The organism is Shewanella sp. SM55 (assembly GCF_025654025.1).
Taxonomy (GTDB): Bacteria; Pseudomonadota; Gammaproteobacteria; order Enterobacterales; family Shewanellaceae; genus Shewanella; species Shewanella oncorhynchi.
In genome coordinates this window covers 57,672-173,014 of record NZ_JAKKRS010000019.1, presented here as the reverse complement: position 1 = coordinate 173,014, position 115,343 = coordinate 57,672, and the positions used below count along the sequence as shown (strand labels likewise).

General features: G+C 46.0%; 109 protein-coding genes and 1 pseudogene (2 of these 110 cut by a window edge). 44 read left to right on the top strand and 66 right to left on the bottom strand.

The features are described 5' to 3' along the window. Positions 1-451 carry the 3' portion of a molybdate ABC transporter permease subunit gene (gene modB / locus L5L91_RS20545; RefSeq protein ID WP_106648406.1) on the top strand. The gene continues 230 nt to the left of window position 1, outside the view, so 451 of the gene's 681 nt are visible here — the last part of the coding sequence; the start codon falls outside the window, past its left edge; it ends in the stop codon at positions 449-451. Further along, positions 432-1,535 (top strand): ABC transporter ATP-binding protein, encoded by a 1,104-nt coding sequence (locus L5L91_RS20540; protein ID WP_263237582.1) that lies wholly within the window; start codon positions 432-434, stop codon positions 1,533-1,535. Before modB ends, L5L91_RS20540 begins: the two co-directional genes overlap by 20 nt. Before the next feature lie 48 nt (positions 1,536-1,583). Here L5L91_RS20540 and L5L91_RS20535 read toward each other — a convergent pair whose 3' ends face one another. Next, the gene (locus tag L5L91_RS20535) at positions 1,584-5,009 is read right to left on the bottom strand and encodes a response regulator (RefSeq protein WP_263237580.1); all 3,426 of its coding nucleotides are present in this window, start codon (positions 5,007-5,009) and stop codon (positions 1,584-1,586) included. Between the two features lie 96 nt (positions 5,010-5,105). Here L5L91_RS20535 and L5L91_RS20530 point away from each other — a divergent pair, with 96 nt between their 5' ends. Beyond that, positions 5,106-5,744: a response regulator transcription factor gene (locus L5L91_RS20530; RefSeq protein WP_263237579.1), complete on the top strand. Its 639-nt coding sequence runs from the start codon at positions 5,106-5,108 to the stop codon at positions 5,742-5,744. A gap of 2 nt (positions 5,745-5,746) precedes the next feature. Here L5L91_RS20530 and L5L91_RS20525 read toward each other — a convergent pair whose 3' ends face one another. From L5L91_RS20525 to L5L91_RS20510, 4 genes are all read right to left on the bottom strand, one after another. Beyond that, entirely contained in the window at positions 5,747-6,988 is a 1,242-nt protein-coding gene (locus L5L91_RS20525; protein ID WP_263237578.1) for a hypothetical protein, read from the bottom strand. Further along, the gene (locus L5L91_RS20520) at positions 6,949-9,417 is read right to left on the bottom strand and encodes a fimbrial biogenesis outer membrane usher protein (protein WP_263237577.1); all 2,469 of its coding nucleotides are present in this window, start codon (positions 9,415-9,417) and stop codon (positions 6,949-6,951) included. Before L5L91_RS20520 ends, L5L91_RS20525 begins: the two co-directional genes overlap by 40 nt. A 104-nt stretch (positions 9,418-9,521) precedes the next feature. Continuing rightward, a complete protein-coding gene (locus L5L91_RS20515; protein ID WP_263237575.1) occupies positions 9,522-10,010 on the bottom strand; it encodes a fimbrial protein in 489 nt (162 codons plus the stop codon). A gap of 97 nt (positions 10,011-10,107) precedes the next feature. Further along, positions 10,108-10,617, bottom strand: a complete 510-nt coding sequence (locus L5L91_RS20510; RefSeq protein ID WP_263237573.1) for a hypothetical protein — start codon at positions 10,615-10,617, stop codon at positions 10,108-10,110. Positions 10,618-10,987: 370 nt separating this feature from the next. On the opposite strand from L5L91_RS20510, the gene L5L91_RS20505 reads away from it, so the two are divergent. Beyond that, the gene (locus L5L91_RS20505; protein WP_263237572.1) at positions 10,988-11,728 is read left to right on the top strand and encodes an EAL domain-containing protein; all 741 of its coding nucleotides are present in this window, start codon (positions 10,988-10,990) and stop codon (positions 11,726-11,728) included. Positions 11,729-11,766: 38 nt separating this feature from the next. Here L5L91_RS20505 and L5L91_RS20500 read toward each other — a convergent pair whose 3' ends face one another. Further along, positions 11,767-11,931: a hypothetical protein gene (locus L5L91_RS20500; RefSeq protein ID WP_105251095.1), complete on the bottom strand. Its 165-nt coding sequence runs from the start codon at positions 11,929-11,931 to the stop codon at positions 11,767-11,769. A 483-nt stretch (positions 11,932-12,414) separates the two neighbouring features. Between L5L91_RS20500 and L5L91_RS20495 the strand changes: the two genes are divergently transcribed. The 4 genes from L5L91_RS20495 to L5L91_RS20480 are packed head-to-tail and all read left to right on the top strand — an operon-like array spanning position 12,415 to position 15,706. Next, entirely contained in the window at positions 12,415-12,936 is a 522-nt protein-coding gene (locus tag L5L91_RS20495; protein WP_113941345.1) for a hypothetical protein, read from the top strand. A gap of 60 nt (positions 12,937-12,996) precedes the next feature. Beyond that, entirely contained in the window at positions 12,997-13,674 is a 678-nt protein-coding gene (locus L5L91_RS20490; protein ID WP_006079763.1) for a response regulator transcription factor, read from the top strand. 49 nt (positions 13,675-13,723) lie between these two features. Further along, positions 13,724-14,980 (top strand): sensor histidine kinase, encoded by a 1,257-nt coding sequence (locus tag L5L91_RS20485; RefSeq protein WP_105251097.1) that lies wholly within the window; start codon positions 13,724-13,726, stop codon positions 14,978-14,980. A 33-nt stretch (positions 14,981-15,013) separates the two neighbouring features. After that, a complete protein-coding gene (locus tag L5L91_RS20480) occupies positions 15,014-15,706 on the top strand; it encodes a TIGR01621 family pseudouridine synthase (RefSeq protein WP_263237570.1) in 693 nt (230 codons plus the stop codon). 26 nt (positions 15,707-15,732) lie between these two features. On the opposite strand, the gene L5L91_RS20475 is transcribed toward L5L91_RS20480, so the two are convergent. Then, a complete protein-coding gene (locus L5L91_RS20475) occupies positions 15,733-16,902 on the bottom strand; it encodes a GGDEF domain-containing protein (RefSeq protein WP_263237568.1) in 1,170 nt (389 codons plus the stop codon). Positions 16,903-17,161: 259 nt separating this feature from the next. Between L5L91_RS20475 and L5L91_RS20470 the strand changes: the two genes are divergently transcribed. Then, positions 17,162-17,329, top strand: coding sequence for a YqaE/Pmp3 family membrane protein (locus L5L91_RS20470; RefSeq protein WP_006079767.1), 168 nt, complete (start codon positions 17,162-17,164; stop codon positions 17,327-17,329). A gap of 72 nt (positions 17,330-17,401) precedes the next feature. On the opposite strand, the gene L5L91_RS20465 is transcribed toward L5L91_RS20470, so the two are convergent. Beyond that, positions 17,402-19,579 carry a TonB-dependent receptor gene (locus L5L91_RS20465; protein ID WP_263237565.1) on the bottom strand — a complete coding sequence of 726 codons (2,178 nt, stop codon included), beginning with the start codon at positions 19,577-19,579 and terminating at the stop codon, positions 17,402-17,404. A gap of 423 nt (positions 19,580-20,002) precedes the next feature. Here L5L91_RS20465 and L5L91_RS20460 point away from each other — a divergent pair, with 423 nt between their 5' ends. Next, a complete protein-coding gene (locus L5L91_RS20460; RefSeq protein ID WP_219234725.1) occupies positions 20,003-20,194 on the top strand; it encodes a DUF2986 domain-containing protein in 192 nt (63 codons plus the stop codon). A 19-nt stretch (positions 20,195-20,213) separates the two neighbouring features. Here L5L91_RS20460 and L5L91_RS20455 read toward each other — a convergent pair whose 3' ends face one another. From L5L91_RS20455 to L5L91_RS20440, 4 genes are all read right to left on the bottom strand, one after another. Next, positions 20,214-20,726: a M23 family metallopeptidase gene (locus L5L91_RS20455; RefSeq protein ID WP_168826445.1), complete on the bottom strand. Its 513-nt coding sequence runs from the start codon at positions 20,724-20,726 to the stop codon at positions 20,214-20,216. Positions 20,727-20,763: 37 nt separating this feature from the next. Continuing rightward, positions 20,764-21,354, bottom strand: a complete 591-nt coding sequence (locus tag L5L91_RS20450; protein WP_263237563.1) for a hypothetical protein — start codon at positions 21,352-21,354, stop codon at positions 20,764-20,766. Between the two features lie 12 nt (positions 21,355-21,366). Beyond that, positions 21,367-21,987, bottom strand: a complete 621-nt coding sequence (locus tag L5L91_RS20445) for a CHAP domain-containing protein (protein WP_411568907.1) — start codon at positions 21,985-21,987, stop codon at positions 21,367-21,369. Positions 21,988-22,222: 235 nt separating this feature from the next. Continuing rightward, entirely contained in the window at positions 22,223-23,566 is a 1,344-nt protein-coding gene (locus tag L5L91_RS20440; protein WP_105251110.1) for an anaerobic C4-dicarboxylate transporter, read from the bottom strand. Between the two features lie 264 nt (positions 23,567-23,830). On the opposite strand from L5L91_RS20440, the gene L5L91_RS20435 reads away from it, so the two are divergent. After that, positions 23,831-25,009: a PrnB family protein gene (locus L5L91_RS20435; protein WP_263237559.1), complete on the top strand. Its 1,179-nt coding sequence runs from the start codon at positions 23,831-23,833 to the stop codon at positions 25,007-25,009. A 4-nt stretch (positions 25,010-25,013) separates the two neighbouring features. After that, positions 25,014-26,135: an aminotransferase class V-fold PLP-dependent enzyme gene (locus L5L91_RS20430; protein WP_263237558.1), complete on the top strand. Its 1,122-nt coding sequence runs from the start codon at positions 25,014-25,016 to the stop codon at positions 26,133-26,135. 165 nt (positions 26,136-26,300) lie between these two features. On the opposite strand, the gene L5L91_RS20425 is transcribed toward L5L91_RS20430, so the two are convergent. Continuing rightward, positions 26,301-26,558, bottom strand: a complete 258-nt coding sequence (locus L5L91_RS20425; RefSeq protein WP_251068942.1) for a YceK/YidQ family lipoprotein — start codon at positions 26,556-26,558, stop codon at positions 26,301-26,303. A 557-nt stretch (positions 26,559-27,115) separates the two neighbouring features. Between L5L91_RS20425 and L5L91_RS20420 the strand changes: the two genes are divergently transcribed. The 3 genes from L5L91_RS20420 (at position 27,116) to L5L91_RS20410 (ending at position 30,092) form a co-directional block, all read left to right on the top strand. Continuing rightward, positions 27,116-27,988 (top strand): hypothetical protein, encoded by an 873-nt coding sequence (locus tag L5L91_RS20420; RefSeq protein ID WP_263237556.1) that lies wholly within the window; start codon positions 27,116-27,118, stop codon positions 27,986-27,988. A 181-nt stretch (positions 27,989-28,169) separates the two neighbouring features. Next, entirely contained in the window at positions 28,170-29,039 is an 870-nt protein-coding gene (locus L5L91_RS20415; protein ID WP_263237555.1) for a hypothetical protein, read from the top strand. Positions 29,040-29,222: 183 nt separating this feature from the next. Next, entirely contained in the window at positions 29,223-30,092 is an 870-nt protein-coding gene (locus tag L5L91_RS20410; protein WP_263237554.1) for a hypothetical protein, read from the top strand. Positions 30,093-30,418: 326 nt separating this feature from the next. Here the strand turns inward: L5L91_RS20410 and glnA are convergent, their stop codons facing one another. Next, positions 30,419-31,828: a glutamate--ammonia ligase gene (glnA, locus tag L5L91_RS20405; RefSeq protein WP_113941334.1), complete on the bottom strand. Its 1,410-nt coding sequence runs from the start codon at positions 31,826-31,828 to the stop codon at positions 30,419-30,421. Positions 31,829-32,826: 998 nt separating this feature from the next. Here glnA and typA point away from each other — a divergent pair. Further along, positions 32,827-34,638, top strand: coding sequence for a translational GTPase TypA (gene typA, locus L5L91_RS20400; RefSeq protein ID WP_105251119.1), 1,812 nt, complete (start codon positions 32,827-32,829; stop codon positions 34,636-34,638). 115 nt (positions 34,639-34,753) lie between these two features. Here the strand turns inward: typA and L5L91_RS20395 are convergent, their stop codons facing one another. From L5L91_RS20395 to L5L91_RS20375, 5 genes are all read right to left on the bottom strand, one after another. Next, entirely contained in the window at positions 34,754-35,776 is a 1,023-nt protein-coding gene (locus tag L5L91_RS20395; RefSeq protein ID WP_263237553.1) for a GGDEF domain-containing protein, read from the bottom strand. Between the two features lie 457 nt (positions 35,777-36,233). Continuing rightward, entirely contained in the window at positions 36,234-36,650 is a 417-nt protein-coding gene (locus L5L91_RS20390) for a hypothetical protein (RefSeq protein WP_263164368.1), read from the bottom strand. 282 nt (positions 36,651-36,932) lie between these two features. Continuing rightward, positions 36,933-38,147, bottom strand: coding sequence for a 4Fe-4S binding protein (locus L5L91_RS20385; RefSeq protein ID WP_105251123.1), 1,215 nt, complete (start codon positions 38,145-38,147; stop codon positions 36,933-36,935). 265 nt (positions 38,148-38,412) lie between these two features. Next, entirely contained in the window at positions 38,413-39,066 is a 654-nt protein-coding gene (locus L5L91_RS20380) for a DUF2959 domain-containing protein (protein WP_263237551.1), read from the bottom strand. 28 nt (positions 39,067-39,094) lie between these two features. Continuing rightward, entirely contained in the window at positions 39,095-39,316 is a 222-nt protein-coding gene (locus L5L91_RS20375) for a hypothetical protein (protein WP_006079786.1), read from the bottom strand. A gap of 81 nt (positions 39,317-39,397) precedes the next feature. On the opposite strand from L5L91_RS20375, the gene L5L91_RS20370 reads away from it, so the two are divergent. From L5L91_RS20370 to azoR, 6 genes are all read left to right on the top strand, one after another. Continuing rightward, on the top strand, positions 39,398-40,369 hold the full coding sequence (locus L5L91_RS20370; protein ID WP_263185240.1) for a virulence factor BrkB family protein: 972 nt from the start codon (positions 39,398-39,400) through the stop codon (positions 40,367-40,369). 35 nt (positions 40,370-40,404) lie between these two features. Further along, a complete protein-coding gene (locus tag L5L91_RS20365) occupies positions 40,405-41,358 on the top strand; it encodes an alpha/beta fold hydrolase (RefSeq protein ID WP_168826472.1) in 954 nt (317 codons plus the stop codon). Next, positions 41,355-41,960 carry a hypothetical protein gene (locus tag L5L91_RS20360; RefSeq protein WP_263185239.1) on the top strand — a complete coding sequence of 202 codons (606 nt, stop codon included), beginning with the start codon at positions 41,355-41,357 and terminating at the stop codon, positions 41,958-41,960. The genes L5L91_RS20365 and L5L91_RS20360 overlap by 4 nt, the downstream gene beginning before the upstream one ends. A gap of 16 nt (positions 41,961-41,976) precedes the next feature. After that, complete coding sequence (gene dtd, locus L5L91_RS20355) at positions 41,977-42,414, top strand: D-aminoacyl-tRNA deacylase (protein ID WP_263174584.1); 438 nt, start codon at positions 41,977-41,979, stop codon at positions 42,412-42,414. Between the two features lie 93 nt (positions 42,415-42,507). Further along, positions 42,508-42,945, top strand: coding sequence for a thioesterase domain-containing protein (locus tag L5L91_RS20350; RefSeq protein ID WP_212600267.1), 438 nt, complete (start codon positions 42,508-42,510; stop codon positions 42,943-42,945). Positions 42,946-43,126: 181 nt separating this feature from the next. Further along, positions 43,127-43,723 (top strand): FMN-dependent NADH-azoreductase, encoded by a 597-nt coding sequence (gene azoR / locus L5L91_RS20345; RefSeq protein ID WP_212600268.1) that lies wholly within the window; start codon positions 43,127-43,129, stop codon positions 43,721-43,723. A 166-nt stretch (positions 43,724-43,889) separates the two neighbouring features. Here azoR and L5L91_RS20340 read toward each other — a convergent pair whose 3' ends face one another. From L5L91_RS20340 to L5L91_RS20330, 3 genes are all read right to left on the bottom strand, one after another. Beyond that, positions 43,890-44,075 (bottom strand): hypothetical protein, encoded by a 186-nt coding sequence (locus L5L91_RS20340; protein ID WP_105251131.1) that lies wholly within the window; start codon positions 44,073-44,075, stop codon positions 43,890-43,892. Between the two features lie 75 nt (positions 44,076-44,150). Next, on the bottom strand, positions 44,151-44,474 hold the full coding sequence (locus L5L91_RS20335; protein WP_105251132.1) for a rhodanese-like domain-containing protein: 324 nt from the start codon (positions 44,472-44,474) through the stop codon (positions 44,151-44,153). 119 nt (positions 44,475-44,593) lie between these two features. Then, the gene (locus L5L91_RS20330; protein WP_263185238.1) at positions 44,594-45,169 is read right to left on the bottom strand and encodes a helix-turn-helix domain-containing protein; all 576 of its coding nucleotides are present in this window, start codon (positions 45,167-45,169) and stop codon (positions 44,594-44,596) included. A gap of 164 nt (positions 45,170-45,333) precedes the next feature. Between L5L91_RS20330 and L5L91_RS20325 the strand changes: the two genes are divergently transcribed. Beyond that, a complete protein-coding gene (locus tag L5L91_RS20325) occupies positions 45,334-46,521 on the top strand; it encodes a benzoate/H(+) symporter BenE family transporter (RefSeq protein WP_263237549.1) in 1,188 nt (395 codons plus the stop codon). Positions 46,522-46,572: 51 nt separating this feature from the next. Here L5L91_RS20325 and L5L91_RS20320 read toward each other — a convergent pair whose 3' ends face one another. Continuing rightward, positions 46,573-47,064, bottom strand: a complete 492-nt coding sequence (locus L5L91_RS20320; protein ID WP_263237547.1) for a GNAT family N-acetyltransferase — start codon at positions 47,062-47,064, stop codon at positions 46,573-46,575. Between the two features lie 456 nt (positions 47,065-47,520). On the opposite strand from L5L91_RS20320, the pseudogene L5L91_RS22705 reads away from it, so the two are divergent. Further along, positions 47,521-47,841, top strand: a pseudogene (locus tag L5L91_RS22705) (group II intron reverse transcriptase/maturase); the annotation flags it as partial. An 81-nt stretch (positions 47,842-47,922) separates the two neighbouring features. Here the strand turns inward: L5L91_RS22705 and L5L91_RS20315 are convergent. The 32 genes from L5L91_RS20315 to gmk form a co-directional block, all read right to left on the bottom strand. Next, complete coding sequence (locus L5L91_RS20315) at positions 47,923-49,353, bottom strand: hypothetical protein (RefSeq protein ID WP_263237545.1); 1,431 nt, start codon at positions 49,351-49,353, stop codon at positions 47,923-47,925. A 708-nt stretch (positions 49,354-50,061) separates the two neighbouring features. Further along, positions 50,062-50,304: a type II toxin-antitoxin system Phd/YefM family antitoxin gene (locus tag L5L91_RS20310; RefSeq protein ID WP_263237543.1), complete on the bottom strand. Its 243-nt coding sequence runs from the start codon at positions 50,302-50,304 to the stop codon at positions 50,062-50,064. 278 nt (positions 50,305-50,582) lie between these two features. Beyond that, positions 50,583-51,326, bottom strand: coding sequence for a hypothetical protein (locus L5L91_RS20305; RefSeq protein WP_263147787.1), 744 nt, complete (start codon positions 51,324-51,326; stop codon positions 50,583-50,585). Positions 51,327-51,347: 21 nt separating this feature from the next. Continuing rightward, positions 51,348-52,616 carry a beta-ketoacyl-ACP synthase gene (locus tag L5L91_RS20300; protein ID WP_263147785.1) on the bottom strand — a complete coding sequence of 423 codons (1,269 nt, stop codon included), beginning with the start codon at positions 52,614-52,616 and terminating at the stop codon, positions 51,348-51,350. Then, positions 52,617-53,342, bottom strand: coding sequence for a 3-ketoacyl-ACP reductase FabG2 (locus L5L91_RS20295; RefSeq protein ID WP_263237541.1), 726 nt, complete (start codon positions 53,340-53,342; stop codon positions 52,617-52,619). It lies immediately after the preceding gene. 112 nt (positions 53,343-53,454) lie between these two features. Next, positions 53,455-53,988, bottom strand: coding sequence for a hotdog family protein (locus L5L91_RS20290; RefSeq protein ID WP_219251353.1), 534 nt, complete (start codon positions 53,986-53,988; stop codon positions 53,455-53,457). Between the two features lie 4 nt (positions 53,989-53,992). Beyond that, a complete protein-coding gene (locus L5L91_RS20285) occupies positions 53,993-55,192 on the bottom strand; it encodes a beta-ketoacyl-[acyl-carrier-protein] synthase family protein (RefSeq protein ID WP_219251354.1) in 1,200 nt (399 codons plus the stop codon). A 46-nt stretch (positions 55,193-55,238) separates the two neighbouring features. Next, entirely contained in the window at positions 55,239-56,003 is a 765-nt protein-coding gene (locus tag L5L91_RS20280; protein ID WP_263237540.1) for a DUF3261 domain-containing protein, read from the bottom strand. 4 nt (positions 56,004-56,007) lie between these two features. After that, the gene (locus L5L91_RS20275; protein WP_263164387.1) at positions 56,008-57,297 is read right to left on the bottom strand and encodes an NAD(P)/FAD-dependent oxidoreductase; all 1,290 of its coding nucleotides are present in this window, start codon (positions 57,295-57,297) and stop codon (positions 56,008-56,010) included. Between the two features lie 23 nt (positions 57,298-57,320). After that, positions 57,321-59,759, bottom strand: coding sequence for an MMPL family transporter (locus L5L91_RS20270; RefSeq protein WP_263237538.1), 2,439 nt, complete (start codon positions 59,757-59,759; stop codon positions 57,321-57,323). Between the two features lie 2 nt (positions 59,760-59,761). After that, positions 59,762-60,514 carry an outer membrane lipoprotein carrier protein LolA gene (locus L5L91_RS20265; protein WP_263237537.1) on the bottom strand — a complete coding sequence of 251 codons (753 nt, stop codon included), beginning with the start codon at positions 60,512-60,514 and terminating at the stop codon, positions 59,762-59,764. Continuing rightward, positions 60,514-60,945 carry an acyl-CoA thioesterase gene (locus L5L91_RS20260; RefSeq protein ID WP_263237535.1) on the bottom strand — a complete coding sequence of 144 codons (432 nt, stop codon included), beginning with the start codon at positions 60,943-60,945 and terminating at the stop codon, positions 60,514-60,516. Before L5L91_RS20260 ends, L5L91_RS20265 begins: the two co-directional genes overlap by 1 nt. Next, positions 60,942-62,516, bottom strand: a complete 1,575-nt coding sequence (gene hutH, locus L5L91_RS20255) for a histidine ammonia-lyase (RefSeq protein WP_263237534.1) — start codon at positions 62,514-62,516, stop codon at positions 60,942-60,944. The genes L5L91_RS20260 and hutH overlap by 4 nt, the downstream gene beginning before the upstream one ends. Then, positions 62,513-64,372 (bottom strand): glycosyltransferase family 2 protein, encoded by a 1,860-nt coding sequence (locus L5L91_RS20250; RefSeq protein ID WP_263237532.1) that lies wholly within the window; start codon positions 64,370-64,372, stop codon positions 62,513-62,515. The genes hutH and L5L91_RS20250 overlap by 4 nt, the downstream gene beginning before the upstream one ends. Further along, complete coding sequence (locus L5L91_RS20245; protein ID WP_263237531.1) at positions 64,366-64,752, bottom strand: thioester dehydrase; 387 nt, start codon at positions 64,750-64,752, stop codon at positions 64,366-64,368. The genes L5L91_RS20250 and L5L91_RS20245 overlap by 7 nt, the downstream gene beginning before the upstream one ends. Beyond that, positions 64,745-66,109 (bottom strand): AMP-binding protein, encoded by a 1,365-nt coding sequence (locus L5L91_RS20240; RefSeq protein WP_263237529.1) that lies wholly within the window; start codon positions 66,107-66,109, stop codon positions 64,745-64,747. The genes L5L91_RS20245 and L5L91_RS20240 overlap by 8 nt, the downstream gene beginning before the upstream one ends. Next, positions 66,106-66,654, bottom strand: coding sequence for a hypothetical protein (locus L5L91_RS20235; protein ID WP_263168721.1), 549 nt, complete (start codon positions 66,652-66,654; stop codon positions 66,106-66,108). Before L5L91_RS20235 ends, L5L91_RS20240 begins: the two co-directional genes overlap by 4 nt. Next, a complete protein-coding gene (locus L5L91_RS20230) occupies positions 66,654-66,902 on the bottom strand; it encodes an acyl carrier protein (protein ID WP_011787696.1) in 249 nt (82 codons plus the stop codon). Before L5L91_RS20230 ends, L5L91_RS20235 begins: the two co-directional genes overlap by 1 nt. 9 nt (positions 66,903-66,911) lie before the next feature. Beyond that, the gene (locus L5L91_RS20225; protein WP_011787697.1) at positions 66,912-67,166 is read right to left on the bottom strand and encodes a phosphopantetheine-binding protein; all 255 of its coding nucleotides are present in this window, start codon (positions 67,164-67,166) and stop codon (positions 66,912-66,914) included. After that, the gene (locus L5L91_RS20220) at positions 67,150-68,025 is read right to left on the bottom strand and encodes a lysophospholipid acyltransferase family protein (protein WP_263164394.1); all 876 of its coding nucleotides are present in this window, start codon (positions 68,023-68,025) and stop codon (positions 67,150-67,152) included. Before L5L91_RS20220 ends, L5L91_RS20225 begins: the two co-directional genes overlap by 17 nt. Beyond that, positions 68,018-68,755 (bottom strand): beta-ketoacyl synthase chain length factor, encoded by a 738-nt coding sequence (locus L5L91_RS20215; RefSeq protein WP_113941113.1) that lies wholly within the window; start codon positions 68,753-68,755, stop codon positions 68,018-68,020. The genes L5L91_RS20220 and L5L91_RS20215 overlap by 8 nt, the downstream gene beginning before the upstream one ends. Before the next feature lie 337 nt (positions 68,756-69,092). Continuing rightward, positions 69,093-69,989 (bottom strand): DUF3014 domain-containing protein, encoded by an 897-nt coding sequence (locus L5L91_RS20210; RefSeq protein WP_219255063.1) that lies wholly within the window; start codon positions 69,987-69,989, stop codon positions 69,093-69,095. Between the two features lie 203 nt (positions 69,990-70,192). After that, a complete protein-coding gene (recG, locus tag L5L91_RS20205; protein WP_263164396.1) occupies positions 70,193-72,268 on the bottom strand; it encodes an ATP-dependent DNA helicase RecG in 2,076 nt (691 codons plus the stop codon). Between the two features lie 191 nt (positions 72,269-72,459). Then, positions 72,460-73,056 (bottom strand): response regulator transcription factor, encoded by a 597-nt coding sequence (locus L5L91_RS20200; RefSeq protein WP_198572537.1) that lies wholly within the window; start codon positions 73,054-73,056, stop codon positions 72,460-72,462. Next, positions 73,056-74,135 carry a sensor histidine kinase gene (locus tag L5L91_RS20195; protein WP_263140726.1) on the bottom strand — a complete coding sequence of 360 codons (1,080 nt, stop codon included), beginning with the start codon at positions 74,133-74,135 and terminating at the stop codon, positions 73,056-73,058. The genes L5L91_RS20200 and L5L91_RS20195 overlap by 1 nt, the downstream gene beginning before the upstream one ends. A gap of 118 nt (positions 74,136-74,253) precedes the next feature. Next, positions 74,254-74,958: a tetratricopeptide repeat protein gene (locus L5L91_RS20190; protein WP_263237527.1), complete on the bottom strand. Its 705-nt coding sequence runs from the start codon at positions 74,956-74,958 to the stop codon at positions 74,254-74,256. Between the two features lie 248 nt (positions 74,959-75,206). Further along, on the bottom strand, positions 75,207-76,151 hold the full coding sequence (locus L5L91_RS20185; protein WP_105251158.1) for a calcium/sodium antiporter: 945 nt from the start codon (positions 76,149-76,151) through the stop codon (positions 75,207-75,209). Between the two features lie 181 nt (positions 76,152-76,332). Beyond that, positions 76,333-77,997 carry an AMP-binding protein gene (locus L5L91_RS20180; RefSeq protein WP_212600293.1) on the bottom strand — a complete coding sequence of 555 codons (1,665 nt, stop codon included), beginning with the start codon at positions 77,995-77,997 and terminating at the stop codon, positions 76,333-76,335. Positions 77,998-78,504: 507 nt separating this feature from the next. Further along, positions 78,505-78,888, bottom strand: a complete 384-nt coding sequence (locus tag L5L91_RS20175; RefSeq protein WP_006079838.1) for a RidA family protein — start codon at positions 78,886-78,888, stop codon at positions 78,505-78,507. Positions 78,889-78,913: 25 nt separating this feature from the next. Further along, positions 78,914-81,019 (bottom strand): bifunctional GTP diphosphokinase/guanosine-3',5'-bis pyrophosphate 3'-pyrophosphohydrolase, encoded by a 2,106-nt coding sequence (gene spoT, locus L5L91_RS20170; protein ID WP_105251161.1) that lies wholly within the window; start codon positions 81,017-81,019, stop codon positions 78,914-78,916. Positions 81,020-81,061: 42 nt separating this feature from the next. After that, positions 81,062-81,340, bottom strand: a complete 279-nt coding sequence (gene rpoZ / locus L5L91_RS20165; protein ID WP_007651394.1) for a DNA-directed RNA polymerase subunit omega — start codon at positions 81,338-81,340, stop codon at positions 81,062-81,064. Between the two features lie 58 nt (positions 81,341-81,398). Next, positions 81,399-82,022, bottom strand: a complete 624-nt coding sequence (gene gmk / locus L5L91_RS20160) for a guanylate kinase (protein ID WP_105251162.1) — start codon at positions 82,020-82,022, stop codon at positions 81,399-81,401. Between the two features lie 252 nt (positions 82,023-82,274). Here gmk and L5L91_RS20155 point away from each other — a divergent pair, with 252 nt between their 5' ends. The 3 genes from L5L91_RS20155 (at position 82,275) to L5L91_RS20145 (ending at position 86,040) form a co-directional block, all read left to right on the top strand. Further along, the gene (locus L5L91_RS20155) at positions 82,275-83,945 is read left to right on the top strand and encodes a hypothetical protein (RefSeq protein WP_263237526.1); all 1,671 of its coding nucleotides are present in this window, start codon (positions 82,275-82,277) and stop codon (positions 83,943-83,945) included. Positions 83,946-84,110: 165 nt separating this feature from the next. Then, positions 84,111-84,983, top strand: a complete 873-nt coding sequence (locus L5L91_RS20150) for an NDP-sugar synthase (protein ID WP_263237524.1) — start codon at positions 84,111-84,113, stop codon at positions 84,981-84,983. Next, positions 84,976-86,040 carry a phosphotransferase enzyme family protein gene (locus L5L91_RS20145; RefSeq protein WP_168826533.1) on the top strand — a complete coding sequence of 355 codons (1,065 nt, stop codon included), beginning with the start codon at positions 84,976-84,978 and terminating at the stop codon, positions 86,038-86,040. The genes L5L91_RS20150 and L5L91_RS20145 overlap by 8 nt, the downstream gene beginning before the upstream one ends. 53 nt (positions 86,041-86,093) lie before the next feature. On the opposite strand, the gene L5L91_RS20140 is transcribed toward L5L91_RS20145, so the two are convergent. After that, positions 86,094-86,927, bottom strand: coding sequence for a sulfotransferase (locus L5L91_RS20140; RefSeq protein ID WP_263237523.1), 834 nt, complete (start codon positions 86,925-86,927; stop codon positions 86,094-86,096). A gap of 670 nt (positions 86,928-87,597) precedes the next feature. Between L5L91_RS20140 and L5L91_RS20135 the strand changes: the two genes are divergently transcribed. The 4 genes from L5L91_RS20135 to L5L91_RS20120 all read left to right on the top strand — a co-directional run bounded on the left by L5L91_RS20135 (position 87,598) and on the right by L5L91_RS20120 (position 91,274). Continuing rightward, the gene (locus L5L91_RS20135) at positions 87,598-88,719 is read left to right on the top strand and encodes a Fic family protein (RefSeq protein ID WP_263237521.1); all 1,122 of its coding nucleotides are present in this window, start codon (positions 87,598-87,600) and stop codon (positions 88,717-88,719) included. Positions 88,720-89,216: 497 nt separating this feature from the next. Beyond that, complete coding sequence (locus tag L5L91_RS20130) at positions 89,217-89,447, top strand: helix-turn-helix domain-containing protein (protein ID WP_263237520.1); 231 nt, start codon at positions 89,217-89,219, stop codon at positions 89,445-89,447. Further along, positions 89,444-89,923: a hypothetical protein gene (locus L5L91_RS20125; protein WP_263237519.1), complete on the top strand. Its 480-nt coding sequence runs from the start codon at positions 89,444-89,446 to the stop codon at positions 89,921-89,923. The genes L5L91_RS20130 and L5L91_RS20125 overlap by 4 nt, the downstream gene beginning before the upstream one ends. Further along, a complete protein-coding gene (locus tag L5L91_RS20120) occupies positions 89,829-91,274 on the top strand; it encodes a DUF2075 domain-containing protein (protein ID WP_263237518.1) in 1,446 nt (481 codons plus the stop codon). The genes L5L91_RS20125 and L5L91_RS20120 overlap by 95 nt, the downstream gene beginning before the upstream one ends. Positions 91,275-91,415: 141 nt before the next feature. On the opposite strand, the gene L5L91_RS20115 is transcribed toward L5L91_RS20120, so the two are convergent. After that, positions 91,416-92,327 (bottom strand): LysR family transcriptional regulator, encoded by a 912-nt coding sequence (locus tag L5L91_RS20115; RefSeq protein ID WP_263237516.1) that lies wholly within the window; start codon positions 92,325-92,327, stop codon positions 91,416-91,418. 296 nt (positions 92,328-92,623) lie between these two features. On the opposite strand from L5L91_RS20115, the gene yjjG reads away from it, so the two are divergent. Then, positions 92,624-93,304 (top strand): pyrimidine 5'-nucleotidase, encoded by a 681-nt coding sequence (gene yjjG, locus L5L91_RS20110; protein WP_263237515.1) that lies wholly within the window; start codon positions 92,624-92,626, stop codon positions 93,302-93,304. 305 nt (positions 93,305-93,609) lie between these two features. Here yjjG and L5L91_RS20105 read toward each other — a convergent pair whose 3' ends face one another. Continuing rightward, the gene (locus tag L5L91_RS20105; RefSeq protein WP_115016353.1) at positions 93,610-94,287 is read right to left on the bottom strand and encodes a hypothetical protein; all 678 of its coding nucleotides are present in this window, start codon (positions 94,285-94,287) and stop codon (positions 93,610-93,612) included. 143 nt (positions 94,288-94,430) lie between these two features. Between L5L91_RS20105 and L5L91_RS20100 the strand changes: the two genes are divergently transcribed. Next, positions 94,431-95,864 carry a hypothetical protein gene (locus L5L91_RS20100; RefSeq protein WP_263237513.1) on the top strand — a complete coding sequence of 478 codons (1,434 nt, stop codon included), beginning with the start codon at positions 94,431-94,433 and terminating at the stop codon, positions 95,862-95,864. 315 nt (positions 95,865-96,179) lie between these two features. Further along, positions 96,180-96,848: an inovirus Gp2 family protein gene (locus L5L91_RS20095; protein ID WP_263237512.1), complete on the top strand. Its 669-nt coding sequence runs from the start codon at positions 96,180-96,182 to the stop codon at positions 96,846-96,848. An 84-nt stretch (positions 96,849-96,932) separates the two neighbouring features. Here the strand turns inward: L5L91_RS20095 and L5L91_RS20090 are convergent, their stop codons facing one another. Beyond that, entirely contained in the window at positions 96,933-98,273 is a 1,341-nt protein-coding gene (locus tag L5L91_RS20090) for a sigma-54-dependent transcriptional regulator (RefSeq protein ID WP_115016359.1), read from the bottom strand. Further along, entirely contained in the window at positions 98,263-100,218 is a 1,956-nt protein-coding gene (locus L5L91_RS20085) for an ATP-binding protein (protein ID WP_263237511.1), read from the bottom strand. The genes L5L91_RS20090 and L5L91_RS20085 overlap by 11 nt, the downstream gene beginning before the upstream one ends. Before the next feature lie 372 nt (positions 100,219-100,590). Between L5L91_RS20085 and L5L91_RS20080 the strand changes: the two genes are divergently transcribed. From L5L91_RS20080 to L5L91_RS20070, 3 genes are all read left to right on the top strand, one after another. Next, a complete protein-coding gene (locus L5L91_RS20080; protein WP_263237510.1) occupies positions 100,591-101,856 on the top strand; it encodes an alpha-hydroxy-acid oxidizing protein in 1,266 nt (421 codons plus the stop codon). After that, positions 101,856-102,179, top strand: a complete 324-nt coding sequence (locus L5L91_RS20075) for a c(7)-type cytochrome triheme domain-containing protein (RefSeq protein WP_115016365.1) — start codon at positions 101,856-101,858, stop codon at positions 102,177-102,179. Before L5L91_RS20080 ends, L5L91_RS20075 begins: the two co-directional genes overlap by 1 nt. Before the next feature lie 69 nt (positions 102,180-102,248). Next, positions 102,249-102,863, top strand: coding sequence for a DUF1080 domain-containing protein (locus tag L5L91_RS20070; RefSeq protein ID WP_115016367.1), 615 nt, complete (start codon positions 102,249-102,251; stop codon positions 102,861-102,863). Between the two features lie 187 nt (positions 102,864-103,050). Here the strand turns inward: L5L91_RS20070 and L5L91_RS20065 are convergent, their stop codons facing one another. From L5L91_RS20065 to radC, 6 genes are all read right to left on the bottom strand, one after another. After that, positions 103,051-103,773 carry a lecithin retinol acyltransferase family protein gene (locus L5L91_RS20065; RefSeq protein ID WP_263237508.1) on the bottom strand — a complete coding sequence of 241 codons (723 nt, stop codon included), beginning with the start codon at positions 103,771-103,773 and terminating at the stop codon, positions 103,051-103,053. Between the two features lie 146 nt (positions 103,774-103,919). Beyond that, positions 103,920-104,480: a tyrosine-type recombinase/integrase gene (locus tag L5L91_RS20060; RefSeq protein ID WP_259523143.1), complete on the bottom strand. Its 561-nt coding sequence runs from the start codon at positions 104,478-104,480 to the stop codon at positions 103,920-103,922. A gap of 122 nt (positions 104,481-104,602) precedes the next feature. Then, the gene (locus L5L91_RS20055) at positions 104,603-105,016 is read right to left on the bottom strand and encodes a DUF2787 domain-containing protein (RefSeq protein WP_198572555.1); all 414 of its coding nucleotides are present in this window, start codon (positions 105,014-105,016) and stop codon (positions 104,603-104,605) included. A 145-nt stretch (positions 105,017-105,161) separates the two neighbouring features. Beyond that, positions 105,162-105,542, bottom strand: a complete 381-nt coding sequence (locus L5L91_RS20050; protein WP_259523142.1) for a type IV toxin-antitoxin system YeeU family antitoxin — start codon at positions 105,540-105,542, stop codon at positions 105,162-105,164. A 124-nt stretch (positions 105,543-105,666) separates the two neighbouring features. Continuing rightward, positions 105,667-106,029 (bottom strand): hypothetical protein, encoded by a 363-nt coding sequence (locus L5L91_RS20045; RefSeq protein WP_259523141.1) that lies wholly within the window; start codon positions 106,027-106,029, stop codon positions 105,667-105,669. Between the two features lie 41 nt (positions 106,030-106,070). Next, on the bottom strand, positions 106,071-106,562 hold the full coding sequence (gene radC / locus L5L91_RS20040; RefSeq protein ID WP_259523216.1) for a RadC family protein: 492 nt from the start codon (positions 106,560-106,562) through the stop codon (positions 106,071-106,073). 147 nt (positions 106,563-106,709) lie between these two features. Here radC and L5L91_RS20035 point away from each other — a divergent pair, with 147 nt between their 5' ends. The 7 genes from L5L91_RS20035 to L5L91_RS20005 all read left to right on the top strand — a co-directional run. Then, positions 106,710-106,907 carry a helix-turn-helix transcriptional regulator gene (locus L5L91_RS20035; protein WP_037459496.1) on the top strand — a complete coding sequence of 66 codons (198 nt, stop codon included), beginning with the start codon at positions 106,710-106,712 and terminating at the stop codon, positions 106,905-106,907. 598 nt (positions 106,908-107,505) lie between these two features. Then, a complete protein-coding gene (locus tag L5L91_RS20030; protein ID WP_263237506.1) occupies positions 107,506-110,619 on the top strand; it encodes a type I restriction endonuclease subunit R in 3,114 nt (1,037 codons plus the stop codon). Positions 110,620-110,667: 48 nt separating this feature from the next. Continuing rightward, positions 110,668-112,302, top strand: coding sequence for a class I SAM-dependent DNA methyltransferase (locus L5L91_RS20025; protein ID WP_263237505.1), 1,635 nt, complete (start codon positions 110,668-110,670; stop codon positions 112,300-112,302). Further along, entirely contained in the window at positions 112,295-113,500 is a 1,206-nt protein-coding gene (locus L5L91_RS20020; RefSeq protein WP_263237502.1) for a restriction endonuclease subunit S, read from the top strand. Before L5L91_RS20025 ends, L5L91_RS20020 begins: the two co-directional genes overlap by 8 nt. Then, positions 113,497-113,829: a hypothetical protein gene (locus L5L91_RS20015; RefSeq protein WP_263237500.1), complete on the top strand. Its 333-nt coding sequence runs from the start codon at positions 113,497-113,499 to the stop codon at positions 113,827-113,829. Before L5L91_RS20020 ends, L5L91_RS20015 begins: the two co-directional genes overlap by 4 nt. Positions 113,830-113,832: 3 nt before the next feature. Next, the gene (locus tag L5L91_RS20010; RefSeq protein ID WP_263237499.1) at positions 113,833-114,471 is read left to right on the top strand and encodes a DUF4433 domain-containing protein; all 639 of its coding nucleotides are present in this window, start codon (positions 113,833-113,835) and stop codon (positions 114,469-114,471) included. Positions 114,472-114,484: 13 nt separating this feature from the next. Then, on the top strand, positions 114,485-115,343 hold the 5' portion of the coding sequence (locus L5L91_RS20005) for a macro domain-containing protein (protein WP_263237498.1). 182 nt of this gene lie beyond the right edge of the window; the window shows 859 of its 1,041 coding nt (coding positions 1-859); it begins with the start codon at positions 114,485-114,487; its stop codon lies beyond the right edge, outside the window.

The window sequence follows — 115,343 nt, the reverse complement described above, 5'->3', positions numbered from 1 at the left end:
AGTCATGGGTCAGCAACTCGTGTTTCACTTTTCTGGTCTGGTTATCGCCTCCGTTTTAGTCAATATTCCCTTCGCTGTGCAGCCGATACAACGCGCATTCGAAGCTGTGCCGAATGATGTTCGCGACGCAGCCGCTTGTTGCGGCATGAGTCGACTTAAAATTCTACTTAAAATTGAATTGCCTATGGTGTGGCCGGGTGTGCTAACGGCATTAGTTCTGTGCTTCTCCCATGTGCTTGGGGAGTTTGGCGTTGTGCTGATGATGGGCGGCAATATTGCTGGCGAGACTAAGACGATTTCGATTGCAATTTATGACAGTGTGCAATCATTCGATTTTAATGCCGCTGGCACTATGTCATTAGTCTTATTGCTGTTTGCCGTGACGGCGTTAGCACTAACAACCAGTCTATCGCGGCGTTTAGGAGGTCAGCGTGGCGCAAATCATCGCTGATCTGCAGTGTCAGATCCAAAATCATAAACACATTAAACTCAACGCCGATTTTCGCTGTAAAGCGGGTGAAGTACTTGCTGTGGTCGGGCCGTCTGGCGGTGGAAAAACCACACTGCTACGGATGATCGCTGGGTTGAATCATCCCGATACGGGACAAATCTACTTTGGCGATCGGCCTTGGTTTGATGATAAAGCGCGTATCGCCTTAAGCCCGCAGCAACGCCATATCGGTTATATGCCGCAGCATTTTGGCCTATTTCCGAATCTCACTGCCTTAGAAAATGTAGTCGCTGGACTTGATCATATTCCCAAGGCGGAGCGCATTCCGCGCGCGAAAGATTGGCTCGAACGGGTCAATCTACAGGGATTACCCGATCGATTACCGGCGCATTTATCGGGCGGCCAGCGCCAGCGCGTCGCCTTAGCGAGAGCGCTTGCCCGCGAACCGTCGGTTTTGTTGCTGGATGAGCCTTTTTCTGCGGTGGACAGGGAAACCCGTGAGCGTTTATACCTTGAACTTGCGCGCCTCAAAGAGCAGTTACTCTGCCCAGTGATTATGGTCACCCACGACTTAAATGAAGCCTTACTGCTGGCTGATTCGATGATTTTGATCAGCCAAGGCAAGATGCTGCAGCAGGGTGCACCTTTCGAGGTATTGTCGCGACCACGAAATGAAGCTGTGGCTAGGCAGATGGGGCTAAGAAATATTTTTGATGGTGAAGTGGTATTTCAAGACTGCACTAAAAATCTCACTTGGCTTAAATTTGGTGAGCAGCTAATTGCCTGCGATTATGGCAAAGATCGCCCTGTGGGAAGTCGAGTCCGTTGGGTTATCCCCAATCAAGGTATTCGTTTTAATTCGATATCCAAAGGGCGTTTATGCCGCAGTTTTAATAAATTAGATGTCACGATCGACGCTATGCTGGTGATGGGCGAATCCGTTCGGCTTATCTGCTACGTCACTGGCACCCCATTACAACTTAACACTGAAGTTTCGCTGCATTTTGCCCAAAAGCTTGCTCTTACTAAGGGGATGCAAACTACGGTGGCACTCAAATCCGAACAAATTCATATTTTGGAATAGCTTAGCCCTTAGTCCACCATGATAACTTTGAGTAAACCTGCCACCATATTAGGTGCGATTTCGCATTATCGCGTCTAGCTCACTTATCAATTGGGCTATTGTTGTTTGAAATTGAGCTAATTCCGCTTCAGCATTATTATTTCCCTGTTGCCTGATTTTTTCTTCGAGTATCCAAGCGTGCTCCGCTATTGATGTGAGCCCTAACATACTGATAGTTCCCGCACTTCTATGGATCTTATCCGCAAGTTGAGGTGCTTTAAGTTGAATATCCTGAAGTGAGGTTTCGAGCTCAGTTTTAAACATTAATAACATTTTGCTTAATGTCTCTTCCCGACCAAAGGCATCCTCTAATATTTTTATATCGATAAGTGCTGGTTTTGCAGAGGGTAGCCATTTCAAAAGCATTTCATACAGCTCATCTAAGTGCAGTGGTTTTGCCAGTAAGTCATCCATCCCAACTGCGATGCACCTTTGCTTCTGCTCATTTAGCACGTTGGCCGTGAGTGCGATGATGGGAATATGTTGCCCCTCAATTTCCTGCGATCTCATTTGTTTGGCAAAAGTGTAGCCATCCATCACTGGCATGCGGCAATCGCATAGCACTAAGTCATATTGAGCCTTTTGCATGAGGGCGAGCGCTTGGGCACCGTTATCTGCAATATCACATGTTAGGCGTAGCTGTTTCAGCTGTCGCTGCACCAATATCTGATTAAGTTGATGATCTTCAACTAATAATATTTTGCATTCTGGCCAGTTAAACTTAAATTGAATATCCCTTTGCGGGGTTGAGACGATAGTATCAATCCACCCCATGTTGATGTAACACACATCCTTCACAGCTTGCGATGTTAAGGGGTTAGCATTCAATAAACATTGCTCATTTTGATACCTATAACCCAGTGCTTCATTGAAGTGAGTGCAGAGTATATGTTGCCGATCATCCGAAGCATTATCAGTAAACAACAGGTCTGCATTGGCTTTATTCTCTGTTAATACAATGCCTAATGAAGCTAAATGCCAAGATAAAGTGTGACGTAGTTTTATATCGCCGATGGCGATATATGCTTTTAATCCCTGTAACTGCTCATCAAATTCATTCTGAGCCACCACAGGTAACCGAATGCGTAAACCAATAAATGTGCCTAAATGAGGGGCGCTATTCAGGATGATGTCGCCGCCCATCATTTCGGCGAGTGTATGGCTAATGGCAAGGCCCAAACCTGCACCACCATAGCTACGTGTTGTCGAGACATCAGCTTGCTCAAAAATATTGAATATTCGCGCTTGAGTCTCAGTGTTCATGCCGATACCCGTATCTTGTACGCCAATGAGCAGTAATTGTTGACCTTCTTGTTCGGCTTCAAGCTTGACTGAGACTTCAATAAACCCGCGTTCAGTGAATTTAATGGCGTTATTTACCCAATTGAATAGGATTTGCTTTATGCGAAGACTGTCTCCTGTTACCCGTGCAGCTACGCCTTGGTCAACGTGTAAGTAGAGGCTTAAGCCTTTGGTGCGTAAATCATTCATGACCATATTAAGCGTACTATCGAGAACTTCACGTAATAGAATAGGGGTTGATTCTAAGCGCATTTTCCCCATGTCTATTTTAGAGAAATCGAGAATGTTATTAATGATCTGGAGGATTTCTTCCGCGCCATTACTAATGATTTGCACCATTTGTTTTTGTTCTATGCCAAGAGGGGTAAAGCTGAGTTGCTCTGCCATACCCACGAGCCCATTCATGGGCGTGCGGATCTCATGGCTCATGGCTGCGAGAAACTCAGCTTTTCTTTTAGTGGCTTGCTCGGCGTTTTCTTTTGCGATGGCTAAAGCATTTTCGACGATGCGCCGTTTATTGATTTCTTGCCTGAGTTTTAAATAGGCTATGGTTAAGCCGCCAATGAAAAGCAGTAAACCTATCGCAATCGGCAGTAGTGTTTTGAGTAAAGTGTGCCAAGAGATGCCTTCGCTGTAATTTACGGCTAGCCAAGTATTGCGGATCTGCTGTTTTTCTTTCTCACTCATACTGGAGAAAACACGGTTAATTAATGGGATAAGTGGCCAATAAGGTTCACGAACGGCAACAGCGAGTTCATCTTTATAAGGCGTTGGTGCCGCTACTCGTAATTCATCGTCAAATTTGTCGTCGATAAGCATAGTCACAACGGCCAAATTACCTATGTAAGCCGCAGCTTTGCCCTTTGCGACTAAGGTCAGACCTTCGTCGGGATTGGCAGAAACTACAACATCGATATTCGGATAGGCTTTTTTAATGCTTGGCAGCAGTAGATTATCTGTGATGACCACGCGTTGAAAGTTCAGTTCTGACAGCCCCGCGATTCGCGGACTGTTGCGGGCAGTGGCTATAACAATAGGGAAAGACGTAAACACTTCGCTCATGTGCCAGTCTGGATATTGTGCTTTCAATCGCGTTGGAATAATGGCGAGATCAATCTCATGGTTAACGAGTGCGCTTTGGATTTCATCCCACGTTCTGGTTTTTTGTGCCGCATAATCTAGCCCTAGTTTTTCTCTAAATTGCTCAAGGTAATCAGCAAGTAAACCAACCAAGATGCCTTTATTGTTAACCGAAGAGAATGGCATCCAATGACTTACAAATCCGACTCTGAGTGAAGGTAAACCTGCCAGCCATTCGCGTTCATTGGGTCTAAGTAGAAAATTACTGTGGCCTAAAAAATGAAGATCGCCCATACCCAGCCAAGTCACTTCGAGAGCATTGCGCTCTTCTACACTCAGAGTCATTAAGGCGTTATCGAGTTGTGTTACAAGCAGGCTATTGTTCTTCGTGATCCCTAAATGTAAGTTTTCCATCATCAGGGGGGCTTGGGCAACGATAAGAAGTTCAGGGTGTGCGCTAATGTATTGGTTAGCAACATGAAGATTACCGATATAGGCATCGGTCGTTTTATCAATGACGGAGGAAAGTGCTTGTTCTGTATTAGAAAATGTTACTTCTGTTACGGTTGGATAATGCAGTTTGACTAATTTCTCAGTCGAGAATCCTTTTTCAACGGCGATCCGAGCTTGGCCAAATTCACTCACATCGCGAAAAAATCGGCTGTCGTAACGGATAACGACAACAGTAGGGGAGGTGTAGTATGAGCGGCTAAACATAAGGCATTGAGTACGTTCAACAGTACGAAAAGCGTCAAGCAAGACATCGACTTCCCCATTACAGCCAGCAGAATAGAGGCTCATCCAATTGGGATAAACCTTCCAGTCAATTTGATAATTAAGATTTTTGGCGAGCAGTTGTATGAGTTCGACACTAAATCCCGTTGTTATCTGGTCATTAATTTGTTGAAAAGGTCCCCAGCCGTTGGCGAGTACGCCTACTCTAATTGTTGTGGTTTTGGGCTGTTCGGCATGTGTGATAAAAGTCATGCATAGCAGGGATAAGCAACTGAAGATGCAAAGAAGTTGGTAACGCATTTTTTGAGTCGCACTCATCTCTATGACCAAAGTGTATTAAGTCTCGAAAAAAACACCGATGCCAAGTAGTATAGATAAGGCATCCATAAGTTCACATTATCACAGGAGTTATATATGGCTTTTAAGATCATCCTTGCCGACGATCACCCTATTATACTCACTGGCGTGCGTAGTTTAATGGCTGAAATGCAGCCAAGTTGTGACATTGTTGCTGAAGCAAATAATGTTTCCGAATTATGGAGTACATTAGAACAACATGAATGTGACTTATTGATCACAGACTTTAGTATGCCTAATGATGACAATGTTGATGGTATGGCCATGATTAAACAGCTGAGACGAAAATATCCAAACTTACCCATAATAGTGTTGACGCAAGTGCATAATTTAGGTGTATTACAAGCGCTGTTACAGCTTGGAATACAAGGCTTATTATTAAAAAAATCAGTCATTGCCGAATTAGAGAAAACAGTTAAAAAAGTATTGTTAGGCTCTGTTTACATTGGCGAAACCGTCCGTGAATTATTAAATGAACAAGGTATTAATCAATATGCCATCCCAGTTGAACTTTCATTGAAAGAACTAGAAGTGGTACGTTTACTGGCAAATGGTATGTCAGTAACTCAAGTTGCCAGTTATTTACACCGCAGTGTAAAAACCATTAGCACCCAAAAAACCAATGCGATGCAAAAACTCGGTTTAAAAAGTGACAGTGAGTTGTTTCATTATGCACAGCAACAGGGCTTATTTTAATGTTAAAGTGGGGGGATTTCAGCCTCGAACATAATCGTCACATCCCCTTGGTAAGTACTTCCTGGATATTTCATCATTTCAGTTAAGTTGGCTTTGTCAATTTCAAATGCAATTTTTCTTTTTACGCCAATGTATATGCCATCATTGAATAGGCGGTGTTTTGATTTAGTCAATGGTGCATGCTCGCCTAAGCCTGTTACATAGCTGACATTAAGATCTATTTTGTGATTATTTTTAATATTATTTAGTTGGCATTTGTTGTTATTTTGATATTGGCAGTAACTAAGAGATACGTTAGCCTCTGCACTTTTCCATAATCTAAATGGTAATTCTGCTTTTAAATTAGGTGGGGTTTTACCGCTGTTTATCCATGGTGCCCAGCCCTTGGGTGGCTGCAAGATCACTTTATTGCTGCCAGCTGGGAACTCAACCTTAAGTTGATGCGTGACCCTTAAGGTAAATTCTATCGTTACGTTTGAGTCTGAATAGGTTGCATCACCAAAGTCGAGATCTTTATTGCGTCCAAGGCTCAACGTTAAGCTGCCCTTATAAGTGCCATTTTCCATTTTTAAAGGATCGGGGGGTTGCAGCTTATAGCCAATATAAATCCTTTGGAGAGTAATGTTTTTTGAGGTGAATGTGGTGTTGAATATATTGTTGTAACAAACCCCCCCTGATTTTTGGTTAGCATTCTTTATATCATAGAAATATTCAAATCTACTTGGGCTAGCCCAAGTTTCTTGTCTAAAACTACAATCACCCTGCACAGTTTTTTCTAGCCAAAGTGTCCCATTCGTGCCAGCTTCTCTTATAATATTTGGTATTTGAGCTGCGCCAATTTGCGTTAATTTGAACTTCATTTTATGGACGTTGCCACTTCCCATTTTAGTTAACTCAACGGTCTTTTCGCCGGTAAATTTCTGATAGGTAATGGCATGTTCCAATTTATCATCATTGCTGACGAGTCGTGAGGTAATCTTTATTGGTATATTTATGGCCTGCTCTTTTTCTAGTGAGGCAGTGCCGTTACACCAGAATCCTTCCGCTTGCCATTCTACTGAACATGGTGTCGTGTTAATAAACTTACTACCATTAATATCATAGGGTGCAGGTTTATATTCAGCAGTAACCTGAATGGTGGCGGCCTCTGTTAATGGGCTGAGTAGTAGATATCCCATCAAAACATATAAAGGGTAACGATAATTCACTTGGCTAGGTTCTCTGTTAATGTTTGCTGTGCCCATGATTGGGCATTACAAGTGATATTGCCTAATAGCAATAGATTCTGTTCACGTTTTACTCGGTGTAAATCGAGTTCAAGGTTGCACTCTTGTATACCTTGATACTCCACTTGCAAGCTCGGATGGTGTTCACTCATTTCGACGGCAAAAAAGCCATCGGCCTCACTCAAGCTTCGTCCCGCATGGTTGGCGATAAGTGCGCCTTTAAGCGGCAATCCCTGTTGATCAACCAAGCGGCCAATCACAGTGACAGTCTTCATGACTCTGATTTGTTGGTAACTGACGCCTCCCTTATTGAGGTGGTAGTGCAATACGCTCGGTTGGATGACTGAAGGTGTGTCATCAAAGTCCTGTATGGCGAGTTGTACGCTACCACTGCGATAGGCGGTCACTGGCACTAAGTTGCGCCCAGGCTTTAAGGTGACACTGCCACCGTGCTCATCTTCTGCTTGTAAAAGGATGTCTGGGGTATCAGCCATGACATCGATTATCATGCCTGCATCGTGGTTTTGGCTTTGGCCTGAGATACTGAGTTCACCCTGTTGCCCCAGTGCAACCATACTATCGAGGTTTATGCCGCCTGTGATGCCGCTGTTATAGGACGATGACTGTGCATAGGCATCCCCGCTAACAATATCGTTGCTAAAGCGGCTATTGGCGGTTGCACCAACCCCATAGCTATCCGTGTTTAGCCCCATCCCTATGGTTTCAATGCCACGCCAGTCTAGTTGCTGTTGGTAATCAACATAGGCATGCTGTTCTTGCCCGCCAGAACGTGAAGTTCTGCTGCCTAAGCCACCACCCATTCGACGCGTTTGATCGCCTAAGTTCATACTGAAATAAAGTGCTCCGCCTTGGTCGCGCTGGCCTGAAGTGTTAATGCTGCCAGGACGATCGAACGCATTTAAACTCCAGCTCATTTGGCGTCCCCAGAGTTTGCCGCTGTACTGCCAACCTAAATCAATGCTTTGACCTTGCTCGGATTGATGTGACAAATAGGCCGAAACAGAGTGACCATTTCCTAAGTTATGTTGCAAAGATACACTCGTCTTTTGGGGATTAGAGTTCGTGATATCACTACTTTGCGATTGATTGAGCTGTTGCTGATGGCTGAGTACAAAGCTGCCGTGTCTATAGCTATAAACTGCTTGTAAATCAAAATCGCTGCCCTGTTGTTCATTCATCACCCAGTTACCAAAAAAGCGCAGTTGTTGGTTCCAGTCCCAATCAGCCGAAATGCTGTAGTGCCAACCTTTATCCATAAATTGAGCCGCGGCGCCAATGATGATCGCCGGTGTTAATAAGTAGTTTGCGAGTACCCCCGTGCTGAGTCCGCGTCTGCTTTCATCATCCCAATTCGTTATATCTTGTAACTTTTCTCCAGCAAACAAGTTCACCCGAAAGGGTTCTTCAGTGTTTTGCCATTGAGTGGGTTTGTTAATGATTTCTCGACGACGTTCAGTGACTTGGCCATCTTCTAGAATCCGAATTTCAACTTCATATATGCCAGATGGTAATACCTTAGTATCAATGGCTTGTAAGCCTGCGTTAATTTGTTGCGAGTTGATCAATTGTCCATTTTGGTAGATTTCTACCACACCTGCACGATTCGGAGTGACATAAATGGGTGTTGCACTGGCATAGGCTTGATCGACCAATAACTGATTAGAGTCACCCAACATCACGCCCATCACAGCTTGTGAGCTGCCGCTATAAATGATGGGCTGACGAACTAAACCTTGGGCATAAGGGGAGAAATACCCGAGTCGATAGAAGTGTCCTTCGTTTTGACGTTCTGTATACAACTGTTGAATAGTCGAGTTGAGTGTCTCTTCATTATTTTGAGTGACTTCACCTTCAAGTAGTGTGGTCCACTGGCCTAAACTTGCTTGGGCTTGCAAATTATAACGGCCTGCGTAATCGCTCTCATTGGATTGACTCCAATTGAGTTGTTGTCGAAATAGCGCGCCGTAGCTTCCCTGTTCAGGCAAGGCATAGTAGTGCGAGCTTGATGGCTGCTTTTCGATATTGGCCGTTAAAATGGATAATTGAGAGTTCTCCAAATTATATTCAATCGCTAATATGCCGCCCTGACAGTCTTTTGGGCACAAACCCAACTTATGTTTTTGGTTTAATTGCGCTATCCATAATTGTTGCTGACGTTCGTCAAGATCGCTTTCGCTCACGTCAATGAGTTTTAATAGTTGCACACTGGTATCGAGTCCTAACACTATTTCACCTTCGCCAAGCAATTTATTATCGATGGTGATTCTTACTGTTAATGGGGCATTAAAAAAATGCTCAGAAAATCCATCGGGCAAGTCTTGATATTGCCTTAGCAGTTTGAGTGAGTCTGATGGCGTATTATTCGCCAAAGAGCAAGAGCTAAAGATTAGCGTTGCGATCAGAATAGTCAGGATTAAAGATGACAAGTGTGTTGCCTCATATCGAAAAAATGAAAAGCATGAGTCGTTAACTTGAAAATTAATAAAGCTCCCTTTGCGGGAGCTTTTTTGAAATTTAACTTAATAAATCTCTATGGTTTTTTAGGTGGTGTTTCAGATTCGAAAATCATATTGACCATGCCTTGGTAGTTACCTGCGACATAGCCGCTTGCTGGGACAGTTGGAATGATCTCTAGTCCAAGGGTTTTACCCGTTTTAGCATTGTCGACATCGACTAATTCTGTCGCAGATGTCTTCAGTTCAATACCGCCCACTTTTACTGTTAGTGCAATATTATCATTGCCACTGGCGATAATGGCTGGGTTTGATAAGTAACCCGTAATAGCACCAATGGTACTTTTCACTTCTAGTTGCTTATTTAATTGATCTAGTTTTTTTGTATGGACGTTATATGCTAACTTTTGCTGGCTGTTGATCCAGTTATCATTGCCTGTTGGTTGCACAAAAAAGTTCTCTGACGGAATTTGTGCAATCACAGTGACTTGATGTTCAATCTTTTCAGCCGCAAAAGAGTTCATGGCCACTAATAAGGCAATTGGGGTCGCCTTCCATATTTTCATAACAGTCTCCTTTTAGGGGTGCATTAGTTACCAATAACTATGCTTTTGGTTTTATCACCTTCAATTAATTGGAAGTGATAGCTTTCGTTACTATTTTTTACCAGTTGTTTTTTTGAACCGGGTAAAATATGCAATTTTGTCGCAGTGGAACACTCTTTGGTTTTTTTGTTACATGATTCAAAAAATCTAAAATAATAGTCGTATTCCCATTATTTTTTATTTCTGCGCTATTTGTGTTTTCTGTTATTTCAGTCGAGTATTTAGGTTCTTCTGGGGTGATAAATAAAAATGCCCCATAACCTGTTAGTATTTGTATTCCGGCAGTGAGTTCTTCACGATTTTTTTCAGTTTTTTGCTCATCAAATCCATCATTGTTTTTTGGCTGCACTGGTACAAAGCGAACTCTAAAGTAACGTTCAGTTTCTTTTTTATCTAAGAATAACAATCTCGTTGCTTGTACTCCCTTGGCTGGAATAATTAAGCGAGACGGGCTAGCTATCAAGGCGCGGTTTTCTGCGTCTTGTTCAGGCACTTCATAGGGTTGGCCATTTTCATCATATTTTATTTCGTTAATCGATATTTTAATAAATGCGGTTGAATCGCCCATGTTCATTATTTTTTCAAATAAGTGGTTTTATTGCTAGGCATGTAGTCAAATAAGGTGCCTATGCTTATTTCTGCCGCCGCATAAACTTGAGAGCTATAAAAAATAATACCAAACAGTGCTAAATATAATCGCATTATTATTGATTTACCTTGTATTAAGTTACCTTGGTTTCATGTTTATTTGATGTTGCTATGGGTTGATTTTTGATTGGATTAACATTTAGCTGTATTTTATATGGGGGATTTTTGTGCGTTAATAGGATTAGTCCTATAATAAAGTGCAGTGATTTTTTGTTTTTAGGATTTATCTGATAGAAGCGAGTGCCAATTTAGTTAAAATAAATCAGATTATTAATATTCTGTAGGTATCTATGCTGTCAGTTAAGCGTAAAAAAGTGAGTGAAGATATTACAAGCTGCATTATGTCTGATGTGGTTATGCCTTTTTATCAGCCTATTATCGGGATTGATAAAACCGTTATAGGATATGAAGCACTTGCACGCCGTTGGGATGCCAAGCGTCATGCATATACAGGTATTGATTTTTTATTGTTAGATAAAAATGCTGCTTTGCACATTGATATATGGATGTTGAGGTCGATTATCAAAGACTTACCGCGATTAGCCGATCAAGGTGTTGGCATACTGTCCATTAATTTAAATCCTATGCCATACAGTGTGACTTACCAAAATTTATTACAAATGCTGTTGCTTCAAGCAAAAGTGCTGTGCATCAAAATTTGGTTTGAAGTGTTAGAACACACTTTATTAGATGATAAACAGCATGAATTGATTGAAATGTTACGGGCACGAGGAGCCTGCATCGTACTGGATGATTTTGGCACCCAAGAATGTAATTTCTTGCGTATGATGGTATTGCCCTATGATGTCATCAAGTTAGACCGTTCCCTTTTGCTGCAAGCTTGTCGCTCTTCACATTCAATGCGTATGTTGACGAGCTTAGTTGAGTATTTACAGCGATTAGGAATGCAGGTTGTTTGTGAAGGTGTGGAGACTTTGACGCACATTGATGTGGCAACCTTATTGGGATGCGATTATCAACAGGGGTATGCCTATGCTATGCCTGCGCCGATTTCACACTGGGATCGTTAGGGCGAATCACGCATTAGCTGCAAATTAACTGAGGCTGTTTATTTCGTTTTTCGCTTACCGAGTAATCCAATCCAAAATGTCCCTTCCAATAGCATGCCTAAGATGATGAACACCAATGCACTGGTGGCGCTGCCATAGGCATAAGCGCTTAATGCTGCTATTAGTAACAAGCTTAAGCTTATCCATCGTATGACTGGTTTCATTTTCGCTCCGATTAAAAAATACCATTACCTGATGCTAAGTTATCGACTTTAGTCGAGGGCGATTTATTTGCCAATCCCACTTTTTAATGACACAGATAGACTAAAATACCCGCTAAAATTCAATCCTCTTGATTCTAAATGGCGAAATTGAGGGTTATCACTGAAAATGTCATGTTTAAAAATCCTCAGATGATCAAAGCTTAATCTTGTTTCCATCGGTGTTTAAGCTGGTATTAGGTAGACTTTACACATTAGCCACAAAATGATTTAGTGTTTGGCTTATCAGCGATTTAGGTTCTGTTGACGTTGGATTTCAGATCAATTGATGGCCGAACCAGAGTTAACGCTGACACAGTGTGATTCTATATCCAGTGGTAAATTGTGAGGGATTAGCTTGGAATTGCATACAGGCGCAATAGGTCCATCGACTTCTAACTGATTGTCTCATAAGATACAAACTTAGCTGATTTAAATGGAGGGGCCATGAGACTATGGTTGCTAGGATTCATGTTGGTATCTGGTGTCGCAACGGCGGCTCAGAGCATGTATTCGATGTTTGCGGGTGGAGACTATGTACCGCCGTTGAGCGTTATGCAGCAGATTGAAAAAGGGTTCTCCGGTGTGATTGCCGAATTTCATATGGAAGAGCAAGAGGGTGAATTAGTCTATCAATTTGAGTTAATTAATCCTTTAGCAAACTCTATAACGCGGTTTGAATATCGTGCCCGTGATGGTAAGTTACTGAAACAAAAGGCGAGTAAAGTAAGCGCCGATGATCTGGGTGAGGTTGAGGCAACGCGTATGATCGCGGCAAAAGATCAAACCTTTTCAGGTCTAATCGTTAAGGCCACTAAAGATCATAAAGCCTTCTTAACCGAAGCAAAGTTAGACCACGACTTAGGTATCAGTTATTTAGAACTTAAGCTGCTAGACGATACGGGTAAGTTTAAGTTGGCCTTTGATGTCGAAAATTTACGACCGTTACCTTTACTCAAGTGGGATTGAAATATCTAAGTCAATCGAGTGCTCATACGAGTGCTTAAGATTGAGGAGCGCAACATACAGATGAAAATACTTTTAGTTGAAGATGATGCGACGACGATTGATTACATCGTCAAAGGATTTCTTGAGCAGGGCCACAATATCGAAACGGCGAGCGATGGTCATCAAGGCCTGTCACTCGCGACGAGTAGTCAGTACGATCTCGTGATCCTCGACCGCATGTTACCTCAGCTCGATGGCTTAAAATTGCTGGCCGCCTTAAGGGCAACGGGTAATCAAACACCAGTGCTGATTTTATCCGCTTTAGCGCACGTTGATGAGCGAGTAAAAGGCCTGCGCGCGGGCGGCGACGATTATATGACTAAGCCGTTTGCTTTCTCCGAGTTATTAGTTCGCGCTGAAAAACTGATGCACCGTGGGCAATCTGTGCCTGTGACAACTGATCTCGTTGTTGGTGGTTTGAAGATGGAGTTACTGACCCGTAATGTCACTTTAGACGGGCAGGAGTTGATGCTACAGCCAAAAGAGTTCCAGTTACTTAAGTATCTGATGGAACATGCTAATCAAGTTATTAGCCGCACCTTATTGTTCGAAGCAGTGTGGGATTATCACTTCGACCCGCGCACGAACGTCATCGATGTGCATATCGCAAAATTACGCCGTAAATTTGAAGAGTTAGGCCATGGCGAGCTTATCGAAACCGTGAGGGGAGCGGGTTATCGCTTACGACAAAGGCATTAAGCCTTACCAAAGCAGCGCCTGGCGCATCACAATCGTTTTTTCGACCTTAGTGATAGTGATCATCGGGGCGTTGCTATTTGCCCTTTATCGACAGTTGATTATTGAGCAGCAGTATCAAGTGACTCAATATTTAGAGTCAGAGACCCAACGTTATCAGCAACTTGCCCTAACGGTTGATCGCCGTAGTTTTGCCGCTCAAATCCGCGCCGCCGATCCACAAACGGCCCTGATCGCTTGGCGTAATAGCTACGATATGGTCGGTGCCTTGAGCTTTATGCCCGAAGGCATGCCCATGCTGCCGCAAACGCGGGATTTTCCTATCTTAACCGGTGGCCCAGATAAGCTGCATATTCTTACCGGCGGCCTAGTGATGACCCGTTACGGCCCAGTGTTGATTGCGACCCGTACCGATAACTTAGCGACATTAATTGATAAGTTTATCAGTGCCGCTGCAACGGCTGTCATGCTTACCGTAGTGTTGACTTTAGCGCTCGGCTATCTGTTTTCTAAGGCGATTTTACGTCGATTAGTGCAATACAACCGCTTGAGTGAACAGATTGAACGCGGTCACTACGACACCCGCTTACCCTTGAGTTGGCGTCAGGATGAGTTCGATATGTTGGCGCTGCAGTTTAATAATGTGCTGGATATTCTCGAAAATAACCTGATGGCAGTGCGTGGTGCGACCGATAATATCGCCCATGATTTACGTACTCCACTGTCACATATCCGTATTGGTATTGAAGAGTTGGCGAGTAAGCCGAGCAACGAGATTAGCGAAGGTTGCGCCATTTTGACCGAGGAGCTCGATCATTGTTTAGCGACGTTTGATGCCATGTTGTCGCTCACGCGTATCGAAGAAGGTCAGCAGACACTCGATTTGCAGGAGTTAAGCCTAGCGCAACTGTGTACTGACTTATTGGATATGGCCGATGCTGTGGCTGAATCTAACGAGCAAACCTTGAGTTTATCGTTACTGACAGATCATAAGGTTTTTGGTGATAAATACTTATTATTCCAAGCTTTATATAATCTTGTCGATAATGCGATGAAGTATTCTGGCCAAGGTGCGCGGATTGAGATTATTCAGTCAGGCCCACAAATTCAGATCCGTGATAATGGCCCTGGTATTCCAGATGAGAGTAAAGAAAGAGTGTTCGAACGTTTAGTGCGCCTCGACCCTAGCCGGCATTTACAGGGCACTGGTTTAGGATTATCTATGGTCAAAGCGATTCTCTCACGGCACAATGCCAAAATTAATCTCACGGATAATCATCCAGGCTTAGTCGTCACTATTCAGTTTTAAGTCGATGATCCGCATTACAACGTCGAGTACTCCATGTATCGAATCATAGCCGATGAGGCTGATTTTATTGTTATTTCCAAATCAGCCAAAGTGCATTTCCACAGCCAGGATGGGACTGCAGGCGTGGTGGCGCAGGCTGAGCAAGATTTAGGGATTAAGCTTTTTGCTGTTCATCGACTCGATACGCCCACGTCCGGTCTGTTGATTCTGGCTAAGAGCGCGGTCGCCGCTAAGCAATTTACTGAGCTGTTTACCGCCCATAAAGTGCAGAAATATTACCTCGCCCTCGCGAAAGGCAAGCCGAAGAAGAAGCAAGGCTGGGTGATTGGTGACATGGCAAAGTCGCGTCGTAGCATGTTTAAGTTACTGCGGACTAAAGATAATCCAGCGATTACGCAGTTTTTCTCCTTGAGTGTTAGCGAGGGATTGCGTTTATATTTGCTTAAACCCCACTCAGGTAAAACCCATCAATTAAGAGTTGCCTTGGCGAGCTTAGGTGTACCCATTTTAGGGGATGATTTATACGGCGGAGATGCTGCGGATCGGTGTTATCTGCATGCCTATTGTCTGCATTTTCGCTATGGTGATGACGTGACAGGTTGGCATGATTACGCTTATCGGAATTTGCCGACTCAAGGTGAGCATTTTGGCGCTGAAGGTGTCACTGAGGCGCTAGTTTCATGGCGTGAGCCCGATACTTTGGCTTGGCCTGCGAAAGGAGATTAATCTTTGCAGCGTTATGTTGCGAAAGCCTAGCAAGCTTGGCAAATACGGTCTCTGCCCTCAGATTTTGCGCGGTACATAGCTTGGTCTGCTTGAATGAGTAGTTTGTCAGGTTGGCATCCTTGATAAATCGTGACGTAACCTAAACTGGCATGGATTTTTATCGTAACACCTTGCCATATAAATGAATTATCCTTAAGTACTTGATGCAATTTCTCGGCGACGACTCTGGCCGCGGGAGCATCAGTTGCGGGTAAAATCACTAGAAACTCCTCTCCACCGTGACGACATAGGGCGTCATTTTCTCGCAATACCGATCCAAATAGTCTCGCCGCCGTCAGCAGGGCGAGATCGCCCGCATCGTGCCCGTATTGATCGTTTATGTCTTTAAAATGATCAAGATCCAATAAAATCATACTGTAAGGTACTTTATCCCGCAGCCAGCGTTGATGGATATTGTTTAAAAACTTATGCATAGCACGGCGATTCCACAGGCCTGTGAGTTGGTCCCGCTCCGCTAACATGCGGATTTTACTGACAAGCCGCGTCATGGCATTACCTATCATCACGATATTGATCAATAGGGCCAGAAAGACATAGAACCAAAGCACAGGTATGGCTTCTTGTGTGTGCATGGCGATAAACATCGGACTTTCTTCGGGAGAGAGTAAGGCGATAAAGATACGAATGATAAAAATACCGACCATGGCGACTAAAGGCATAACCATAGCGATGGCGACTCGATTACCCGTATCGCGTTTGATGGCCTGATAGTTATCCCGAGTTAACATGGCGAAAATGAGCGCGGCGCAGGCTGAGAATACGATGGCCAAAATGCGTTCGGAGCTGAAATTAGGTGGAACCAAGAGCATCACACCAGCGGTGAGTGCTAAAAGAATAAGATCCGATTTTACGCTGGGCTTGAGTCTAAAAAGCGCCTTCGTTCCCCAACGCGCTAGAATGAAGCCAAATAAAATCGCCATATCCGAGCAGAACCAAAAAAAGTAACTGGAGGCTTCGGTGCGTTGGCTGTTGAGTATGATGCCAAGGAGGACGAACAAGTTCGCCAGAGAAAAGCGCATACTGGCTTGAGTGGCAATTTTTAACGGTTGTGCAATGAGTCCCCATGCGATGGCAGCCGTGCTAGTAAGCAGGCAAATAAACTTGATGAGTAATAAGGCTTGGGGATCAAATATCATTCTTTTACTTCATATTTTTCTTTAACTATAGATGCTTTTAGGGATTTTCGGTTGGAGTTTAGTGGATATCTTAGTCTACTCTGGACAGATAATGGGTTGAATATCCTTTTTCATTTTAGGGAATGGTAAGGGCCTTCATTTAGGCTGCGGCTGGGATTATTTACGCCTTGCAAACTAAAAGGTTTGCAAATTCTGAGTCTTCCTGCGAAGTTAGATCTTGTTGATTTGCCTACAATCTCCGTTTTGAGGATGTTCTGTTATGGATACAAATAAACTACTTTTAGTCATTATTGCGATTTTATTGCCCCCAGTTGCTGTATTTTTGAAGGCGGGAGCGGGTAAAGATCTGCTAATAAACATCGTGTTATGTTTACTGTTCTGGTTCCCTGGTTTATTACACGCACTCTGGGTCGTGACCAAGGCATAATTTGCTTTCTTCCACACAATAAAAAAGCGCAATTTAATTGCGCTTTTTTATGTTTCAAAATGGGCCTTTCACTTAGAAAGGTAAGGTGTAGCCTATTGTTGCAGTACGTCCCATCCCTTTGAAATAACGATCATTCGTACCCATGGTTTGTGAGTAATAATTGAAATAATCCTTATTAAATAGATTTTGCAAACCTAGGCTCAGGGTGCCAGTGTAAAGCGGCATTGAGAAGGAAGCATCGACTGTCGTGTAACCATCAAACTCTGCATACTTATTGCCCGCCGCGTTTTTAAAATCGCGGTCCATGTAGTAATTGGCTTGAACGCGGGTCGACATTTCATTATCGAAGCTATGGGTCCAGAACAGGTTGATACGGTTTGGTGAAATATTTGCACCATCGAGATCGGTATCGACTTGGCTATCACCATTTGAATCGTATTCGCCCTGCTGGAAGGCGATATTCATGCCGAGATCATCATTGCTGGTAATGTAGGCGGTGACATTGGCTTCAATACCATCGATCACACTCTTTTCGCGCTTCACGTCGTAGAAACCATCACTATTTAAGGCCAAACGTGAACCAAAATCAGTGGCGGAACGATAGTAAGCTAGCTTAGCGCTTAAGTATTTACCTTGGTAATCGGCGCCGACTTCAACGTTATCTGTGACTATCGGCGTGAGTGCCAGTGAGCCATCTATGCTGGGATTGTCGCCGGGGAAGCTTTTACCATCACGCAGAATTCGGCCGATATCCGGCATGCCAAAACCTTGGTTATAGCTGGTATAAACGCGAATGTCAGGAGTGATTTTATAAGAGATACCGACGTTAAATAAGGTTTCATCGAAGGTGGCTGAACCGCCCGCAATTTGCTTATTGCCTGCACCCCACAGGGTTTTGTAGTCATCGACACTTAACTCGGCATGTTCGTAACGAACACCGGTCGATAAGGTTAAATTTTCAATTAAGTCATAATCTAACTGCAAGTATGGCGCAACGTTGTCATAGGTACTTTCGGGAACCCATGAAAAGCCAGTTTTTACTAAGTCTTGCTCTGTGGTGTCGCGGAAAAGGTCGACACCGTAGGCCGCATCAATTCCTGATCCGGCAATATCCTTAGCGATCAAGGCGCTTTTTAAACCCCATTTAACCGAAGAGTTACGCGATTGCTCGTAGTACAAGTTTTCACCTTTACTGCCGACACCGCACTGGATAACTTGGTCGCTGCCTTCGAAGGATGGATCGTAGAAGCTATCGAAACAGCCACCGCCATAAACCGCTTTAAAATCTTGATTAAAGAGTTGCAGGCTAAGTTGCTGGCCACCAATATTGGCGTGGGTGTAAGTCAAACTTGTGGTGGTCACTTGGTTGTTGGCGGCTTCCCATGGCTGAGTTTCTTTAACTGCACCTGTGGGGACACCATTGGGCTTGTCACCTGCAACGGGCATCCAATCACCATTGTTGTCTGCATTGTAATGGTTAACCATTAATTCAAGGCGAGACTGATCGAAGTTATGGCCAAGCTTGATGAAGAAGTCTTTACTCTGACTATCCATCGACTCGCCTTGAGTCGTGTCGACCCCCACTACATTATGATTGGCATCGTAATAGACGCCATTATTGCGGTAGCTAACCGAACCTATCATGTCGATAAATTCTGACTCGCCAGAAAACGCATAGCTAGCACCAAAGCTTAAGCCATTGGATTTCATTGAATCAGGCACTGTGACATCGAAACTAGCAACCTGTTCGCTGTCGCCTGTTGGCTTTTTAGTGATGTAGTTGATGATGCCGCCTTGGGCACCGAGACCGTGCATGGCATTGGCGCCGTGAATGATTTCGATGCGCTCAATCATGGCAGGATCTATGGTTTGTCCTTCTCTACCACCACTGCGAAGTGGGTTCGATTGAGGCACGCCGTCGATCATAATCAATGGCGGACGACCACGCAGGGTTTCACCTGTGTTACTCATCTTCTGGCGGCTCGGTGAAAAGCTAGGCGCTAAGTTACCGATAATAGTCGATAAATCTTTAGTGGTGCGGAACTGTTCTTCTAATTGGGCGCGGTCGATGATAGTGACAGTATTGGGGATCGAGCTGGGGGATTTATCCATTCGACTTGCGGTGACAGTGATTTTTTCTATGTCTTTATTTTTGTTGTTTGGACTGTTGTCGGTGGCATCTTGGGCCGCAGCGGATTGGGTTAACGCTGCCAATACGGCTAAAGCAACAAACGAGGTTTTGAATGTCATATAACTTCCTGCTAAGGGCGAATGAGTTTGTTACACCGGCTCCCTTGGCATAGGTTAATATTCCATTAAATTGTATTGCAAATGATAACGATTTTTATTATTTGCGATTTTAGGGGAGGAATTACAGCTTGTCTAGTCACGCCATACAGGAAATTACATGATTTGACGACAGTATGAATAAATTGCGACACAGCACTCGGTATCGAGAGATTTTACCGTAAAGGCCATACATATAATGCGATTTCATGTCGGTAAGGCATTACCTTTTTTGGCATTTGTCTTTGATTTAGGAGATCTATGCTTAGTCGCATGTTTGATTATTTGATTGGGCTACGCGTTTGCCTTAGTGCTTTCGATTGTCTGGCGTGTTGATGGAAGGCTATAATCGCACCCCTTTATACCGTATCTCGCATTGGTACTCTGATGAACCGTAAAAAGAAGATTAATCAAACCTTGAAGAGCAAAGCAAAAAAGGCCAATGCCAAACTGCAATCTAGCAATAAACCTAAATATATTGCGAAGGCAGAGAGAGAAGCATTAGCTGCGGCAGTTGAGCATGAAATCCCATCAAAAACCGCAGAACCTCAGCTTGATATTGGACTGCCAATAAGCTGATTAAAGTAAGTAGTTAAGCCTATAGTGCAGTTAAATACTCGATAGGGTTTTGATAAAAGGCCTTTTTATAACCTTGGGTTGAAGTATCCATCAGCCAAGGTTTAGGCAATAAGCTCAAAATGGAATAGTGCAAATGGGGCGGTTTACCTTGTGCATTGCCCGTATCGCCGACAGTACCCAAAGTGTCACCTTGGTAGGCAATCAATCCCGTGGCTGATTCAATTTGTGCTAAATGGGCAAAGTAATGAATTTGCCATTTCGGACCTAAACCAACCACCACATTTCCTCCTTTGAAGAAGTCACCTCGATACAAGATCAGCATAGGCGTTGGCGCAATCACTGCGGTGTTTTTGGCGGCGAAAATATCTATCCCCTTGTGAACGCCCGATGGACCCCAAGGTTCATACCAAAAGGTTTGGCTGTTCCAATCTTTACTGCTGGCACCTTTTACTGGGATCGCGGGTGACTCAGGGATCAGGTAACCACCAAGTAGCAGTAACGTCAGCGCTAATCCAACATATTTCAATTTCATTTTTTATCCTGCATTAAGTGTTTGCGTACCTTAAGTTTTAATGAAACTCGCTAAATTCCCGCCAACTTTCAGGATATTGTAAGTGCTCGGCTTCTGAAAGTGATAGCCAATAGGGGCGCCAAAAATAGCTGCACCAAAAGTCGATATTACCTTGAAGACTGCCGAGGGTATCGGGATCGATATTAGGAAAGCTTTCCCATGGATTGGGCGGGGCGGATTTGAATCTGATTAATGCTTCTAGCAAGGGTTTGTCATTGGTCACTAAGGTTATGCACACACCCGCAAAATCGTCATATTGGTTCAGTAATACGCAGGTCGCTTGGGTTGGATGTTCGATAAAACCGTTAAAGTTGACCGTTTGCTCGGGCAATGTGTTAAAGCCTGCCTGGCTAAGTAAAGTGTTTAAGGCCTCTTTCCCCTGGTAAGTCAGCAAGCAATGTAATTGATAAGCAAAAATATCTGCTCTGTCCATAGGTACAACGAGTGGATAGGTTTGTATGATTGGCAAGCTGATATTGGGCATCTGGGTTTGATGAAAAACAGTGTGTAACTCAGTTTGTGGCCTAGATTGCTTGAGGCTATCACTATTACGCACAAGGCGTTGTTTAATCCAAGTTAATACTGACATTATTGTTATTTCTCAGTGAACCTTACTGGTGAATGGCGTATTTGCGGATTCTGCTATCGGGGATGCTGTGATTTCCGGGGCCTGCCATCTTAACCAACCTTTTACTCGAGGCGCATCAATATACCAGAGGCCGTTTTGTTGAATTAATGCCAACCGTTCGCGTGATTGGCCAAAGGGGCCGGGATTTTGCTGGGCAATTTCAATACTGCTATCGGTAACTGAGGCAATGATTGCAACGTGACCGTAGGGGTTAAATATCCATGGAGAAAATACGAGTAGATCATCCTGCATAGGTTTGGTCTGACTCGCATTAGTGTATTGCCACATAGCACGTTTTTCATTCCACATGCCATCGCTTAACTTGTTATCAAAAAAGTCTCTAGCATGGCCTAAAGCGTCAGGCATTTTATGCTGGTAGCGTTGGTAAAAGTAGCGCTTAACAAATTCAACACATTGATATTGAATACCTAAGTTATAACCATCTATAGATAGGTTACGTCCTGAATGGGTATTAACTCCTCCGTTATAATAGATATTAACCCCGTTTAGAGTGTCGATGACTTCTCCTACTTGATGGTGGGAATTAAAGTTAATCCGAGTTATCAGACTGTAGGCACAGTATACGAACCCCATCAGTATCGCGAAAAAAGCTAATAGAATGGATAAGCGTCTAATCATCTTTAGTACGGCAAGCTAAAAAGAGTTGTTGAGTAAGATACTTATCTCACTTTCGGGCTGCGTATTTTATGTTCTGAAGAACATGGACGTCTAGGGTGTGGGTTTTATATTGGCACAGGTTAATACTTTTGTGTGATCTAAGGTTATCTAAAACAAAGGCCGCATCAGCGGCCTTTGTTATTTGTGGAGGTTAGAGTAAAGCGGTTGCGAGTAGATAACCGACAGCCGATGCTGTCGCTACACCGATAAAGCCTGGAATGATAAAGCTGTGGTTAATAATGAACTTACCTATTTTAGTCGTACCTGAACGGTCAAAGCCGATACAGGCCAGATCACTTGGATAGGTTGGTAGCACGAAATAACCGTAGCTTGCAGGGAGGAAGGCGATTAAGAGTTTTGGATCGACCCCTAAGGCGAGTCCCATAGGTGCGATTGCAGTAAGTGCTGCCGCTTGGCTATTAACAAGCTTAGAGATGAGAAACAGCACTAAGGCATAGGTCCAAGGCTGGCTTTGTACTACATGGGACAGGTTTTCCTGCAGTACATCCATATGGCTGATGAAGAAAGTATCACTCATCCAAGCCACACCAAATACTGAGAAAATTGCCACCATGCCCGCTTTAAAAACGGGACCGTTAGAGATGTTAGTCGGTTTGACTTTACAGGTCATCAGGATAAATGCACCTGCAATTAACATCATCATCTGGATCACTAAGTTCATCGAGAGCAAGGTCGACTTACCTTTAACGTCAAAGGCGGGACGCAATTCACTAAATGAACCTAACAGTACCACAGCAGCGATAGCGGTGAAGAAAATCCCCGTTGCCCAGTAAGCTTCCTTCGGATATTTTTGATTTAACAGGGTTTCGCTTTTGTCATAGATAAAGGCTCTTTGGACTGGGTCTTTTATGCGTTCTTGAAACTCTTCGTCTTTATCTAAATCTTTACCACGACGCAGACTCCAAAGTGCAGCAGCCATGACACCGCAAAGTGATGCTGGCACTGACACCATTAAAATTTCGAGCAGATTGTAAGCGCGGCCTACACCCTGTTGTGATGCCAGAATCGACACCATAGACACTACCGCTACCGACACGGGCGAAGCACAAATCGCCATTTGTGAAGCGACAGATGCCACCGCCATTGGGCGTTCTGGGCGAATATTTTTCTTCAGCGCGATATCGGAAATAATCGGGAACATGGTGTAAACCACATGACCAGTACCGCAAAGGAAGGTCAGCGTCCACGTGGTCAATGGCGCCAGAATCGTGATGTATTGTGGATGACGGCGCAGTAAGCGCTCGGCATACTGCATCATCACATCTAATCCACCCGCGGTTTGCAATACGGCTGCACAGCCAATGACTGCAAGTATGGTTAGCATAACTTGCACTGGCGGTTGTCCCGGCGCTAAACCGAAAACAAAAATCAGTAAAAATAAGCCAATACCGCTGATGAGGCCGAGTCCCATGCCGCCGTAGCGGGTACCTAGCAGTAGGCAGCTAAGCACTACTATAAATTCCATTAAAATCATCCGATTTACCTCTGCGGAACTTACCGCTTAGCTATTAGTTGAGTGATGAGTGTCTTCAGGAACATTCTGCGGAGTAAAAGTGTTTGAAAAATTGCGCTGGCGCATGGTGTAAATAAAAAATGGCATTAGTTTTTTCGGAAATTTGACCTAACGCTAGAAACACGTGGCGATAAGTTGCATTCTGGTTACGAGTTTTACGGATTGGGCTAACGCTTTGAGCTCACTCCGTTTAAAAGAACGATAACAATACTCAAGGATAAGCCCGTGAAACCTGCCACCTTTAATACCGAAGCCTTTGATGATTGGATCCGCAGCCGCTTTGTGGAACTCAATTCCGAGCTAGAACAGCTTTACTACCAACAAACAGATCGGGCCAATGTGCTCGATATCGGCGCAGAAGCTAAGTTGGCGCTGGAGAGCGAAGGGCGAGAGTTGATTAAGACCTTGCTCGATGAGGGGAATACTGATGAAGGTTTCGACAGTGCCTTCGATTTACTCGGCAATGTGGGCTTGTATATGGCGGCCTGTCGGCGCCATGAAATTACCGAGCCCTCGCGGGAAACAACATCGCCATTAGCTGAGGCTTCTGCGCTCGCCATGCATATTGGCGCTTCAATAGGCGTCACTCCGCGCTTTGCCACCGCACATTTAACCACTCACAATCGTGCCCACAATGGCATTTATAAGCGCTTTACCGATTTGCCCGCTGAAAAGTTGTTTGTGGATTACAACACTAAAGGCATTTTGGCCTATAAACGCGCCGCCGATGCGCTATTAAAGATCCAGCCTTTGGGCATTTCCCATCCCATCAGTCACGATTTACTGCGAGTCGCTAAACAGGCCTTGCAGGATGTGATTGAGTCGAATACCCAATTATTTAATCGATTAGATACTGACCGTTTCTTTTACTGTGTTCGCCCTTACTACAAACCTTATCGGGTGGGCTCGGTCATTTATCGTGGCGCCAACGCTGGGGATTTTGCGGGGATTAATGTCATCGATTTAACGCTAGGTCTTTGTTTTGCAAACGAAGCTTCCTACTCGCAAATGCTGGTGGACAAGTTTTTGTACATGATGCCAGAGGATCAACAGATATTGCGTGAGTGCATGCGTCGGCCGAATTTGATGGATGACTTCCTGCAGGCAAAAGACTGCTCAACCCAAGATTGGTATCAAGAAAACTTGCGACTCTTTATCGAAGTCTGCGAATTACATGGCGAGACTGCGATTCAGCATCATAATGAGTTAGTAACTAAATATATTGCTGAGCCTTCGACAAGTATGGAGCAGCAGCATTTAGCTAAAGTTACCGCGAGTGGTCCGCCACTGCATGTGCTACTCGGCTCATTGGAGCGACTCAGAGACAGACGCGCCGCCGCTCAGCGCAGCGATATTCGGACTCGTTATTGTGATATTAAAAAACTAAAAGAGAGTTTGAGATAACACTATGTTTGAAGATTTTAAAAAGGACTTTTACCTAGCAGGTCCAGGATATCTATTAAACCATTCCGTTGGCCGGCCATTAAAATCGACCGAGCAGGTCTTTAAAGAAGCCTTTTTTGCGCCTTGGCAGGAGTCGGGGCGTGAACCTTGGGGCCAGTGGCTGGGTGTGATTGATGATTTTACCTTTGCTTTATCTAAGTTATTTAACGGCCACCAAAAGGATTTTTGCCCTCAGGTCAATCTTTCCAGTGCGCTGACTAAAATTGTCATGTCCCTCGACAGATTGAACCGCGAACACGCCGTTGTGTTAATGAGTGAGATTGATTTTCCCAGCATGGGTTTTGCCCTTAAAAAAGCGCTGCCTGCCAGTTGCGAAGTACGCTTTATTCCTAAAGGGCTCGATATCACCGACCCTAATGTGTGGGATGCGCATATCAGCCGCGATGTGGATCTGGTGTTTGTCAGCCATGCTTACTCGAATACGGGGCAGCAGGCGCCATTAGCCAATATTTTCACTATAGCCCGTGAGCGAGGTTGTTTGAGCTTAGTGGATGTAGCGCAATCGGCGGGGATTATTCCGCTGGATCTTGCGCGCCTACAACCCGATTTTTTAATCGGTTCGAGTGTGAAATGGCTCTGCGGCGGCCCTGGTGCTGCCTATCTTTGGGTTAATCCCGCCATATTGGATAGTTGTCAGCCTAAGGATGTTGGTTGGTTTAGCCACGAGAATCCGTTCGAATTTGATATCCATGATTTTCGTTACCAGCATTCCGCACTGCGCTTTTGGGGAGGGACACCATCAATCGCGCCTTATGCCATTGCCACCCATAGCATTCATTATCTTGCTGGTTTAGGTACCCCGTTGCTGCGTAAATACAATCAGCAATTGATTGATGCTGTGGCGCAAGAGCTCGACCATGAGTTTGTGTCGCCGCGGGATACTGAAAAGCGTAGCGGCACGCTTATTCTGCAGTTTGGTAAACAGCAGCATCAAATGATGGCGGCATTGGCGAACGCGAATATTAGTGTCGACGCCCGCAGTATGGGGATCCGGATTTCTCCGCATATTTATAACAATATGGCTGATATCAAGTTGTTACTTGATGTGATTAAAGCAAATCGCTAACTTAAATGATTTAAAATGGCTTGCTAGGCTAGGTTGTACTACGTAATTACAACTAACAAGGCACAACACTCTGGGAGGTAAACCGCGACATGGTCGTTCCCGTATGCCGGCGTTAACTCACCGTCACACGGGCAACTTGAGGTTATTTATTGGGTGCGATCATGCTTAAATCTTATAGTCATAGCGGCAGACCATAGGTCGCGGGGTGTGGAGCTTGGGATCGCTGGGCGTGATCGCTAAATCTGCAGGTAGCATAACAGTATCGATGATCAACGCACTGCTCATATCAACGAGTGTCAGCGGGATGGTAAAGAGCAGCAAGGGCGGGGCCGCCAACGCGGAGATAATCATACACTCCTCGCCATTATCAACAGCCGTTTGCACACTTGAGAAAGAGTGACCCCAAGTTGAATCTTCTCCCATCCTCGACGTTATCGTTGCACATCCCGTGAGAGAACAGCACACGACCAACCAAGTCAACCAACGCATAACCACTCCATTGTTTATATGTGAAAAACTGCATTGCTTCGGTATGATCTACTCACTTGATCAACTGAGAGCGTTAGTGATAAGGAACCAGATCAGGTTTCATTTGACGCCAACCTGTTCTGTTTCAACAGCTTGGCATTCTAACTATATGATTATATCTGTCAATTATTCATCAACAGAAACGAGATACAACCAACCTCAATAACCTAGTTGTTAACGGCGACTATAGTTTTGGATTGGTATTAATCATGGAGGTTTGTATGCCGTGTCCTCGCAGAACTCAGATGAGTTTTGAACATACTCTTTAAAATCAGTCTCCACTTCCCTCACTGGCCATCTAGTTACTTTTATTACTTTCCTTAAAACTGTTTCAGTAAATATTCGCTTGAGGGTAGGCCGAGAGCATATTATGTTGCTGATTTAAAATGGATGACTGGATTTACGCTTGGCGATGGCCACGCTACAAGTAGAGTCTACCGAGAGGTAACAGGATGAACAATAAAGCAGCGCCGCCGCAGTCGGCGTCGACAGAGCAAGACACACAACCGTTGGACGACAGCCGGTATGAAGACCTGCCGCGCAGTGAGTTCCTGCAATTACCCCAAGAGGAGCAAGACCGGCTCAATAAGCTACGTCAGCAGCGGGTGCGTGAGGCACCCACCCTCTATGAATGGTATATTAAGATAGCGACCGTGTATGGCATGGGGTGGCTCGTTGTCATTATTCCCTGCGGTATAATGGTGCTGATTGGCTTGGTGGCGCACTGGTATGAGTCTGACCAATGGTATGGTTTTTTTTTCATGGCACTGATTTTTGCGCCATTTATCCGCTACCTCTGGTTGGCCGACAAACAGTACCATTATCGGCTCACCACCGAGGGGTTAGTTACCACCTATCATGACGTTATTCCGGATGCCGCCTACGCGGTAGTGCGGGGGCTGGCTTGGTTTGGGGTGGTGGTTTGTATTGTCGGGGTGGCCTTTTTAGGCCCGGCCGTCTTAGTCGGCGCGGGTGGTTTTGCCGTGATGGCATTTTTCTTCACAGGTTTTAAAAATATAGAGACAACTTATGAGAGTCCTATAAAAAATGGGCATCGTCATTTGATTAAGGTAACGCGGAATCGTCCATTTATTGCCTGCCAATCGGATGTGCGAACAATGGGCTTACGCGCAAGTATTCGTCTTCATTGCCCATTGGATAAGATACACATTATCTTGTCATTGCTGATGACGCAGTTACCTGATTCTGAAATCCGTGTATTTAAAAATGAGCGCGTGTTAGATGGCGTACCATTTGCGTCATTTGAGTCAGGCGAACCTGCCCAACTGTCAGATTTCGCCCCTAAGAATCCCCAGCCCAGTTAACGTTTTTTCTCGCGCCTGTTATTGGCGCGAGATTCGGTGTCATCAATGGCAGCTTTGCCACTAAGATGCTGGCAGGCCTTTCGCGGCTAGGTCGTCAAGAGCGAGAAGACATTAAGTACGAGCTGTGTGGGTAGGTTAACGATGACCGTGCAGTCCGTGGGCACAGCAAAGGAATAGCTATATGAATAAGAGAGCAGCGCCGCAGCAGTTGGCGTCGACAGAGCAAGAGACAAAACTGTTGGACGACAGTCGGTATGAAGACCTGCCGCGGAGTGAGTTCCTGCAATTACCCCAAGAGGAGCAAGACCGGCTCAATAAGCTACGTCAGCAGCGGGTACGCGAGGCACCGACCCTCTATGAGTGGGATATTAAGGTAGCGACTGTGTATGGCATTGGGTGGATCATGGTCCTTATTCCGTGCGGGATTACGGCTCTAGTTGGGTTGGTGACATACTGGTATGGATTTGAGCAATGGTATTATTTTCTCATCATAGTGATGATTTTTGGGCCATTCATGCGCTACCTCTGGTTGGCCGACAAACAGTACCATTATCGGCTCACCACCGAGGGTTTAGTTACTACCTATCATGACGCGATTCCGGATGCAGCCTACGCGGTAGTGCGGGGGCTGGCTTGGTTTGGGGTAGTTGTTTGCATCGTCGGCGTGGCGTTGTTAGGCCCGGCCGCCTTGGTCGGCGCGGGTGGTTTTGCCGTGATGGCATTTTTCTTTACTGGTTTTAAAAATGTAGAAACCACCTCAATAAGTGCTATCAAGCGTGGACATCCCCACATGATAAAAGTGACCCACAAGAGGCCATATATATCGTGTGATACAGACAGGTTTTATTTCGGATATTATTCAAATCTCGACTGTTATTGCCATCCCGAAGATATGCATAAAGTGTTGTCGCTACTGATGAAGCAATTACCGGGGTCGGAACTCTTTTTATTGAAAAATGAACGAATAGTTGGCCTCTCTAAAGTTGGCACCCGTGACGGCGAACCAGTCCAATTGTCAGATTTTGCCCCTGAGAATACCCAGCCCGGTTAACGTTTTTTCTCGCGCCTATTATTGGCGCGAGATTCGGTGTCCATCAGTGGCAGCATTGCCACCAAGATGTTGACAGGCCTTTAGCGGCAAGGTCGTCAAGGGTGAGAAGACATTAAGTACAAGCCGTGTGGGTAGGTTAACGATGACCATGGAGTACCGTGGGCACAGCAAAGGAATAGCTATATGAATAAGAGGGCAGCGCCGCAGTCGGCGTCGACAGAGCAAGAGACACAACTGTTGGACGACAGTCGGTATGAAGACCTGCCGCGCAGTGAGTACCTGCAATTACCCCAAGAGGAGCAAGACCGGCTCTATCAGTTGCGTCAGCAGCGGGTGCGAGAGGCGCCCACGCTTTATGAGTGGGATCTTAAGGTAGCGACTGTGTATGGCATGGGGTGGATCATGGTCCTTATTCCGTGCGGGATTACGGCTCTAGTTGGGTTGGTGACACGCTGGTATGGATTTGAACAATGGTATTATTTTCTCATCATAGTGATGATTTTTGGGCCATTTATGCGTTATCTCTGGTTGGCCGACAAACAGTACCACTATCGGCTCACCACCGAGGGGTTGGTTACCACCTATCATGACGTTATTCCGGATGCCGCCTACGCGGTAGTGCGGGGGCTGGCTTGGTTTGGGGTAGTGGTTTGCATCGTTGGCGTGGCGTTGTTAGGCCCGGTCGCCTTGGTCGGCGCGGGTGGTTTTGCCGTGATGGCATTTTTCTTCACCGGTTTTAAAAATGTAGAGACAACTTATGAGAGCCCTATAAAAAATGGGCATCGTCATTTGATTAAGGTAACGCGGAATCGTCCATTTATTGCCTGCCAATCGGATATACGAACAATGGGCTTACGTGCAAGTATTCGCCTTCATTGCCCATTGGATAAGATGCATATTATCTTGTCATTGCTGATGACGCAGTTACCTGATTCTGAAATCCGTGTATTTAAAAATGAGCGCGTGTTAGATGGCGTACCATTTGCGTCATTTGAGTCAGGCGAACCTGCCCAACTGGCAGATTTTGCCCCTGACAATAAACAGCCTAGTTGAATAAAGCGTGGACACTTAACAATAATGGCGCGGTAGTTAACTTCCGACTATATAGGTGGTTTTTCTGCTGCATCCATGTTTAGTTTAGATCGGTTTTTAACCATCTATCTCTATTGTTGCTGTTGCCGCGGTGTCTGGCGTGCCTTCTCTGAATGATAAAAGAGTGGTTGGCGATGATGCCTATTTAGAGAACAACGCGATGATTGAATCAGAATAAAAGTTGTATATACCTTCAAAATACAAAAAGCCTCGATAGCGTTGCTATCGAGGCTTTTATATTTTCTGTATCAATTACATAAAGCGAGCTGGTTGTATAGCGCTAGCCATTACAGGCTGTAGTACATTTCAAACTCAAGTGGGTGAGTTGTACGTGCTACGCGCTCAGCTTCTGCTGTTTTCAGTACGATATAAGATTGGATGAAATCTTCACTGAACACGCCGCCTTTAGTCAGGAACTCATGGTCAGCTTGCAGATTTTCAAGGGCGTTTTCTAATGACGTTGCCACTTGTGGGATTTCAGCCGCTTCTTCTGGAGGCAGATCGTATAGATCTTTGTCCATCGCTTCACCTGGGTGGATCTTGTTTTGGATACCGTCAAGGCCTGCCATCAGCAGCGCTGCGAAACCTAAGTATGGGTTTGCATGTGGATCAGGGAAACGTGCTTCGATACGACGGCCTTTAGGGCTTGGTACCACTGGAATACGGATTGATGCAGAGCGGTTACGTGCAGAGTAGGCCAACATAACAGGTGCTTCAAAGTGTGGCACTAAACGCTTGTAAGAGTTAGTGCTTGGGTTAGTGAAAGCGTTCAGCGCGCGAGCGTGCTTGATGATACCACCAATGTAGTACAGCGCCGTTTCACTTAAACCTGCGTATTTGTCGCCAGCGAACAAGTTAACACCGTCTTTCGCCAGAGATTGGTGAACGTGCATGCCGCTACCGTTGTCACCAACGATGGGTTTAGGCATGAAAGTCGCAGTCTTGCCATAAGCGTGTGCCATGTTGTGCACTACGTACTTCAGAATTTGGATTTCATCCGCTTTCTTAGTCAAGGTGTTGAAGCGAGTGGCGATTTCGTTTTGACCTGCAGTCGCCACTTCGTGGTGATGCGCTTCAACCACTTGGCCCATTTCTTCGAGCACTAAACACATAGCGCTACGTAGATCTTGTGATGAGTCAACCGGTGCAACTGGGAAGTAACCGCCTTTAACAAATGGACGGTGACCTGTGTTGCCGCCTTCGTAGCTAGTGCCTGAGTTCCAAGCCGCTTCTTTAGCGTCGATCTTAACGAAACAACCTGACATGTCAGTACCGAAACGGACATCGTCAAATAGGAAGAATTCTGGTTCTGGTCCAATCAATACAGTATCAGCGATACCAGTAGAGATCAGGTAAGCTTCTGCTTTTTTAGCAATTGAGCGTGGGTCACGGTCGTAACCTGTCATAGTACCGGGTTCAAGAATGTCACAACGGATCAGCGCTGTGGTTTCTTCGGTGAAAGGATCCAGTACAAATGTCGTTGGATCTGGCATCAGCACCATGTCTGATTCGTTAATGCCTTTCCAACCTGCGATAGAAGAACCGTCAAACATTTTGCCGTCTTCGAAGAAATCAGCATCTACCTGATGAGAAGGAATAGATACGTGCTGCTCTTTACCTTTAGTGTCGGTAAAACGTAAATCAACGAACTTAACTTCTAATTCTTCAAGTTGCTTTAAAACTGATTCAACTGACATTCTCAAGCCTCCGGTAGGGTAAAGGGATGCCCCTTCTATAATCTTTTAACTCAAGTGATTTATCTTGAGCCAAACTTACGAGCTATAAAGCGATATCCATGCCAATAATTTAACTTACTGATTAACATGGTTTAAAATCTTTGTTGCACTTAATTGGATTCGCGTATGCACCATAATGGTGCTTTTGTCTGTGGCATTTTGGTGCATTACTCCATTTTGGTGCGCACTGAATTGATTCATGCAAACCTTAAGCTGGGATGCACAGCGATAACATGCACCGCTTTTATGGCACTGAGATGGCAATGACGCTTTGGCTTTCACAGTCTCAGTAAGTACTGCCTCTGTGAAGCTCACACATACTTTCAGCTCCGATCGGGACTATTTACCACCGCATAATTGTCATAAAACCACGCTAGTCTGTCCAACTATGCCACGCATTATCAATCCAATAGTGGTTTATTATCATATTATTAGGAAAGAGTTCGTTCTCATGTGCGAAATGTCTTTGCTGTTCACAGGCCAAGTGAAATCAGTGATGCGTAAAAGGTATCCCGTGACAATGAAGTGAGTCTTAATGCCATCGGGTGTAAACGCCAACATGAACGTTAGATTAAGTGTGCCGCAGAATTTATTGCAGTGTGTTCACGTGGTAATTTCTCTGTGTCTAAGTCGATTTTGCTGATGCTTAAATCGACATTAGCAGTGCTAACATTGAATACGAAAAATAGCAAATTCAGCTGCTTAACTCAGATTTTTCCTATGAATATGGCAATTAAACAGAGCGTTAACTCTGGCTACAGAGGATTTCACTCAGTGGATGATTGACGGAAATTACCCAAGGATTGGCGGATTGTTTTATAAGTGTTCAAAAATAATCCTGTGCGCCAAGGCCGCTCTGGAGTAGAATGGCACGCTTTTTATTGTGGTAGATCGAGCTCGATCACCATAACGAATTACTGAAATATCCCTATTTTTGTTTGATGGTAAGAGGTTTATCCGTGCTAGAGAATTTACGTAACATCGCCATTATTGCACACGTTGACCATGGCAAAACGACCCTGGTAGACAAGTTGCTGTCACAGTCAGGCACCCTTGCAACCCGAGGAGAAGCCACTGAGCGGGTGATGGACTCCAACGATCTTGAAAAGGAACGTGGGATCACGATTCTGGCAAAGAATACTGCCATCAAGTGGAACGACTACCGTATTAACATCGTTGATACCCCAGGCCACGCCGATTTCGGTGGTGAGGTTGAGCGTGTTCTGTCTATGGTTGACTCAGTATTATTGCTAGTTGATGCCGTTGACGGTCCAATGCCACAAACTCGCTTCGTAACGAAGAAAGCGTTTGCTCAAGGCCTAAAGCCAATCGTTGTTATCAACAAAATTGACCGTCCAGGTGCACGCCCAGATTGGGTTATTGACCAAGTATTCGACCTGTTCGATAACTTAGGTGCAACTGACGAGCAGCTAGATTTCCCAATCGTTTACGCTTCTGCGTTAAACGGTTTTGCAACTTTAGACCCGGATGTAGCGAGCGATGATATGACGCCGCTGTTCCAAACTATCGTTGAAAAAGTATCTTTCCCAGATGCTGACGCCGAAGGCGCGTTCCAGATGCAAATTTCGCAAATCGACTACAACTCATACGTGGGTGTTATCGGTATCGGCCGCATCAAGCGTGGTAGCGTTAAAACGAACCAACAAGTGACTATTATTGGCGCTGATGGCAAAACTCGTAACGGTAAAATGGGCCAAGTATTAGGTTACATGGGTCTAGACCGTACTGAAGTTGAAATTGCTAATGCTGGCGACATCGTTGCTATCACTGGTTTAGGTGAGCTGAAAATTTCTGACACTATCTGTGCCGTTGGTGCAGTAGAAGCTATGCCACCTTTGACTGTTGATGAACCTACTCTGACCATGACTTTCCAAGTTAATACTTCACCTTTTGCAGGTAAAGAAGGTAAGTATGTGACTTCACGTAACATTCTGGAACGTCTGCAAACAGAATTAGTCCACAACGTGGCACTGCGTGTTGAAGAAACAGAAAGTCCAGATCGCTTCCGTGTATCTGGCCGTGGTGAATTGCATTTATCAATCTTGATTGAAAACATGCGTCGTGAAGGTTACGAGTTAGCCGTATCACGTCCAGAAGTTATTCTGAAAACTATCGACGGTGAACTGTGTGAACCATTTGAAACCTTGACTGTTGACGTTGAAGAAGAAGATCAAGGCACAGTAATCGAGAAATTAGGTACCCGTAAAGCTGAAATGAAAGACATGCAGCTTGATGGTAAAGGTCGTGTACGTATCGACTTCATCATCCCAAGCCGTGGTTTAATCGGTTTCCAAACTGAGTTTATGACTGCGACTTCTGGTACTGGTCTAATTTATCACTCATTCGACCATTACGGTCCGCACAAAGGTGGTGATATCGGTCAACGCGCTAACGGCGTATTGATCTCTAACGCAACGGGTAAGGCATTGACCTTCGCACTGTTCGGTCTGCAAGATCGCGGTCGTCTCTTTATCGGCCACGCCGCTGAAGTATACGAAGGCCAAGTGGTTGGTATTCACGCTCGCTCAAACGATCTGACAGTTAACTGTTTGAAAGGTAAGCAGCTGACCAACATGCGTGCTTCTGGTACTGACGAAGCCCAAGTGTTGACTACGCCAATCACAATGACACTTGAGCAAGCGCTTGAGTTCATCGATGATGATGAATTAGTTGAAGTAACGCCTAAGAACATTCGTGTTCGTAAGAGACACTTGACTGAAAACGATCGTAAGCGCTTTAACCGCGGTTAATGCCAGTCTGTTAATTCAGGTGACACGCCCTTAAGGTGAGTCAATCGGTTTAAAAAGCCCTGCATAGGAAACTGTGCAGGGCTTTTTGTTGGGATAAATTGAGTAATGGGTATTATTAGTCCTCATCCATCACCCGTATGCAATTGCGGCCAGCGGATTTTGCGCGGTAGAGCGCGGCGTCCGCTTGGCGAACGAGTTCTAAAGCATTTTGTTTGTTAGAGGGTTGCAGATAGGCGACGCCTGCGCTCACTGTCACAATCCCAAGGTCGGTATTTGCATGCGGAATGGCAATGGCTTGGATCAACTGATGTATATGCTGCGCTGTCTCAAGTACGGTTTGATTATCGACATTCGGTAATAGAATGACAAATTCTTCGCCGCCGTAGCGAGCGACTAATTCGCCCGCTCTGCGACCGGACTGGGACAGTGTACTCGCTAATTGTTTAAGGCAATCATCTCCGGCGAGGTGGCCATAGTGATCGTTAAATTGTTTAAAGTGGTCAATATCGAGCATGATGAGGGCCAGTGAGGAATTGCTCCTTTGTCCCCGACTCCACTCCGTTTGTAACATCATGTCAAATAGGCGGCGATTGCCGATATTGGTTAAACCGTCGGTATTGCTGAGTATTTCAAGTTGCCTATTGGCTTCTGCTAGTTCACTAGTTCGAGCTGTGATCATGGATTCAAGTTCGACGTTACGTTCCTCTAATCGCGCGATCGGGTAAATTTCCCCTTTGTGGGCTAAGCCGTAGGGGATGGATATGCCGCTGTGGACAATCATCCAGTCGTTGTTTTCTCGGTGAAATATCAACACTAGCCGTGCTGTCTCGCGGGAAAGCATAGGATTAGGGATAGGTAAGTGGATATGGAAAAAGGCAGTCACAACCACGAGGTTGTCGGTAAGGTCTTGTAAAGAAAGATCTAACATTTCGATGTGGATTCGCTCAGGCACTTGTGCAAAGTCCTGACGAGTGATTCGCACCCATTCTTCCCTGCTGGTGACAAGCTGGTCACTGCTCCCTGCATAGCCGCTAAAGTTATCACTAAAGCGACGAGTTAGCCTGTCATCACGGGAGGCATACATCTCAATATATTCGTCAAATAACGAATGGATCAATTGCTGTCGGTCGGGTCGCATAGGTTAGCTCCGTTGGGGAACATAAAACCATTTTTCTAATATCCGTATAGGAATATTATCTGCGATAAAGTCTAGCTGTTGCCTGATTGTAATCAATTTTATGACGTATATATTAAAAATACTGCAGAGAGTGATGTAAGCCATTATCTGCAGTATGTTTTGTGAGACAAAATTGTTTTGCATTCACTTAATGTATCATTTAGCCCAAGTATTATTTAACACAGCCTGTTGGGTTGGTTCAAAATCAGGCAAAGCTTGTTGGTATTGCTTAGCATGGGCTGCTGATAGGTTACTGGATTGCGTTAGCTGAGTGTGTCACTGGACGGCAGGTGAGGTCTTTTCTGGATAGTATTACTTGGCAGTGGCTTTATTGCTGACGCCTATCATCGCTGTGGTGCGACCGAGGACATCGGGATACTCGATAGGACTTAGAGCCCTATCGAGTGAGCAGTCAAACTTATGATTTAGCTTTATCTGCCAATTTTACCGCATTGACACTTTCACCTTTGAAGCTGATAGTCACATTTTTCTGAGCGACTTCATTATCTTTCAGCAAAGTCTTAGTGGTTTCTGCCAGCATTGGAGAAGCTGCATTTAACGCACTAAGATCATAGGCCCAAACTTCTAGATCCGCTTCATTATAAGTGCTAGCAGGCGCACCTAATTTTTCAGTGATTGTTTGCTTGGTTGTGCCTTCTTTAATGCCGAATGTATTTTTAATCGCTTCATTCGTTGCGCTGTCTAACGCATTGGTTGCCGTATCATTCACTGTGTCAGTGACAGATTGAGTTGCTGATTTAACGATTGAATCGAATGGGCCAGCATAAGCAAATAATGGCAGAGCAGTAAGAGCGATCAATAATGATTTTTTCACACAATAATTCCTTTGGTTAATACATTCCTTTATTAAATGCGCGCGAATTAGACCAGTAATTAGATTTTGTGTCAATTAAGCATCTGTTCTATATGATTTTATTTTAATCCTTTCAGATTGCTCCTACTAAGTGGGTCAACCTTTAGTTGTACCTAAAGGTTTCCATTTTGAGGTTTTCTAGTCTTATCTGCTGCTGTTTTCAAATTTCGTTAGTGTTTTATTCCATCGCAATTGGATCCCGTCATATGTGTCATTTTAGGTGTTCTAGTGATGTCGCGTATTCTAGTGCCCAATTCTATTAATCACTTGGATCAATTCCATGCGGATGTTGTCTGGTGTTTGGCTATGCCAGAACCCCGCTAAGTAAGCGCCCAGCGGTAGGATAAATAATGCGATAAGCACTAATGCGAGCAATCCCTTATGACCTAGCCTGTGGCCGGATTTCAGTCCAAGGCCGAGGGCGGCGGATTTAGGGCAAGCCGCGACACAGCGCATGCAGGCTTGGCACTCGTCACTGCGAACCGTGGTTTTAGTGTGCACTATGATGTTTGCTGGGCAAGCGCGGGTGCACTTGTCGCATTTCATCCCTTTTGCTTCGATAAGGCAGTGCTGGGTATTGCGGCGAATTTTTAATGGGCTTGCAAAGCTTAAGATCCCAAGCATAGCACCATAGGGACACAAGTAACGGCAGAATCCCTGACGACGCCATGCCGCTAAAGCGAGGATCAGCGCAAATACCAGTAGCGTGATTAGGCTGGGTGTTAGGAAGAACAATGCCATCTTCAAGTCGGCAATCTTATGATAATTACCTTCAAGATAATGGGGGATGGATTGTGCTGGCATACCAATGACTATGTAGCAAAGTGCTAGGAGTAATAGATATTTCAACATTCGCAGTGGCCAATCTAGCCAAGCGGGTGGTGTAAGCTCTGATTTAATAAAGCGTTTTCTAAAGGAATACAGGTATTCCCCTGCCAAACCTAATGGGCAAGCCCAACCGCAAAATGCCCGCTTGCAGAGTAAACCTGTGAGTAATACCGCCGCTAGCATGACTGCTGCCGCAGGATGGGTTTGATCCCACAAATTGAGGCTGATAATGGCTTTAAGCTCAATGCCACCCGCAATCGGTAAAAAGGCATCGACTACGTCTGGGCGCATTAGCCAAGGTGTGATTCCTTGCTTAAGCAGTACGGTATTGATTGTGTATTGTATGGCAACCAGCAAGAGCGATAGCGCTAAAACATGTTGAGTCCCTTCACGAAGGGTATTGATTTTAATTTCACCCTTGAGTGCATCAGGCGCAAATTTATGCCCAAGTAGCATCAGTGGTAGTGCAATAAGAAGCCCGAGAGCCAGTGGCCAATAAAGACTCATTGCCACCGCACCGATACTGAGCAACAGAGTGGCGACAGCGCCCCATTTCTGGCCGCTCCAATAGCTGAGGGAGGCGAGATACATGAGTGCCAACATCAGCGTGAGTGATTCGATAAAAGTCATAGTGATGAATACAGCTAATAAGTTACAAGTACAGGCTCTGAGTGGTGAACTGAGGATAAGTTTTGAGTAATAAGTGAAATTGTGCGTCAGATCTAAGATTCGCGCTATCAATCAATTAAAGCGCGCCATAGCTCACAAAGCTAAGTGTTTTAGTCTTGCACAAATAAAGTATGGCTTGCAGGGACAGCGTGCGAGGTCACACAAAGAATAAAAAGCCCCAGCAATTTATTTTGCTAAGGCTTAGGCGTTCAGTGGGGCATTTGGATTAATTTTTTGATTTTTCGAGTGCTTCGATAAATTTGCTCGATTCGTTAATCGAGGTGTTCATCTCTTTAATCAGGGCCGAAATATCGGCTTGCAGACTCGCAAATTCGCTTTTAATCGCACCAATGGCTTGGGCGTTCAAGTTATGCTTGAGATACAGCATATTGTCTTTCATAGCGGTGAGTATCGGCGGCATTTTCGACTCGGCACGGCGCATACTTTTAATCAATTGTTCATAGGCGCGGCGCGTTTCTTTGAGTTTAGCTTCACTGTTGCGGCGTAGATTAGCTTTACTGATCTCGCTAATTTCATTTTGCCACTCATCGAACAGGGCTTCGGCTACATCTTCGACTTTATTGATGCGGTTGCTGACGTTATCGGCGGCACTTTGAGCCGATTCGTATTCATCTTTGGCTCTGCTATAGGCTTTTTCTAAGTTGCCATCACTGTAATTGAGCAGTGCTTGCATTTCTTCTAGGGCTGAGCTGAACTCTTTTTGAGCATCCTGTTGGGATTTTTTCGCATCTTTAACTCTGTCGACCATAATATCGCGTTTATGGTAACCGACCTTTTCCATTGCGCCGTAGTAGGCACTCTGGCAACCACTAAGCAGGAGACTTGTGGCAATCAGCCCTGAAGCTATCAGTCTTTTCATTGGGTGTTCCGTCGCTGAATGAAATTAATTAATCGGCTTTAAATCGAGCCGCATCGATAATGCTCCACAGATGAAAGATAGCACCTATTACCGCGGGCACAATCAGCCACCAGAGGGCATAACCCACCACTGTGATAATGAAAAATAACAGTGCGGCCATTATTCTGCCTTGCAATAATTGGCCTAGCCCAGGAAAAAATAGGCTAGCAATAGCGGAAATAACGTTACCTGCAGATCCTTGTTGAGACATCAATTCACTCCTTAGACTTGTAAATTAAGTGTTTATTGTACGAAGATAACGAGTCTATACCAACAGAATCAAGAGAAACCCGTGACTAAGAAGATAGAACTGGCACAAATTCGCGCCTTATTCCTCGGGATCTGGCACTTCCTGCTGCATTTGAGACGGCGTTTAGTTGAAGATCAAATCAATATCCGCGCCGGACATTTAGCCTATGTCACACTGTTGTCACTCGTGCCTATGGTGGCGGTGACTATGTCTATGCTGTCAGCTTTTCCGGTATTTAAGGGGATACGTGGACAGATAGAAGGTTTCGTTTATCAGAATTTTTTACCCGCCGCTGGCGATACTGTGCAAGTGTATATCAATGAGTTTGTGGCCAATGCCTCTAAGGGGACTGCGGTCGGGATTGCGGCCTTAGTCGTGGTTGCCATTTTGCTAATTTCCGCCATTGATAAATCGCTCAATAACATTTGGCGTACTAAAGAGAAGCGTTCAGTGGTGGTGGCTTTTTCTATGTATTGGATGGTCATCACTTTGGGCCCGGTATTGGTGGGGGGCAGTTTGGTCGCCACTTCCTACGTGGTGTCACTGAAGGTCTTTGACGGTCAGTTGTCGGGTGTGGTGCCCGTGTTTCTTGAGCGTTTACCTATGCTTTTCTCTGTGGCGGCATTTTTATTGTTGTATATGGTGGTGCCTAATCAAAAAGTGAAGTTTCTACATGCACTATTAGGGGCGATTGTTGCCGCAATATTGTTTGAGTTAGGTAAAAAAGCCTTTGCTTTGTATGTCACTCAGTTTCCGAGTTATGAAGCGATTTATGGTGCTTTAGCCGTGATCCCCATTATCTTTGTCTGGGTGTATTTATCGTGGATGATAGTATTACTCGGCGCGGAAATTACCGCCGCGATGCCTGAATATTTAGATTATGAGTCGAGCTCAGATGATGACGAAACTGCTCTGAATGCTAAGCCTCTAGAAAATGCCTCCCAAGATAATTCCGCTGCGGTGTTAACTTCGGCTGAGGTGACGGCACTCAAGGCGGTGGCTAAATCTGAATGACCCCATTAGAGGATTATTAATGGCGATGACACTGAATGCCTGAATCCTTCCCATCTTTTATCCGTCGCGACTGGTTTAACGTTGGCAATGGTCAGCAATTGCATCTGGCGCAATACGGTAATCCACAAGGTATCCCACTGCTGTATTTGCACGGCGGTCCAGGAGCGGGTTGTGATATCGGTGATTTAGCTTTATTTAATGGCGATCAATATTGGATTTTGCTTTTAGATCAACGCGGGTCTGGGCAATCTTTACCCTTTGGCGATTTAGCCAACAACCATCTCACGGGTTTGATTAGCGATATTGAGGCGATTCGCCTTGCATTGGGTATTGAGCGTTGGTGTTTAGCAGGTGGCTCTTTTGGGGCAACATTAGGCTTAATTTACAGCGGATTATTCCCAGAGCGGGTGATTGCACAGGTACTGTGGGCGTTATTTATTCCATCCAAAGAAGGTCTCGACTGGCTCTATGGCGCTGACGGCGCTGCAAAATTGCAACCTGCTGCTTATCGACTCTTCAATGACATTTTTCCGGTTCAGTTATCGCTGACTGAACTGCTGGATTCGTACCATCAAGGTTTGGCATCGGCAGATGAAAATGTGCGATACCATTTTGCGCGGCGTTGGGTACAGTGGGAGTTGCAGCTTGCGGGGGCGAGGTTAGTGCTACCAAGGCTGTTACCCGAATCCGTATTAGCATTAGCCAATATCGAGTTACACTTTGCTCGACATAATTACTTCAATGCGATGAATGTGTTACAGCGCGTGACGCCTAGAGTGAAGGCGCGTAGTGTGTTATTGCAAGGAATGCAGGATGCAATTTGCCCAGCGACGCTATTACGCGATTTTTTGGCTGGGTTGGAGCATGCTATTACAATTCAATCTGTTGTCGATGGCGGACATATGCTCAATAGTGAGTCTTTGTTTTTGGCGGTTACAGCAGAAATCCATGCTATGTGGTCGTGGATACATCAAAGGGAAATACAATGAAAACATTGTTCATCAGTGCCAGTTTACTCGGATTAACCGCCTGTGCCGCTACGGCGCCCTCGCAAACCAGCGCGATTGACCCAGTGGCGACTCAGGAGGTCGTGAGTGCCCCTGTCGCGCCCAAAGTTGTTGAACTCGGTGGGTTGACCAATGAAACTGCCGCTGATCGCTTGTACCAAGCGTTGATTGACGCAAATTATCTGGCCACCCAAGTTGCGCCGACGAAAGTCGCGGTGCAGTTTGGCAATAACCAATTCTTGCTTGAGCCGAGTATCAATTCAGCGGGTATTGACCGTATTTTAATGAATCGCTTCTATGCTGTGCACCCGCAATTGCAGGCTAGCCAAGAGTTGCCTGCCGTGATTGGCACCTTAAATCAGAAGCTTAATTTTGCCAAGTTTGTGTTGTTGGACCAAGGCGCGGTGATCCAAGTACAAGGTACAGTGACCTTTGCCGACCGTATTGAAATAGAAGAGTTACGTCGTTTTATGCTGTGGACTAATGGCGGCTTAGCGCAGGTCGTACAATCTTTGCCTGATGGCGTAGAGCAATATATCCGCCCGCTCCCGCTAATGCCGCAAATGGTTCCCGTTAAGCCTTAATCTAAAAGGAAAAGTTGTGATTGCGTTAATTCAAAGAGTGAGTCACGCCAGTGTGGTGGTTGATAACCAAACCTTAGGTGAAATCAACAAAGGCTTGTTGGTTCTGCTCGGTGTCGAGCAAGAAGATACCCGCGAGAAGATGGAAAAGTTGGCGACTAAAGTCATGAGTTATCGCGTTTTTTCCGATGAAAATGGCAAGATGAATCTCAATCTAGAACAAGTCGGTGGGTCTTTATTAGTCGTGTCACAATTTACCTTGGCCGCTGATACAGGCCGAGGCTTGAGGCCGAGTTTTTCAGGGGCGGGTACGCCGGAACAAGCTTTAGGCTTGTATGAAGAGTTTGTCGCATTCTGCCGCGCTAAGGGCGTTCACACAGAAACCGGACAGTTCGGCGCCGATATGCAAGTGTCCTTAGTCAATGATGGCCCAGTGACCTTTAATCTGCAGGTGTAGCTTCTATCGTGATGTTTATCTAGGGGTCTAGGTGATGGGGGCTAGGCATAATCAATGTCGCTTGTACCAAGAGGGAGTATTAAGGGAATGCACATGGATCAATTACTCATTAAATTACGCCAGACTTGGCACAGTACGATCCCCGTTAGCGAGTTTATGCAGATAATGCCACTCGATTACAGCGAGGGAGAATTTCGAGTCACAGCGCCGATGATGCCCAATATTAATCTGCATCAGACCATGTTTGCGGGCAGCATTTATACCTTGATGACCTTAACAGGCTGGGGTGCAGTCTGGCTAAATCAACAGTTGGTGGGCGTGGCGGGTGATATTGTGCTCGCCGATGCCCATATTCGTTATCTTGCTCCTGTGACTTGTGACCCTGTGGTAAAAGTACAATGGCCAGATGTGGATCTCAGCCCGTTACAAAGGGGGCGCAGGGTTAAGGTGAAGCTGGAAGTGCAATTGTATTGTATGGATTCACTGTGTGCGGTTTTTGAAGGCCTGTATGTTAGTACGTCGAAAGTATGAATGCGTTGAAAACAACTTAGTGTATTTGTATGTCGAAGGTGACGTATAACCTTTCTAAAAAATCGAAGCTAATCTCAGATTTTATCCGCTTTATTTCTTTTTTATGGGCTAATACACTAGCGTCATAGAGTTGAGATATTCCATCTGACTCTGAGTCATTTACCTATTTTCGGAGCAGATTATGTCTAAAGTCTTAATTTTAAAATCAAGCATTCTTGGCGGTTATTCACAATCTGCCGTGTTAATTGACCACTTAGCGAGCCACTGGGGAAACCAAGGCGCCGCTATTACAGTACGTGATTTAGGCGGTAAAGACGTACTGCCTATGGTAGACGGTGAAATCGCTTCTGGGTTACGCGGTGGTGCAGAATTATCGGCACGTCAGCAAGAAATGCTCGCCTTATCAGACACCTTAGTCGCTGAATTAAAAGCGAACGATACGATTGTTATCGCTGCACCTATGTACAACTTTACGATTCCGGTTCAACTTAAAAACTGGATCGATTTTGTCGCCCGTGCTGGTGTGACTTTTACTTACACTGAAACGGGTCCAAAAGGATTAGTGGAAGGTAAACGCGCTGTGTTAGTGACGACCCGTGGCGGCGCTCACAAAGATGGCCCAACGGATCATGTTGTACCTTACTTGAAAACGGTTTTAGGCTTTATGGGGATCACCAATGTTGAAGTGGTTTACGCCGAAGCGCTGAACATGGGTCCTGAAGCCCACGACAAAGGCATGGGCGAAGCGAAACACAGTATCGATCAGCTGAAAGCTTAATTGTTCCGTTGATTAGCTGAGTCATTTGATTTAGCTGAATAAATAATGCCAGCCCTTAATAGGCTGGCATTTTTGTATGTGCATTTCAGCTAAGCACGCTTGGCTTAAGTGGCTAGGTTTGAGCGACTAGACTCGAGCGGCTAGGTTTAAGTCGCAGATTTAGCTCTTATTCGCAAAGGCTGCAGCCTTTGGCGAGGGTGCTTGTCTCAACATAACGCACCTTAGTGCTGGCTTGGTCGCGGTTACGACTGATGCTAAAGCGTGCATGGCGTTCAGTTTCAAGCGGCTTTTCAGCAGGGTTAACCAGTGTAGCTTCAAGCTGTAACGCTTTGGCATAATTCGTTTTATGCATACATCACCTCGCAGATATCTAAACCATCACAACATACAGATTGGTAAGATTGGCGCCGCACAACCAAGGCTTAAATTAGCTCGGTTGGCAGCAGACTAAATCTTTAAGCGAACCGCCATTCACCACGCAACTAAAACCATTGGCCTTGAGAATGTCGCAGCCTTTTTGCGCTCGAATACCCGCGCCACAATAGAGTACGAAGGGATGTTGCTTATTGTCGACTTGGTGTAACCATTGGTCGAGTGTTGGCAGCGGCACATTAATGGCTTGGGGCAAATGACCTGAGGCAAATTCCTCCGGCGAACGCACATCAATCACCCGTGCGCCTTGTTCAATCAATTGCCAACATTTTTCGCCCGAGTGGCTGCCGGATAACTTAGCCAGTAAAGATTGAAACATAGCATTGTCCCTACCATTAGAAAATTTTCAATAAGTTTATTCTAATGAATTGGCGAGTGCAAGCGCTGCAGATTATCGGCAGTGAATGGTTTTTGGCATTGCTGACACTAGACAAATAGTTAGAGGCTAGACACATTAGCTCGTTGATAGTGAATGATGTCGTGGAATACCACGGCTTGCTCGTTTAGATTGCGATAGCCGTGGGGTTTGTCGGCCGTAAATCGTACTGCTTCACCTTGCTTGAGTGTTTGCCACTCGCCATCGACTAGCACTTCCATAGTACCGCTCAAGACAATGACATGCTCAGTGACACCCGTTTCATGGGGCTCAGAAAGCCGCTCATAGTTTGGCAGCAGGGTCAGTTCAAACATCTCGAAACCGAAGCGCTCTTCAAAGGGGAAGAGTGAGGCGACTAGCATGCCGTCGGTGGCGGGTTGTTGGCGTAAGTCGTCGGGCTTACGGAATACTGCGCCTTGGCTCTGGGGCGTGGGTTCGAGAAAGGTCGACAGCGAGATATTGAATCCACTGGCAATTTTCCACAGCGTCGCAATGGTTGGGCTTGATTCACCGCGCTCGATTTGTCCTATCATGGCCTTACTCACGCCCGTCTCTTGGGCGGCTTTATCTAAACTCCATCCCTTTTGGTTGCGAAGTGCTTTAAGCGTGGTGGCGAGATAGCTGTTTATCGTCTGCACAATGGCCCCATCATTTTTATGAAAATTTAGTTTGTACGTTATAACGCACAGGTGTTATCTTGTCCATCTCGTACGTTATAGCGCACAAGAAGCTATCTTGTTCATTTTATAAGTTATAGCGCACAAAGTAATGGCGACATCAATTGCAGAGAAAGGGAGTGGATATGTGGCGAGATGCAGGGAGTTTATCAAAAATATCAGCGGGTTTTATTGCGGTATTAGTGGGTTATAGCAGCTCGGCTGTGATCATCTTTCAAGCGGCGGAGGCTGTGGGGGCGACACCAGCACAGATCAGTTCATGGCTGTGGGCTTTAGGTGTGGGCATGGGTGTGACCAGCATAGGGTTATCGCTTTACTACAAGAATCCTATTCTAACGGCTTGGTCTACACCGGGCGCGGCGCTGATGGTGACAAGCCTCGCGGGATTGAGCGTCAATCAAGCCATAGGCGCTTTTCTGGTGAGTTCTCTGCTAATCACACTTTGCGGGGTGGCGGGCTGGATGGATAAGCTTATCCGCATCATGCCGCAGTCAGTCGCTTCAGCCATGTTGGCGGGGATTCTGCTGCAATTTGGCCTAGGGCTATTTCAGGCGATGCAAACCCAGCTGAGTCTAATTTTGAGCATGTTGTTGGTGTTTGTCGTCGTTAAGCCTTTTGCGCCGCGTTACATCATCTTGCTGACCTTGTTGGTGGGTATAGGCATGAGTTTTCAATTAGATTTACTCAAGCTAGATGCCGTTCAGTTGCAACTGGCGATGCCGGTGTGGACTACACCTGAGTTTTCGTTGGCGAGTGTGATTGGCGTGGCGCTGCCGCTGTTTGTGGTGACTATGGCATCGCAAAATATGCCGGGCGTTGCTGCGCTGCATGGTAATGGTTACAGGCCGCCCATTTCACCTTTGATCACGAGCACAGGGTTAATCGGGGTCATTCTCGCGCCATTTGGCGGTTTTGCCTTTAACTTATCCGCCATCACAGCGGCGATTTGTATGGGTAAAGAAGCAGACCCGAATCCCGCGACCCGTTACTGGGCTGCAGTGTGGGGCGGGGTATTTTACTTTATCACTGGGTTATTGGGCGCCACTGTGGTTGGCCTGTTTTCTGCTTTCCCGAAGGAGTTAGTCCTGGCCATCGCCGGATTAGCCTTGCTCGGCACTATCGCCAATAGCCTGACCGCCGCATTAGCTAAAACGGAAGATCGCGAAGTCGCGGTGATCACTTTCTTGGTCACTGCATCGGGTTTTAGTGTGCTGGGTATCGGCAGCGCATTTTGGGGACTGTTGCTTGGGTTTATTATCCATTGGTGGAACGGGCACAGAACTGCATCAGTAGTTAAGCGAGCGAATACTTAACTGCAGCAAAGCGCCTTAGATATGAATTTCAAAGACTAAGGCGCATGTGTTTTAGATTTTCTTCGTCATAAACACGCTATTGGGATCGAGTCGATAATCGGCGAAGGGGCCGCAGCTTTCGAAGCCAAATTTGGTGTAGAGCATTCGGGCGGGGTTAAAGAAGTCCATCGAACCGGTTTCTAGACTAAGGCGTTTAATGCCAGCAGCTTTAGCGTTGTTGATCAGGTGCTGCAATATTTTAGACGCTATGCCTTGCTGTTTATAGGGCGCGGCGGTGCGCATTGATTTGATCTCGGCGTGCTCGGTATCTAACCATTTTAGTGCACCGCAGCCCGCTAAATTGTTGCCATCCCACAGGGTCCAAAAACGAATATTGGGCTGGCGCAGGCGGTCAAGATCTAATGCGTGAACGCTTTCAGGCGGTGAGGTTGCCCGCATATCGTCGAGGTGTTCCTGCAGCAATGCCGCTATCTCTGGCCCTGTAAGGTCATCTAAGGTGATTTTCATCGTGGCTTTCATGGTGAGTCTTATGGTGGATTTCATGGCGGATCGGGTACTCCCTATTATTGTGGCTTATCCATAATGGCGTCATCGCGTTGTTATCTGTTTGCCAATGCGCCGCAGTGGATAAGCAAATCTTAAGCCATAAAACTAGATGTAGGAGATACATAAATTCTTATATCAACTACGTAAATGCCCCAAAGCAAGATAACTGAGTTGCGTGGCATTCATTGTCATTGTTTCCCCAGTGACACGCCATAAACTCATCCCTGAGGGCTCTACTAAAACATCCATGTTTTAGAAGGTCACTGGTGCAACAATGCCAATCCTAACTGACCTTTCAGCTGTTTTTCAGCTAAAAATTTATTGCCCTAAAGCTTGCTACGTCACCAGTGAATTAATCTGTGAGTGTCCTTAGATTTTCTTATCACTTTCTAGTTATCCATTAGCCAATACAATAAAAAGTGCTATTGGCCGCTTCACTAATTCACTGTATTTATTAATGAGCAGAAAAGCCAAGTGGTTAAGGTCGCTCAAAGCAAGTTCCTTGGTTTTACCATTAACCGCGGAAAGATCCAATGGCATGCAAACACTCTGCGCATTTTCAAACAAAAGATAAGGCGATTGACGAATCGGAATTGGGGCGTGAGTATGAAAGCGGCCGTTGCTTGTGGAATTACAAGCAAAGGGCCGTGGCGAAGCTCGAAAACACCAGGGATACAGCAAGCGCTGAGTAATGAGTATCTCAAGAAAGCAGGTTTATGTTCACTGAGAGATGGATGGATTGCAGTTCATTATCCTAACCAGAAAGTGAGTTAGGCGTTCTAAATGAACCGCCCTGTGCGGAGCCGCATGCAGGGTGGTGTGGGGGCTGGAGGCTAGATACCTCCGGCTACCCGATTAGCCGAACTGCATGTGGTTCTTTGCGAGTTCTTTATAGCGCTTATCGTTGTGCACCTTATTTAAAATAGTTTCGTTAGCGATTAAGAAGTCAAGAATTTCCTGAATGCGTTCGCTTCGCGCATTGGCCTTTAAAATATTGAGAACGCTCACCATGTGTGCTTGGCAGTATTTGTTGTCAAGATTTACTCGGACTTCATTGGAGTGCATAGCAATAAGCACATTTATTATATTTTGGTCACCAAGCATTCCAAAAAATTGATCGTAGAGCGGTTTTCCGGCAGAAGATACGCCTAAGTTGTAGGGTATTCCTTTTCCAATGCGGCATATCAATACGATTTTAATTAATTTCTGAATTCTTTCTACTGGTATGTCGCTTTCAGTTTTTAGAAATGAAAGGATTTTCCGCATATGCGGAGGCTCGTTGTAAAAATTGTCCCACGCATACCTTGCCTCAAGAAGATCGTCAGCATGACTATCTAGGGAAATTATCCTAGAGTCTAATGATTGGTATCTATTGCCATCGCAGAACGTGAAAAATTCAACGCCTAAAATATGCTTTTCGTTGTGAAGGTTGTTTTTGTATCCGTCGATGGAGATGCCAAGCTTATACTTGACATTATCACTACTCTTATTCCAGATGTGCGGGGCGAAAAGTGAAATATTTTTTCTTACAATATTGCTGGTTGCATCTGCGGTATATATGCCAAAAATACTATTTAAAAGATTGTCGGTGTTTTGAAGTGATAGCTCGCCAAGCGGTCTCTCCATGCTTTTAATTGTTGCCTCATCTAGAACTGCTGTAGATTTCTTGAGGTTCTCGATGAATGATTTTATTTGGATTGCTGATGCCGAAGGCTTGTCGTTCAGAATGTCTTGGACGCATGTTTGAAGCCAGCCAAGTAATTCGAATGCATTTATAGAGTACGAGTTCGGGTGCGATGCGCCAATATCGTTCCGCATTGTTAATATGTGGTTTAGTTTGGTATATACAATATCGGATATTAATTCGAGTTTTCTACATGTATTTATAAGGGTGTTGTCTTTCAGGCCGGAAAGGTCTTCTTCTGTAGAATATAGCTCTCGTCGTCCGCCTCCAACAGCGGCGTCGAAAAACATGTCGAGACCATACAGAACAACTTTTTCTCTTAGGTTTAAAACAACTTCATTCCAGACATAATTTAAAGATGCGTCGAATAGGCCTATCGCTGCACCTGCTACGAATTTAGATAAATATCTTGCGTCTCTTTTTACTTCTGCGGGTAATGATTCGATAAAGGCAGGTAGATTGTTTTCAATAATTTGGCGTTCAGGTAAGGCAGCAATTATGTTCTCAGTTGGCAATCCGAGGTATGCAAGATACGCCTCGAATTTTGTCGTATCTGTAGCAAGAATCCCTGTTCCTGGTTTTACTATCAATTCTGAGGTCATATTTATTTCCTTATGCGTACGGGGATTATTATTTGGCTAACAGTGTATTACCCGCACTTCTAATGAAACCCAAACCATAATGGACTCGAAGTTTGAGAAATAAGAGTAAATAATTCAAATGTGCCAGTAAGTTAGCATCCATTACGGTGAGTTTCCAATCTTTTTCCATGCAGAAAAAGCGAGACTTTATATACCAAGAAGTATTTTGGCGCGGTATGTAAATCAGAAAACATGAAAAGACTAATATTTTCAGTGGCTTAATGTTTTATTGAAAATAAAAAACGATACTCCTTTGGCTCGTTTTCCCCGATGGCTGTCACTTTTCTATTATACCTGTACTTATACAGTCATAAGCGGGACATCAAATTTAACAATCCACTCATTGTTAAATTTCCTAAATGTTCAGTTGTAAATAGCAACTTTTCAAAGTGTTAATCTGACTCTAGTCTTTCAAGCCAGCAGATTACGCAGATGCTCGAAAGGCAAACCATGGTGATTGGCGAGACGACCGTCCGCCCCATGGACGGGGCGGTCGAGCATCCAAGGATGGACTGGCTGCGTGTCGTCGAGCCTGTACCATGGTTGGCCTCACTCCCACGGCAAATACATCAGTTCTATGAAAGGGGTGAGGCTATTTCAGGTGGTTTTATGGTAGTTGTTGCAGAGCTAACTTACTCAGTTTATAGCGTTTATTATTCATGTGAGTTGCTACAGGGCGTTAAGAAAGTCTTCGCCATCAACGACATTAGCTTTCGCTAAGTCTTCTTTAGCAGCGTTGAAGCAGTGTTTAAGGTAATCCGCTTTCATCGCCTCAAGTTGCTCGTAATCGTGGATAGACATCACAACAACCGCATCTTTACTGTTTTTGCTGATCTTGATGGGTTCGCGTTGAGCGTTTAGCAGTAACTCACCGAAATTTCGTTTGGCGTCATTGGCTGTTAATGTTTGCACGATTAAGCCCTCTTATTTGGAAATACAGTGGCAGTATAGTGTATTGTGCGAAACGGTAAAAACGATTAAATCGTGCGATCTTTTCGAAAATAAGCGGGTCATAAATCTTTACCGCCAGTAAAAGGCACTGGCTACAAGGTCAACCGCGTTGTGCGAGTTCTCTAAGCCACCCACTATAAATTTTTCCCTCCCATACTCAGCATTATCCAAACGAATATAAAAATGGCCGAGGATAAGCTCGGCCATGATTTACTCGATTAAGCGTAAAATGGGTAGGTTTAGTAGTATTTCTTCAAATAACTCTCGGCGTAGTTTTTGAGTTTTTTGTTTGAGCTCGCGGTTGCCATATTTTCAATCACATTGCGGTAAGCGGTATTCCCTGAACTAGCTAGCGCTTTTGCCATGTTGGCATAGGTATCGATGGCGAGTTTGTCATCGGCCATTAAGCGTGGTGTTTTCAATTCGTTACTGAGTACGGCTAGGATAAAATCATCGTACTGGCGGTCATCTATGATGCGTTTAGCCGCGAGACGCATTAATTCTAAATCATTGCTGCGTAGGGCATTGGCGAAGGCATTATTTTGCTGACTTTGATCGGCAGTATATTGGCTTTTATCCGCAAGAATCGCATTCCATTTTTTATATATCGTTATGTTTTCTAAAGCTTGACCTGCGTATTTTTTGAGTTTTTTAGGATAATCACCATTAACAATCTTGTTGATGGTTTCGCTGTACTTATCATTGCCTGAATAAGCTAAGCCTTTGACTAACCAAGCACTGTAGTCAATGGCATTTTTTTCAGTGGCTTGGGGCAAAGATGCGAGTAGCTTTGCTTCGAGCGCATCAAAAATGGCAGGATCGGATAAACCAGTGATGGTGAGTGATTCAATGGCTTCTTTTTGCTTGAATTGGTTATCACCCTTAAAGATTTCTTGATAGGTTTCAACCGTATATTCCTGAGCCAATAAAGGCGAGCTTAATAAACTGATGCTAAGCAGCATACCTGCAAAGAGTGGTTTCATGGTGATGTCCTTATGTGGTTTTTATATGTTGTTATTGGCCCAGCGTTTAAAAATCAGCGAGGTATTAATACCGCCAAAGGCGAAATTATTACTCATCACATAATCTGTATCGATTGGACGTAAATCACTACGGATATAGTCCAAATCGGCGCATTGTGGGTCGATACTTTCAAGATTAAGTGTCGGCGCAAACCAGCCCGCATTCATCATCTCAATACTCACCCAAGCCTCTAACGCGCCGCATGCACCTAAGGTGTGGCCCGTGTAGCTTTTAAGGGATGAAATCGGCATACCAGCACCAAAAACTGCATGGGTCGCGTGGCTTTCGGCGATGTCACCGCGATCCGTTGCCGTACCATGGGCGTTCACATAACCTATGGCGCTAGGCTCAAGCTGTGCGTCTTTGAGGGCCAACCTGATGGCGATTTCCATGGTCTGCGCGTTTGGTTGGGTGACGTGTTGGCCATCTGAATTCGTGCCAAAACCGACTAACTCAGCGTAAATCTTGGCACCGCGCGCCTTGGCGTGTTCTAGCTCTTCGAGTACCAGTGTACAAGCACCTTCGCCAATCACGAGGCCATCACGGCTCACATCGAAGGGGCGTGGCGTGAGTTCGGGGGTGCTGTTTTTAGTGCTAGTGGCAAACAGGGTATCGAACACGACAGCTTCTGTGGGGCAGAGTTCTTCGCCGCCGCCCGCCAACATTAAGGTTTGATGACCGTATTTGATGGCTTCATAGGCGTAACCTATGCCTTGGCTCCCCGAGGTACAGGCGCTGCTAGTGGTGTGAATTCGGCCTTTTAAGCCGAAAAATACCCCCACATTCACCGCTGTGGTGTGTGCCATCATGCGGATATAACTCGTGGCGGTGACGCCCGACATATCACCGGTTTTCAACATATCGCCAAAGGCGATGATGGCATCGGTACTGCCAGTGGACGAGCCATAGGCGATACCCATTTCACCCGAGGACACGATAGGATCGTCCAACAATCCCGCATCGATTAATGCAAGTTCACTGGCGCGGGTCGCCATGATAGAAACCCGACCCATAGAACGAATTTTCTTGCGCGAATAATGGCTTGGCACTTCAAAGTCGTTAATGGGCGCGGCTAAGCGGGTATTGAGGCCATCGTATTTATCCCAGTCACCCATAGTAACGACACAGTTTTTCTGCGCCTTAAGGCTCGCCGCTATCGCCTCCCAATCATGGCCCAGGGCGGTAATGCCGCCAATGCCAGTGACAACCACTCGTTTCCCTAAGCGGGTTTGATTTGTCGGCTCGCTCATTTAGATCATGCCTCCATTGACCGATATCACTTGGCGAGTGATATAGGCGGCATCGTCAGACATTAAAAATGCGGCTAAGGCGGCGATTTCACTCGGTTTACCCATGCGGCGCATCGGCACTAATTGCTCGACCATATCCTTAGGAATATCGGCCACCATGTCGGTTTCAATCAAGCCGGGAGCGATACAGTTGACGGTAATTTTGCGTTTTGCTAGTTCTAATGACAATGCCTTAGTTGCGCCGATAATACCCGCTTTTGAGGCGCTGTAATTGACTTGGCCACGGTTGCCCGTAATCCCAGAAACTGAGGCTAAGGTGATGATGCGCCCGCCCTTGCGGCCTTGTACCATAGGCATCACACAGGGATGGATGACATTATAAAAGCCGTCTAAGTTAGTGTGGATGACGCTGTCCCACTCGCTTTCTGTCATAGCAGGAAAGGCGGTATCGCGGTTGATACCAGCATTGAGGATCACGCCATAATAGGCACCATTGGCCTCGATGTCGGTTTCAATGGCGGCTCTGACGGCTGCGCGGTCGGCGACATCAAATTTCAGCAGGCTCACATTCACCCCAAGCGCGCAGATTTGCGCGGCAGTGTCATCGGCAGCTGCTTGGTTACAGTGGTAATGCAGGGCGATATCGAAACCTGCCGCGGCGAGTTTTAGGGCGATGGCTTTACCAATGCCGCGGCTCGAACCGGTAACTAATACTCTGTTATTCATCTGTTTTCTCCACCCCATTTTATCGTTATGTGTCGGTATGGGGTTTCATGTATTTATGGTAAAAAGGTCGCTTGTTAAGGCGCTTTAAGGCTTTTTTATCTACATTATTGCTTTAGTGCCCAAGGCTTCTATTTGCCGCGTCTTGATTGCCTGCAAGATAGGCTTGTGTGTCCTGAGGTTGGAACACGTTCACATTGGCTTGGGCCACTAAGCTCTTTTCTAGCTCAGTGCCGGCTTCGGGCAGCAGATAAATTTGGCAATCGAATACCGCTAATCCCGATTCCTCTTGATAGAGGCGGCTGACTTGGGTGCGATAGGTGCGCCCGAGCTCATATTGCTTTGCATACAAGGTTAATTTGCGCGATCCCAATAGAAAACCGACGCGGATTTTATCATTGCGAAGCTTTGCCTCAACCCCAGCAAGGGCGGCAATACTTTGGGCCATATATTCGATACCCACATAATTGGGTACAGCTCGATGTTTATCATCGAAATAAGGGCTCTTGGCCGTGATAGTGACTTCGGTCTCTAGGTTATCGCGCCGATAGCCTATGATTTTATCGAGCAAAATCATCGGTGCCCTATGGGGAATAAAATCGGCAATATCCTGTTCGGCAAAGGGTTTATTGATCTTAAGTAACTGCATGGTACTAGGCCTCGTTACGGCAGAAAATCAGGCTGGCATTGCTGCCGCCAAAGGCGAAGGAATTGCTCATCACATAATTAAGCGCGCCCTTAGCGGCGACTTGATGGCGCTCGACTAAGGCAATGGACGGATCCTGTGGATCGACTTGTCCGTCCCATTGGTGGGGCGGCAGGGCTTTGCCGTGATTATGTGCTGAAAGTAATAAATAACAGAAGGCGGCTTCAATGGCGCCAGCGGCACCTAAGGTATGGCCGACTAAGGGCTTGGTCGAGCTACAAGGGGGCGTGTTCACGCCAAACACTTCAACCACGGCGCGGCTTTCCATCGCATCATTTTTAGGCGTGGCTGTACCGTGTAAGTTTATGTAACTAATGTCTTTTGCTGCAATGTGTGCATCTTGCAACGCCGCGTGCATGGCTTTGATCGCGCCTTCGCCTTCGGGGTGTGGCGCCGACATATGGTGGGCATCGCTCGACTCGCCAATACCCGCTAGCATGACCTCTGACTCGCCCAACGTCAGGACGAAAAGCGCCGCGCCTTCGCCGATATTGATGCCATCACGGTTGATGCTAAAAGGATTGCAGTGGCCTTTCGAGACAGACTCTAAGGCGTGAAAACCATTGACTGTGAGTTGGCATAAACTGTCGACACCGCCGACAATCACCATATCGCAGAGGTTAGCCTGTAATAGGCGTTTGGCACTGGCAAACACTTTGGCGCTGGATGAGCAGGCGGTTGAAATTGTGTAGCAAGGGCCATCTAGCTCAAAATATTGGCGTAAAAAGTCGCTGGTGCTGCCGAGCTCTTGCTGGAAATAGTGGTAATCCGCCGGAAAGTATCCGTGTTGATTGCGGTAGCTCAGCGCGGCTTCTCCTTTTGAAATCCCTGACGTGCTGGTGCCTAGCACAACACCAATACGGGCATGACCAAAATCCCGTTTCGCTTGTTCAACTGTGGTCGCAATTTGCAGTGCGGCGCACAGCAGTAATTGGTTGTTACGGCAATCGAACTGAATGAGTTTTTCGGGAATGGTTGGTAGCGCTGTCGTCACGGGGGCAACTAAGGTTGGGTGCTCGAACAGGAGAGTGTCACTGCGCAGCATCGCACTGGTATCACCGGCGATCAGGCGGTCTAAAACCTGCTGGGGATCTTGCCCTAGCGGGGTACACAATCCAATCTGTGTAATAGCTACTCTGTTCATCATTGTGTGTCTTTTTACCATGGCACAGTTAAGTGCGGATGCTAACAGATTAAATAGGTTCGATTTCTAGCTCAAATTTAGCTTGTGGCATAGTTAAGCTGATGTGGGCTTGCCAAAGAGCATCGCCGATATTTTGCTGATAACGGATTTGCACCACATGGGTTTGCTGGCCGCTTTTACTGATCAAGGTATCTTGACTATAGATCTGGCGACAGGGGATTGTATTCACTCGGGTGCCTTCAAGCGTATCGCCCTGATTTCCCCCAATCGTATCGCAAAGACCTGTGACTAAATGACCACCTTCTAAATGGGCGCGAATACTCTGCTCAGGCCAATAGATCAGTTGCATCATCGCCATTAAATACTCAGCTTTAAAACTGTTCCCTAGCAGCACGCTTTGTTCACTGCTGAGTGTATTACCATCATAAACTAAGGTAAACAAAGCCTGTCCGAGTGGCGCTAAGCCAACGAGCGTCATGCGCTCATCCTCTAACTCTAATTGAGTGAGTAACTCGTGGGACTTATCACCCACTTTAATGCTGACCTTTTGGCTAAAGGACTGGGGTGAGGATGCGCCCGTTTTACTCTCGGTTTGCTGGCTGCTAATGTCGGCGGATTTGGCCGTCGGCTTAGTCAGAGGCTTATCGGCTGCGGGGGCAAAATCATGGGGCAGTGGCGCCAAGCAATAACGCATGTCTTTAGCGAGGCCTACACAGGTTTGCCTGAACAGCAGTTCGCTACATCCCGTCAGCCCTAGACTGATGATCAGTAGCGCGGGGAACACTCGCCATTTCGCGTCAAAGTTAAGCGACATGCGGTTACGCCTCTGCAAATTCAGGAATGGCAACTTGGTTTTGGCACAATTCGACTACCATGTTCAGGCGGCGCTCCGAGTCTTTAACGAAGGGATTATTGAGGTCCCAAGCGTAGCCCGCCAGAATCGAGCAAATCATTTGCTTGATGCGTGGATTCGGTTCTTCATAGAAGATCACATCCTGAAAGCGGCCATCATACCAAGCTTGCACATAGGTGCGGAAGGTATTCACCCCCTGCATTAAAGGCGCTGAGTAATCGGCTTGCCAGTCAACCGTTTCGCCATTGAGTTGTTTAGTCACACATTTTGCCGCCATCGATGCCGATTGCATGGCGATAGTGACGCCGGAGGAAAATACCGGATCAAGGAACTCGCCGGCATTACCCAGTAGGGCGAACTTGTCGGTCGCAAGCCGTGACACATTGGCTGAATAACCCTTGAGTGTGGCGCATTCTTGCACCACCTTAGCGTTTGCCAGTAGGGCTTTTAGTCCTGGTTCTTCATTGACTATGTTCATCAATTGTTGCTCAAGCGAACCTTGTAAACGCGCAAGTAATTGCGGTTCGGCAACCACGCCGAGTGAGCAACGGCCATTGCTAAAGGGAATGAGCCAATACCAAATGTCTTTATGCTCTGGGTGGACGCTGATTAAAATTTTATTTCGATCAAAGTTAGGATCGCTGATGTTGTCTTCCACATGGGTAAAGATGGCGCTACGCGGTGGTAGGCAAGACGGACTTTCTAAGTCGAGCAAGCGGGGTAAAACACGGCCAAAACCACTGGCATCAAGCACATATTGGGCGCTGATTTGATAAAGCTCGCCCTGTTCATTGCGCACCATTAAGCATGGATTCTCGGTTAAATCTATCGCCTCGACGGTTTCGCCGTAGCGGATGTCGACCCCTTGGCTTTGGGCGGTATCGGCTAACAGTTTATCAAAACTGGCGCGCTGCACTTGGAATGTGGTGCCCGGCCCAGGGGTAAATTTATCGGTAAAATCGAAGGTAGTATAAGTGCCATTGCGACGAAAGGCGGCGCCATTTTTATGTTGGAATCCGGCGGCATTGAGTGCGTCTAACATGCCGGCTTCTTCGATGAATTGCATGCAGCAGGGCAGTAAACTTTCACCGATGGAAAAACGGGGGAAATGTTGTTTTTCTAACACCAGCACGCGCTTGCCTTGTTGGTGTAGCAAGCTGGCGGCAATGGCGCCTGAAGGTCCTGCGCCGATAATAGCCACATCGACGGCAAGTGAATTTGGCATAGCCGATAAATCGTGAGCGGGTGTAGGCATGTAAAGTACGTTCCTTGTCGTTATCAGGACTTTTTAGTCGTTAAAATCAGTGGCGAAAGTAAAAAGGTTAAACCTATACCTAGCGACAGGGTTAAACCAAAATAATGAATCGCTTGGGTCTGGCTAAAGGCGAGTAAACCAAAGGCTAATAGGGTCGAGCAGGCGGACATAAATACCGCCATCATCACTGCCTTGCCGTGGTTTTGAGCAGAAGCAAAGAACAAGCTGTAGTCTATCCCAATCCCGAAAACTAAAATGAGCGCGAGTGCATGGAACAGACTCAGTGGCGAGCCCGTTAAGCCTAAGGTTGCAAGCGTTAGCAAGGCCGCAAGGGCTGGAACGGCAACGACAACCGCGGCTTTTTTAATGCCAAAATTCAGGCTAAACAACAAGAGTGCGATACCGAGTGCGAGCGCTAACAGCTTTAGAGTTAACTGTCGGTAATGGCCCATGACGGCGGAGATATCCGCGACTTTATCGATAAGTTGTACGCTTTCATCATGGGCAAAGCGCGCCTTGATCGCGTCGATCTGTTTAATGCCGCCAAGCAAGACAATGGCACCATGCTCAGCGCTCGCGCCGCCATCATTTAGAACGTCATAGTCGGTGGCCTTGCTATTTGGTGCTAGCCACAGCGGTGCGAGTTGCTTGCCTGCCTCTAGCGTAAAGAAATCTGCTGGACTGATATATTGCTCTTTAGCTGCTAAGTAGCTTGCTTGCAGCTCTGGCTTTAAGTTCTCATCCAACCCAAGGCTTGTGAGCACAGTATCTATCTGAGTTTGATAGATTTCACCCTGTAAGCGATAAGCCGTGTCTTGCCTTTGATGACTGGGAAGATATCGGCTGAGGCTGACGTAGTTGCCTAACTCTTGGTTCGCAATAGCGGCATCGAGCAGTGGCGACACTCGCTCAAGCTGCTGCAGCAACGCTTCTTCACTCGCGGCGCGTACCAGTAAGAATTGATTATCTGTGCCGCCGCTGAGTAGCTGCCTGAGCTGATTTTCAGGTTCAGTCACGCTTGCGGGGCTTTGCTGCAAATGGCGAATATCGTCATCGACGGTTAACTTTGTTACGCCAACCAGACACCACACCATTATCACTAAAGCAAACATGCCCATGCCTAAAGGTGTGGTCAATCGGTTGGATAACTGAGTGAGGTTGGCAAGGTACTTCCCCGCTAACGCTAATGGGCGGGAGCCCGATGGCAAACGACCTCCCGCTAACAGTGGGTAGGCGAGAATGAGGGTGAGATAGGCCCCGAGCAGCCCCGCGGCGCAGAAAATCGCCACTTGCTGCATCCCAGGAAACGGCGCTAAACCTATGCCCACATAAGCTAAGGCACTGGTGATAAAGGCAAGTGTCACTGTGGGGAAGATATACGCGACCGTCGCCTTTGCGTTGCGTTCGGTATCGCTTAAGCGCTCGCAGTAAAAATGAAAGCTGTAGTCGATGGCAATGCCAATTAAGCTAGTGCCAAATACTAAGGTGAGTAAATGCAGCTCGCCAAACACGCTTAAGGTAAAAGTCACTGCCAGCAACAGCCCGCTGGAAATGGTAACGATTGCCAACAGTAGCGGCATCACTGAGCGAAACGCCAGCCAGACTAAAGCTATTACCCCAAGTAAGGATGCAAGACCGAGGATCGAGATTTCACTCTTAGCCGTTTGGGTCGCCGCAATCGCGTGAAACAGGGCACCAGCCTTAAGCAGTGTAATATCGGGATAGCTTTGTTTAACCGCATCCAATCCTAGGGCTAATGCCGTCATCTGCGCCAATTGCGCATTGGGATTAAAAGCACTTTCTTGGCCCTTTGCCATAACAACCGCGGCGACATTATCGCCTTGATTCGCGAGCAGTATCCCTTGGCTGGTCCTGACTTTTGAACTCGGCGCGAGGGCGAGTAAATTGGCGGGGAATAACAACAGCGGATCTTGGGCGAGCAAGTTGCTATTGGCGTAACTGAAGGCGTTGTAAAGCTGCGCCGTGGCCGCTTCAATCAGATTTCCAATGTCTTTCGTTGCTAACGCCTCAGCTTGTGGTGCTGTCAGTAATTTAAATCTGTGGTGGAAATAATATTGCCCCAACGCTTCACCGAGCTGCATATCGGCGCTGCGAATATCTGTGAGCGCGCCTTGCTTACCCCTTGCAACAAGGTCAGCTTCAAACTTTTGCATCAACAGCTTAGCCGCAGCGATTGCCGTGGTTTCATCCTTGGCGACGAGTGCAATATAGACTTGATCGGCGAGCGTGGTTTCAACTTGGTTAAGGGCGCGTTCTGTGAGTTTGTCCTGCTGTAAATGGGGCAGCATGGCGAGGATATCGCTCTGCATCCGTGCGCCGTTTTGCCAGAGTTGCAAAGTCCACAGACTGGCAGACAGCATCAATAGCAACCAAATAGCTAGGCGCCATTTAGGGGATGATTGCATTAGCGCTTGATTGGCGCGCGCGGCGAAGTTGGCCATGGCTAAGGTTTATTCGCCTTGTCAGCCACAGCATATTGCGCCAATTCGGTTTCGCTGAGTTTGCCTTGGGAAAGCGCACTAAAGTCGATGCGGGTCATATCCTGAGGGCTCACACTCGGCGCCGCGCTCAGCAGCACTAAGGATTGCAAGGTATCGCCACCCTCTAACACCATATTGGCGATGGCTTTTTTCATTAAGGGATCTTTGGGCGTTAGGCCTAATTGCCATTGGCCGTCTGTGCTCAAGCTTTCTGTTTTTAACCTGTCTGCGATTAGGAAGTGCAGTTCAAAGTTCTCACTTAAACCGGAAATATCACCGCCGAGCATAGCGCGCACTAGGCTGGGCAATAAATCCCCCATAGCGGCAGCACTGGCATTCGCATCGGCCTTGCTGACTTGGACTCGACCTTGGCTATCGCGCTGAATAAGCTGCTTATCCTTTAAAATCAGCAGGGATTCGAAGGGTTTTATCTGCTGCCAAATCAGCCCTTGCTCTTTGTCGAAGATAAACTGACCTTGGCTGATTAACGGCTTTTTGAGCACCTTTAGTTGCCGAGATTGCACAAACTGACCTCTCACCGTTTCGCCCAAGTTAAGCTTTTGGCTTAAGGCGACAAGCTGCGCGGTATCCGCACTTTGGCTAAAGAGTGTTTGATAAACACCGGGCTCAGCTAAGGTTTCTGCTTTGAGTGGCAGGGTTATCAAAGCACAAGCCAAGCAGAGAAATAATGCACACTTCGCCAGTACTGAGTTCATTAATCTTTCACCTTAGCGAGCAGGGTGGCGATTTTGTCACGGAACACCTCTGGGGTGACAAAGCACAATTCTTGGGTGCTCATATCGACCGCCGCCTGAATGGTATAACCCTTAGTGATGCGCGCACCACTTTCGACATCGCGGATTTGATAATTGATCTTTAAGCGGTTTTCCCACTCGACTAACTCTGCGCGCACTGTGATTTTTTGCTCGAAGGTGCTGGCTTTGACGTATTTAATCTGCAAATCGATAATAGGCCACGCATAGTTAGATGCTTGCATTTGGCGGTAGTTGTAGCCCAACTCATCGAGCAGTTTGCAGCGAGCAATCTCGAAATAACGCAGGTAATTGCCATGCCAAGTGATCCCCATGGAATCCACATCGTGGAAGGGGATTTGCATTTCCATATCGATAGTGAGCAATGATTTCATCGGCACACTTCCCATTCACCCGCTTGGATTTTCGCTATGGTTTGGCGCAGCACTGCTTCAAGCGGTCGGTCTTCGATTAAGGTATCAAAATCACCGCGCACTTGGGCGAGGGTTTTCGCCAATGAAGGGGTGAGCGAGGCTTCGTCCAGTTCATTTTGGGCGATACGCAGGCCAATACCTTGGGTCATGGCGAGCAGGGCTGCCGCCGCGACTTGTTCGGTCAATTGCAGCACGCGCATACAGTCGCGGGCGGCAATAGTGCCCATGCTCACCTTGTCTTGGTTGTGGCATTCGGTCGAGCGCGAGAATACGCTGGCGGGCATAGTGTGCTTGAGCGCTTCTGCTGTCCACGCCGATACCCCAATTTGCACCGCTTTAAAGCCATGATTAATCGCGCGGCGCGGGCCGGTTGAGCCGGATAAGTTAGCGGGTAAGCCATTATTAAACTTAGGGTCCATTACCAGTGCCATTTGGCGATCGATAAGATCGGCTAAGTTAGCCACAGTATTTTTCAGCGAATCCATCGCAAAGGCGATATGGCCGCCGTAAAAATGGCCACCGTGGAGAATATGCTCGCCTTCGCCGTCGACAATCGGGTTGTCGTTGGCGCTGTTGACTTCGGTTTCGATAAACTGACGCATAAACGGCAGCGCATCCTGCAACACGCCGATAATGTGCGGTGCGCAGCGGATGGAATATCTGTCCTGCAGCCGGTCTGAATTGCGCGGATGTTCGTGGTGATTTAAATCTTCCCGTATCCAAGTGGCGATTTGGTTTTGCCCCGGATGCGGTTTAGCGGCAAATAAGATTTCATCAAAATGGTTCGAGTTACCTTTTAACGTTAACGAAGCCATAGCGGTAATGCGGCTACTTAAGCGGGCAAGATATTGGGCGCGATCGAAGGCTAAACAGGCCAAGGCCGTCATTACAGCCGTGCCGTTCATCAGGGCTAAGCCTTCTTTTGGCCTCAGTACGTGCGGGGTGATGTTGAGCTTAGCGTAGACATCTTGAGTCGCTTGGCGTTCACCTTGGTAGATTACTTCGCGCTCACCGACTAACACGGCGGCCAAATACGACAGCGGTGTTAAGTCACCGCTGGCACCGACCGAACCTTCTTCTGGGATTACAGGGACTATGTTGAGATTGAGCAAGGTTTCGATGCGCTTTAATAGCTCATAGGTCACGCCAGATTTGCCAATGGCTAAGGAGTTTAAACGGCAAGCCATCACAGCGCGGGCCTGCATTATGCTTAAGGTCTCGCCTAAACCGCAGCCGTGGAAGCGGGTTAAATGCAGTGGCAATTCGTGGACCAGATCTAAGCTCACATTGACTGTGCAAGAGTCGCCATAACCAGTTGTTACACCATAAACCACGCCTTCTTCGTGCAGCAGGCTATCGATAAAGCGCGCACCTTTTTGGATATATTCTTGATAATCCGCATCGTCACAGAGCTTGACTGGTGCGCCCTTGGCGACGGCAACCACTTGTTCTAAGGTGATAAATTGACGGCCGAACTCAACAGCCTTTAAGTCTGATTGATTCTTTGAGTCGGCGGCTTGGGTGTGGCTCATGAATGACTTGTCCTGTCTGTCTTATGATCCTGCTCTGGGATCTGCGGTGATGTTGACTCTGCTGTTACAGCATCGGCTTGTACTGAATTGGCTGATACGCGTTCTAACTCGCTGTCTTTACGCCAAAAATCGAAGAAGTTAAACCATTGCAAAGGCTCGCGTCTGGCAAAGTATTCTAAACTTTCGCTGTAGCGATTTACCGCCTGCTGTAATCTGTCCATTCTGCCCGCCCTTGGGCCTTTAAGTGTTTCGGCGAAGTGCTCTAAATGCACCCGATAACGGCCCTGTTCCCGCAGGCAAAACATTAAAAACACAGGGCAATCGAGTAAACCTGCCAAAATAAACGGCCCTTGTGGAAACGCTGCGTCTTGCCCCATAAAGGGCGCGTACATGACGCGACCTTGGGTATTCGGCGAGGTTCTATCGCCCGCGATCACCACCAGTTCACCGTCTTCTATTTTTTGCTGCAACAGCATAGACGTCGCGGGGTTAAGCTCGGTCACTTGAATAAGATTAAGCGTGCTATCTGGATTTAACTGTTTGAGTACCTTATTGAAATTTTCCGCATGGCTCGTTAACACCATGACATTCACTTTGACTTTGCGCTGGTGGATTGAAATGGCGCGGCAAAGTTCTAAATTGCCAAGGTGCGACACTAATAACACGGCGCCTTTACCGCTTTCGAGTTGGTCGGTCAGCACTTGGCGATCGGGGAAATCCACTTGGCTCAATTGGATGCGATCGCACCATGCATCGATTCTATCGAGTGCGGCATTTCCAAAGGCTAAAAAGTGATTCAGGCAATCGCGCCAGCCTACAGGCTGATTCAGCTTAGGATGTTGCGGCTCAAGCGTTTGCACGCGGCGCAGGAAATCTAACGAGGCTTCGCGGGTGACTTTGCCCGTGAGAAAGAAATAGCAAATCACCGGATACATGATGGCGCGGCACAACCAATGGCCGCCAATACGATAGCTCTCGGCTAACAGTTTGATGCCCCAGTAACTGCCGCGCTCCTTCATGCCCGACCAATGGGTGGCTGTAGTTGATGATGTTGCTGACGAGCAATGGGAGTTTTGCGCGGCTTGTTGCTGTGATTTACGCTTCAATAGCCAAGGCAAGCGTTTGAGCATGCCGAAAAACAACTTGGTATGCAGTTTAGTGATGCGCACATTGTCGGCCACACCTTGAAAGTGACTAACACCACCTTCGGGATAAATCACCTTAGTCGGCTGGAATAAAATTTCCACCCCTTGCCAGTAGAGTTTGACGAGGATTTCAATATCAAAATCCATTCGTTCCGTTAATGCTTGCTGGCACAGTAATCGCTCGGTGGCGGCGAGGGGATAAACGCGAAAGCCACACATAGAATCTTTAATATCAAAGCTTAATGTTTCGACCCACACCCAAAAATGGGTGATATAACGGCCATAGAGCCTGCCCTTAGGCACGGATTCATCGTACTCGGGTTTGCCTGAAATCAGTGCATCGGGTTTAGCCTGCACCCTTGCTACCATAGCTGGAATATCGGCTAGATTGTGTTGACCATCGGCATCGACCTGCAGTGCATGACTAAAGCCATCGCGGTAGGCTCGGCGTAGGCCCGTCATCACAGCAGCGCCTTTACCACGGTTGTAAGGATGCAGCAGCAAAGTCACCCAAGGATAGGTTTGGGCTAAGGATTGCAGTAGATAACGGGTTTCGTCATTGCTGCCATCATCAATCAAATAACAGGGCAGATTAAATTGGGCGAGTTCGGCCAAGGTCTGGGCAATTGCGGCACTGTGATTGTAATTGGGGATCACTAAGGCGAGCTTAATGGGCGCCGACTCAACTAAGTCGCTGGGAGGTGTTAGCACTGGCTCGCCCCATCGCTGCTGTTAACGGGCGAGATATCGAAGGCGATACGACCTGAGGCGTAGCGGTTTTCACCATCGCTATAGGCGAAGGTGAGTTTCCCCTTAGCCGCATTATTGCTAATGCTTAGGGTGACTTCTTGCCCCGGCAGTATGAGTTGCTGAAACTTAAGCACTTCTAAGTTAGCAACCGCCTCTGAATAACCAAAATATTGGCAGCCTAAACGCACCGCCCAATCTAATTGCGTCACGCCTGGCAGTACGGCTTGCTCGGGGAAATGCCCCTTAAAATATTCAAGGTCGGCCGCCACTAATAGACGTAATTCAATGTTATCCATGCCGATATTAGAATGCAGGATCGGCGGTAAACTCGATTTAATCATGGTCAAATAACTCGACTAACTGGGCAGTGACACGCTTACCCTGAGTGTTAAGCGGTAAAATATCGGGATAACGCCAGCGGCGTGGCAGGGTGACTCGCTCAAATTGCGTCAGTAAATGTGCTTTTAACGCATTGTTGATACTGAGTTTTCCCTGCTCTTGATGCACACTGCGGCCAAGCGCGGAGAGGGTCACGACCGCGCCCAGTTGGGATTTAAACTGCGGCAATACGACAAGTGCGGCTTGCTCAACATAGGCGTGACTGCCTAACAGCGTTTCCATTTGCGCCAGTGACAGGCGTTTCTCTTCAATCTTAACGATGCGATCGAGTCGGCCCTTGAGTCTAAACTGGCCATTTTCGGTCGGTTCGATTTTATCTTCGCAGCGCAACCATTCATCGTCGGCTAAATAGGGTGATTTAAGCAGCAAGGCTCCATCGCTAGGATCTTGATCTATCGATATTCTGTCAAACACTTGCCAAGGTTCATCGGCCTCATGCTGACGGCGATAGGCGATGCCGCCCGTTTCTGTGCTACCAAAAATTTCGATGGGCAGATGGCCATAGCATTGGCTGATCCCCTGAGCCGCCGCAAAACTTAATGGCCCGCCGGAGCTAAACACTAAGCTAGGTGAGCGCAGCTGCCGCTCGTGCTCTAAGGCCTTAGGTAAACGCGATAACTGGGCAGGGCTACTGATCAAACACAAGTTTGGCAGTAAGGCAGTGTAATAGCTTAAGGTTTCTGGGTATTCAATCTGCTCACTTAAAAACGGCCGACTGGCGGCGAGTGGCCACAAAATCTTGAATAACAGGCCATAGATATGCTGGTGGGAAACCGTTGAAACCACACTGCAATGGGGTAAATGTTCGGCAAAGGTATGTTCGAGCACTGAGACTTCAACGTCTAATTGCTGAAGTGTTTTACGGATCGCCTTAGGTTCGCCACTGCTGCCGGAGGTAAATAGCACAAGTTCACCGATAGCCTCGCTCGCCGGCCAAGGCTTGTTCGGCAGGCTCAGCTCTTTTCTCAGTAGAATAAAGGCCTGACTTTCACACAATGGCTTGTCCGACAATATGCCTTCAAACTGGTGGGTTAACTCGCTCAGCGTGCCCGTTTGGGTGTTGGCTGGTAAGATAATTTCCTTGCCTGCTAACAGCGCCGCACATAAACCGACAGCAAACAGATCGCTGGTATCACTCGCGAGCAGCCATTTTTTCTCTGGCGCGGCCAGCAGTTGCTCATAAAAATACGCCACCTGATTGGTAAATAATGCACCTGTGACTATGTCGTGGTGATTAAAGCTGATCAGTTGTTGGGCAAAGGGCCCTTGGGTTAACCAGTTTTTGAGTAGCTGTGTCATGTTTTCTTCAACCAAAAGCTGCGATATAACCATTCCCCACCGAGGAGCAGTCCCATGAGTACGTATGCAATCAAACCGTTATACAAGGTCCAGGTTGCTAAGCTAGTAAAGCCAGCGGTGTAAGCCGCCATAGTGCCATTGAAGATAAATAAGCCGCACCAAAGTAGCGTGACTTTTTTAAGATACCCAGTGGCTTCATCCGGTAAATCGGGTTCTTTCAAACGGGCTAAACGTTCGATCATGCTAGGGCCAGTGTGCAGCGAATAACTGAACAGCGCCAGCATAGTGAGATTTATCACTACAGGGTAATACAGCAGCCAGTCACTGCGCTTGGCAAGATAACTGCCTGCCGTGAGCACAATCCCCACCAATAGTGGTAAAACTAATGTCTTAACCTTTTGCTTTTGTAGCATTAGCCGCATTATCAGCAATAAACACAGCACGAGCGCTATGGTGCCAGCAGGCAAGTAACTGAGCCCTAAATACACGGCAACGGGGTAGGCCAGCAAAGTTAGGGCGGTTAAGACCTGTAGCAAGGCTCGCATTAGGTTTTAACTAAACCTTCGATAGCATTAATCACATCGTTGATTGTGCGAACTGATTTAAATTCATCGGGTTGGATCTTTTTACCTGTCAGTTGCTGCAGTTTTATCACTAAGTCGACTGCATCAATACTGTCGAGATCGAGCTCTTCATACAGGTTGGCCTCAGGCGTAATCGCCTCGGCATCAATTTCGAATTCGTCCACTAAAATAGTGGTCAGCATAGCGAGGATTTGTTCACGATTTTGCATATTCCTCTCCTATGGACGCTGTGATTCGATAAAGCGAGCTAAGCTGGCAACACTGTGGAAATGGGCCTTAGTGGCATCCGAATTGGCTTCGATTTTGACATCAAATTTTTTCTTGATGGCTAAGCCGAGCTCGAGGGCGTCGATAGAATCTAAGCCTAAACCTTCGCCAAATAGCGGCGCATCGGTTTCAATATCATCAATGCTGACGTCTTCTAGATCGAGACAGTCGATGATTAACTGCTTTATTTCATTGTTTAAGTTCATAATTATTTTCGAGTTGTTGTTTATAGTAATGTTCAAGATCCCGCGTCAGCTGCCGGGCCATTTTTGCATGCTCACCTAAAGCCGCTTGGTACTTCTGGTAAGAAACGATTGTGCCGATTTCAACGGCCATTCCCATGGTTTGCCTTGGGATTTCATACCAAGGTTGCTCCTTTGTCAAACCACGGACATTGGTACGTAGCACCACAGGTAAAATATCCGCTTCGGCCCTTAAGGCGATATTGGCAGCGCCGCGGGCAAAGTGGTTAATGGTCGCACCGACCACCGTACGCGTGCCCTCGGGGAAGATGATTAAATTGGTGCCTCTTGCGAGCACTTCGCGGCAATCCTCTAGCATCAATTCGGCGCCGCGATTGGGAATATAACCCGCGCAGGACACCACACCCCGCAAAAATGGATTACGCCACAAAGCTTGTTTGACTATGCAGCCCGCATTGGGCATGAGACTTATCAATACCACCACATCGACTAAACTGGGGTGGTTGGCAATGACGATAACGCCTTTGGCATCATGTAATTTTTGGGCATCGTGGCTGCTGACCTTAATCACACCTGCCCAAGTGAGCATGGCGACAAAGCCTTTGAACATTAAATGCACGGCCTTTTGTACCCGAATAATCCGCGCCTCTGGTGTGCCTGGCCAAAAACGCAGTAGCGGCAGAATGGTCAAGGAGCTTAATAAGCCGCCTAAGCCAAAGGCGATATAACAACTCACGCCGCCTAGCCAACGTGGCACATAATTCAGCCCTTCGCGGCGAGTTTCCGGCAAGGTATAAGCGGCATTGAGTATTGAATCTTGATGATCCTTGGCGGCGTCATGGCTGTGGGCTGCATCAAACATGCTCAAGTCTCCAATGCCATTGGGATAAGCAGCCTGAAATATTTTGCGCCGTCGCTAGGGCGTGGATAAATGCACCATAGGTCAGCGGATTTAAAGCTGTTGCTTTAGAAATGCGGCTCACCGTGAGCTTGGCCGAAGCGGGTGTATCGAAGGGCGCGAGCTGTAGGCCTAGGGCCAAAGGTAATTCAAATTCTTGGGTAAACTCATCGTACACCGGAGGCACTGGGTCATCACCGAACACCAATAGCAATGGTTCTGGCGATTGATGTAATTGGGCGAAGGCTTCGACCATAGCTTGGGACAGGGTTTCTGTGCCCGCCGCAACAGAGGTTGAAGGCGCGGTATTGGCCGCCACTATGCCAAAAATGCCGCTGGCGGTGTTGTGCACCGACTGACTAAAACCTAAGGGCGATAAGGGCTGTTTGGCGATAATGTCTTCGAGCAGGCCAATGGTGCGCTGTAACTCTCCATGGCGCGAGGCAAAAATAGAGCGACAATTTGCAGGCATTTCGCACTGAAAACTCACCTCTAACATCATCTTAGTCAAGCGACTAAAACGGCGGCGCTGCATGGCGGGAATTTGTTTGAGTGCGGGAGCTGTGGTATCCGACTGTGGTGGCGTATCGAGATTGAGCTCAGCCGAACTCTCGCACCAAGTTTGCCAACTTTGATGGTGCTGATATTGGGGGGCCCAAGCGCCCCAAGAGAGAATGCTGAATGTTAGTTGCACTACTTTGCCTCGACACTAAATTTAAGCTGTCTTAGTTATCCCTAACTAAGTTAGAACATTAATGGATTGTCATACCATAGTGAGGAGTATACGCGTTAGAAGAATGACGCTCGAAATGCCCTCTACAGCGTGGTCATTCTACACTATGCCCTTTCTTTTTATGAAGCCATTTGCATTGTGCGGGTTAACGGAATGGGATCAAGTGCTGTGATTTACAGCACTTATTCGACATTGAGTAACAAATATCGCAGTGGCTATCTGATTTCGCTGACGCTTTAACTTACAGGTTAAAATGAAAAAAGGCGCACTGAGCGCCTTTTGGCATGAGCTTGATAACCTATTGCGACAATTGATTCTCGATTTTACGCAGCGCTACTTTCAACTTGCGAGTATTTTCTGGACCCATACGGATCAACAGTTTTTGTGCACTGGGTAGTGCCTCTAAGTTAGGGTCAACGAATTGATAGTTAACGCTAATTGAATTCAGCTCAATCGGATCTTCAATAATAGGTGCTGCGAGTAACATTTTAATCGCTTGCAGCATTCTGTCGTTAAATTTGGCGTTGCTGTAGCCGAGTTCGGTAAAGGCTTCCTCTAGGAGCGGCGTCAGTTGCTTGTAAGTTGTGATTAAGCTCTGTTCGTCCATTTTGGCAATCGAGTCAACATAGGCATCGTATCTGTGGAAACCCTCAGGATTTAAATACACTTTGTTGGTGATTTCTGAGACTGAGAACAGCTTCTCTGGTCCTTTAAGTGGGCTAACTTTACGGGTTAATTCACCCTGAGCTAGGTTATCCACGAATACCACAAATTGGCGGACGAGATCTTGCTGCACTAACGAAGAACTCAGCACATTGTTATTGATCATGGCGAGGGCTTTTTGTTGCACAAATGCATCACTTTCAGCCAGCACAGGCACAGGTTCTACGACAACTTCAGGCTCTGCCACTGCAGTGGTTTCAGTGCTATTGGTGTTCGTTTCTGTAACGGCAGGCGTCGTCTCTGTGGTTTCAGGCTCTGGCGCACTTTCGAGCGTCATAGGTTCAGATGGCGGTGTTTCAGGCAATACAATAGGGGCGTTAGGAATGAGTTTAGGTGAGTCAGAATCACCGCTGTAGTAATAATATCCTCCGGCAGAAAGTAGCACGACGAGCACTATCGCAAAAAGCGCAAAGCGATTGCTGCTAGAAGAAGTCTCTTGAGGTGTTATTCTATCATCTTGATTAACTTGCATTTTACATCCTTCGCTTGAGTGTCAAGGTAACTTGGTGAATACATGCAGCTAACATTAAAGTGCAAGAGCGGGCTATTTGAAGGCCGCAGGTTCATTTTGCAAGTTTCCATGCGCTTGTCTATAGCGCTTAGCTGAACATAAACAATTTATTTCGAGTAAAGGCAGATGTTACGCCTCGTTCTTTACCCTTTAATATTTGCGGCCTAAGCCTGCACATAGTGCTGTCTGTGCCCGAGCCAACGTAAAATAATTGCATCGACTTTTTCGGGAGCTTGCGCCATTACATGGCTCGCTAATTTCTGAATGTGTGGGATCAAAGCTTGATCGCGCACCAGATCGGCAATTTTGAGCTCAGCCAGTCCTGTTTGCTTAGTGCCAAGCACTTCACCCGGGCCACGAATTTCTAAATCTTTCTGCGCTATGATGAAACCATCATTGCTTTGTCTGAGTACGCTCAGTCTTTGGGTGGCGGTATGGCTCAACGGCGCCTTGTAGAGTAACACACAATGGCTTGCGATGGCGCCTCGACCGACTCGTCCGCGCAGTTGATGTAGTTGTGCTAGACCTAAACGTTCAGGGTTTTCAATGATCATCAGGCTGGCATTAGGCACGTCGACGCCCACTTCAATCACGGTTGTTGCTACCAGTAGATGAATAATGCCTGCCTTAAAGTCGGCCATGATTTGCTGTTTCTCGGCGCTCTTCAATCTGCCATGCACTAGGCCAATATTGAGCTCGGGCAGGACGAGGCGCAGTTCTTCGGCTGTGTCTTCGGCGGCTTGGCATTCGAGCACTTCGGATTCTTCAATCAGAGTACACACCCAATAGGCCTGACGTTGGTCGCTGATGACAGCGTTGCGGACCCGTTCAAGCACTTCGTTACGGCGTAAATCAGCAATCGCCACAGTGGTCACTGGAGTTCGCCCCGGCGGCAGTTCATCGATAATGGACGTGTCGAGATCCGCATAGGCCGTCATCGCTAGCGTGCGCGGGATCGGCGTTGCCGTCATGATCAATTGATGCGGGTGGAAACCTTGGTTCACGCCCTTTTCCCGCAGGCCTAAGCGTTGGTGTACGCCGAATCTGTGTTGCTCATCGATAATAATTAACGCGAGTTTGCTAAAGACTACATGCTGCTGGAAGATGGCATGGGTCCCAATTACCATCTGGGCTGCGCCAGATTCAATATCCGCAAGGGATTGGGTTCTGGCCTTGCCTTTAAGTTTTCCCGCCAGCCAACCTACCTTAAGTCCGAGTGGCTCAAACCAAGCGGCAAAGTTAGTTGCATGTTGCTCGGCCAATAACTCGGTCGGTGCCATCATGGCAACTTGATAACCGTTTTCAATCGCTTGTAATGCCGCCATCGCCGCGACTAAGGTTTTGCCAGAGCCAACATCCCCTTGCACTAAGCGCATCATAGGGTGCGGTTTTTCTAAATCTTTGCCTATATCAGCCACGACTCTTTGCTGGGCGCCAGTCGGTTTAAAGGGCAAAGCGGCGAGGAAAGGATTGAGCAACTGTCCCGTGGCCTGCATGGTGACAGCGGCATCTAAATTACTGCGCTGCCTTAGGCGTAACATGCTGAGATTGTGGGCGAGTAATTCTTCCTGCACGAGTCGCTGCTGTGCAGGGTGTTGGCCTAACTCTAAATCGAACTGAGAGATCCCCGCAGGAGGTCGGTGCAGCGTCTGCAGCGCTTGTTTAAGGCTGATGTTATTCGGTTGCAACTGCGGTGGCAGCAGCTCAGTTAAGCCACCCTCTTCCAGCAATACCAAAGCTTGCTCCGTCAGCTTTAGCCAACTCGCCTGTTTTAAGCCCTCAGTTGTGGGATAAATCGGCGTTAGGGTATCGCTTAGGTGAACATCTTCACCGGGATACACGACTTTATATTCTGGATGCACTATCTCAGCTTGATGACTACCACGGCGCACTTCACCATAGGCGCGGATCATCAAACCATTTTGCATGGCATTACGTTGGGCGACGGAAAAGTTAAAGAAGCGCATGCTCAAGCTGCCTGTATCGTCGCGCACATTGCAGACCAGCATACGCTTGCGGCCTTGGATTATTTGTGTCGATTGGATTTCAGCTTCTATAGTGCCGTAACCGCCTAGGCTGAGGGCGGCAATGGGATAGATTTGGGTTCTGTCTTCGTAGCGCAGGGGTAAGTGAAACAGCAGATCTTGTACTGTTGTGATGCCGAGCTTTGCGAGTTTCTCCGCGACCTTTTTGGCGACGCCTTTGAGGTCGGTGATCGGAACAAGATCCAATTGCTGCAAGTCGTTAGCACTCAATCACTGTGAATTTATACATATATTAACAGAGAATAAGCGTAAGGCAATCTCAAGGGGAATTAGGGTGTTATCAAATTTTGTTTGGAAGCATAGCTAATATCTTTCTGCGACCTTAAGGCCGCAAAATTGTTGATAAGATATCGTTAGGCTGAAAGCGTGGTTAACTGTGAGTGTTATTACAACCAGCCTTTTTGCTTGGCAATGCGGGCTGCATCGATTCGATTACTGGCATTGAGTTTGGCTATGGCTTCTGAGAGGTAGTTGCGAACAGTCCCTTCGGCGATAAAAAGAGTTTCGGCGATGTCGGAGGTGGATTTGCCTTCGCTAGCGAGGCGAAGAGCGCGGCGTTCTTTGTCGTTGAGCGGGTCGACATCGCCAATCGCCATCATGGCAAGTTCAGGATCGATCACTCGTTTTCCCGCCATCACTTGTTGAATCGCGTTGACTAAGGTTTCCGAGGGCGCATCTTTAAGCAGAAAGCCGCCCACACCCGCTTCGATGGCACGTTTAATATAGCCCGCACGGCCGAAGGTGGTAATGACCACAACCTTAGTTTGGCTATGTTGCTCCTTTAACCATGTAGCCAGCTCTAAGCCTGTGCGGCCGGGCATTTCGATATCCGTTAGCAAGAGATCAAAGCTTTGCTGTTTGAGTAAGCTTAGAGCTTCGTCGCCGTCACTCGCTTGGGTGATACTAAAACCCCCTGCAAGCGTGAGGAGTGCGGCGAGTGCTCCTCGCACCATAGCTTGATCTTCCGCCAATAAAATCTTCATTAATGTGTTGCTCCCTGCAAAGGTAAACTGACGGTAAATCTATATCCCTGTTCGAGATTATAGCTCAAGCTGCCGCCTAAACTGTCGAGACGCTCGCGTATACCAGTGAGGCCATTACCCTCTATAAAAGGTTTGGCCGCGGCATTGTCTTTGACTTCGAGCAGCAGGCGGTCTGATTGCTTAGAAAAGTGGATAGAGCATTCACTTGCACCGCTATGGCGAAGAATATTATTAATGAGTTCGGTGAGGATCAAACTCAGTTGGCTTTCTGTGCTTGCACCTAGCTTGGGTAGCTCACCACTGAGCTCGACACTTAAGCCTTTATCCCTTAAGGATTTACAAAGCTGCGTCACGCAACTCTCTAGGCCCTTGTGTTTGTAGTCTGACACTGTGTGGCGGATCTGGCTTAAACTTTCCCTTGCAATTTGTCCTAGCTCAGTCAATTGGGTTGATGCGAGTTCATATTCTTGTTTTGCGATAAGCTTTTCGGCTAGCTCAGCCTTAAGGGCGATGGAAGATAGGCTATGCCCCATAATGTCGTGTAGATCCCGCGCGATACGTTCACGCTCAAGCATAGTGGCCAAGGTGGTAATTTCTTGGGCACTTTGCTGTTCTTTCAATTTATGCCGATAACGTCTGCGTTCGGCGACACCAAACATGCCCACGCCGAGCACTAATCCCGAGCCGTAAAGCGGAAAGTAGTAACTGTTAAAGTGGTAAATCTCATTGAGGGCAAACAACAGGCCGATGAGGGCTGCAATAGCCAACAGACAGGTCCGGAGAGGATAAAAAAAGCCAATGAAGAAGGCTGCAAAGGTAAATAGCGAGATAGAGCCTGGGTTGATTGGTGTGATCGCTATTGCTATGGCCACCATAATGAGAATGGGCAGATAGGCGCTACGGCTATTGCACTTATAAGTCCAAAAATAACTGGCAATAAAAGGGATTAATACGGCAAAACTGAGGGCGATTTTCCAGCTTGGATAGGGATTTATGGCAAGTGGGATCAGATAAAACACTAAGTTTATCAAATACACCCAAGCAAGTTTTCGTTCGAGCTGAAGCGGAGTGCTTATCATGATGCCTCTGTGTCACTGAGTTGGTTGTTGAATGCCCACCGATGGCATCTGTTTTAATTTATTCTTTTTAGGGATTGGCGCTATCGTCAGCGCCATAGATCCCCGTTAACAACTTTGTCTATTTTGCACTTAATTGCTGATTTTGTTGAAGCAAAAATTTTGCCCAACCGTAATCTGCTTGTACTTTGATCGCTTGTTGCCAATCTTCAATCGCGCCTTGGCTATCGCCTAATTCCTGTTTAGCGAGCCCGCGCCACGTGTAAGCTTCGGCTTCACCCCAGCAAATATTGTCGCAAGGCTGGGCGAATCTTTCTATTGCTGTAGTGGCTAAGGTCTTAGCATTTTGCATGCTGCCGCCAAATATGGCTGGCGTGTTATAGGCGGCGATGGCTTTAACAAGTGCTACCCGTGGATTTTGTGGTTCTAATTGTTCGGCACTGGTAATCGCCTTGGCGGATTTCATGCCGAGCGTTGCACCTTTGCTATTGTCTAAGGCGATTTGCATGCCATAAACCGACGATAACAGCGCGAGGGATTCTGCATTCGCTTGGCTGGTTTCGAGTGCTTCTAATGTGGTTTGTGCTGTAGTCAGTGCGCTGCTAGCGAGTGTTTTCTGCCCCATTACATTGGCACTGATGGCTAAGCGATAGTTCGCATAGGCTTTATCATAATCTTGAGTGCTACCGCTCAGTTGTTGTAATTGCGTTAGATTCATCGCATTCGAGGCCGCGTCTACATTGGTGATGTTAGTGTTTGATGGCGTTGCTGCAAACGAGTGAGTACTGATAAGCAAAAAGCTGGAGGCGAGGAGTAATGTTTTCATGGTATTTCCTTATTGAGTGAGTTTCCCAATGTTTGGGTACGGGCTCATTATCAGAAATTCGATAGAAGAACTGCAGACACAAAGGTCATGGCTTTGGCATGACAAATGTCATCAGTTGAGTTGTGTGCTTATATTTTTTATGAGGTGTGCTTTAAAGAAAGTGCGTGATTAATAAAGTGGACAATACCTAGAGAGCAAAACACCGGAGAGGTCCCGGTGTTTTTTTATCGCAAATGATCAGCTAAGTGTTATACCACAGCTTGAGTGCTCGCTTGGTTTATTAGGTAGCCCAAGTAACCTAAGTAGCACAGTAGTAATACTGAACCTTCGCGGCGGCCAATACGAAATCCTGTCCAAGCGAAAGGTAAAATCATGATGGCAAATGCCAACATCACTATGAAATCAAAGGGTTGGAAGCCAAGTGATGATACTGGCTGTACTATTGCAGTAATACCTAAAATACCCAAAATATTGAATATGTTAGAACCGACAACGTTACCTATGGCTATGTCACTCTGACCTTTCAGTGCCGCTAGAACAGAAGTTACTAACTCTGGCATACTGGTACCAATCGCCACGATCGTTAAGCCGATAATGACTTCACTGATACCGAAGGTCTTGGCTAAATCTACTGCGCCGTTGACAAACAAAATACCGCCACCGACTAACATACCAATACCGACTAAGATAAATAGGGCTGAAAGTAGCGGATTATTTGGACCTGCTTCAATCTCTTCCTCTTCATTACCATTTTTCGAGCTGATGTAACTAAAGGCTAAATAACCGAACAGTAGTGACAGCAATATCACACCGTCAATTAGGCTGAGCTCGCCATCTAACAAGAGTGCCCAGAACAACATGGAAGCCAATATCATCAAAGGGATATCACGCTTTACGACTTGAGATTGCACTTGAATAGGGCGGATAAGTGCCGTGATGGCTAAAATCAAACCTATGTTAGCAATGTTAGAGCCAATAACGTTACCTAAGGCGATACCGCTGTTTCCTGCTAGAGCAGATTTTACACTCACAGCCAGTTCTGGTGCGCTAGTACCAAAGGCTACAATAGTTAAGCCTATGATAAGTGGCGTAATACCTAAACGTAGAGCGATTGAACTCGCGCCACGCACTAGGGCTTCTGCGCCTAAGGTTAAAATAATAAAACCGCCAATAATCGATAGTGTAATTAGCATCGTTAGACTCTGTTAAACCTAATATTGAATGGAAAAGTACAAGGGAATTGCCCCTTGGCCGACTGGCGCACATGATACGTGGTTTTATCGGATTTTGACAGAATATGTCATAAAAAAGCACACCCTAGGCGTGCTTAGTTTTAGCTGATGACCATGCTCGCCAACTGATTGTTTGGCCTAGTTATTTTTGAGTTAATTCATCTTCCCAGCGGACTTGGGCGCCACGAATGCCGTCAACTCGTTCGCTAAAGGCTTTTTCAAGCACATGGCGTTTGATTTTGAGGGTAGGCGTGAGCGCATCATTCTCAATCGTCCAAGGATCACTGACCACGACAATCGCATCGACATGTTCGTGTGACTCTAAGTGCGGATTAACGCTATCGAGTGTCGCTTTGAGTGAGGTGCGGACTTCTTCACGGGCTTGTAGATTTGCCCCTTCGGATAACTGCACTAGTGCGACGGGATGTGGCAGACCAGAGCCAATCACGCAGATCAGTTCAACATGGGGATCCTGCGCCAATTTACGTTCGATAGGCACGGGCGCTACATATTTGCCCTTGGCGGTTTTAAAGTTGTCTTTCACTCGGCCAGTAATAGTGACACAACCATCGGCATCAATTGAGCACAAATCGCCTGTGTGGAAGAAACCATCAGCATCGAATGCCGCTGCAGTAGCTTCAGGCTGCAGATAATAAGCTGTCATTAATCCCGGGCTCTTGAGCAGTAGCTCACCATCCTCGCCTTGGCGGATCTGGCAATCCTCAACTGGGCGGCCAACAGTACCAATTTTACGCGCATCAAAAGGATAGTTGATGATCGAATAGGCACAGTTTTCTGTCATACCCCAAGCTTCGCAGATATTAAGACCAATACTGTGATACCAGTGGATCAGTGATGGCGGAATAGGTGCCGAGCCAGAGCCGAGTAGACGACAATGGTTCAAGCCTAAACCCTTATGGATTTTGTATTTCACAAAGCTGCTAAGCAGTGGGATTTTCAGCAATAGATTAAGTTTACTGACCCCAATTTTGTCGATAATGTTTTTCTGAAACAGGCTCCATAACCGTGGTACCGAGAAGAATACCGTTGGTTTTGCCCGTTGAACATCGACAACGAAGGAGTCGAGACTTTCAACGAAAGCCACCACACTACCTGAGTAGAAGGATGAGCCTTCAATCGCAACGCGCTCTGTGATGTGGGCTAAGGGTAAATAGGATAAAAGTCTATCGTCGCCATCGGTGCGCAGGTCACGGACGACCGCTTGGCAAGTCCAGCCATAGCTGGCGAAGGTTTGAATCGCGCCCTTAGGTTGGCCAGTCGAGCCAGAGGTATAGATGAGTGTCATCACTTGATCTGGAGTAGGAAGTGGGGCGTTAACTAAGGGGTAGCCTAGCTTAAGTAATTGTTCCCATTGATATTGTGCTGGCATCGTATCATAAGGCATGGCAAGGCGTAGTAGCTCGCCGCCGACACCAGCCTCTTGGTCAGCCCAATGGTCAAGTTTGCCGAGAAAAATGGCTTTTGCGCCACTGTGTTGCAGCACATAGCGAATAGTATCTGTGTTGGCGGTAGGGTAAATAGGTACGCTGACATAGCCGCCGTGCATCAACGCGAGGTCGGTGATAAACCATTCGGCACAGTTTTTAGAGAGAACGGCAATTTTATCACCACGCTCTAAGCCTAAGTGATGTAAGGCTCCGGCAAGTTGTTGAACTTTTTCTTGAACTTCAGCCCAAGTAAAATCAAGGAATTGACCCTTGATCGGTTGGCGTAAATAGACTTGGTCCCCCTGAGTATTAGCCCAGTGCGCCAGCATTTCAATTGGCGTCTTAATCGCTGTATCCATTGGCAATTCCCTGTTATTTATTGTTCTTTTGGCTGTACCCAGTATGGCGAGTTTTGTGAGCTCGCGCAAATAGTTTACAAGATTGTAAAATATGAGAATGGAGCGCAAAGCCTACAAGTTGAGTGTTATACCAATCGTATTAAATATCTGTTCATTCAGCGGGAGTTCAACGCGCTTTAGACAAGGCGAAGGCTTGAAGGCATAGTGGTGCTCTGTCGAAAGCCTTAAACGCAGTATAAAGCGCGTTGCCATGTAGTGAACATCAGCCGCCCTTCGGGAGCCACACAGGCATCCCACTCCGGTGTTGCATTGACTTAAAAGGGAATAACCATTTCTGCGTCAATGCGCCTTGGATTGAAATGCCTGTGAGGCTCTGAACTGATTAGATATTTAATGTGATTGGTATGAAAGCAAGATGAAGAGAGTGGCGAGCGGAGTGTTGGATTGTGTTGGCAACAAAAAGGCGCCGTAGCGCCTTTTCGTTTATAGAAGGTGAAATGCTAGCGCTTACAGCTCCATCACACCGTCCATTTCAACTTGAGAATCCTTCGGCAATTGCTTCACGCCGATAGCAGCACGGGCTGGGTATGGCTGGCTGAAGTAACGGCTCATGATTTCATTTACTTTAGCGAAGTGGCTTAAATCAATCAGGAAGATGTTGAGCTTAACGATATCGTTGATTGAACCACCCGCAGCAGTACAAACCGCCGTCAGGTTTTCAAATACTTGCACGACTTGCGCTTCAAAATCATCGCTGACAATTTGCATTGTGCTTGGCACGAGCGGGATCTGGCCAGATAAATACACTGTGCTGCCGACTTTAACCGCTTGTGAATAAGTGCCTATGGCCGCTGGGGCGTTTTCGGTCGCTATGATGATTTTTTCTGCCATGACGCTCTCTCTAGTGTTGAGTTAATTAACGATTACGGGACGTGCGCAGTACTTCGGGCAGTACCCTAATTCGGCGCATCACGTTGGCTAAATGGATCCTGTCTTTCACCGAAATCCGCAGGTTGATCAAATACACACGACCATCACGTTCTTCAGTGCTGAGGTTGTGAATGTTTGAACCTTCGGCGGCAATGATCGAGGTGATCTTCGCCAGTGCACCTTGGTGGTTAACAATTTCCACCCGCAGATTGGCTTGGTAATCAACGCCTTCAACATTATCCCATTGTACGGGAATATACTTGTCTGGCTCGCCTTGATAACCACGAATATTGGCGCAGTTTTCCATGTGTACCACTAAGCCCTTACCTTGGCTCACGTGCGCTATCACGGCATCACCTGGGATGGGGCGGCAACAGTTAGCGAAGGTAACGAGCATGCCTTCGGCGCCACGAATTGGCATCATGTGGCCGTCGCGACTCTCTTGATTCTCAAGATTATCGCCAATCAAACGCTGGGCGATAACAATACTCATGGCATTGCCAAGACCGATATCGGCGAGCAGCGAATCGAGCGTCGTATGTTTAGTATCGCGGATCACTTTTTCAATCTGCTCAGGCGCAATGCTGTCGAGCTTAGTTTTGCCGAGCGCATGGTTGAGTAGGCGGCGACCGAGTGCAATCGCATCATCACCTTTAAGGCTTTTCAGCACTTGGCGAATTTTAGCGCGAGCCTTGCCAGTCACCACAAAGTTCAGCCAAGCGGCATTAGGACGCGCGCCTTTGGCGGTAATGATTTCAACGGTTTGGCCTGAAATTAACGGCTGACTGAGCGGATACGCTTGGCGGTTAACACGGGCGCCGACGCAGGTATTACCTACATCCGTATGCACTTCGTAGGCAAAGTCTACCGCGGTGGCATTGACGGGTAATTCCAGAATGCGACCTTCAGGGGTGAACACATAAATCTCTTCAGGGAAGAGTTCCGTCTTCACGTTTTCAACGAATTCGAATGAGGTGCTGGCGCTTTGTTGTAATTCTAACAAGCTTTGCATCCACTTACGGGCACGCACTTGAGTCGTCGTGCCTTGGCCTGTTTGCGCACCGCCTTTGTAGGCCCAGTGTGCGGCAACCCCTTTGTCGGCCATCTGATCCATATCTTCGGTACGAATTTGGATCTCAACGGGCACGCCGTGTGGACCAAATAAAGAGGTATGGAGAGATTGATAACCGTTGGCTTTAGGGATAGCGATATAATCTTTGAAACGACCGGGACGAGGCTTGTACAGTCCATGCATGGCGCCAAGTACGCGATAACAAGTGTCGATGGAATCGACTATCACCCTAAAGGCGTAGATATCCATCACTTCTTGGAATTGCAGCTCTTTACTCTGCATCTTGTTATAGATGGAGTAGAGGTTTTTCTCGCGACCTTTGACTTTCCCTGGAATACCCGCATCGTTTAAGCGCGTATACACAGCGGCTTCAATGCCTTGGATCAATTCTTTGCGATTGCCACGGGCGGCTTTAACGACTTCTTTAAGCACCCGATATCGCATTGGATAATAAGCTTGGAAACCTAAGTCTTCTAACTCTGTCTTGATGTTATGGATACCAAGACGGTTAGCGATAGGTGCGTAGATTTCTAAGGTTTCGCGGGCGATACGGCGACGTTTGTCGGGACGCAGTGCGCCTAAGGTACGCATGTTGTGGGTTCTATCGGCAAGCTTGATGAGGATAACGCGGATATCCTGCGTCATCGCCATCATCATTTTACGGAAGTTTTCAGCCTGAGCTTCTTTCTTGTCGCGAAATTTAAGCTTATCGAGTTTTGACACGCCTTCGACGAGTTCGGCCACCGCGACACCGAATAATTCGGCTAAATCGTCTTTGGTGACATGGGTATCTTCGATGGTGTCATGGAGCAGTGCTGCCATCAGCGTCTCATGATCAAGACGCATGTCAGCAAGGATGCGGGCAACCGCAACCGGATGAGTAATATAAGGTTCGCCACTCGTGCGCATTTGCCCTTCGTGGGCATCGCGCGCAATCTGGTACGCCTGCTTGAGCAATTCTACCTGTTCAGGTTCTAAGTAACCGGAAGCAGACTCCTTTAGACCTTCAAACAGATACAAGTGGCAGCTCTCCTTTTACCTAAATAGGTTTTTACTCAAAAACTATAATGAACGACCTTCAGCAATGGCTGCAACCGCTGCAATTTCAGCGGCTTCACGCTCACGTACCGTTTGACGCTCATCGGCATCTAAGGTGTGAGCATTAACTAAACCTAGTTCGATTTCACGCAGGGCGATAACCGTGGGTTTGTCGTTCATCTCTTCAACCATAGGGTCTTTACCCTGCACGGCGATTTGGCGAGCACGACGCGCCGCAACCAAGATCATATCAAAACGGTTGCCGATTTGTTCTACGGCGTCTTCTACAGTTACGCGAGCCATGTGTTGAAACTCCAGTTTATCTAGGGAAAAAATGACGCAAAATTGTACACTATGACAGCTATCCTGCCAACAGATCGTGAAGCATATCATTTTGCGCGTGGATCTGACTAGCACCTGTTAAGCGCTGACTGCGAATGATGGCACGCAAATCGGCTAAGGCAGTGTCAAAATCGTCGTTGACGATAATAAAATCATATTCTTTATAGTGGGACATTTCCGATACGGCTTGTGCCATACGGCTGGCGATAACATCGCTACTGTCTTGTCCACGACCTGTGAGGCGGCGCTCTAGCTCGGCTTTAGAGGGTGGTAGAATAAACACACCAACGGCTTCTGGCATCACGGCTTTAACTTGTTCGGCACCTTGCCAGTCGATATCGAGGAAAACATCGATACCTTGGGTGAGCGTATGCTCGATCACATGGCGCGAGGTACCATAGTAATTGCCAAACACTTCTGCCCATTCAAAAAAGGCATTTTCAGCAATTAAGGCTTTGAATTGCTCAACATTAACGAAGTGATAGTGTTGACCATCAACTTCACCTGGGCGTGGTGCGCGGGTGGTATGAGATACCGAAACCTGCATGTCGGCTGGCTTGTCTTTAAGCAAGGCTGAAATCAACGAGGATTTACCTGCGCCACTTGGCGCCGACACAATAAATAAATTTCCGCGTGCGGTCATGAGCTAAATATCCAATGGGTTAACGCAAGAAGGGCCCAGAAAGCCGAGTATTATACCGATTTTGACCATAGAAATACTAGGGCTTGTTGGCTGGCAATTTAAGCCTATTTTAGATTTACTTCGATATTATGTGCATTTTTATCCGACTTGGGTCGTAGGCACTGACAATTGCGGGTAAATTGGTTACGCTCGTGCGAATAAGGCAATGAGTGTCTTTTTGTATCTCGTTTTTACAACAATAAAGGAAGGGTCGTGCTGTTAAAATCTCTTTTCTGCCTTCACGGGCGTGATTCTCGTCCCCGTTTTGTCGCAATCAGTGTTGGCGTTTATGTCTGTATTGCATTTGCAGCCGCTACTTTTGGGGCTAATTTTCTGATGTATTTGCTGGCATTGTTGGGTCTACCTTTATTAGGGCTCACCAGTTTGCGTCGTTTGGCCGATGCCGATAAGTCAAAAGGCTTGATTGGCGTATTCCTATTGCCGTTAATAATTTTCATCGGCCTGTTAGCGGCCGATGTGCATATTGCCTTAATTGGATTGAGTTTAGTGTTAGCCGCGGGACTGACATTTTGGGGCTGGCGCTTTCCTGCACCAACGATAGTGGATTATCGCTACGGTTATTTCGGTCCTGAGCTGGATGCACCAACATCACAGGCAATGCCTAGGCGCCGTGTGGAACCGACTATCGTTCCTAAAACCATAGATCCTAACACTATAGACCCTAAAGCCATGGCATCTAAAACTGCCATAGATCCTAACATCATTGACCCTAAACCTATTGTTGCTCAAGACGTTACCGTAAGACAATCGGCAAAATCTACCTCTCATATTCAAGCACAACCTCAAGCTGAAAGGCATGAGCCGCATGTTGAGCAGCTTCATGCCCAAACCATTAGTGCTGAGACTGTGTCTGAGCAAGAGGTCGATTTATCGACCCATGTTGAATCTGTTTTAACATCGCCGAGTGTTAGCGCGGCGGAGGCAGAGCGAGAGGCGTTGCGTCAAGATGAGCTGCGCTTTGATGCGTTAACTCGAATGACGCAGAATCCTGCCGATTTTGTGATACCAGACAGCCATGCAGATTTCCGTCCTGCTAATACTAGCCGCGTTGAACAGACCCACATTGAGTTGGTCGATGTCGATGTGGACAATGTTGATTTGAAACATGTCGACTTTACTGCGGCGCAATTAGATCCTGCCGAGCGTAGTGCTGAACCCGGTTGGCGTTTTACCGCCGAAGAAGATGACGAGCCTGACAGCTTTAACGATAGAGATCATGCCGAAGAAGTGCGTCAGCGCCGCGCCGAAGCAAAAGATTCTGGTTCGATGACTGAGCTATTTCGCGGTTTATTTGAGTTTTTGGCGCCACTAAAGCGTTTCTTGGTGTTGCCTAAGATTAAACTGCCGAAAGTGGAACGCCGTTATTGGCGCCCAGCAGGAATTGGCTGTGGTGTGGTGCTCTTGATTGCCTTGGTGTGGGGACTTTGGCCAAATGGTGATGCAGAGACGGGTGATGGTGCAGAGGTTGTCACGGTTAACGCGATTGCGCCCTATGCGGGTGAGCGGGTGACACTCGCGTTACCGGACGGTTTTTCTGTGGCGCTGGAGGATGACATCTTGATCATGCGTTGGCTCGGTGAGAAAGGTAAAGCACAAAACCTGTGGTCCTTAGCGACGGCAAAGGGAGATAAAACTTGCAGCGTCTTATCCTTTAACAATGGCACTGACTATCGTCCTGTGACTGTGGATCTGAAAGCGGATTCCGCTTCAGAGGCGCGATTCTCACCACTCGATACTCAGGCCATCATTATTGACCTCGCCCGCCGAGGTAATATTAGCCTGTGTGGTTATAAGTTCAGTCTTAAGGGCAGCCAAGCGATATTGGAACAAAATCGCACCTTTGGCGATTATATTGCTCGTTAAAAAGTCTGCAGCTAAGTCGATAAAAATTCTGCTTAAATGCTAGTCACAATTAGAGGGGTAGATTACACTTTTGCTCCTCTTTTTCTCAAACCGTACTTTAGGTTGTTTAGGTCGCTGCGGTTTGGGGAAACACCTTTAAATTTGAACTGAATATATCAATCCAGCATGAATACAGAATTGACCTTAGTCATTATGGCTGCGGGGCTAGGTAGTCGTTTCGGCGGCGATAAGCAATTGGCGGCACTCGGTCCCGCGGGTGAACCCATGTTGGTGCTATCAATCATGTCGGCCATTCGCAGTGGTTTTCAGCGTGCTGTGCTGGTGATCCGCCCAGAGTTAGAAAGTGAATTAACTGAGATCCTGACACGATTTTTGCCAGCTGATTTTGAATATCATTTTTGCTATCAAGTCTTAACGGATTTACCCGACGCGGTGCAGTTGGCGGATCTTAGCCACAGGCTTAAACCTTGGGGGACGGCCCATGCACTCTGGAGTGCGCGCCATCTTGTTAAAGGGCCAATGGCCGTTATCAATGCCGATGATTTTTATGGTGATAGCGCTTTTGCTTCCTTAGCCAAAGGCTTAAGCATGAGGCCAACTGAGTGGATGATGGTGGCCTATCCCATAGAACTCACGTTGTCGGAACACGGTGGTGTTAACCGTGGTCTGTGTCAGGTTGAAAATGGTCAGCTTAAATCGGTCGCCGAATGGCTTAATATCGCCGAGCAAGCTGGCCACTTAATGGGTGATGGCCCGCAGGGTCATGCTAATTTGCCGGCACAGTCCTTGGTCTCTATGACATGCTGGGGCTTCTCCCCAAACATATTTGATGTTATTAAACGTGAATTAACCGAATTTATCGGGCAACAGGGTCAACAACCTAAGTCTGAATGCTATTTACCCGCCATAGTACAAGCGGGAATTGAGCAAGGTTTGCCTGTGTATGTCGATGTTGCCTGTGAGCCATGGCTTGGTGTGACTTATCCGCAGGACACTGTCTGGGTAAAACAAAAATTAACGGAGTTATTGAGTGATTAAACTCATCAGGCAGTCAGTGTTGCCTCATTTTGGTATTGAATCTGCCGAGGCGAAAATTTCTGCCCTCGGTAATGGCCACATCAATGACACCCTTTTAGTGCGTTGGCCTGCGGGCGAATTGGTATTGCAGCGAATTAACACTGAGGTATTTAAAACACCCAACGCTTTGGTCTGCAATGCCGATAAAATTAGCCATCATTTATGCGCTAAGTCATTGCAGCAACAATACGGCCTTAAAGTCGTTAGCCCATGTTTAACCCAAGAGGGTGAGCTGGCTATCGATTTAGGCGAGCAAGGATTTTGGCGCGCGATCAGTTACTTGCCTCATAGTCTCAGCATTGAAGTGGTTAAGTCGGAACAAGAAGCGGAAATGGCGGCTAAGGCCTTTGGGCATTTTGCCTCAGCCTTGAGTGATTTTGATGCGACAGAGCTTGAAGATGTGATCCCTCAATTTCACCATTTACCGGGACGCATGGCCTTACTAAAGCAGGCCGCTGAACTCGATAGTCAACATCGTTTAGCGCTCTGCCGTCATTGGGTCGATTACGCGTTATCTCAGCAGGCGTTGCTTGATGAACTTGCAGAAATATCGCCAAAGCTGCCGCTACGAATTTGTCATAACGACACTAAAATCAATAACATGCTTTTTGATAAACGCGACATGTCCAGCATGGCGATTATCGATTTAGATACCTGTATGAAAGGTCATCTTATGTATGACTTCGGCGACATGGTACGCACTTTCTGCTCGCCAGAGGAGGAAGACTCTACGGCCTTGGATAAAGTCCAAGTGCGCCAAGATATCTTCGCCGCGATTTGCCGTGGCTACTTGAGCGAGTTGGGTGACGTTTTAACGGAAGACGAAAAGCGCAGTCTGTGGCTCGGTGCTCGGGTGATTTGTTTGATGATAGGTGTTCGTTTTTTAACGGATTATCTTAATGGTGATGTGTATTTCCATATCCACCGCGAAGGCCATAATTTAGACCGCGCCGCGAACCAGTTTACCTTGTACCAAAGCTTGCTCGACCAAGAGGCTGTGCTTAAAGCTAATTTTTAATTCAGCGCTTGGATATCTGTGCATTGGTATTTGTGTACTGATCCAATGCATTGTTAAAGCGTGTAGTCGAAAAACTTACGGCTTTGTGGGCCTGCGCTATTGGTGTTGACCTTGTTGGGGTGTTTATATTCACCCCAACTTGCCACGTTGCGGCCCACGTTAAGTTTAGGGAAACTCAGTGGCTCGCTTAAACCTAATGTAACATCGCTATTCTTCGCGTTTGCTTCCATTCCCAAAAATTGCAGTAACTGACTCAAGCTTCCTGCATGGCTAACATCAATTGAAATAAAGTCTTCCCGCCCATTAAAGTAAGCGAATACTTCTTGCTGATGCTTTTGATAACAAGCAATTAAGTGCTCACTGCTGGCAGGTTCCGCCACTTTATCTATGGCGAAAGTATGCCTAAAACTGCGCTTTAATATTGGATGGAAGCGGCCTGTTTTTTCATCCAAATGGGGTGCCATTTTACCAAGTAACATCTGCATCGAAGGCAACCAAGTATTGATATCTCGGTCGAGATAGACAAACACTGCTTCGGGAAATAATAAATCCAACTGCTGATAATCGCTGAAACAAGGCGTGTCAGACACTGCATCGGCCAGCATAAATGCCTGTTTAGTAAAGGCCATGTGCGCCACTTTTAGCCCTTGCTCCAATAGCGCAACACTCACACTCGTGGTGCCCGTGCGTGGCAAACCTATGATAAAGACCTTCTGCTTTTTCACCTTTATCTGTTCGTCACTGAGCGCATTCGACTGGACTGGATGCATTGCATCTGGCGTAACAATCGGTGAATGACCAATATGCTGCGCATTGCCGATACGCTGTGCATTAGCAGTACATTGTACGTGAGTAGAGGTTGGTGAATTGTTGGCGTTATCAGGCATAGGTTAGGCTCAGAATGTGTGTCAGCGGTGCGGTAAAGCCGTAAGTTATCACCTCGGCGTTTCACATTGGCGTGTCAAATCAGCGGCGGCAGTATATCTCAGTGCGAAGGCTTTGTCGGTAGTATACCCAAACAACCTGAAGATGCAGGATTCAGCGGGAGTTTAACGCACTTTAGGCAAGGCGGTTATTTGCAGACCTAGCGGGCTAAGTTAAAAATAACCAACACAGCATAAAGTGCGTTAAAACCCGCCGGGACGGAGCGCCTAGGGCACTCCACTTCCGTGTTGCATCAATTCAAAAGGTGGCCGACATTCTGTCATTGATGCGCCTTGAATTGAATCACCCTAGACGCTCTGAAACTCGTATATTCAGGTAGCTTGGGTATATACATAAAAGTCACGAACAACGGCAATGCGCCACAGTAAAGGCGCCACTAAATTGTATGATAGCTGCACTGTAGCTGCACAATAATAGCAAGTGGATGACCACAAGGCTTAGAAACGAGCTCCCGGATTACCAACAAGGCTCATTTCCCTGCATTGGATAGCCATATTGGTATTGATGAGGCGATTATTAGTGCTATTCGACTCATAAAGTGAGGCGAATAGGTTTGTTAATCGCCTCATTATGTGAGTAGAATAGGCTTATTATTCGACTCATGGGGTAGATATGTGGATTTGGCAGCAAGCCGATTGGCCTAAGTTTCATTGGAACACCAGCAACATTGATGCCTTGCTGCGTCAGGTCTATTTCAATCAGGGCCAGTTGCTTGGCAAGCAAATGCTAAGTCACGACGATAGCTTATTAACTTCAGACGCTGCACTCGACACCTTACTCGCTAACATTATCCATTCCAGTGCCATTGAAGGTGAAAAGCTCAATGCGGCTTCGGTGCGCTCATCCTTAGCTAAAAAACTCGGCGTGACTGAAGATAAACCGTATCCGACAACAGCGCAAACCGATGGTTTGGCTGACATTATGCTCGATGCCTTAAAAAATTTAGATACAGAGTTAACCCTTGAGCGGATATTAGGTTGGCATAAACAGTTATTTCCCCAGGGTTATACGCTGTTTAACCCTGTTATTGGCGGAGCGCTGCGTGGCGATACACCTATGCAGGTTGTCTCTGGCCGGATTGATAAACCAACAGTGCATTTTGAGGCACCTTCTAGAGCAGCCTTGGATGCTGAACTGTCACAGTTTATCGAATGGTTTAATGCATCACGGCAAGCGCAGGTTTTAGCTCCGCTTATCCGTGCGGCGATAACACATCTTTGGTTTGTTACTCTTCATCCACTTGATGATGGTAATGGGCGCATCGCGCGCTTATTGACTGATTTAGCTCTGGCGCAAGCGGAGAAACGCTCGATTCGTTTTTACGCTATGTCGGTCAGTATTCTTGCCCGTCGCCAAACTTACTATGACATTTTAGAGTCCACTCAAAGGGGGGATGTAGATATTACTCCTTGGTTAGTATGGTTTTTTGAGACCCTCAATGATTGCTTACTCAATGCGATGGCAGATGTGAGCAGAACGCTGTCGAAAACTCAGTATTGGCAAAGTGTCGACCAATCTTTATTGAGTCAAGAGCAAGCCAAAGTACTCAATTGCATGTTAGACGGCGATTTTGAATTAGGGATTAATAGTAGCCAGTATCAAAAGGTTGCTAAGGTGAGCCGCGCCACCGCCACCCGTCATCTTGCGCAAATGGTCGAACAGCACTTTTTAGTAAAAGCCGGCGCCGGTGGCCGAAGTACCAGATACTTATTGCCACTCAGTATGAAACGATAAAGGTTAGGCATGTTATCAAGCACTTGCATTCCAGTGACTCGGTGAATAGAAACCTAGGGTTTCTAAGTTTATGAACGAGAGCCATGGAAGGCGAACTGGCAGTTAAATAGGGAATGTTCAAGTCCCAGGATGCTCAACCGTGACGTCCTGTCACGGATAGTCACTTCCATGTTAGTGCCTAATCCTGTTAGCCTTCGCGCATATCTGTTAGCCAGTAGAACCAATCGCTTAATAGAAATTTGAGATAGATACTGGCCCAAAGCCGACGTCGGCGGCCGAAGTACAAGGTACTTATTGCCGAGTGGTTGGTAAGTAGATTGCGGAATTTGCCGTCTAAATGTAATCAGCGGCAACAATCATTTTGCATTTTGTGAGTGACTACCCTGTGCGATGTTATGTCCAAATCATTAAGTGCTAGGCATTTAATGTGACTCATAGTCCGTAGACGTATTGTCTACAAGTAAAGATCATCATGAAAACTCTTCAAAGGATTATTCATGGAAGATCATTTGCTTACCTCATTCGGTACTCATCTAAAAAGTTTGCGACTTGAGAGATCTTTTTCTCAGGAGCAGCTTGCATTAAAAGCTGACATGGACAGAACCTATGTCAGCGGCATTGAACGTGGGCAACGCAATGTTAGTTTGATTAATCTTTTTAAGCTTGCCAGTGCTTTAGATATCTCGGCGAAACAACTTCTTGATTTTACCGTTGAGGGATCATTATGACTCAACGAGCATTTTATTCGGCGAGTTTTAAAGATTTTCTATCTGCTGAGCCCGATGCGATTACCGGGCAGATATCACGTTTCCATACTCAGCATTTATTGCATGCACAAACTCGTGCTTGGTGTGCTGAAATTGAAGTTCTCAAACGCTCCTTGGCCGAGAGCGTTGAGCGAGAAGGGCACATTTTCATTGAGTTTATGATCCCACGAATGGGACGACGTGCCGATGTCGTGATTATATTTAAAGGGATTGTTTTTGTTGTAGAGTTTAAAGTTGGCGCAAAAGTATTTACTGCTGCAGATATGGGGCAAACTCATGGATATGCTTTAGATTTAAAAAACTTTCATCGCGGTAGTCATGATAAATATCTAGTTCCTCTGCTTGTCGCCACGAAAGCGACGAGCCAATCGAAAAATCCAGAATTCGCCGACACCAACAATTATCGAAGCGGCGCAAGCGCTATATGCGCAGCATAAAGTCGAAGATATTGCTCGTAGTGAAGCCGACACTCAAAATCTTGGACAAACGAGCCAGCAATTACTTCAGTTGATTCACAATGCTCGGATCAATAAGCGAAAAATCATTTGTTTCGTTACCGGCGTTCCGGGTGCGGGCAAAACCCTTGTAGGGCTTAATATTGCGAGTGCGCATTCTAATGCTGACGAAAAGGAATATGCAGTATTTTTAAGCGGAAATGGCCCTTTAGTCTCTGTTTTGCAAGAAGCCCTGGCGCGAGATAGACGTGATCGCACTAAAGAGAAAATTGGCGATTGTCGACGACATACTGAGCAATTTATTCAGAATATCCATAAGTTTAGGGATGACTCGCTTACATCGAACAAACCCCCAGTAGAGCAAGTAGCTATCTTTGACGAAGCTCAGCGTGCTTGGAATGTTGAGCAGACTAGCAAATTCATGCAGACCAAGCGTAATCAAGCTGGATTCAATAAGTCTGAGCCAGAATATCTTATCGAAGTGATGGACCGCCATGAAGATTGGGCTGTAATTATTGCGTTGATCGGCGGTGGACAAGAAATCAACACCGGCGAGGTTGGGCTTTTTGGATGGTTGGATGCACTTGGCAACCGATTTACTCACTGGGATGCTTATTATTCTACGGATTTACTTAATGGTGAGTATGTGTCTACGGGTTTAACGACTCGCGACTTTTCAAAAGGTACTTTGTTACCTTGTTTACATTTGGCGACATCGATGCGTTCATTTCGAGCCGAAAAGTTGTCAAATTTTATCCACCATTTAGTTAATGGTAACAGTGGCATGGCTTTGAATGTTTTGGCGACTTTTAAGCAAAAATATCCAATTAAAGTTACCCGAGACTTAAAGGCTGCTAAATGTTGGATAAAATCTCAAGTGCGTGGGACTGAAACAATGGGAATGCTAGCCTCGTCAAATGGTATTCGATTAAAAGCTGAAGGCATTTTCGTCAAAAACAAAATTGAGCATAAAGATTGGTTTTTGGGGCCGATAGAGGATATTCGTTCTTCACATTTTCTTGAAGATGTCGCCACAGAGTTTGATGTTCAAGGGCTTGAGCTTGATTGGTGTTTGGTTGCTTGGGAGGCTGATTTTAGATTCGGTCATGCAGGTTTTGAGCATATGCAGTTTCGAGGCTCAAGCTGGGAACAACGACAACGGGAAGAAAAATGCAGGTATCTTGAAAATGCCTATCGAGTCTTACTGACGCGAGCGAGGCAAGGAATGGTGATTTTCGTCCCTAAAGGCGATGAGTTAGATATTACTAGAAAACCGGCTTTTTATGATTCGACTTATCAATTTCTAAAAGCGTGTGGAATCGAAGAGCTTTGAACTTTTGAGTGAGACACGAGCTAACTTTATTATCCTATTTGCAATATCAACTTTACCCATTGGATAGATAGAGTTGCTCCGCTTTTACAGGTATCGAGCATATCTCTCATTCAACATATGGGTAAAGTAGGGATGTAATTCCTAGTCGCTTACAAGTTGAAACTTATCTGAACTCGCCAGCTTCTCCATCAAAAACTCAATCAATACACTCACCTTAGTCGGCAAATGTTTTCGCTGTGGATAAACCGCGTAGATGCCATGTTCTGGGATGGGATGGTCTGCGAGCAAGGCTTGTAGGCGGCCAGCTTGTAAGTCGGTGTCGACCATGAAACGGGGCAGGTTGGCTATGCCTAAACCATCGAGTGTAGCTTGGTGGATGGCATCACTATTGTTGACTTGATAGTTACCGTTCGGCTGGATACGAGTGGGGCCCTGCGGGCTTAAAAAGGTCCATTCAACACCATCACGAAAATATGAGTAGAGCAAACAGTTATGTTGGCTAAGTTGCTGTGGCGTTTGTGGTGCAGCGTGGCGAGCAAGATACTCGGGTGAGGCGCAAATGACACTTAAACAAGGGGCAATTTTACGGGCAATCAGGCTCGAATCTGGCAGTTCGCCGATGCGAATCGCCAGATCGAATCCGCCAGCAATTAAATCGGTGGTCTTATCATCCATCTGCATTTGCAGCTGTATTTTTGGATAGCGGCGCAGAAACTCGGGTATCAAAGGGGCGATATGCAAGCGGCCAAATACCATAGGGACGGCGATGCGTAAATTGCCCTGAGGCGCTTGTTGTAGCTCAGAAATGGCGTCCAAGCCGTCTGCTGCGAGTTTAACTGCAGGACGAACATAGTCAAAATAGCGGGCGCCCGCTTCGGTAAGACTTAAGCTGCGAGTGGTACGGTGCAAAAGTTGAATACCCAGACTTTGTTCTAATAGGGTAATGCGTTTACTCACCGCCGATTTACTCAGTCTAAGCTTTTGACTAGCAAGCGAAAAGCTACCGCATTCCACGACAGTGACAAAGATAGGTAGTGCCGAAAAGTGCTCCATGGTGTCCTTAGATTATCGCGTTCCCCTGCCATTATTGTTGATGATACCTCAACAGTCAGTTTTTATTATCGTGGTTATCATTGCCCTTGATGCAAGGTAGACTAATGCACTTGCTGATTGCGGGTGTCGACAGTGAAGCCTAGTTATTTTCGGGCTCATCGCTCATGTTTATCGCTTATCTTGATTACTGCTAGGCAGCTAGCCACAGCATTGCCGCAATCGCCGATGTACCATTCTCGATGCCACTGAACGGCATGGGGATGGGTTTTAGCTATTTTGTCTGAAAGAGAGTTCCTATGTCCTTGCCTTACCAATGGATTTTGTTTGATGCCGATGAAACCCTATTTTATTTCGATGCCTTAAAAGGGCTTAAGTTGATGTTTAGTGAGTTTGGGGTCGATTTTACCCAAGCCGATTTTGATGAGTATCAATTAGTTAACAAACCGCTTTGGGTTGATTATCAAGATGGCAAGATAACTGCCGCCGAGTTACAAACCATACGTTTCGAGCCTTGGGCAGCCAAATTATCTGTCACGGCGATGACGCTCAATAGTGCCTTTTTATCAGCAATGGCCGAAATTTGTGCGCCGCTACCCGGTGCTCGCGAGTTATTAGCCGCGCTGCAAGGTAAAGCTAAATTGGGCATCATCACCAACGGTTTCACTGAGCTGCAAACCGTGCGATTAGAACGTACAGGCTTGCAGCATCATTTTGATATTTTAGTGATTTCAGAAAAAGTCGGCATAGCTAAACCCGATGTGGGCATCTTCGAGCACGCCTTCGAACTCATGGGTCATCCTGAGCGCGATGCTGTGCTCATGGTCGGCGATAACCCGCATTCAGATATCCAAGGCGGCATCAATGCTGGTATTCATACTTGTTGGTATAACGTCCACGGCCACGATGTGCCCGCCGGTATCGCCCCGCACTATCAAGTGAGCTCGCACCAAGAGTTGCAAAAAATCCTGTTACCGTAAAGGATTGTTCACTGAGCCTAGTTCAGCACTTTGCACTCGATAGGTTTGGCTAAGAGTGAGTGCTTTAACAGATATTCCCTCAGTGCCATAAAATACAAAAAGCCCTTACATTAAGGGCTTTTTGGTATCTAAAACGTGTTAAATATCATTACTCGACGTTTTGGATCTGAATGTTTTAAATTAAGATAAAGTCTTTAATTAACAATGGTTAGTTTGTCTTATCTAGTGGTAATTCGCATTGATACCCACCGATATGCCCACCAGTAGAAAATGGCTAGGGTGAATTCCTAGATTAGCCGTTTGGGTTATTTTGAAAACACCGAGTAGTAAACTTTTGTAGCCTCAATCAGCATTGCATCATCTATTTCTAGTTTCTCTTGATTTGCCAAAAAGATCATGTCATATAGCTTGGCTATGCTCTTTTTTAGATCCTCTACTACCTCAAGCATAGGCTCGACTTGTTGCTCTGCAGCAGTCTTAACTATTGGCAAATGCTTCTGTAGCTCATTTGCACGAAGTCTACGCTCTTTCTCCATTTGCAAGGCTTGTTTTTCTTCTGCCAATTTCTCTTTTTCGGCTTTCTGAGCATCTAAGAAATACGGGTAATTGTTCGTGATAAGTCGTGTGATGATTTCAGTCTTATTTTGACCTTTGCACATTTGAGTGAGCTGATTAGATACCTGCTTATCGAGACTTACAGAAAGGGTGGTTACATCCTTATTTAGTCGATGCTTTCTCACTCGCCAAGCATTCCTCATATTGCGGGCAAACAATCTGACATCAGCAGGGGCTCTTCTTTGTTGCGAAAAAGCATTAGCCAATTCTACTCTCACACTTTCAATGTTAGGTAAATCTGGATTTAGAAAAACTCCTTGTTTCTTTAGATACCTGATTAGCCAGCTTCTGGCGGCAATTGTTTCTGAGTCCAAAAAATCGAACAGCTTGGAAAATTCAGGTGGTGAAATCGGTTCATTAGTTGACATATCTCTAGCCTTTAATTTTTCATTACATGTAATGTAACGTGGATCTTATTGGTTTGCTACCACTGGTTTAATAGGTTTTATTATGGTAGATATAAAGAATTCCTTTACTATTTCAATTCAACTATATGCAGCTCTTATTTTCAATGACAGGTGCAACACCAGAAACCAGATTGGTACTTATTACTTGGTTGGTGCGGTTGGGAGCTAATTTTCAGTCTGGGTCTAGGGACACATTGGCTAAGGCTTTAGGGGTTTCAAAACGAAACCTTGGGATAGCTCTCGAATACTTAGTCCGTGAAGGATACCTGTGGAAAATTAAAAGCCATTTAGGTCAACTGGAGAGAAGTAACTCAAAAATTCGCTTTGACTATGCCGTAACGAATGAATGCTTAAAGATGTGGGGTGAATGTTTTTTGAGCAGTGATTGGCAAGCTGAGTTGATATCCGTTTTGTGCGGAAAATCGTTATGGGATTCTAGAGTAAAAGGGAATGTTTCCAGATTGACGATTAACGCCCGCTTAGTCTGGGCAATCTTGCTCATGCAATCGGATAAATCTCGATATGTCATTGGTCTAGATGATTCATCTTTATCTCGAACAATGGGGATAACAGAATTGGCCTTTCGGAAGGCGATTAATATGCTGGTTTTTGAGGGGATGATCACTATCGTCGCAAATGGTATTCAGCAAAGCAAATTGCATCCATATTTACCTCCCATCTACAAGTTACAACGACAAGATCCTGGAACTAAGGTTATCAAGTTAGGGGTAACGCTATCTCGTAATTCGCTGTTACCACTGCAATGTATTAGTATGCTAGTCAGCTATTATCAACGCGCTTGTAAACTTAGAGAGGGGAGATACCCGATTCAAAATACGCCGCTGAGCAATGAGCAACTTTTTAAATTATCTACATTTTTTGTCGGCAAGGACCTACTAGGTTGGATACATCACCTATACCTGTCCTCGATTTTCTCTTTACTTTCTATTTCTGTTTCCACTGTTAGAGAAGAGCATCAGTCAAAACAAGAAGTCAGTAATTCCTTACAGTTCCAACTTCGAAGCAGGCTATCAGATGCCTTATTCAGCAGTCAGTCTATTTTTCCTTTAGCACATACTCTCACTCAGGATGAACCTTCAAGTGTCGATGAAATTGAAATATTGAAGAGCTATCTTTTGGATATAGTTTCGCAGGAAACATGGTCCGCTGTTCAAGAGCTTACAGCCCCATGGCGACTGTTTAATGAATGTATAGGAATGGATGGTCGGATAGTTGATCACAAACATCGAGAACTGATGCTTTCCATTAGCAACCGACAGACGATAGCCGAATATGAAGAACCGAACGACTCTAACGATGAGACACACAAAACCACTCTCGATATGAATTGGTCTGTCTCTTGTGTACTTCATGTAATAGTTCCTGATGCCAATAGATATGCTGACTGTATGGTTTTAGGACAGCAGTTATTGACGTCAAGCATGGATATTAAACATCAGGAAGTTCACTATGTGCAGCAATTGATCAGCGGCAATGCGTCACCTAATTTGGAGATTCATTCGAGGATTACCAACTGATTTAACTAGAGAGCAAAGATATTAGCAAATATTTGAGAATTCACTGGTTTTCTGAAAAAAATACGAAGAATACACCACCAATAATCTAGTTAAGCATGTCTGTTTGTTAATACTATAGTTCTTTAGCTCTATCTTAGATGTCTAAGCTTGTACTCTCACCAGTAAGCTGTAATTCCCAATTCAACGGTATGAACAGTTAGCCGTCATCATTGGCGAGCGAACTTTTGCTAGTGATATCAGGCCCTTTAGGGCTTTTGAGTTATAAATTACACAAACCCCATACGTTATGTAACTTAACCAATATGGGATATCAATATGTACTTACGTCACACCTCTAACACTAACCTTACCGTCATCAGCAATGGTCAATACCAAGGTCTCAATGTTAATCCTAGGCCACTAAGCGCTGAATACTTAAACGCAATTCTACAGACCTTACAGGCAGCTCTGAATGAGCATCCTCGTACCTTCATGGTGCGGTTTGATTTACATCTGCCACAGCTCAATTTTCACGATTCACCAACGGTTTATGATTCAACGGTGATCAGCAAATTCTTTAAATCTCTGAGTGCTAAAATCCAGCATGATAGGCTTATCAAGGGCCATGAGGGTAAACGGGTGCATCCTTGTACTCTGCGTTATATTTGGGCAAGGGAGCGAGCATGTGCAGATACAGACCATTACCATATCGCTATCTTCCTCAATAATGATGCCTATAACCATCTCGGTAATTACAATCGAAGTGGTCAAAACCTGATTACTAAGATTGTTGAAGCCTGGGCCAGTGCTTTAGGGCTCGATGATTTCAGTACCCGACATTTAGTCCATTTCCCTGAGGATACGCCAGTTTATTACATCAATCGTAACGCGCCGAATTATCCCCAAACCTTTGCGAGTGCTTTCTTCCGCTTGAGCTATTTTGCCAAGCTAGAGACGAAGCATTATGGCGATAGAAGGCGCTCATTTGGCTATAGTCGCTTATAGGTCTGGCTTCATTATTAAAATATATTGATATATATATATGGCATCTCAGCTAGTTGGACATTGAGCATCTATTTTCCGTTGGCGTTAGTCTTGTTTGCTTAAGCGCCGGCTCAGGGCGCTTTGAGTGATTCCAAGTAGTTTGGCGGCGGTGCTCTGGTTGTTGTTAGTGCGAACAAGCGCTTCATGGATCAGCTGCTGCGAGGTTTCGCTAATGGTGGGCAAGTTTGCTGGAAAGATAATTCGTTCGCTTTGGTGTTGCAGTTTGGGTTGCCTTAACACCGTTAAAAAGGGGGCGAGGGCTAGTTCAGGGCCGTTACTGATCCCTACCGCTGTAAAGGTTAGCGCTTTTAATTCGGCAATATTACCGGGGAAGGCATAAGCTTCTAATCGGCGAGCCAAATCGTGGGGCGTGGCAAGGTAATCTCGGCCTAACTCTTGGCAGGCTATTTCATTAAAATGCTGTAATAATAGGCCGATATCGGCGGAACGCTCCCTAAGCGGTGGTAGTTTGATTCGTTGTGGCTGCAGACAATACAGCAGTCCTTGGGAAAATGCCTGTTGCTCGAGCTGTTCTAGCGATACAGTGGAGCTAAACAGCAGTCGGCACTTAAGAGCGCTTTCCCGTAAGGCTCCCTGCGGAAAATAACGTTTTCGCTGACACAGTTGGGTAAGCATTCTTTGGATTTCATGGCCCGCTAAGGCTAGATTGTCGAGCAGCAAAAAGCCAGTGCTAGCCATATCGAGCAAACCCGGTTGATCGGCGATCCCAAATAGTTTTTGCTCCAACATTTGTACGGGCATATCTGCCAGCGACAGTTCTAACAAGGGTAACTCTGGGCACACCAGTTGTTGTAGCGATTCTGCAAACAGATGTTTACCAGTGCCGATCTCCCCTTCTATTAAAATAGGCTCGTGGCTGTCGTGCAAAGTAGCCGCGAAGTTGAAGCAATCGTGCATTTTGATATCTGTGGTGAGGATTTGATTGAATACACTTAGGTTCATGCGGTTAAAGAAACCGTCTTTAATTTGATGGTAACGCCGCTCTAGCCCAATGACTTCCATAGCACGGCGGATACACATTAGTAATTGGTCGGTTGAACTAGTTTTGGTAATAAAATCGTACGCACCCTGTTTCATGCATTCAACCGCAATGTCGGTTTCATCTAGTCCTGTAAGTACGATTACTCTTACATAGGGAGCATGTTCACGAATATCCCTCAGCAGTTGCCTACCATCGAGTGCTGGCATGTTGAGATCAAGTAACACCAACGCAATATCGAAGTCGTTGATTAGATTTAGGGCCTGACGGCTATTTTCACAAGTGTATGTCTTGGCTTCGGGAATATGTCGATTAAGCAACATATCGATAGTGCGTAACCAGCGGGTTTCATCATCGATAGCTAGAATATTGCGACTAAGCTTCATTGCATATTCCTAATAGTATTTTCATTTCTGTTCCGATATTAGGCTGTGAGTGGATAAGCCATTGTGCGCCGTGTTCAATAAGAATTTTATTGGTGGTTGAGAGTCCAAGTCCTGTGCCACCCTGCTCACGACGGGTAGTGAAGAAGGGCTCTCGAATACGTGCTTGTATGTGAGGCAGCATACCGCAACCATTATCTACCACCTTAAGGTATATCAGTCCCTCTTCGAGACCAGTTTCAATCGTCAGCAGCGGATTGGGTTTGTCCATAGCTAGGCAGGCATTTTGGATTAGATTGATAAGCACTAGTTGGAGTTGCAACTCGTCCCCTTTGATGGCGGGAAGTTTTGGGTGAAGCGAAAGCTGCAACTGTAAACGTTTAACATTGTTATGAGTTAATCGCAGAGCGGTTTCGACAATGTGGTTTAGCAATAAAGGCTTAACATTGTTGAGGCCGTGACGGGAGAAGTACTTGAGATCGTGGATAATGCAGCCGATGCGCTCGGCTGATTCTTGCACCGATTGGCTTGTATAATTAAGCTCCTCTAGCCCCTGTTGTAGCCACTGTGGCCGTGTATCCGAGAGCGGCAGCGCACGCTTAAGGTCGTCGATAATATCCTGCATCAGACTCATGGATTGGTTGATAAGCCCCACGGGATTATTTATTTCATGGGCAATTCCCGTGGTAAGTTCCCCTAGTGAAGCGAGGCGTGACGAGAGTTCGCTTGCCTGTTTTAACTCGAAGGGTTCGGTATAGTCTTCGATAAAGAGGGCGACCATATTGCTTGAGATCAAGTGCAAATTGAGCTTCCAGCGTTTATGGTCGAGGGAAAACTCGACTAGTTGCGAAACTTCGCCGTTAAATCCTGACTGAATAAGCTGCGTTAGCACCACCTGCGGATGCGCTTGTTTGAGCTTTTCTGGCACTAACACCCATTGATACTTACCGTTTTGCCAAATCTTCTGTTGGTGCTGATCTATGAGGACCACGCCGTAGGGTAGACCGTTGAGCACAGAGTGAAATTGAGCTGAGACTCGACTGATTTCCGCTTCTGCCTTTTTCCTTTGGCATAGTTCCTGTTTAAGGGATTTGGTTTTCTGTCTGAGCACCAAGCTGATATAAAGAGTAATCAATAAGCCAATACTGGAGATAATGGCGGCCAATAATGCGCCTTGAAACAAATCCTTACGCACTTGTCCCAGTTCGATTTTTTCCTTGCCGAAACCAACCCATTTATAGATTAAGTCATCAAAGTAACCTCCGTGGTAGTTTTGCTCTAGCACGTCAGTCACTTCCTTCGTAAATATGGGGTCCTTATCAGACATAATCAAATAAAACTGGCTGAAAAATAATGGGTTACCTGCGGTTTTTGTCAACGGAAACTGTGACAGCAAGCGGCGAGCGCAGTAGAATTCGGCCAGCACAAAATCCACTTTACCAGCGGATAACAATTCAAATCCCTGCTCGTTGGTGACAACGGGCACTTGGATAAAATCCTGTGGGTTTGATCTAAGATACATATCCACCGATGAGGCTTGTTTGATGGCTACGCGCTTTTTCGTCAGTGCCGACCATGAGTCGGCATTACTATCGGTGCGCCGATTATAGGCGCTGATATAGGTAGGCAGAAGTGGCAGCGCAGTATTGAGCGTGAGCATTTCTCCCGCAGGAACATCAATCACGGCTAATTGGCGAGTCTTATGGGTAACTGAATACAGGGTCTGCTCTAGGGTTTGGCGGTTGATGGTGAGATCATATTGCAATTTTTGGGCGATTTGACGGGCTAATTCAATATTAAAGCCCGTTTCTTCACCAGCCTCATTCTGCCACTCAAACGGTGGGGTATTACTATGAACATTAAAAGTAAGATCTTGCTGCGCCAATCCTTGAGCCGAGATTAGGCTTACTCCTAACATCATCCCCCGTAAATACTGCCAATAGCTCACTGAATACACACCCTCTTGCCGTTTGATTGCATCTAACCATAAGCGCAGTCAGCCCACATTGGCAGCTTGTTGGCCTTTTTCTGCCAGTGATTTCACATTTAATTTGCTTGGGAACTTTTGCAGAAACATCTATTCAACTGAAAATAAAAGAAATTAATCAACTTTGGACTGTAGAGTTTAGTGCGTTATGCAAAAATGCATAATCAAGCGTGCAAGGTTCAAAATTTTTAAGGCTAAGGGATCTATCGTCAAATTTTGTCTTCGAGTGTTACCCCCTAGGAAATTGAGCGCTGTAAATTCAAGGCCGTGAGCAAAACGCGTCAATAACTCCTGAAAATTGAGTCGCAAATTAAGAACGTAGGGGATACTTATATGGATAATAAATTAAACCAAAATCGCCGTGAATTTCTAACCAAGGGCGCAGTGCTTGCCGCTGCGGCAAGCACGCTTTCCTTGTCGGTTTCATCTTCGGCTAATGCGGCGGGGGCATCGGTTGTCGCCGCGGCGGCAACCGCTGAAGCGGCCGAGGCACCAAAAGCCATCACGGGTTACATTAAAGAACCTAAAAACTTAAAAGATGTACTCAGCAATGCTCGTAAGATCATGGATACCTGCGCTGCCTGTGACTTAGCTGGAGCTGGACGCTGTAATGGGAAAGGCCCCTGCGGTGAGTCGGTTCCAGGTATGGGCGGCATGCGTCAAAGCTTTGTGCGCAACATCGAAGCTTTCGAAGGCATGAGCCTCAATATGCGCAGCCTGCACAATGTTACTAAGCCCAAAATGGAAACTGAGTTACTAGGTGTGAAATTAGCCATGCCGGTCCTGACCGGTATTACTGGTGGTTTAACCTACAATATGGGCGCTGCCAACAAATTAGCCTTCGATGGCGAAGTCATGACCGAAGAAAAATATGCCCGCGGCATTATTGAAGGAGCTGCCAACGCGGGCTGTTTAGGTTGGGCTGCGGACGGTATTGGCGATCCACTGGAGACCTTCAAGCGTCGCTTAGAAGTGGTTAAAGAATTTAAAGGCCACGCCGTTGCACAAATTAAACCCCGTACTCAGCAGGAAATCTTCGAGCGTATCGATATTGTTCAAGATGCGGGCGCACCTTTCTTTGCCATTGACATCGATTCCGCTGGACGCGCTGCTCGCGCACTACCGGGTAAAACCGTTGAGCCAAAGGATCTAAAAAAACTTAAGGAAATCGTCAAATACGCCAAAATCCCCTTTATGGCTAAGGGCGTGATGACGGTTGAAGAAGCCCTTATGTGCGCCGAAGCTGGCTGTGGTGCGATTGTGGTTTCTAACCACGGTGGCCGCGTACTGAGCTCAACCCCTGCCACTATGCATGTGTTACCTGCGATTGTAAAAGCGGTACGTGACCGCGGTTACAAGATGCCAATCCTAGTGGATAGTGGGGTACGTGACGGTGGAGATGTGCTCAAAGCACTAGCCTGTGGTGCCCAAGCTGTATTAGTTGGCCGGCCAATGCTGCGTGCTAGCCTCGGTGGCGGTGTTAAAGGGGTTGAGATGATGTTCAAACGTTTCCAAAATGAGCTTGAGTCAAGCATGGTGCTGACAGGCACTGCCGATGTAAATAACGTTGACCCATCGATTCTCATCCAGGAGGTTTAATGAATATCGCCACAGCATATCAATTCGGTTTAGCCGCTGTGGTTGCCTCAATGTTGGTGTTGCCGAACGTGAATGCAACACCCTCTGAGCAGGACAGGCAATATGGCGGTGGTGGTAAAGGCGCGGTGGTTTTCTCCTATGAAACCCATGCTCGAAATGGTTTTTATACTTGTCAGGCGTGCCATAGCACTAATAGCGAAAAAGCCCTTTTCGAGGCACAGCGTTACAGCTTCACTATGAAAGACCACAATAACGGCAAGTTCTGCTGGGCTTGTCACGATGGTAAAACTGCAGACCGTGAATGTAAGAGTTGTCATTATTAATCATTAGGCAGCTATGAGATAGGAAGCCAATTACGCTTCCTTTTGCGGTCTAAATAAATAGGAGTCTAAATGAAAACCTCGTTAATTATGTTAGTTGCAGGCGTGAGTCTAAACTTAAGTATAATGGCCAATGTGCAAGCGGTGGAGCAAACCTTCACCATGCCAGTGACATCGGGATTAACTGATCTGAAACTCGTCGAGGTGGTCCCTGGCTCCTCATGGGCTGAGAAAGACGGCGTCATCATCAGTAAGGGGGAAGGGGAAAGCTACCTTGTGACTCAAGCTGATTATGGTGATTTTATGCTGGAAATGGATTTTAGACCCAGCGATGAAATTAACGCTGGTGTGTATATGCGCTGCGCTGACATCAGTAAAATTAAAGCTAATACCTGTTACGAAGCCAATATTTGGGATAAGAGCAAGAAGACCCAGTTTCGCACTGGTGGAATTGTCGATCGTCAAGCGGTTATCAATGTGCAAGATACCATCAATCAATGGAACCACTATAAGCTGACCTTAAGGGGTGACACCATTGAAGTGGAGCTGAACGGCAAAGTGACTGGGATACTAAAAGATAGCCAATTAAAGAAAGGTTTTATCGGCTTTCAACATAAGGGAAGCGGTAGTATCGAGTTAAAAAATATTCAACTGACGCCGCTGAAATTAGGCATGGCTACAGAGTGATTAGTTTCCTCCGTTCTGGATTATGTTGTTAATGTAGCTGAGCTAAAAGTAGAGGAGTTCTGAGTCTAGGTGCCTGAGTATTTTAGGCTATGAAGCTAAGTATAACGATAGCGGCGATAAATGCCGCTTCGTTTATAAAATGTGTGTGATAACTAACTTAGCACTCGCTCATTACTAGGTAAGAACATTAGGTTCTAAACCAATGCCTGACATCAGATATCAGCTCAGCGCCAGCTTTTACCCCATTAACTCCCACCTCAGCGGCTGTCAAAACCGTGTTTAAGCCAGTTTCTAAACTGCCTGTGACAAGCTTGATCCCTGCATCGGCAATCTTACCTTGGCTTAAGCAAGCATAACTTTCACCTAGAGTTTGTGTGGTGCCTTTTAGTAGGCATTCTGCTGGTTTAGCAACAAGATCCCCAGGTGTCCCTAGCAGCGTGTTGACGTTATCGGGTAGCCCTAGGTATTCACCGGTCATCTTAGCGGCGGTAGAGGCTAACACGACGTTTGCGACAGTCCCCGTGGCCAACTTCGACGCAGTGCTTCCCAGTAAGCCTACTCTGGCAGAGCCTTGCAGCGCAATGTGGGTGAGATTACTCACCTGATTGGAGGTGCTACTCCCTTCTAAGCATTCGTTGACGAACTGCTCACAATTGTTCGTAGCAACGCCGTATGGGCTGTGACCCAGTTGACTGCGCGCTAGCTCAATAGCTTGATGGGGGAACAAGCTGGACTTTTTCACTCTGATCTTATGGCCACCCGCAAATTGCTGCAGATCGATTTCTTCGATGATGCCCTGTTTAGATAAGTGAATCACATTGCCACGGCCGATATAGAGGCCATGGTGTTCGGTTAAGCCAAGAGGATCGATATTGGTGACGAGGTGATCACCAGGTTGTAGTACTTGCATGAATATTTTCCTTAGCCAAGGTTCTATCATTGCGACGCGCTATTTCGCCATGCAGCTTTGGTAAGGCTGTACGTGTTCGCGTTGATAGTCAGTTGGCTGTGTGAGGATTTAAGGGGAGGCGCTATCTTGTAAGAGGTAAGCGCGGGTTAGATTTCTAACTCGACAAAGTCTTTATCGATATCGTCTTGCTCAATACCGATATACCGCAGGGTAGTTTCTTCGGCGCTGTGTCTGAGCATCTTCATTACTCGGCCAATATCTTTGGTTTGTTGATACAGCAGATAGCCTCGGGTCTTGCGCATCGAGTGGGTGCCTAAGGCGATTTTGAGTTCTTCACCAATCATCGCCAGTGCTCGGCAGATATAGCGGCGTGACAAAGGCGCGGGTTTGATGTTTTTAGCCCTTTGATTACGATAGGACTGAAACAGGTAGATATGGTTAGGGTGCTCGCGTGCAATTCGTTGTATCCGTTCCAGCGTCTTTTGGTTGAGTTTGATATTGGCGATTTTGCCAGTTTTGGATTCCTTAATGATAAGTCGACCGCCCTGGATATCACTGAACTTAATCGAGAGTAAGTCGGAGATCCGCAGGGCAAGATTAAGGCCGATATTCCACACATCGGCCAGTTGCTGGCTAAACTGTCTTTCGAGCAGATAGCTGATAAGCTTAACGGTGTCTTGATCTTTAACGGCTTGAACTTCAGGCATGGTCATGTTCCTCTTTTTTGCTATAGCGTGTTTTTGGGCACTTGCATTGCGAAATGCCGCATGAGGCAAGGGTTTGAGTGTTCCCGTTTTAGGATTCTGGGAACTTCATTTGGCTAAGTGGTTTAATCCAAACTGACCTTCACCTTGTAAACGCCCATATCGAAATAAGTGGCAAAGTTTTGGGTAAATAAATCGATTAATGCTTTGCATTCCCGCTCACCAATCCAGCCACTAAACAAGCTATAGACCTGCTTACTGTTAAAGCAGATATCGATGTCTTTGACGAGTTCAGGGAAGGGATGACCGCGAAAAGCAAAGTCGGTGACGTAGACTAAACGCCAGTGCTCTTGCTGTTTCTCAAGCCGGACTTCGACAGGATGAAAGCCACCATCTTCGGCGCTGTAATCTGGATCTCTAAAATTGAGCGTGATCGCATTGGCATCTTTTGGATCGACGTCAGCCAGTTCCTTTTCAATGACTTGGTAAAAACGATTAGGCATTAATGGCAGTTGGTTACGGTTAATGATTAACTTCATGGGATATTCCTTCTTTGATTTACGCGCACACGCAAGAGCCTAGGAGCTAAAACTCCTGGGCTCTTGCTGTGTTTGCTGGTGGGGTATAAATTGCGTGAAATGAGTCTGATGGAGCGTGATGAGGTATTTAGGATGCGCTTTGGTGTTACAAGGTTATCGAAGGGCTGTGTGTTAATGCGGGTGGTGGTTTGTCAGCGGTTTGATAGACAGCAATATACAAATAACCATGGCTGCCTAAGGTATCAGCCTCACAGGTAAACCCAGCGTGTTCAATGCTAACGCAGTGCTGCTCTCTTGCATCTATCTCACCGGTGACGACTAATCGCTCAAGTTGTTTAACTAATTTTGGGAAAGCGTGATTGAAGCGTTTGCGTACTTCAGGAGAAAACTCACCGACAAAACTTGTTCTGTCATTGAGATAATCCAAATGCATACCACGTAAAATCAGTCTCGCACCAAAGCGGGGAGATACTTTACGGGGCAGGCCCCAGGCGTGCTCAATATCGAAAAGTTTTAGGGTTGTCATAGGAACCTCTATGGTTGAAAGGGTGGCACTTTGGGAGTGGGTTGCTTGTTAGCTGGCGAGCTAAAGCAGTGATAAATACAAGTGGCTAATGGAGTAAATGACGTTTAGGTAACGGTTTTGAAACTTAGGTATGCACACTCCAATTGGGCTGCTCATTGCTGCCATGGTTAAAGTACACGCCGTTGATCACCCGTTGCCATTCACCCATAGGCACACCATAAGTGTCACAGGGGCAAACATAGCGGCAGAAGGCAATCTCCTTGGGCAAGTGCTCAACCACATCACGGTGAAACACACTCAATACGGTTTTATGTAGCTTTGGATTAGGTGCCACAATTGGCTTGCCAATCACTTGACCCATGGCATTAAGTGGCCGCCCAAACATCGGCAAAATCAACTCAATCACTAATCGGTTACGCAGTTCTGGAAACGCGGCGCAGGCCTCAGCAACGCAGGCCTGCGAAAAGCTGTCGGTAAATTCAATCATGTTGGACTCCTTGATTTGGCGAAGCAGGCTTGAATGCGCTGCTAGAGTAAGCCTCGTTCAGCAAAGGACACCGGTGTACGGCCCACCACAATATGGTCAAGCACCTGCACGTCAATCAGCGCCAGTGCATCGGTTAACCGTTTAGTGATGTTCTTATCTGCAGCCGAAGGTTCTGATTCACCGGATGGATGGTTGTGGGCAAAAATCACCGCCGCCGCATTGACGGCCAATACCGCCTTAACCACTTCTCGGGGGTAGACACTGGCAGCATCTAAAGTGCCAAAGAACAACTCTTTAAATTCCAGTAATTGATGTTGGCAATCGAGCAGCATTACCGCAAACACCTCTCGCTCATATCCTCCAAGTTTGTAAGTTAAAAAATCCTTAGTGGCTTGAGGGTTGGTGTAAGCGTCCTTCTTCACAAAGCGTTCGGCAATGATATTGGCGGCAGAGGCGAGGATCGCTTCGGCAGTTTGCGGCCAATGGTTGATCGGTTGGTTTAGCAATGGGGGCTTTACGGATTGGGAGGACATCACTTTTGTTAACATATCAGGCTCCTTAAAAGCGTTAATGGGCTTATGCACAGGAGTGATATATATCTGAAAAGATTTGGAAATCTTGGAAAAGTTAAAAATTACTCGAAGGACATATGTGATGAGACAATAACCGAGAAACTCATCATGAAACTAATTCGCCTTACTAAAGTTATGGATTACACAGGTCTAGCACGCTCCACTATCTACAAGTACATCGCAGAAGGAACATTTCCCAGACCGGTGTCACTCGGTAGCCGAGCTGCCGCATGGGTAGAAAGTGAAGTGCAAGAATGGATTTTAACAAGAATAGAGGAGCGAGATGCCCAAAGTGCAACCGTTTAAGCCCATACCAACATCCGTTTTACGGCACATTAATTAACTTCAGGATATTCCTTACCGCCTCCTGCCTTCAAAGGCTAAGAGCGTCCTCCATTACTAGATTGAAATGCTTTTTCTTGGCTGAATCCCTCTATAAGTAAGCCTATGACTAATCGCTAAAAATAACCTAACTAAACCAAGGGAACGACCGAAAACAAGCTAGGGTAAGGACAAAATTCAGAACTTGCTTAGTTACTATTGCAATAACACGACCTGCCTAACAGCCACGATGCATTAAGCACTGGAATGGCAAAGACTATTCAAACAGGGCACTAACTGACGTATAGACAAGCGCATCGCCCTCACCGGCATGCGCTTGTCTTGTCGCCCTGATGATCAACATAATGGGTTGAGACTATCTCTATGGATTAGAAAGAGACTCCCTAACACAACCCAACAGATTTTTATCTTATGTGGAAAGCATTTGCACTAGTCAAAAGAAAACTAAAGCTGTTAATTAACACAATTAACTGGTTCACAGTAATCGAGTTACAGACAAGACTCTGTAAAATTAAGGAGTTATACTGGGCTAGTCTGATTACTTACAAACAAGGATTGTCCAGTGTTCAATGAAGATTCTCGCGTTAAAATCCCTACCATACTTCACCTGATGCGCCTGGGTTATCAGTACTTATCGCTAAAAGATCACTCTTGGGACCTGGATACCAACATCTTTCCCGAGTTATTTAAAAAAGCAATTTCCAAGATAAACCAAGGCATCGAAGAAGACGAAGCAAGACGTCTGCTCAACGATGTTAAGTTGCTACTGGATAACGAAGATTTAGGTCGCGCCTTTTTCGAGCGCCTTTCAGAGCGTTCAAATATCAAGCTTATCGATTTTGAGAACTTCAATAACAACAGTTTCCATGTGGTCACAGAACTGACTTGTAAGAACGGTGATGAAGAGTTTCGCCCAGATATTACTTTGTTGATTAACGGTATGCCGTTGGCATTTATTGAGGTGAAAAAGCCGAATAACCGAGAGGGGATTTTGGCTGAACGAGACCGTATCAATAAACGCTTTCAGAACTCTAAGTTTAAGCGCTTTGCCAATATCACCCAGTTTATGATTTTCTCTAATAACATGGAGTACGATGAGGGCGACCCAGAACCCATACAAGGTGCCTTTTACGCTAGCAGTTCATATCACAAGCCTGTATTCAATTACTTCCGTGAAGAAGAGGTGTTAAATCTCACCGCATTATTGAAGCCTATATCGGATGAAGATGAGCTAAGAGTATTAAAAGACAATAACCTAGAAGTGATCCGCAGTAATCCTGAATTTCAAACGAACAAGCAACCCGAACGCCCAACCAATCGTATCTGTAGTTCTTTGGTCAGTCGTGATCGCTTAGCCTTTATTCTTCGCTATGCACTGACGTATGTGTCTGAGTCCGAAGGTTTACAAAAGCACATAATGCGTTACCCGCAGTTGTTCGCCACCAAAGCGATTGAAGCTAAGCTCAACACTGGCGTTAAAAAAGGCATCATTTGGCACACCCAGGGTAGTGGGAAAACTGCACTCACATTTTACAACGTGCAATTTTTAACTGACTACTTTCAACGCCAACAAGTGATCCCTAAGTTTTACTTTATCGTCGATAGGTTAGACTTATTACAACAAGCACTACGTGAATTTACAGCTCGTGGTCTTACGGTATATACCGTCAATTCACGGGAAGAATTTGCACGGGATATCAAAGCGACGCAAGTCATCCACAATCACTCTGGTAAGCCAGAAATCACAGTAGTGAATATCCAAAAATTTGAAGATGACCCCGACGTAGTTAGCACCAAAGACTACAACGTTGCGATACAGCGAGTGTACTTTTTGGACGAAGTGCACCGCAGCTACAACCCCAAAGGTAGCTTCTTAGCCAATTTAAGTCAGTCAGACACCAACGCCATCAAAATAGGCTTAACCGGTACACCGCTATTGGGTGATGATTACAACTCACGCGCATTGTTTGGCGACTACATTCACAAGTATTACTACAACGCTTCAATTGCCGACGGTTACACCCTGCGTTTGATCCGCGAAGAAATCTCCACCCAATATAAAATTGAGTTACAAAAAGCGCTAGAAGAAGCCGAAGTGAAAATGGGTGATGTCGATCGCAAATTGATCTATGCCCATCCAAGCTTTGTTGAGCCAATGCTCGATTATATTGTCACCGACTTTGAAAAAAGCCGTGGTGCATTAAACGATGCTAATATTGGCGGTATGGTGATCTGTGATAGTTCAGAGCAAGCCAAACAGATGTTTGAGATTTTCAATGCTGTGTATGCTGAAACACCTCTTCTACCTCAAAAGCATATCAACTCAACGAGTGAAGTATTAGAAGTCGCAGAGCCTACATCAGTCGCTTACGCCGAATCCATTAAACAAGCACAAAAGGTAAAAAGTGCAGCGCTTATTCTGCACGACATTGGTACTAAAGAAGAGCGTAAAAACTGGGTAGAAGACTTTAAAGCAGGCAAAATCGATTTATTGTTCGTTTATAACATGCTGCTCACTGGCTTTGACGCCAAGCGATTAAAAAAGCTCTACTTAGGCAGAGTGATTCGTAAACACAACTTGCTGCAAGCCTTGACGCGAGTAAATCGTCCTTACAAAAACTTCCGCTATGGCTATATCGTGGATTTTGCCGATATACGCAAAGAGTTTGATGCTACCAATAAAGCCTATTTCGACGAGTTACAGTCTGAACTGGGCGATGAAATGGAACACTACTCGCACCTGTTTAAATCTCAGGAAGAGATCAAGCAAGAAATCGAGCACATCAAAGATGTGTTGTTCCGCTTTGATACCGAAAACATGGAAGAGTTTTGCAACCAGATCAGCCAGATTCAAGACCGTGATACTGTACTGGCACTAAAAAAAGCTCTAGCAGATGCACGTAGCCTGTATAATCTCATCCGCTTACAAGGCGATTATGAGAGTTTGGCTGACTTAGATTTTGCCAAACTTAATGTGCTCTACCGCGAAACCAGCAATCATCTGGATTTACTTAACCTCAAGAACGATTTAGAAAGCGGTCAAGACACCAGCAACTTGCTCAATCGCGCCTTGGAAGACGTGATCTTCAAGTTTGTCAAAATTGGCGAGGAAGAGTTAGTACTGGCCGATAAGCTGAAAAGCACCCTGCGCCAAACTCGCGAAGCGTTGGCCAGCAATTTTGACCAGCAAGACCCACTGTTTATTAGCTTAAAAGAAGAATTAGAGCGCCTGTTTAAGAAGAAAAACTTAAGTGAAGTCATTCAAGATGAAATGGTTGCCAACATCGATGCCCTGAATAAAATTTACGATCGTGTTAAAGAGCTAAATCGCCAAAACAACCAACTGCGGCAAAAGTACTTGGGCGATACAAAATACGCTCGTATTCATAAGCGGTTGCAAGAACGTCAAAGCAAGCAGGGTGACATTAGCGAATCAGAGCGTAAAATCTTTGCCGCCTTAGCGGGCGTAAAAATCGATGCAGACGAGCAGGTACTGAATAACAGTCAGATTTTGGGTAACGAAGGCTATTTTGAACGCCAAATGATGCCACTGGTGATTGCGCGCTTTATGAAAGAGCAGCAGATCAAGCTCGATGCTGACGCCTCCCGCTACATTAATCATTTGGTCGTCGTAGAATATTTAAAAGAATTTAATACTGGTAGCCAATCTTGGTAGCGCTTAGTTAGTCGTGCCAGTATCAATCATTAGGATGTAAACACGAAAATGGTAGAACAAGAGTTTCAACAAAAAACTAAAACTTTGATTGATAGCTTAAAAAGCATCTGTGCTAACTATGGTTTAGGTAACGACGGTAACGAGTTTAAAATCATTACCCAAACCTTTTTGTACAAGTTTTTAAACGACAAATTTGCCTTTGAAGCCAAAAAGCTCGACGACAACATCGCCAAAGCCGATAAGTGGGAGGAAGTGCTCGCGGCCATGTCGGAAGGCGACCTCGATATGCTGCAATTACAAATGGGCGGCGATACCGCTTGCTTAAAACCACAGCACTTTATCAGCTATTTATTTAGCCAACAAAACGCACCCGACTTTGCCAAACTGTTTGACGACACTTTAATCGATATCGCCATCACCAATAACGATGTGTTCGCAGTAAAAACCGATGGTGGCGCGAAAGTGGTGCTGTTCGACCGTATTAGCCAGTATATTGCAGACGAGTCAAAGCGCGATGCTTTCTGCCGCGCCATTATCAATAAGCTAGTGGAATTCAGCTTCGAGCGAATCTTTACCCAAAAATTCGACTTTTATGCCACCATCTTTGAATACCTGATCAAAGACTACAACAGCAACTCCGGCGGCAAATACGCCGAGTATTTTACCCCCCATGCGGTGGCACGCATTATGGCTGAAATCTTAGTGCCCAAAGCACAGCGGGGTACTGTGCGTAATGTCAGCTGTTACGATCCATCCGCAGGATCAGGCACTTTGCTAATGAATGTCGCCCACGCCATTGGTGAAAACCGCTGTAGTATTTATACCCAAGATATTTCGCAAAAGTCATCCAACTTGCTGCGTTTAAACCTCATCTTAAATAACTTAGTGCACTCTATTCCCAATGTGATTCAAGGTAATACTGTGCTGCATCCTTACCATAAGGACGGTAAAGCGCTAAAACGCTTTGACTATATTGTTTCTAACCCACCATTTAAGCTCGATTTTAGCGACTTTAGGGATGAACTCGACAGTAAAGAAAATAAAGAGCGCTTTTTTGCAGGTATTCCTAAAGCGCCTGCTAAAGCGAAAGATAAAATGGCGATTTATTTGCTGTTTTTACAGCACATTATTGCTTCACTAAAACCGGGCGGCAAAGCGGCAGTGGTCGTGCCAACCGGCTTTATTACTGCCCAATCGGGTATCGACAAAAAAATCCGTGAACATTTGGTGAAAAACAAAATGCTGGCGGGTGTCGTTTCCATGCCTTCCAATATCTTCGCCACCACAGGCACGAACGTATCCATTCTGTTTATCGACGCCAGTAATGATGGCGATGTAGTGCTGGTAGATGCCTCAAACTTGGGTGAAAAAGTCAAAGACGGCAAAAACCAAAAAACCGTATTAACGCCAGAAGAAGAACAACAGATTATTGATGTCTTTAACGCCAAAGAAACTATTGAAGATCTCTCTGTAGCGGTCAGTTATGAGGAGATTGAAGCTAAAAACTATTCCCTAAGTGCTGGTCAGTACTTTGATGTCAAAATCGAATATGTGGATATTACCCCAGAACAATTTGCACAAAAAATGCAGGGCTTTACCAGCAACCTAGATAGCCTGTTTACCCAGTCTCGTGAATTAGAAACGGAGATTAAAAAACAGTTGGCGGGGTTGAAGTATGAGTAACCTGTTTAGAACACATCAATTAGGTGAAGTCGCAGAAATTATTGCAGGAGGCGATAAGCCGAAAGTATTTAGCCTTGAAAAAAAAGCATCAGTCTGTGTACCTGTACTTGCAAACGCGGAAAAAAACAATGGTTTGATGGGATATACGGATAATGCAAGAATCTTTGAACCAGCTGTGACTGTCGCAGCCAGGGGATCAAATGTAGGATTCGTTGCGGTTAGAAAAGAACCATTTTTCCCTGTAGTCAGATTACTGTCTTTAATACCGAAAAAAGATTGCTTAGACGTAGACTATCTTTTTTATAACCTGAAGCAGAATCGTAAAACAGGCACTGGTTCTGGACAGCCTCAAATTACCATTCCTGATATCTCCAGCAAAACTATTGCATTGCCTCCTATTTCTATTCAGAAAAAAATAGCTGAAGTTCTTTCGATATTAGACAAAAAAATCGAACTCAATAACCGCATCAATGCTGAGCTGGAGTCCATAGCCAAAACTCTATACGACTATTGGTTTGTACAGTTCGACTTCCCCGACGACTCACCACAAGGCAAACCCTACAAAACCACCGGCGGTAAAATGGTCTACAACCCAACCCTAAAACGCGAAATACCGGAGGAGTGGGGTGATTCAACGATAGGTTCTATTGAACCCAATATTGTTACAGGAAAAACTCCCTCGAAAGACAATCCTGAGTATTTTGGCGGTAATGTACCGTTTATCACAATTGGTGATATTCGAGGTAATACATATATCGTTTCAACCGAAGAAACACTTACAGACAGTGGTGCGGCAACCCAGAAAAACAAATTTTTGCCAGAAGATAGTATATGTGTAACTTGCATAGCTAGCCCTGGTTTAGTTGGTTTTGTGACTACACCAGCACAAACAAATCAGCAAATTAACTCTGTAGTTTGTAGCAACGACATCAATAAATATTATCTGTATTTTGCTATTAAAAGTTACTTTGAGGGAGCAAAAGCTAAGACTGGTAATACTTTCTCAAATATGAATAAAGGTGACTTTAGTACAATCGGAATTCTGAAACCATCAGATCAAGTATTGCAGGACTACCATCAGAAAGCTTATCCATTATTCGAACAGATAAAGCTCAAGTTATTGGAAAATAAAAAATTGGTTAAGCTCCGAGACTGGCTGCTTCCCATGCTAATGAACGGTCAGGTAACGATAAAATGATCAACATTGCGTTTCGAGTTGTACTGACAGTCAATGCCACATTACTACTGGTGATTATCTTTCTGGTCCAAAAAGGATATACACTGGGCTTTTTTTTCAATCGTTTTTTCAGTGATGTGGCTTGCTTAGATTGGACAATAGCACTTCCGAACGCAGTGTCTTATTTGTTTTTTGTGGTGAGCAAAAATTATGGTTTGATAAAAAATCAAAAGTTTAAAATATCCAATGACGATGAGTCAAAGCAGCTTTACGGCATTGAACAACGTTTTTATACCACACCGTTTGGTCACGAAAAGCGGTTAGCTAATTCTGTAACGGCCATGGGGTGAAAAATGGTACCTGCACAGCCTAAAATTTATCATATTGTTCATGTCGATCGCTTAGCTTCCATTCTGACTTCGAATGCGCTGCTTTGTGATGCTCAGATAATTGCTCAACAGGCCGCAGGTACTACGATAGGTATGAACACTATCAAACAGCGCCGTCTCAATGAGCTAACGTTGGATAGTTACCCTGATTTGTATGTTGGGCAATGTGTACCATTTTATTTTTGCCCGCGTTCGATCATGTTATATGTGATTCATAGGGCTGACAGTGCTGAGTTAGTTTATAGAGGTGGCCAGGGGCCAATTATCCATCTTCAAGCAGATCTGCACGCTACGGTTCAATGGGCTCAGCAGCAAAGGCGTCGATGGGCATTTACGCTTTCAAATGCTGGATCATACTATTTTGAGGATAGAAATAATCTCGCTCAGCTAAATGAGTTAGATTGGCAAGCGATTGGAGCAAGACAATGGCAAGGTTGTAAAGAAGGCAAGCAAGCTGAATTTTTGATGGAACATAGTTTTCCTTGGCATTTAGTAGAGGAAATTGTTGTACAATCACCGATCATTCACCAGCAGGTAGTCAATACGTTGCAAAGAGTTGGACACAGACCACCTGTTCGAATTAACCCTAATTGGTATTACTGAGGAGGCCGTAAATATGATTGAAATTACTCATGGTGATATTTTACGTGCTGATACAGAAGCAATCGTAAATACAGTTAACTGTGTTGGTGTTATGGGCCGTGGTATCGCTTTGCAGTTTAAGAAAGCTTGGCCTGATAACTTTAAAGCTTACGCGGCAGCTTGTAGCAGTAAAAATGTGCAGCCTGGTAAAATGTTTATCTTTGAAACTGGGCAACTTGCAAATCCTCGCTTTATTGTTAACTTTCCAACAAAGCGCCATTGGCGAGGTGCAAGTCGAATTGAGGATATCGAGTCTGGTTTATTTGCTCTCGTTGAAGATATTCAAAGGCTTGGCATTAAATCTATTGCTATCCCACCCTTGGGGGCGGGTTTAGGTGGGCTTGATTGGCTGGTGGTACGTGAAAAAATCGAAACTGCAATGCTGCCATTAGTTGATGTTCAAGTTTTGCTTTATGAACCATCAGGCGCTCCACAAAACGATAGAATAGCAAAGCAAAAAGAAGTGCCGAAGATGACGGCAGGCAGAGCCGTATTAATTGAGTTGATGCAGCGCTACCTGAAAGGTTTGCTTGACCCAACGGTATCATTACTTGAAGTACATAAGCTTTTGTATTTTATGCAGGAAGCTGGAGAGCCGTTACGTTTGAACTATCAAAAGGCGCATTATGGCCCTTATGCGCAGAATCTACGTCATGTACTTAATGCTATTGAAGGACACTTCATATCTGGCTATGCAGACGGTGGTGATAAGCCTGACAAAGAACTTCATCTTGTACCTGGTGCAGTTGAAGAAGCTCAGAACTTTCTGGTGCAGCATCCGGACACCCGTGAACGGTTTGAAAAGGTATCGCAACTTGTTGACGGCTTTGAAT

Bases quoted from the DNA above. Each gene is read 5' to 3' on its own strand.
- L5L91_RS20260 (WP_263237535.1), bottom strand. From the start codon at position 60,945: ATGAAATCATTGCTCACTATCGATATGGAAATGCAAATCCCCTTCCAC.
- L5L91_RS20240 (WP_263237529.1), bottom strand. From the start codon at position 66,109: ATGACACAGCTACTCAAAAACTGGTTAACCCAAGGGCCCTTTGCCCAA.
- L5L91_RS20340 (WP_105251131.1), bottom strand. From the start codon at position 44,075: ATGCATAAAACGAATTATGCCAAAGCGTTACAGCTTGAAGCTACACTG.
- L5L91_RS20195 (WP_263140726.1), bottom strand. From the start codon at position 74,135: ATGATAAGCACTCCGCTTCAGCTCGAACGAAAACTTGCTTGGGTGTAT.
- L5L91_RS20460 (WP_219234725.1), top strand. From the start codon at position 20,003: ATGAACCGTAAAAAGAAGATTAATCAAACCTTGAAGAGCAAAGCAAAA.
- L5L91_RS20185 (WP_105251158.1), bottom strand. From the start codon at position 76,151: ATGCTAATTACACTATCGATTATTGGCGGTTTTATTATTTTAACCTTA.
- L5L91_RS20510 (WP_263237573.1), bottom strand. From the start codon at position 10,617: ATGGGCGATTCAACCGCATTTATTAAAATATCGATTAACGAAATAAAA.
- L5L91_RS20395 (WP_263237553.1), bottom strand. From the start codon at position 35,776: ATGCGACCCGACCGACAGCAATTGATCCATTCGTTATTTGACGAATAT.
- L5L91_RS20450 (WP_263237563.1), bottom strand. From the start codon at position 21,354: ATGTCAGTATTAACTTGGATTAAACAACGCCTTGTGCGTAATAGTGAT.
- L5L91_RS20420 (WP_263237556.1), top strand. From the start codon at position 27,116: ATGAACAATAAAGCAGCGCCGCCGCAGTCGGCGTCGACAGAGCAAGAC.
- L5L91_RS20080 (WP_263237510.1), top strand. From the start codon at position 100,591: ATGGATAATAAATTAAACCAAAATCGCCGTGAATTTCTAACCAAGGGC.
- L5L91_RS20430 (WP_263237558.1), top strand. From the start codon at position 25,014: ATGTTTGAAGATTTTAAAAAGGACTTTTACCTAGCAGGTCCAGGATAT.
- gmk (WP_105251162.1), bottom strand. From the start codon at position 82,022: ATGACCGCACGCGGAAATTTATTTATTGTGTCGGCGCCAAGTGGCGCA.
- L5L91_RS20325 (WP_263237549.1), top strand. From the start codon at position 45,334: ATGTGGCGAGATGCAGGGAGTTTATCAAAAATATCAGCGGGTTTTATT.
- L5L91_RS20225 (WP_011787697.1), bottom strand. From the start codon at position 67,166: ATGAACTTAAACAATGAAATAAAGCAGTTAATCATCGACTGTCTCGAT.
- L5L91_RS20440 (WP_105251110.1), bottom strand. From the start codon at position 23,566: ATGATTTTAATGGAATTTATAGTAGTGCTTAGCTGCCTACTGCTAGGT.
- L5L91_RS20415 (WP_263237555.1), top strand. From the start codon at position 28,170: ATGAATAAGAGAGCAGCGCCGCAGCAGTTGGCGTCGACAGAGCAAGAG.
- L5L91_RS20515 (WP_263237575.1), bottom strand. From the start codon at position 10,010: ATGAAAATATGGAAGGCGACCCCAATTGCCTTATTAGTGGCCATGAAC.
- L5L91_RS20525 (WP_263237578.1), bottom strand. From the start codon at position 6,988: ATGGGCACAGCAAACATTAACAGAGAACCTAGCCAAGTGAATTATCGT.
- L5L91_RS20375 (WP_006079786.1), bottom strand. From the start codon at position 39,316: ATGTCTCAACAAGGATCTGCAGGTAACGTTATTTCCGCTATTGCTAGC.
- L5L91_RS20130 (WP_263237520.1), top strand. From the start codon at position 89,217: ATGGAAGATCATTTGCTTACCTCATTCGGTACTCATCTAAAAAGTTTG.
- L5L91_RS20210 (WP_219255063.1), bottom strand. From the start codon at position 69,989: ATGCAAGTTAATCAAGATGATAGAATAACACCTCAAGAGACTTCTTCT.
- L5L91_RS20220 (WP_263164394.1), bottom strand. From the start codon at position 68,025: ATGTTTGATGCAGCCCACAGCCATGACGCCGCCAAGGATCATCAAGAT.
- L5L91_RS20035 (WP_037459496.1), top strand. From the start codon at position 106,710: ATGAAACTAATTCGCCTTACTAAAGTTATGGATTACACAGGTCTAGCA.
- L5L91_RS20290 (WP_219251353.1), bottom strand. From the start codon at position 53,988: ATGCAGTTACTTAAGATCAATAAACCCTTTGCCGAACAGGATATTGCC.
- L5L91_RS20275 (WP_263164387.1), bottom strand. From the start codon at position 57,297: ATGCCTACACCCGCTCACGATTTATCGGCTATGCCAAATTCACTTGCC.
- L5L91_RS20320 (WP_263237547.1), bottom strand. From the start codon at position 47,064: ATGAAATCCACCATAAGACTCACCATGAAAGCCACGATGAAAATCACC.
- glnA (WP_113941334.1), bottom strand. From the start codon at position 31,828: ATGTCAGTTGAATCAGTTTTAAAGCAACTTGAAGAATTAGAAGTTAAG.
- L5L91_RS20075 (WP_115016365.1), top strand. From the start codon at position 101,856: ATGAATATCGCCACAGCATATCAATTCGGTTTAGCCGCTGTGGTTGCC.
- L5L91_RS20020 (WP_263237502.1), top strand. From the start codon at position 112,295: ATGAGTAACCTGTTTAGAACACATCAATTAGGTGAAGTCGCAGAAATT.
- L5L91_RS20230 (WP_011787696.1), bottom strand. From the start codon at position 66,902: ATGCAAAATCGTGAACAAATCCTCGCTATGCTGACCACTATTTTAGTG.
- radC (WP_259523216.1), bottom strand. From the start codon at position 106,562: ATGTCCTCCCAATCCGTAAAGCCCCCATTGCTAAACCAACCGATCAAC.
- L5L91_RS20480 (WP_263237570.1), top strand. From the start codon at position 15,014: ATGTATCGAATCATAGCCGATGAGGCTGATTTTATTGTTATTTCCAAA.
- L5L91_RS20530 (WP_263237579.1), top strand. From the start codon at position 5,106: ATGGCTTTTAAGATCATCCTTGCCGACGATCACCCTATTATACTCACT.
- L5L91_RS20265 (WP_263237537.1), bottom strand. From the start codon at position 60,514: ATGAACTCAGTACTGGCGAAGTGTGCATTATTTCTCTGCTTGGCTTGT.
- L5L91_RS20500 (WP_105251095.1), bottom strand. From the start codon at position 11,931: ATGAAACCAGTCATACGATGGATAAGCTTAAGCTTGTTACTAATAGCA.
- L5L91_RS20380 (WP_263237551.1), bottom strand. From the start codon at position 39,066: ATGAAAAGACTGATAGCTTCAGGGCTGATTGCCACAAGTCTCCTGCTT.
- L5L91_RS20245 (WP_263237531.1), bottom strand. From the start codon at position 64,752: ATGATTAAATCGAGTTTACCGCCGATCCTGCATTCTAATATCGGCATG.
- L5L91_RS20200 (WP_198572537.1), bottom strand. From the start codon at position 73,056: ATGAAGATTTTATTGGCGGAAGATCAAGCTATGGTGCGAGGAGCACTC.
- L5L91_RS20150 (WP_263237524.1), top strand. From the start codon at position 84,111: ATGAATACAGAATTGACCTTAGTCATTATGGCTGCGGGGCTAGGTAGT.
- L5L91_RS20305 (WP_263147787.1), bottom strand. From the start codon at position 51,326: ATGAAACCACTCTTTGCAGGTATGCTGCTTAGCATCAGTTTATTAAGC.
- L5L91_RS20535 (WP_263237580.1), bottom strand. From the start codon at position 5,009: ATGAGTGCGACTCAAAAAATGCGTTACCAACTTCTTTGCATCTTCAGT.
- L5L91_RS20315 (WP_263237545.1), bottom strand. From the start codon at position 49,353: ATGACCTCAGAATTGATAGTAAAACCAGGAACAGGGATTCTTGCTACA.
- L5L91_RS20465 (WP_263237565.1), bottom strand. From the start codon at position 19,579: ATGACATTCAAAACCTCGTTTGTTGCTTTAGCCGTATTGGCAGCGTTA.
- L5L91_RS20350 (WP_212600267.1), top strand. From the start codon at position 42,508: ATGGATCAATTACTCATTAAATTACGCCAGACTTGGCACAGTACGATC.
- L5L91_RS20095 (WP_263237512.1), top strand. From the start codon at position 96,180: ATGTACTTACGTCACACCTCTAACACTAACCTTACCGTCATCAGCAAT.
- L5L91_RS20365 (WP_168826472.1), top strand. From the start codon at position 40,405: ATGCCTGAATCCTTCCCATCTTTTATCCGTCGCGACTGGTTTAACGTT.
- L5L91_RS20360 (WP_263185239.1), top strand. From the start codon at position 41,355: ATGAAAACATTGTTCATCAGTGCCAGTTTACTCGGATTAACCGCCTGT.
- L5L91_RS20180 (WP_212600293.1), bottom strand. From the start codon at position 77,997: ATGGATACAGCGATTAAGACGCCAATTGAAATGCTGGCGCACTGGGCT.
- L5L91_RS20065 (WP_263237508.1), bottom strand. From the start codon at position 103,773: ATGCAAGTACTACAACCTGGTGATCACCTCGTCACCAATATCGATCCT.
- L5L91_RS20015 (WP_263237500.1), top strand. From the start codon at position 113,497: ATGATCAACATTGCGTTTCGAGTTGTACTGACAGTCAATGCCACATTA.
- L5L91_RS20270 (WP_263237538.1), bottom strand. From the start codon at position 59,759: ATGGCCAACTTCGCCGCGCGCGCCAATCAAGCGCTAATGCAATCATCC.
- L5L91_RS20190 (WP_263237527.1), bottom strand. From the start codon at position 74,958: ATGAAAACATTACTCCTCGCCTCCAGCTTTTTGCTTATCAGTACTCAC.
- L5L91_RS20115 (WP_263237516.1), bottom strand. From the start codon at position 92,327: ATGGAGCACTTTTCGGCACTACCTATCTTTGTCACTGTCGTGGAATGC.
- L5L91_RS20505 (WP_263237572.1), top strand. From the start codon at position 10,988: ATGCTGTCAGTTAAGCGTAAAAAAGTGAGTGAAGATATTACAAGCTGC.
- L5L91_RS20090 (WP_115016359.1), bottom strand. From the start codon at position 98,273: ATGAAGCTTAGTCGCAATATTCTAGCTATCGATGATGAAACCCGCTGG.
- L5L91_RS20295 (WP_263237541.1), bottom strand. From the start codon at position 53,342: ATGAATAACAGAGTATTAGTTACCGGTTCGAGCCGCGGCATTGGTAAA.
- L5L91_RS20140 (WP_263237523.1), bottom strand. From the start codon at position 86,927: ATGCCTGATAACGCCAACAATTCACCAACCTCTACTCACGTACAATGT.
- L5L91_RS20285 (WP_219251354.1), bottom strand. From the start codon at position 55,192: ATGATGAACAGAGTAGCTATTACACAGATTGGATTGTGTACCCCGCTA.
- L5L91_RS20300 (WP_263147785.1), bottom strand. From the start codon at position 52,616: ATGAGCGAGCCGACAAATCAAACCCGCTTAGGGAAACGAGTGGTTGTC.
- L5L91_RS20455 (WP_168826445.1), bottom strand. From the start codon at position 20,726: ATGAAATTGAAATATGTTGGATTAGCGCTGACGTTACTGCTACTTGGT.
- L5L91_RS20490 (WP_006079763.1), top strand. From the start codon at position 12,997: ATGAAAATACTTTTAGTTGAAGATGATGCGACGACGATTGATTACATC.
- L5L91_RS20235 (WP_263168721.1), bottom strand. From the start codon at position 66,654: ATGCGAGCCTTGCTACAGGTCTTAACCGCCCTAACTTTGCTGGCCTAC.
- rpoZ (WP_007651394.1), bottom strand. From the start codon at position 81,340: ATGGCTCGCGTAACTGTAGAAGACGCCGTAGAACAAATCGGCAACCGT.
- L5L91_RS20175 (WP_006079838.1), bottom strand. From the start codon at position 78,888: ATGGCAGAAAAAATCATCATAGCGACCGAAAACGCCCCAGCGGCCATA.
- L5L91_RS20475 (WP_263237568.1), bottom strand. From the start codon at position 16,902: ATGATATTTGATCCCCAAGCCTTATTACTCATCAAGTTTATTTGCCTG.
- azoR (WP_212600268.1), top strand. From the start codon at position 43,127: ATGTCTAAAGTCTTAATTTTAAAATCAAGCATTCTTGGCGGTTATTCA.
- L5L91_RS20280 (WP_263237540.1), bottom strand. From the start codon at position 56,003: ATGTCGCTTAACTTTGACGCGAAATGGCGAGTGTTCCCCGCGCTACTG.
- L5L91_RS20100 (WP_263237513.1), top strand. From the start codon at position 94,431: ATGACAGGTGCAACACCAGAAACCAGATTGGTACTTATTACTTGGTTG.
- L5L91_RS20025 (WP_263237505.1), top strand. From the start codon at position 110,668: ATGGTAGAACAAGAGTTTCAACAAAAAACTAAAACTTTGATTGATAGC.
- L5L91_RS20105 (WP_115016353.1), bottom strand. From the start codon at position 94,287: ATGTCAACTAATGAACCGATTTCACCACCTGAATTTTCCAAGCTGTTC.
- L5L91_RS20045 (WP_259523141.1), bottom strand. From the start codon at position 106,029: ATGATTGAATTTACCGACAGCTTTTCGCAGGCCTGCGTTGCTGAGGCC.
- L5L91_RS20495 (WP_113941345.1), top strand. From the start codon at position 12,415: ATGAGACTATGGTTGCTAGGATTCATGTTGGTATCTGGTGTCGCAACG.
- L5L91_RS20055 (WP_198572555.1), bottom strand. From the start codon at position 105,016: ATGAAGTTAATCATTAACCGTAACCAACTGCCATTAATGCCTAATCGT.
- yjjG (WP_263237515.1), top strand. From the start codon at position 92,624: ATGTCCTTGCCTTACCAATGGATTTTGTTTGATGCCGATGAAACCCTA.
- L5L91_RS20470 (WP_006079767.1), top strand. From the start codon at position 17,162: ATGGATACAAATAAACTACTTTTAGTCATTATTGCGATTTTATTGCCC.
- L5L91_RS20050 (WP_259523142.1), bottom strand. From the start codon at position 105,542: ATGACAACCCTAAAACTTTTCGATATTGAGCACGCCTGGGGCCTGCCC.
- L5L91_RS20070 (WP_115016367.1), top strand. From the start codon at position 102,249: ATGAAAACCTCGTTAATTATGTTAGTTGCAGGCGTGAGTCTAAACTTA.
- L5L91_RS20385 (WP_105251123.1), bottom strand. From the start codon at position 38,147: ATGACTTTTATCGAATCACTCACGCTGATGTTGGCACTCATGTATCTC.
- L5L91_RS20445 (WP_411568907.1), bottom strand. From the start codon at position 21,987: ATGGGGTTCGTATACTGTGCCTACAGTCTGATAACTCGGATTAACTTT.
- L5L91_RS20060 (WP_259523143.1), bottom strand. From the start codon at position 104,480: ATGCCTGAAGTTCAAGCCGTTAAAGATCAAGACACCGTTAAGCTTATC.
- L5L91_RS20125 (WP_263237519.1), top strand. From the start codon at position 89,444: ATGACTCAACGAGCATTTTATTCGGCGAGTTTTAAAGATTTTCTATCT.
- L5L91_RS20010 (WP_263237499.1), top strand. From the start codon at position 113,833: ATGGTACCTGCACAGCCTAAAATTTATCATATTGTTCATGTCGATCGC.
- hutH (WP_263237534.1), bottom strand. From the start codon at position 62,516: ATGAGCCACACCCAAGCCGCCGACTCAAAGAATCAATCAGACTTAAAG.
- L5L91_RS20335 (WP_105251132.1), bottom strand. From the start codon at position 44,474: ATGTTTCAATCTTTACTGGCTAAGTTATCCGGCAGCCACTCGGGCGAA.
- L5L91_RS20410 (WP_263237554.1), top strand. From the start codon at position 29,223: ATGAATAAGAGGGCAGCGCCGCAGTCGGCGTCGACAGAGCAAGAGACA.
- L5L91_RS20425 (WP_251068942.1), bottom strand. From the start codon at position 26,558: ATGGGAGAAGATTCAACTTGGGGTCACTCTTTCTCAAGTGTGCAAACG.
- L5L91_RS20135 (WP_263237521.1), top strand. From the start codon at position 87,598: ATGTGGATTTGGCAGCAAGCCGATTGGCCTAAGTTTCATTGGAACACC.